Consider the following 104,112-nt stretch of genomic DNA (forward strand, 5'->3'; position numbering starts at 1 on the left):
GTTCCGGGCGCTCGACCGGAATGCTCAATCCGGCGCCAAGGCCGCGTCACTGCTGGCCTTGGCAATCTCGGTCTGACTTCATCCCTAGCCAACGCGAACAGAGCCTTGTTTTTTGGGCATCACAAAGGCCTCTGAACTTCTGTCATCGGCACCCGGATGATGGAGACACCCCGGCGGACCCGGGAAGTCGTTTTGACGTGGTGGGAAGACCTTCGCGGCGTCTCAGGCAGTCGTTTCGACGTGGTTGGTAGACCTCGCAGACGACTCGGGGAGTCGTTTTGATGTGGTGGGGAGACCTTCGCGACATCTCAGGAAGTCGTTTCGACGTGGTTGGCAGACCTCGCAGACGACTCAGGAAGTCGTTTCGATGTGGTTGGCAGACCTTCACGACGTCTCAGGGGATCGTTTCGACGTGGTGGGGAGACCTCGCAGACGACTCGGGGGGGCGTTTTGACGTGGCGTGAAGTCCTCGCGGACGTCGGGATGGCCCGGTTATCCGGCTGTCCAGCGGCCCGGACGGCGGGTCAAGACCCGCCCTACCGCCCTCTTGGCTCCCGGTCCTCCCCGCCGGCCCGGGTACACTAGAGCCTTTGCTCAAGCCGCCCCACGTGCGGCGCATATACGAGGACGAATCGATGGGTTTCCTGCAAGGCAAGCGCGCACTGATCACCGGCATCGCCAGCGAACGCTCCATCGCCAGCGGCATCGCCGAGGCCATGCACCGCGAGGGTGCGCAGCTCGCGTTCACCTACCAGACCGACAAGCTCAAGTCGCGCGTCGAGAAGGCCGCGGCGGAATACGGCAGCGACATCGTGATCCCGCTCGACGTCGCCAGCGACGAGCAGATCGCCGCGTGCTTCACCGAGCTGGGCAAGCACTGGACGGACGGCTTCGACATCCTGGTCCACGCCATCGCCTACGCGCCGCGCGAAGCCATCGCCGGGCAGTTCCTCGATGGCCTGACGCGCGAGAACTTCGCCGTCGCCCACGACATCTCGGCCTACTCGCTCGCCGCGATGGCCAAGGCTGCGCGCCCGCAGATGCAGGGTCGCAACGGTTCGATCCTCACCCTGAGCTACCTGGGCGCCGAACGCGCGCTGGCCGGCTACAACGTGATGGGCGTGGCCAAGGCCAGCCTGGAAGCCACCGTGCGCTACCTCGCCTACAACCTGGGCCCGGAAGGCACGCGCGTGAACGCGATCTCCGCCGGCCCGATCAAGACGCTGGCCGCCGCGGGCATCGCCGGCTTCCGCAAGATCCTCGGCCATGTCGAAGAGAACGCGCCGCTGCGTCGCACGGTCACCATCGAGGACGTCGGCAATGTTGCCGCCTTCCTCTGCTCGGACCTCTCGGCCGGCGTGACCGGTGAAGTCACCTACGTCGATGCCGGCTACAACATCCTCGGCATGACCGGACTCGACAGCGAGTAACCCGCACTGCGGGCCGCGGCACCCGGCGTGGCCCGCAGGTTTCACGCAACAAGCCGGGGCTGCGCTGGATCGATGTGACCTCCAGCGTGCGCGAACACCTCTTCACTTTGATGAGGGTTTCGAGTCACTGCGATGGACTGGCCTGCATCAAGAAGGCGTGGGCACCCGGCAACATCGCGCCAGCGCGTGCACAGGGTGCTGGCGTGGCGGGCGATCGCACGCGCGCTTGTGATCCGCACGCTTTCGATCCGCATGCCACCCATCCGCATGGCACTGGGATGCGTGGTGCTGGCGTGCGCCCTGCTTGCCGGCTGCGGGCAGCGGCAGCCGCCCCACGTCACGATCACCAGCGCGACATTCGGCGTGTTCTGGACGCCGGCACGCGGAAGCACCCGCTTCATTCCCACCGATGTCGTCCCGTTCGCGGTCGGCCAACGCTACGGCTGGCTGATCCACGTGCATCCTGCGCAGGCGCGGATCCAATGGCGCGAGGAACTCACCCTGCCAGCCGCACCGGCGACCTGGGGCGTGGAACGCATCGGCAGGCGCGAGGCGTCCACCGATCCGCGCACCGTGGTCACGCAGCGCGAGGTTGGCGCTGCCAGCGGGGTGATCGTCAACGCCTGGCAGATCGAACCCGGGGATCCGCGGGGCGACTACACGATCAAGGTCACCGTCGCGAAGGGGCCGTCGCGCACGTTCCACTTCCAGGTGCGTTAGGGAGTCTGTGAATGATTCGGATGTCATCCCGAGCGCAGCGAGGGACCTGTTGTTTCTGCTTGGGAAAGCAGATCCCTCGCTGTACTCGGGATGACAAAAAACTGAGTTGTTCAGAGGTTCCTTAGGGAGCCCCCTGGACAACCGTCAATTCGAACGACGCGAGAAATCCATGCGGTTGATTTGCAGGATTCCTCACTGCGTTCGGAATGACAGTTCCGAGTTATCGACTTGCGCATGGCGGGTTAGAACCCGCCCTACGAATGCGCAACTTGCGATTGAATCCACGATGCGTAGGGCGGGTCTCGACCCGCCGTCCAGCCACGCAACGCCAGATCACGTGTAGTGGCGCTCTGGTTTCGCCAGCACCGCGCGATTGCGTTGTTTGATCTCGGGCGCAGGCAGCGGCGGATCCACCGCCCGCGCCCGTGTCGGAATCACGGCAACCGCGTGCTCTGGTCCGAGATGGACAACCAATGGTCGCCCACGTGGCTGTAGGTGACGCCGGTAAGCGCGTGCTGGCGGAAGCCGATCGAGGGAATCTCGTACACGGTGTCGTACAGGATGTAGGCCGAGCGGCAACCGTCCACGACGCGATGCAGTTCGGTCCAGCTCCACACCGCATTGCGGCTCTGGAAGTGCGAGGCCAGCGCCGCCATGATCGCGTCGATGCCGGCGCGCCTGGCGCCGCTCGCGAACACCGTCACCGCGCGTTCGTCATGGCCGGCGCGGAAGGTCTCCGCGTCGAAATCGCGGAAGGACTCCATGTCCGTGCGCTGTGCGACCTCGAACTGGCGTGCGCAACCGGCTGCATCCTGCGCGGCCGCGGGCAAGGCGGAAAATGCGGTGCAGGCAAGCAGCGCAGCCGTCGCCAGCGCGTGGCGGTGCAGAATCGAATTCGTCTTCATGTCGATCTCCTTCGGGACAATTCCCGGAAGCGACGATGGCGTTGTCGAACGCGACGAACGAGAGCCGCTTGCGCGCGAATCCGACAGGCCAATGCGCGCACGACAAGAATTTTCAACGCAAACCGCAAGGTACGCACAGGTTTCACGTCGCATGGACGCGCGCGTGACGCGACCGCATGAGCGCGGGACCGTCGGCATGCTGGAGGCAAGCCCACAGGCCTTCCGGGACAGCGGACGCATCGACTGCCACAAACGCAAAGGGCCCGGCATTGCCGGGCCCTTCGATCACTCGTGAAGCGAGCCTTACAGGTTCTGCTCGGCCACCTTCACCTTCATCTTCGCGCGCAACGCCTGCACCATCGCCTTGATCTGCGAATCGGCGCCGACCTGCGCGACCTGTCCCTGCATCTGTTCGCGCTGGGCCGCCGGCACGCTGGCCACATCGCCCGGCGTGACCTTGTCGACGGTGAACAGGAAAATCGCCGCGCCCTTCAGCGCGACCTTGCCCGGCGAGACCTTGCCGGCCGCCGGCGGCGCCGTGACGAAGATCGCTTCGGACACGCTGGCGTCGGGGATCGGCATGCCGCGCTGGACCTTGGGCAACACGTTCGGCGGCGGCAGCTTGCGCTCGGCGGCGATCGCGGCCAGCGATTCACCGGCACGGATGCGCGCGATCAGGGCGTCGGCATCCTTCTCGGCGGCCTTGGCCGCGCGATCGTCCTGCACGGCCTTGATCACGCTGTCCCGGACCGTTGCCAGCGGCAGCGCGCGCTCGTCGGTATGCGCGGTCACGCGGATCAGCACGCTGTGGTTCTCGCCGATCTCGATGGGTTCGCTGATCGTGCCGCTCTGGATGCGCGAAGGATCGAAGGCGGCACGCTTCACTGCCGCGTTGGCCAGGATGCCTTCGTTGGCATTGCGCGCCACCGGGCCCACCTGCTGCACCGGCATGTCCAGCGCGGAGGCCGACGGCCCCAGCGACGAAGGATTCTTCAGCGTCAGGTCGACCAGCTTGCCGGTCAGGTCATTGAAGGCACGCTCGCGTGCACCTTCGGATTCCTGGCGCACCAGCTGCTCGCGCACCTGTTCGAACGACTGCTGCTGCGAACCCTTGATGTCGCGCAGCTGGATGATGTGCCAGCCGTATTGCGTCTTCACTGGCTCGCTGACTTCGCCCTTCTGCATCGCGAACATCGCCGTATCGAACTCCGGCACCATCACGCCCTTGGCGTTCCAGCCCAGGTCGCCGCCGCTGGCCTTGGAGCCCGGGTCGTCGCTGTTGGCCATGGCGAGTGCGGCAAAGTCGGCGCCCGGCGCCTTGGCCTGCGCAGCCAGTAGCTTCGCCTTGTCGGCGGCGGCCTTCTGCGTGGCGGCGTCCGCCTTGGCATCGACCGCGATCAGGATGTGCGAAGCCAGGCGCTGTTCCTGTTCGGTGAACTTCTTCTTCTCGTTGTCGTAGCGCGCGTGCAGCGCGGCTTCGTCGATCGGCGGCAACGGCAGGTCGGCGGCGTTGATCTCGACGTATTCCAGCGAGACGCTCTCCGGCGCGCGGTACTGCGCCGCGTGCGCGTCGAACCACGACTTGATGTCCGCGTCGCTGACCGCTGCGGTGCGGTCGGTCGGCACTGGCGGCAACATCAGGATGCTGGCATCGCGGGTTTCGTACATGGTCCTGATCAGGCGATCCATCTCGCCGGTGGTCAGGAAGCCACTGTCGGCCACGGCGGTTTCAACCAGCGATTCCTGCAGGCCTTCGCGCACGCGCTGCTCGAACTGCTGTTCGGTCTGCTGCTGCTGTTGCAGCGCCAGGCGGTAGCGGTCGTAGCTGAACTTGCCTTCGACCTGGAACGCCGGGATCTCCATGATCGTCTTCTGCACGAGGGCGTCGTTGACGACGATGCCCGCGTTGCTCGCCGCCAGTTTCTGCACGCGCTGGTCGATCAGGCGCTCGAGGATCTCGTGCTTGTTGGCGATGCTCTCGAACTCGCGCGCGTCGAACGCTTCACCCTGCTGCGCGGCCTGGCGGCTGCGCTCGTTCTGGAACGCGGTGGTGAAGTCGGAGCGGCTGACTTCCTCGTGGTCCCAAAGCATCGACACCGGCCACCAGTGCGGCGCGTTCGGCCACCACGTGGGCGGCGCATCGACGCGCGCGGCGTAGTCCTCGCGGCTCTGCGTGGTGTAGTCGTTGATGCCCCACAGGGCGAAGGGAATGCACATCAGGCCGAGGATCACGGTAGCGATCCAGCCTGAGGTCTTGTCGCGAAGGGCTTGCAGCATGGTGGGCCGGTCTGTCGATACGGTAGCCGCGCAGTGTAGGGCGGGCCTCGGCCCGCCGTCGAGCATCCGCGGCAATGCCAGGCCGCCGCCTGTCGCGGCCACCCGCATTCCCATCCGGGGATGCCCCTTCCGGCGGGCGTCGAAGCCGTAAAAAGCGAAACGCCCGCGAGTCGAAAACTGCGGGCGTTTCATTTGTAAATGGCGGAGTGGACGGGACTCGAACCCGCGACCTCCGGCGTGACAGGCCAGCATTCTAACCGACTGAACTACCACTCCGCGCTGAGACAAAAATAATACAGGCCGAAATTGCGCAGCGCAACACCCGACCTGCAATTTTTTACCTTGGTGGGTGCTGAGGGTTTCGAACCCCCGACCCTCTCCGTGTAAAGGAGACGCTCTACCGCTGAGCTAAGCACCCAAGGGGGCGGGATTATAGCCCGCCGACGCAGCCCCAACAAAAAAGCCCGGCGTCAGCCGGGCTTCTTGCAGGCGATGCGCCTGGAACAAACTGTCGGGAACCTCAGTTCACCGCATCCTTCAGCGCCTTGCCGGCCTTGAACGACGGGTTGTTCGAAGCCGGGATGTTGATCGGCTCCTTGGTCTTGGGGTTGCGACCGGTACGGGCTTCGCGAGCGCGCACCTGGAACGTACCGAAGCCGACGAGCGTCACGTTGTCGCCCTTCTTCAGCGTCTTGGTGATGACGGCGATGATCGCGTCAACCGCCTTGCCTGCGTCGGTCTTGGTGAGTTCTGCGGCGTCGGCGACGGCGGCAACAAAGTCGGCCTTGTTCATTCGTATGGACTCCCTGTGCGGCGTGGTGCCGCATGTGCATGAAAATTCGGATGGCCGGTGCAGGACGCGCCTCCATTGTGGGAGACGCCGCGTGCAGCGCGCGTGGCCGTTGTTGATGACGGTGCGGCGGGCGATCGGCAGCCTGCGTTATACCAGTGCCCCCCCGGTGTAGCAAGCTCGAAAGTCCGGTTTCATGCGGCTTTCAAGGCTGTTTTCCGCGATTCCTGCACCTCCGTGGAGGCGCAGGAAGGCAATGCCAACGTCAATGCTTGACGTCGACCTGGCCGGCTTTGGCTGCGCCCTCGGCGACGGGCAACTCGGCCGGCGGAATGGCCGGCGTCGGTGCGAGCGGGCGCTCCAGGGCGACATCCAGCACCTCGTCGATCCACTTCGCGGTGACGATCTTCATGCCTTCCGTCACGGCCTTGGGCAGGTCGACCAGGTCCTTCTTGTTCTCGTCCGGGATGATCACCGTGCGGATGCCACCGCGCAGCGCGGCGAGCAGTTTTTCCTTGAGTCCGCCAATGCCAAGCACCTTGCCGCGCAGCGTGATCTCGCCGGTCATCGCCACGTCGGCCTTGACCGGGTTCTTGGTCAGCATCGACACGAGTGCCGTGGCCATCGCGATGCCCGCGCTGGGACCGTCCTTCGGTGTCGCGCCTTCCGGCACGTGCACGTGGATGTCGTACTTCTGCAGGAAGTCGAGGTCGATGCCAAGGCGATCGGTACGCGCACGCACGACCGACAATGCAGCCGACGCGGACTCCTTCATCACGTCGCCCAGCTGGCCGGTCAGCAGCAGCTGGCCCTTGCCCGGCACCAGCGTGGATTCGACCTGCAGCAGGTCGCCGCCGACTTCGGTCCAGGCCAGGCCGGTGACGAGGCCGATCTCGCTCTGTTCCTCGATGCGACCGAAATCGAAACGGCGCACGCCCAGGTACTTGTCGAGGTTCTTCGAAGTCACGGCGAGCGCCTTGGGCTTGCCGCCCTTCTTCGTCTTCACCGGGCCGGCAAGGGCGATTTCCTTCACCACCTTGCGGCAGATCTTGGAGATCTCGCGCTCCAGGTTGCGCACGCCGGATTCGCGCGTGTAGTAGCGCACGATGTCCTGCACCGCATCGTCTGCGATCTTGACCTCTTCGGGTTTCAGCCCGTTCGCCTTGATCTGCTTGGGCAGCAGGTAACGCATGGCGATGTTGAGCTTCTCTTCCTCGGTGTAACCCGGGATGCGGATCACTTCCATGCGATCGAGCAGCGGGCCGGGGATGTTCAGCGAATTGGACGTGGCGACGAACATCACCTCGGACAGGTCGAGGTCGACTTCGAGGTAGTGGTCGTTGAAGGCGTTGTTCTGCTCCGGATCGAGCACCTCAAGCAGTGCCGACGACGGATCGCCGCGGAAGTCCATCGACATCTTGTCGATCTCGTCCAGCACGAACAGCGGATTCTTGCTGCCGACCTTGTTGAGATTCTGCACGATGCGGCCCGGCATCGAACCGACGTAGGTGCGGCGATGCCCGCGGATCTCGGCTTCGTCGCGCACGCCGCCGAGCGACATGCGCACGAACTTGCGGTTGGTCGCCTTGGCGATCGACTGGCCCAGCGAGGTCTTGCCCACGCCCGGCGGTCCGACCAGGCACAGGATCGCGCCCTTCATGTTCTTCACGCGGGTCTGCACCGCGAGGTATTCGAGGATGCGTTCCTTCACTTTCTCCAGGCCGAAATGGTCGGCGTCGAGCACGTCCTGCGCGGCCTTGAGGTCCTTGCGGATCTTGCTGCGCTTCTTCCACGGCACGCCCAGCAACCAGTCGAGGTAGTTGCGCACGACGGCGGCTTCGGCTGACATCGGCGACATCTGCTTGAGCTTGTTGAGTTCATTGCGCGCCTTGGTTTCCACCGGCTTGGGCATGCCGGCCTCGGCGATCTTGCGGGTCAGTTCGTCGACGTCGTTGGGTGCATCGTCGATCTCGCCGAGCTCCTTCTGGATCGCCTTCATCTGCTCGTTGAGGTAGTACTCGCGCTGGCTCTTCTCCATCTGCGACTTCACGCGGCCGCGAATGCGCTTTTCCAGCTGCTGCACGTCGATCTCGCCATCAACCAGGCCAACCAGCTGCTCCAGGCGCGCACCGACGGCGTGCGTCTCCAGCAGCTTCTGCTTGTCGCTGATGCGCACTCCCAGGTGGGCGGCGATGGTGTCGGACAGGCGACCGGGCTCGTCGATGCCGGAGAGCGTCTGCATCAGTTCCGGCGGCAGCTTGCGGTTGGTCTTCACGTACTGCTCGAACAGGCCCATCAGCGAACGCGTGATGGCATCGAGCTCGCGCTCGTCGCGATCCAGGACGGGCTCGACGACCTGCGCGTGGCCGGCGAGCGCACCGTCGCGTTCGCCGACCTGGTCGACCGTGACGCGCGAGACGCCTTCCACCAGCACCTTGATCGTGCCGTCGGGCAGCTTGAGCAGTTGCAGCACCTGCGCGAGCGTACCGACCTCGAACAGGTCCTTGCCGGCGGGATCGTCGGTCTCGGCGGATTTCTGCGCGACCAGCAGGATGCGCTTGTCGGATTCCATCGCCAGGTCCAGCGCGCGGATCGACTTGTCGCGACCGACGAACAGCGGGATCACCATGTGCGGGAAGACGACGACGTCGCGCAACGGCAATACCGGCAGGTTCATCGTTTCGCGGTCGGTGGCGGTCATGGCTGCTCCTATGGATCGATTCGGTGGCGCGCCCGGCGCGATGCCGGCCGGGCTTCGCACGGTTATGGGGCTGTCCGCGAAAGGATGCAAGCCGTAGCGTTCACGCTTCGTGCAAAAGCGGGTGAAAAACCCGGCGAATCAGCCAGTTAGGCAAGCCCTGAAACGACAATCGCCCATGGTCGGAACCATGGGCGACGGGCGGTCGCATCGGCAGGCCGGGCGGACCCGGACTGCTCGACGGAAAAGTTACTCGGCGGCGGCGATCTTGGGCGCGGCCGGCGGGGTCTGGTAGATCAGGTACGGGTCGGACTTGTGCTCGACCACGGACTCGTCCACGACCACCTTGCTGACGTTCTCGAGCGACGGCAGGTCGTACATCGTGTCCAGCAGCACGCTCTCGACGATGGTGCGCAGGCCGCGCGCGCCGGTCTTGCGCTTGAGCGCCTTCTTGGCGATGGCGATCAGTGCATCCGGGCGGAACTCGAGTTCCACGCCTTCCATGTCGAACAGCTTCTTGAACTGCTTGGTGATGGCGTTCTTCGGCTCGGTGAGGATGGTCACCAGCGCCTCTTCGTCCAGCTCCTCGAGCGTAGCGACCACCGGCAGGCGACCGACGAACTCGGGGATCAGGCCGAACTTGATCAGGTCTTCCGGCTCAACGTCCGCCAGCACCTTGCTCGCATCGGTCTTGCGCGCGGAACTCTTGACCTTGGCGCCGAAGCCGATGCCACCGGCTTCGGTCGAACGCTGCTGGATGATCTTGTCCAGGCCGGCGAACGCGCCGCCGACGATGAACAGGATGTTGCGCGTGTCGACCTGCAGGAATTCCTGCTGCGGATGCTTGCGACCGCCCTGCGGCGGCACGCTGGCGACGGTGCCTTCGATCAGCTTCAGCAGCGCCTGCTGCACGCCTTCGCCGGATACGTCGCGGGTTATCGACGGGTTGTCGCTCTTGCGCGAGATCTTGTCGATCTCGTCGATGTAGACGATGCCCTGCTGCGCCTTCTCGACGTCGTAGTCGCACTTCTGCAGCAGCTTCTGGATGATGTTTTCCACGTCCTCGCCGACGTAGCCGGCTTCGGTGAGCGTGGTGGCATCGGCCATCGTGAACGGCACGTTCAACAGGCGCGCCAGCGTTTCAGCCAGCAGCGTCTTGCCCGAACCGGTCGGGCCGACCAGCAGGATGTTCGACTTCGCCAGTTCGACGTCGTCGTTCTTCTGCCGGCTCTCGATGCGCTTGTAGTGGTTGTACACGGCCACGGCGAGCGTCTTCTTTGCACGCTGCTGGCCGATGACGTACTGGTCGAGCACGTCGAGGATCTCGCGCGGCTTGGGCAGGTGGCTGCGGGCCGACTGCGCCTTCTCCTCGAGTTCCTCGCGGATGATGTCGTTGCACAGCTCTACGCACTCGTCGCAGATGAAGACGCTGGGGCCTGCGATCAGCTTGCGTACTTCGTGCTGGCTTTTGCCACAGAACGAGCAATAAAGGATCTTGTTGCTGTCACTGCGGCCTTGTCGTTCGTCGCTCATGCCCCTGCCTTGCGTGTTGCTGGTTGCCGGTCGACCGGCAACCCGAGAATACCACAGCGTTCCGGGCCGCCAGCAGCCCGGGTTTCAAGCCGTTTTGTGTGCGAAATCAATGTTTTGAAGCCGGGTTTCGACCGGCGGTCGTCCGGGCGGTCAGCCGGCCTGGATCGACTCGTCCGGACGGCGCTCCAGCACCTGGTCGACCAGCCCATATTCGCGGGCGGCCTCGGCGCTCTTGAAGTTGTCGCGCTCGGTGTCCCGGGCGATGGTCTCCAGGGCCTGGCCGGTGTGCTTGGACAGCACCTCGTTCAGCCTCTGGCGCAGGGTCAGGATCTCGCGGGCGTGGATGTCGATGTCCGTCGCCTGGCCCTGGAAGCCGCCCAGCGGCTGGTGGATCATCACGCGCGAATTGGGCAGCGCGTAACGCTTGCCCGGTGCACCCGAAGCCAGCAGTAGCGCGCCCATCGAGGCCGCCTGGCCGACGCAGATCGTGCTCACGTCCGGCTTGATGTACTGCATGGTGTCGTAGATCGCCATGCCGGCGGTGACGATGCCGCCCGGCGAATTGATGTACAGGCTGATGTCCTTCTCGGGGTTCTCGGCCTCGAGGAATAGCATCTGCGCCACGATCACGTTGGCGACGTGGTCGTCGATCGGCCCGACCAGGAAGATCACCCGCTCCTTCAACAGGCGCGAATAGATGTCGTACGCGCGCTCGCCGCGGCTGGTCTGTTCGACCACCATCGGCACGAGGTTCAGGGCTTGGGTTCGGTTATCCATTCGGGCGACGCCTGTCGGGTTGTTCGATGACTGCAAGTTGGGGCCTGTGCCGCTCCAGCGCAAGTGGCAGGTGTGGCGGTTTTCACCAGCGGGCGCGGATTACGAAGCTGTTTCCCAATACTTTCCAGGAAGCGCCCTCCAGAGCGCCCCCCAAAAACGCATCGAGCGCGACCGGAGCCGCGCTCGATGCAGGTTTCTCCGGTTTCCGCGAAGCGGAGATCCGGGTAGTTACTGGCGGATCGCCTCGGCGAAGGACAATTCCTGCTCGGTGTGCTGGGCGCGCTCGGCGATCCAGTCGATCACCTGCTCTTCCATCACGCGGTTCTGCAGGCCGGCCATCAGCTGCTGGTCGTTGCGGTACAGCTCGACAACCTGCTGCGGCTCCTCGTAGGTCGAGGCGATCAGCTTCAGGGTCTCGGTGACGCGGCGCGGATCAAGACGCAGGTCGTTGCGGCGGGCGATCTCACCCACCAGCAGGCCGACCAGGACGCGCTTGCGGGCGGCTTCCATGAAACCCAGGTGGGCGTCGGCCGGCACTTCGGCCACGTACTGGCCCTGGCGACGGGCCTGCTCGACGGCCTGGCGGGCCATTTCGCGGGCCTCGCCCTCGACGATGCGCGGCGGCATCTCGACGTGCGAGTAGGCGGAGATCAGTTCCTCGCCCACGTTCAGGCGCAGGCGCGACATCAGCGCACCCTTCATTTCGCGCTCGAGGTTGCTGCGGATGTCGGCGCGGAACTGCTCCGGGTCGCCGCTCTTGATGCCGAAGCTCTTGATGAAGGCAGCGTCCACGTCCGGCAGGACCGGCTCGGACACCTTGGTCACGGTCACGTGCACCTTGACGGTGCGACCGGCGAACTGGGCCACGCGCCACTCGGCCGGGAAGTCGACGTCGACTTCCTTCGATTCGCCGGCCTTGAGGCCCACCAGGGCTTCCTCGATCGCCGGGAACATGGTGCCGGCGCCCAGCAGTGCGGCGCCACGTTCGGAGCCCTCGGCCGGGACGCGCTCGTCGCCAGCCAGCGACCAGGTCTCCAGCTCGACCGCATCGCCGTTCTGGGCGGCGCGCTCGACCGGATTCCAGGTGCGGCGCTGCAGGCGCAGGTTCTCGATCATCGCGTCCAGGTCGCTGTCGCCGACCGTCGAGGTGTTGCGGGTGACGTTCAGCTTGGTGACGTCGATATCGCCAAAGTCCGGTACCACTTCGAAGGTGGCGACGTAGGACAGCTCGCTGCCTTCCGTGGTCGCCGGCTCGATGCGCGGCGTGCCGGCGATCTGCAGTGCGTGTTCGCGGATGGCGTTGCCGAAGCCTTCACGCAGCATCGCGTCCAGGGCCTCGGCACGGACCTGCTGACCGAAGCGCTGCTCGATCACCTTCGACGGCACCTTGCCGGGACGGAAGCCCTTGATCTTCGCGCCGCGCGCGATTTCGCTCAGGCGGCCAGTGACCACGGACTCCAGGCGGTCCGCCGGGAGGCTGAAGGTCATGCGGCGTTCGAGGTTGCCCAGGGTTTCGACCGAGACTTGCATTGCTGACGACTCCTGCTGCCTCGCGGTTGCTTCCACGGGCGCTTCTTGAAAGCTGGATGGGACGGTGGGATGCCGGCCGGGCACCAAAATCGGCCCGCCAGCGGAACTTGATAGTTTGGCCGATTACGGCGCTCGGTGCCAGTTGGGGATGGGCAAGCCGGGATGGGTGTCCCGGCGCGGATTGGCCTTGGGATTTCGCCCGCTTGCGGGCTAGGACGAGCGGATGGCGCCGGAAGGCGGGACTCGAACCGTGCCACAACGGACTCGCCGCAACCCGGAGGTAACCGGCGCCGCAGCGCGCGAATCTAAGGAAGGCGCGAAGGGCCTTCATGCGAAGGCTGGAATCGAAGCGGTAGCGATGGAATTCCCGCGTATTTAGATGGCCGCTCGCCAGCGCTCGCTCAATCGCTCTGGCACTTCGTTGCCAAGGTGGGCTGGTGCGAAAGGCGGGACTCGAACCCGCACGCCTTGCGGCACTGGAACCTAAATCCAGGGCGTCTACCAATTCCGCCACTTTCGCATCGCGACCATTCTAGCCCGCGCACCCACGCCACCTGGACAAAAGAAAACGCCCGGCAAGCCGGGCGTTTTCTGTACTGGTGGGCCGTCAAGGATTCGAACCTTGGACCTATTGATTAAGAGTCAACTGCTCTACCAACTGAGCTAACGGCCCGATACAACTGGGAGCGAAATTGTAAAGCAAACACTTTCAACTTCGCAAACTGGGGTGGCTGAGGGGACTCGAACCCCCGACATCTGGAATCACAATCCAGTACTCTAACCAGCTGAGCTACAGCCACCATAAAACCGGTTTTTACAGCGATATTTCGATACTTCTGGCGCGCCCGGCGGGACTCGAACCCACAACCACCGGCTTAGAAGGCCGGTGCTCTATCCGGTTGAGCTACGGGCGCCAGTGTCGAATCTTAACTGACGCGCCGTGTTGTACAGGATGGTTCGCGGATGGTCGGGGCAGAGGGATTCGAACCCACGACATCCAGCTCCCAAAGCTGGCGCTCTACCAGGCTGAGCTATACCCCGAAGCCGGTACTTTCGTCGCACGCAAAACGCTGCGAAAGGCCGGCTATTCTGGTTGCCCCCGCCTTCCCTGTCAATGCTGACCGACCTGTCGATGGCCTTGTGTATGCTCGCCGCATCGTCCATCCGGCAGGAAACAAACCCATGATGCGCAGCGGCAATCCCACCCTGAAGGAATCCACCTTCCTCGACCTGGGTAGCGGCTCGGTGGTTCGCGGCGGCGATTCCGCCACCATGACCCTGAACGGCACCGTCAACAAGACCGGCATCCTTCTCCTGCTGTCGGTGATGACCGCGGCGTTCGCGTGGAGCCACGTCCGTTTCGACGCTGCCGGCGTTCCGACCGGCCTGATGCCATACATGCTGGGCGGCGCCCTGGGTGGGCTGGTGCTGGCGCTCATCACAACCTTCAAGAAGGAATGGTCCCCCATCACCGCGCCGATGTACGCGCTGCTGGAAGGCCTGTTCCTGGGCGCGATCTCGGCGATGTACAACCACATGTACAACGGCATCGTGATGCAGGCCGTCCTGCTCACCTTCGGCACGCTGTTCGCGCTGTTGTTCGCCTACCGCTCGGGCCTGATCAAGGCGACGGAAAACTTCAAGCTCGGCGTGGTCGCGGCCACCGGCGGCATCTTCCTGGTGTACCTGGCGACGATGGTGCTGGGATTGTTCGGCATCAAGATTCCGATGATCCACGATTCGGGCATCGTCGGCATCGGTTTCAGCCTGTTCGTGGTGGTGATCGCGGCGCTGAACCTGGTGCTGGATTTCGACTTCATCGAGACCGGTGTCGAAGCCGGCGCACCCAAGTACATGGAGTGGTACGGCGCCTTCGGCCTGATGGTGACGCTGGTGTGGCTGTACCTCGAATTCCTGCGCCTGCTGGCGAAGCTGCAGTCGCGCCGCTGACCTGGCGCCATCGCGATGAAAAAGGGCGCCATATGGCGCCCTTTTTTGTGTCTGCACGATGTGGAGCCTCAACGAAACAGGGGCCCGCAGGCCCCTGTCGTCGTCGATGCGCTTGACCGCTCAGACGCGGCTGGCAATCGCCTTCGCGAAGGACATCGTGTTGCCTTCGCCGCCCAGGTCAGGCGTCAGCGAGTCCTTGGCTTCCAGCGTCGCGATGATCGCTGCACGCAGGCGTTCGGCCTTTTCCGGCATTGCCAGGTGGTCGAGCATCTGCGCCGCGCCGAGCAGCAGCGCGCACGGGTTGGCGATGCCCTTGCCGGCGATGTCCGGCGCGGAGCCGTGCACGGCCTCGAAGATCGCCGCGTCGGTGCCGATGTTCGCGCCAGGAGCGAGGCCCAGGCCGCCGACCAGACCGGCGCACAGGTCGGAAATGATGTCGCCGAACAGGTTGGTGGTGACGATGATGTCGAACTGCTCCGGCTTCATCACCAGCTGCATGCAGGTGTTGTCGACGATCATCTCGTTGCACTGGATGTCGGGGTATTCCGTCGCCACCGCGCGTGCGGTCTTGAGGAACAGGCCCGAGGTCGACTTCAGGATGTTGGCCTTGTGCACGACGGTGACCTTCTTGCGACCGGTCTTGCGGGCCAGCTCGAAGGCGTAGCGGACGATGCGCTCGGAACCGCGGCGCGTGACCTTCTGGGTGAGCAGCGCGGTCTCGCCGTCCTCGGACAACGACTGGCCTTCGCCGATGTAGGCGCCTTCGGTGTTCTCGCGGACCGTGATCAGGTCCACGCCCGACGGGAAGCGCGACTTGGTGTTCGGGAACGACTTGGCCGGACGCACGTTGGCGTACAGGTCGAAGCGCTTGCGCAGCTCGACGTTGATCGAAGAGAAGCCCTCGCCCACCGGCGTGGTCAGCGGCGATTTCAGCGCGATGCGGTTCTTGCGGATCGAGTCCATGGTGGCTGCCGGCAGCAGTTCGCCGTGCTTTTCCAGCGCGACCATGCCCGCGTCGGCGAATTCGTACTGCAGGCCGAGATTCATCGAATCGAGCACGTGCAGGGTGGCGTCCATGATTTCCGGGCCGATGCCGTCGCCGCGGATGACCGTGATGGTTGTCGTCATTTCTTTCTGGTTCCAGACAGGCCGACGCCACGCATCTAGCGTGGCATCCAAGGGGAGCTTAGAACCTGTAATTATGTCAGATGCCGTGCGGCACCGTACGCCGCGAGGGCATCAGCCATGGTCATGGGCGTCCGGGGAACCCGCGTTTCCGGACTCCAGCTGGTCCAGGAAATCCACCGCCCGGCGCAGGTGCGGGATGACGATCGAACCGCCGACCACCAACCCCACCGAGAAGGCCTCGAACATCTCGTCGCGGTTGACGCCGGCTTCCTTGCACTGGGCGACGTGGTAGGCGATGCAGTCGTCGCAACGCAGCACCAACGATGCCACCAGCCCCAGCAGCTCCTTGGTCTTCACGTCGAGCGCGCCGGCCTGGTAGGTCTGCGTGTCCAGCGCGAAGAAGCGCCGTACGACCTGGTTGGGTTCGGCGAGGATGCGTTCGTTCATGCGCTTGCGGAACGCCGTGAACTGCGCGACGCGGTCATCGTTGTTTTCACTCACCGGGAAATCCCTGGGGCGGGCCATGGCCCGCCGGCTGTGTTGAAGTCTGATGCGGGCCTTGGCCCGCCGGCTGTTGGTTGAAGTCCGAAACCGCGCAGCTCGCGCGATCGTGTGGAGCCGCGTTCAATGGCGGGTCAAAACCCGCCCTACGCACCCGCCAGCAGCGGCTCCAGGCCTCCCGCTCGATGCAGCGCGATCATGTCGTCGTAGCCGCCGACGTGGGTCTCGCCGATGAAGATCTGCGGGACGCTGGTGCGCCGGGTGCGGGCGAGCATCTTTTCGCGCTCGGCGGGATCCTGGTCCACGCGAACCTCGGTCCAGGCCTGGCCCTTGCTCTTGAGGAAGTTCTTGGCGGCGACGCAATAAGGGCAGATCGCCGTCGTATAGATGAGAATGTTCGGAACGCTCAAGACTGGGTCTCCGGAAACTTGGCGGTGTCGCGAGGGTCTGAAATATGGGCTCGCCGGCCCGGCATTTCCACCCCGGGCATGGAACGGTGCGATCGCGCTACGGATTCCTGCCCGAACAAGTCGACCCGCGATCCTTAACCCGCGGTTCACGCCGTCGCCCCATCGACCCCGCATCCTGCCCCTGCTCGTTCTGAACTACCCCGCTCCGCACGCCCGAGGACTTGCCGCTTGCGTCGAACCATCCAGCTCAAAGTCGCCCTGCTCTCGGCCGCGATGACTTTCGCCCTCGCCAGCATCTGCGCCAGCGCGCAGGACTCCCGACTGCCCGACATTGGTTCCTCGGCCGGCGAACTGATCACGCCGAAGCAGGAACGTGAGTACGGCAGCATGATGCTGGCCCAGCTGCGCCACTACGACTACACGCTGGAAGACCCACTGATCGCCAGTTGGCTGGACACCATGGGCAGCCGCCTGGTGGCCAGCAGCGACAAGCCGCAGCACGCCTTCACCTTCTTCATGCTGCGCGAACGCCAGATCAACGCGTTCGCCACCTTGGGCGGCTACATCGGCGTGAATACCGGGCTGGTGCTCGCCGCCGAACGCGAGGACGAAGTCGCCGCCGTGCTCTCGCACGAAATCGCCCACGTCACCCAGCAGCACACGCTGCGCGCGGTCGAACGCGCGCAGAAGGACCAGATCCCGATCCTGCTGGCGATGCTGGGCGCGATCGCGATCTCGCAATCCAGCAACGGCAACTCCTCCGACGACGCCGCGCAGGCGGTCATCACGTCCGCGATGGCGCTCGCCCAGCAACGGCAGCTGGACTACACCCGTTCCAACGAATCCGAAGCCGACCGTATCGGCATCCAGACCCTCGCCCGCAGCCACTACGACACCACGGCGATGGCGGGCTTCTTCGAAAAACTCAACGCGCGCAATCGCGCCAACCGCGCCAATTTCTACGGCGAATCGCCCGACTGGCTGATGACCCACCCGGTCACCACCACCCGTATCAGCGAAGCAAAAGCACGTGCGGAGCAGATCGCACGCACGCCGGGGACCTTCAACGGGGACGTCGGCGGCTCGGACAATCCGATGCTGCCGGGCGGCCTGAAGATCACCACGCTGGCGTCCGGCGATACCGGGCAGTTCGCGTATGCCCGCGAACGCATGCGCGTGCTCAGCGCGGACAGCGCCGGCGATGCCGTTCGCGAGTACGAACGCATGGCCAAGGCCAAGTCGCTGGACGAAGCCCAGCGCTACGGCTTGGCCATCGCAAAGCTCCGCTCGAACGAAGGAGCTGCGGCGGCAACGGTGCTGGAAGAACTGCTGTCAAAACACCCCGGCAACCTGTGGCTGACACTCGGCCTGGGCGAGGCGAAAGCCCGCAGCGGGCAAGGTGTGGCCGCCGACAGCCTGTTCGAAGGCGTCCTGCGTTCAACGCCGCATAACCGGCCTGCCGCCCTCACCTACGCCCGCGTGCTGGCCGAGCGCAACAAGCCCGAAGCGGGCAAGCGCGCCCAGGCCGTGCTGCGACCGCTGCTGGGACAGTCTTCCGAGGATCCGGAGTTCCAGCAGGTTTTCGCCCGCGCCTGCGAGATCGCCGGCGACCCGGTCCGCGCTGGCGAGGCCTACGCCGAGGCCGCCTACCTGAACGGTCGAGCCGAGCAGGCACTGGTCCAGCTGAACACCCTGAAGAAGCGCCAGGACCTGGATTACTACGCCCGGGCGCGAATCGACGCCCGCATCGCCGCGATCACGCCGACGGTGCTGGAACTGAAGCGACAGGGGATCCGGGACGAGGACCTGAGGCGGAAGTAGCGCCGATCTCCCACCGAACTACCGGGAAACCGTCTTCATCAGGCGCCCGGCGTACTTGGCTGAAGGATGAGACCTGCCGAATCTTTTTTTGGTCGTTTGCCGCAGCTCCTGCTGGCCGCAACCATTTTTCGCTCGCTCACAACCGGTTGGTCGCCAACGACCATTTTTCGCTCGTTCGCATCTATTCCGGTTGCCCGAAACCCTTTTCCAGCCGGGCGCCGACTCCGTTTCAGCGCTCTTGTTCGACATTTGGCTGGCCCGCGGCCGCGGCACTCGCAGTCCAGCCGCTTCGATCCTGCCGAAGGGCGGTGTCACGCCCCAGTCACAAAACGGTAGTGTACTGACGCGGTTTCAGGTTCCCCCGCCTGGCCCGACCCTGGTGACCCGTGCAGAAGCGCATTCTCATCGTTGAAGACGAACCCGCCATCCGCGACATGGTCTCCTTCGCCCTGCGCAAGGGTGAATACGACCCGGTCCATGCCGGCGACGCCCGCGAGGCCCAGGCGGCCATCGCCGACCGCGTCCCCGACCTGATCCTGCTCGACTGGATGCTGCCCGGCACCAGCGGCCTGGAGCTCGCCCGCCGCTGGCGCAAGGAACAGCTGACCCGCGAGGTCCCGATCATCATGCTCACCGCCCGCGGCGAGGAGAACGACCGGGTCGGCGGGCTGGAAGCCGGCGTCGACGACTACGTCGTCAAGCCCTTCTCCGCCCGCGAACTGCTAGCCCGCATCCGCGCCGTCCTGCGCCGATCGCGCGAGGACGACGAGGACGGCAGCGTCGGCGTCGGTCCGCTGCGCATCGACGGCGCCGCGCACCGCGTCTTCGCCCATACCGATGGCAGCGAACAGCCGGTGCAGATCGGTCCGACCGAATACCGCCTGCTGCATTTCTTCATGACCCATCCTGAGCGCGTGTATTCGCGCACGCAGCTGCTGGACCACGTCTGGGGCGGCAGCGTGTACGTCGAGGAACGCACCGTCGACGTGCACATCCGCCGCCTGCGCAAGACGCTCGAACCGCACCTGCTCGACGGCATGGTGCAGACCGTGCGCGGCGCGGGGTACCGGTTCTCCGCTTCCGTGGAAGCGTGAGCGGCTGACCGGATCGGGCAGGCCGGATCGGGAATAGTGGAGGTTCCCGGACGCAGCGGAGAATCCGCTGCCAGATGGGGCGAATGGAGCGTCGGGAAATGCAGGAGTCGGGATTACAGGAATGTCATCTCGAGCGTGGCGAGGGATCTGTTTCGCTGCGGTGGAACAAAAGCAGATCCCTCGCTACGCTCGGGATGACAGATTTTCGGGCCTGATCCGAAGCCCAGCCCCGAACGTCCAATCTCCGCCCGCAGCACCTGCCCCGTACTTCCATCAGCCGCAGGCTGGTCATCCCAACCCATCACCCCGGTCCCCCATGCCCCCCCGCGCCCGCACTGCCTGGTTCCGCACCCTCGGTCAGCTTGCCCTGGTCCTGGTTGCCGCAGGCGTGATCGGCGTGCTGATCGGCAACCCGTGGCCCGTCATCACGCTGGCCGCACTGGGCGTCGTCGCCTGGCACTACTGGCGCCTGCGCAAGCTGCTGATCCGATTGACCGCGCGCCAGCGCCACACCCCGCCGCTGGGCGAAGGCACCTGGAACGAACTCGACCGCCTGCTCTATCGCGGCCAGCAGGAGATGCGCAGCCGCAAGCGTCGCCTGATCGAGATGCTGCGCGCCTATCGCGCCGCCGCCGCCGCGCTGCCCGACGCGATCGTCGTGGTCGAACGCAACAGCCAGCGCATCCAGTGGTTCAACCAGGCCGCCCACGACCTGCTCGACCTGCAGCATCCGCGCGACATCGGTGCGCCGGTCGCCGATCGCCTGCAACCGCTGCAGCTGTCGCATTGGCTGGCCGCGGGTCGCAACGCCGAGCCGCTGGAAGTCTCCTCGCCGTGGAATAGTACGATCACGCTGAGCCTGCGCCTGATCCCCTATTCCGACGACCTATGGCTGCTGCTCGCGCGCGACGTCACCCGCCTGCTGCAGCTGGAACAGATGCGCCGTGATTTCGTCGCCAATGTCTCGCATGAACTGCGCACGCCGCTGACCGTGGTGCATGGCTACCTGGATATGCTCGATCCCACCGAGCATCCCGACTGGGCGCCGATGCTGGCGGAAATGCAGCGCCAGTCGCAGCGCATGACCCAACTGGTCGAAGACCTGCTGATGCTGTCGCGACTGGAATCGGCCGACCACCTGGCGAACGAGGAAACCGTCGCCATGTCGTCCATGCTCAACACGTTGCGGCGTGAAGCCGTTGCCCTGAGCCAGGGTCGCCACGAAATCCGCGTCGAGGACAGTGCCGGCGTCGACCTGCACGGCTCCAACAAGGAGCTGCACAGCGCATTCTCCAACCTGGTGAGTAACGCGATCCGCTACACGCCGGCCGGTGGCCACATCACCATCCGCTTGCGCAACGACCAGCCCGAACGCCTCAGCATCGGCGCATTGGCGAAGGATGTCGGCGTGATCCTGGAGGTCGTGGACTCCGGTTACGGCATTCCCGCCGCACACCTCCCGCGCATCACCGAACGTTTCTACCGCGTCTCCAACAGCCGTTCGCGCGAAAGTGGCGGCACCGGCCTGGGCTTGTCGATCGTCAAGCACGTGCTCAACCTGCACCAGGCACACCTTGAGATCGCCAGCGAAGTCGGACGCGGCAGCACTTTCTCCTGCCATTTCGGCCCCGAGCGCGTCCGACCGCGCGACACACTGGATGCCTTCGACGTGAGAGCTGCACTGCCATGAAACCCGCGGCCAACGTCACCGTGATTCCCGCCGCCAACGCCGGTGCCTTCGAAGCCGGCCCTGAGACCGATCCGCTGCGCGACAACGCGCTGTACTTCAACCGCGAGCTGTCGCAGCTGGACTTCAACTTCCGCGTGCTCGCGCAGGCGCAGGACCCGTCGATCCCGCTTCTCGAGCGACTGCGCTACCTGTGCATTTCCTGCACCAACCTGGATGAGTTCTTCGAGATCCGCGCGGGCACGCTGCGGCACGCCCAGGACCTGGGCCTGCCACCGGGTGCGGACGGGCAGCTGCCGGCCACGGTACTCAACCGCATCCATGACCGCGCCGCGGATCTCGTGGCGGCGCAATACGAGTGCTGGAACGACACCTTGCGTCCGGCACTGGATGATGCCGGCGTGCGCGTCCTCCACCGCGATGCGTGGAGCGAACCGCAGAAGGAATGGCTGCGCACCTATTTCCGCGAGGAAATCATGCCGGTGCTGTCGCCGCTCGGCCTCGATCCCGCGCACCCGTTCCCGAAGATCCTCAACAAGTCGCTGAACATCGTCGTCGTGCTGAAGGGCCGCGATGCATTCGGCCGGGCCGGCAACCTGGCGATCGTGCGCGCGCCGCGTTCGCTGCCGCGCATCATCCAGCTGCCGGAAGACGTGTCCGGCGGCCCGCACGACTTCGTGTTCCTGTCGGCGGTGCTGTCGGCGTTCGTCGACGAGCTCTTCCCCGGCATGAAGGTCGAGGGCGCCTACCAGTTCCGCGTCACGCGCAACTCCGAACTGCTGGTCGACGAGGAAGAAGTCGACAACATCGCGCTCGCCCTGCGCGACGAGCTCGCCGGCCGCGGCTACCTGCGCGCGGTGCGACTGGAGATCGCCGAACAGTGCCCGAAACACATCGTGCGCACGCTGCTGGAGAACTTCGACCTGCCGGAGAACGCGGTCTACCGCATCAACGGGCCGGTCAACCTCAACCGTGTGATCCAGGTGTATGACCTGGTGCAGCGCGCGGACCTGAAATTCCCGCCGTTCCAGCAGCGCGTGTTGCCCGGTATCGAAGCGATGTTCGACATGGTCGGCGAGCGCGACGTGCTGCTGCACCATCCGTTCGATTCGTTCGTGCCGGTGCTGGAACTGATCAAGCAGGCCGCCGAGGATCCGAACGTCCTCGCGATCAAGCAGACGCTGTACCGCACCGGCAAGGAATCGCCGATCGTCGACCATCTGGTGCAGGCCGCACGCAACGGCAAGGACGTCACCGTCGTGGTCGAGCTGCGCGCGCGCTTCGATGAGGAAGCCAACCTCGGCCTCGCGGACCGACTGCAGGATGCTGGCGTGCAGGTCGTGTATGGCGTGGTGGGCTACAAGACCCACGCGAAGATGCTGCTGATCGTGCGTCGCGAAGGCCGCAAGCTGCGCCGTTACGTGCACATGGGCACCGGCAACTACCACAGCGGCACCGCGCGGGTGTACACCGACTTCGGTCTGATCACCGCCGACGCGGACATCGGCAGCGACGTTCACCAGATCTTCCAGCAGATCTCCGGCCTGGCGCCGGCGGTGAAGCTCAAGCGCCTGCTGCAGTCGCCCTTCACGTTGCACGCGGGCGTGCTCAAGCGCATCGACCGCGAGACGAAGAACGCGAAGGCCGGAAAGCCCGCGCGCATCGTCGCCAAGATGAACGCGTTGAACGAACCGCAAGTGGTGCGCGCGCTGTACCAGGCATCGCAGGCCGGCGTGCAGATCGACCTGATCGTGCGTGGCGCATGCACGCTGCGTCCCGGCGTGCCGGGCGTATCCGACAACATCCGCGTGCGTTCGATCGTCGGTCGCTTCCTGGAACACCACCGCGTCTACTGGTTCGCCAACGACGGCGCGCCGGATATGTTCTGCTCCAGTGCCGACTGGCTGGAACGCAACCTGCTGCGCCGCGTGGAAACCGCGTTCCCGCTGATCGATCCGGAGCTGGGCAAACGCGTGTTCGACGAAGCACTGGCGAACTACCTGATCGACAACGTCAGCGCGTGGGAACTGCACACCGATGGCAGCTACGAGCGCCGGGTACGGGAACCGGGCGTGCCCGCGCATTCGGCGCAGATGGCATTGCTGGCGAAAATCTGCAGCTAGGAGGGTTAGTTGCCGTCATCCCCGCGAAGGCGGGGATCCAGCGGCTTTATTGCGTAGACACTGGATGACCAGCCTTCGGCTGTTGAAGGGCGTTTCCCGCCTTCGCGGGAATGACGATCAAAAGCTGGGCTGTCATGACCTTTCCTGGGCCAACGCTCGCTGGTTATGCGTGGCCTGCACGCCTTGCACCTGCTTCGCCTCCCATCGGACGCTTCGCAACCACGAACGACGCAAGGACGCATTCCGCTCCGCCGGCCCTAATAACATGCCGGCGGGCCTCGCAGCCACTCGTACCAGGGCCGCATGCATCATGGGATCATGTACGCATGAATGATCTCTATCCGAGCACCCGCCTTCCCCTGGAAGACGGCGACATGCTCGCGGCCATCGACCTGGGATCGAACAGCTTCCACATGGTCGTGGCGCAGTACCTGCTCGGACAACTGCGCATCGTGGACCGCCTGCGCGAAACCGTGCGCATGGCCGAAGGCCTGGATGCGCGCGGCGGGCTGGACCCGGCGGTGCGCCAGCGCGCGGTCGATTGCCTGGCCCGCTTCGGCCAGCGCGTGCGCGACATCCCACCGCAGCGCATCCGTGCGATTGCCACCAATACCGTACGCAGGCTGGCGCAGCCGCAGGGCTTCCTGCTGCCGGCCGAAGCCGCGCTGGGCCACGCGATCGAAGTCGTTGCCGGCCGCGAAGAAGCACGCCTGATCTACCTCGGCGTCGCCCATGCGCAGCCGTCGAAGCCCGGCGAGCTGCGTCTCGTCATCGACATCGGCGGCGGCTCCACCGAGTGCATCATCGGCTCGGGCTTCGAAGCGATCGAACGCGAGAGCCTGCAGCTGGGCTGCATCGCCAGCACGCGACGCTTCTTCCCCAGCGGCAAGCTCTCAAAGAAGAAGTGGAAGGAGGCGCTGACCGAAGTCACCGCGGAATTCCAGCAGTTCACCGGCACCTACCGCGCGCTCGGCTGGCACGAGGTGATCGGCTCGTCCGGCACCAACAAGGCGATCGGCGACATCTGCGCGGCGATGAAGCTCACCAAGGGCGCCGTCACCGCGGAAGCATTGCCGCAGGTGCGCGACCGCCTGCTGCAGGCGGACCGCATCGAGGACATTGAACTGCCGGGCCTGTCTTCGGAACGTCGGCCCATCATCGCCGGCGGCATCCTGGTGCTGGAAGCGGCCTTCGCGGCGCTGGGCCTGCAGCGCATGGCAGTAAGCAAAGCCGCGATGCGCGAAGGCGTGCTGTACGACATGCTCGGTCGCGGTGGTGAACACGATCCGCGAGATGCATCGGTCGACGCACTGATGGTGCGCTACGCCATCGACAAGAAGCAGGCGACGCGGGTCGAGACGTCGCTGCTGCGGATGTTCGACCAGGTCGCCAAGCCCTGGTCGCTGGATGGCGACGACCGCCTGATGCTCGCGCGCGCCGCACGCCTGCACGAACTCGGGCTGGTGATCGCGCACAGCCAGTACCACGTGCACAGCGCCTACGTGATCGAAAACTCCGACATCGCAGGCTTCTCGCAGCAGCAGCAGCGTTTCCTCGCCGCGTTGGTGCGCACGCATCGGCGTGGCATTCCGAAGTCCGCGTTTGACGCCCTGCCCGACCGCCTGCTGACGTCGGCACGCCGCGGCGCCGCGCTGCTGCGCCTGGCGGTGCTGTTGCATCGCTCGCACGAGAACGGCGAAATCCCGCGACTGGACCTGAAGGCCGACGGCAGCACGCTGACGCTGGGCGTGTCGAAGAAGTGGCTGGATGCGCGCCCGCTGGTGAAGGCGGACCTGCTAGGCGAACCCGAGGACCTGGCGGGCCTGGGCATCCAGTTGCAGGTCGTCGCGACGTAGGAATTCCGGCCGGCATTGCACGCGACGGCCGGATCACCACGCGTCAGGGCGTCTCGACGAGATACCCCTTCGCCTGCAACGCTGCCAGATAGCCGTCTGGCGCCAGCAGTTCGGTCATCGGCACCATCGCGAAGCTGACCTTGTTCGCCGCGATGGCGGCTTCCACGGCTTCGACCCAAGCCTGCCGGGTTTCGGCTTCGGCATTGCTCAGTCCGTTCTTCTGCGCGACGGCGGCCTGCATAAGCGCGCTCTGGCAGGCACGATACTGCTCGCCCAGCGGCACCGCGCGCAAGGTCTCGATGTCGCCGACAGCCCAGGCGTTTGCGCGCTCGGCCATACGGCCGACGTCGGCCTCCAGGTTCTCCAGCATCGCGTCGAAGCACCCTAGGTCGTCCAGCGATTCCGCGCGGAACTCCTTCAGCGCCCGCTTCGGGTCCTTCAACACGACCTTCACCTGCGGCTCCGTGCGCTTGATGTCATGCGCCTTGATTGCCGCTTCCACGACCGGCGAAACGATGCGCTTGCCGCTGAGGCCGCTGTCTTCGATGGCGGCGCGGTACAGCTCGTTCGCGGCGAAGATCGGACGCATCTTCTCGACGTCGCCATCGCGACCGATGTAACGCTGCTTGAGCACGAGCCAGCGCGCATACGACGCAGGCGGAACCACGTCGGCAAGCAGCTTCTTGTCGGGATTCCTGCGTACGCCGATCAGCGAAGGCAGCAGGGTGAGCTTGCCGAAGAAGCCCAGGTCGGTGTCGACCATGTAGCTCGGCGCGAACACGACCTCGCCCGATTGCGCCAGCACGCCCTCGACATCACGCGCGAGCCACTCCATCCGTTTCGGCAGCGGCGACACCGTGCCCAGCACGTGCATCACGTGATCGCCGCGCGACACCTTCCACATTCCCGGGCCGGGCAACTTGCCGGTGACGACTACCGCTGCCTCGTCACGGATCGGGAGCGAAGAAGCCGGGGACGCGACGCCATCCGGCTGCCGCGAACTTTCCCGCCGTGGCGCTTCGCTTTGCACGCTTTCCAGCGACGCGGCCTGCTGCGCCATGGCGGGCGCGCTTGCCTCGGTGATCGCCAGCAGGCACGCCAGTGCGCCCATGCAACTACTCATTCGCATCCGTTGCTCTCCTTGTGGCCCCGGTCGAGGCACCGCAGGCACTGACACCCGCGTGGGCCTTCAAGTTCATCCCTCGGCAGGACGCCGCAGCGCGAAGCGCGAAAACGACAACGCCCGGCTAGGCCGGGCGCTGCGGTTCTACGAATTGGTCGGGGTAGCCGGATTCGAACCGACGACCCTCTGCCCCCCAGGCAGATGCGCTACCAGGCTGCGCTATACCCCGAAGAATTACTGGTGTTGCTGGCTGAAGCGGGGCGGCAAGTATAGCCGCTGTCGTGATCGCGGCGGAAGCGCGCCGCGACCGCGCAGCAGACTAGGCCCGATTGCCGAACTGTCCAACGCGCCGCAGCGCGCCAGGAAATGCAGACGCTGGCTTTACCTGCGCAGTAGCTGAAGGACTTCCTCCAGTTCCATCCGCACCTGCCGGATGATCTGCGAGCTCAGCGCCGATTCTTCCTTCGCCGAATCGCCTTCCAGGCGCAGGCGCGCGCCGCCGATGGTGTAGCCCTGCTCGTACAGCAGGCCGCGGATCTGGCGCACCATGAGGACTTCGTGGCGCTGGTAATAGCGGCGGTTGCCGCGGCGCTTGACCGGGCTGAGCATCGGGAATTCGGTTTCCCAATAGCGCAGCACGTGCGGCTTGACGTCGCACAGCTCGCTGACCTCACCGATGGTGAAGTAGCGCTTCGCCGGGATCGGCGGAAGTTCGCGGTTACTGCCCGGATCCAGCACGAATTACCTCCCGGCGAAGGCTTCCACACGTTCCTTGAGTTTCTGGCCCGTGCGGAAGGTGACGACCGTGCGTGCGGAAATCGGGATTTCCTCGCCGGTCTTCGGGTTGCGCCCGGGCCGCTGGTTCTTGCGGCGCAGGTCGAAATTGCCGAAGCCGGACAGCTTGACCTGCCGTCCGTGTTCCAGGGCCTCGCGCAACGCGTCGAAGAACGCGTCGACGAATTCCTTGGCCTCACGCTTGTTCAGTCCGACTTCGTCGAACAGGCGTTCCGCCATCTCGGCCTTGGTCAGTGCCATCTGTCTCAACCTCAACTGCTGCTTCAGCTACGTATCGCTGCACCGTGTTCAGCCTGGAGCGCGGTGATCACCGCATCCACTACCGTATCCACGTCGCGGTCATTCAGGGTGCGGGAATCTTCCTGCAGAATCAAGCCCATAGCCAGACTCTTGAAACCCGTTTCAACGCCCTTGCCGACATAGCGGTCAAACAGCAGCAGATCGCGCAGGGACGGGCCCGCCGCTTGTCTCACGATTGCTGAGACGGCAGCCCAGGGGGTGTTTTCGGCGACGACGAACGCGAGGTCGCGACGGACGGACGGGAACCGCGACAGGCTGGTCGCACGCGGAATCGCGCGGTTGAACAGCGGCGCGAGGTCCAGCTCGAAGGCGACCACGTCAGCATCCAGGTCCAGCGCCCGCTGCAGGCGGGGGTGCAGCTGGCCGATCCAGCCAAGCTTCACGCCGTCGCCGCTTCCATCAGTACGGAAGACGTCGGCGGAACGACCGGGGTGCGCCCAGGCCGGCTGCGACGGACGGTATTCGAGTCCGGCGCCGGCGAGTGCGGCCAGGCTGTCGAGATCGCCCTTCAGGTCATGGAAGCCGACGGCGTGCGACTTGGCCGACCACTGCTCGCCATCGACCGCGCCGCAGGCTGCAGCCGCGATGCGCTGGGTCTCCAGCGGCGCGCCGTCGGGATTGGCGGCGAAGACATTGCCCAGCTCGAACAGGCGTACGCGCGACTGCTGGCGTGCGGCATTGCGCGCGAGCGCAGCGACCAGTCCCGGCAGCAGCGACGTGCGCATCACGCCGAGTTCGGCGCTGAGCGGATTGGCCAACGGCACTTCGCCGTCGGTCTTGCCCCATTTCGCGAGCAGGTCGGCGTCGACGAAGGCGTAGTTCACGGCTTCCAGATAATCACGAGCGGCCAGCTGGCGACGCGCGGTGGCCTCATCAACGCGGCCTTCCGACGGTGCGACGAGGCGAGAAGCCCCGGCCGGCAGCGTGGTCGGAATCGCGTCGTAACCATGGATGCGCGCGATTTCCTCGATCAGGTCTTCCTCGATCGCGATGTCGAAACGACGGCTCGGCGGCGTGACGCTCCAACCGTCGGCCGTGGTCGTCACGGCGAGGCCAAGCGCGCGCAGGATGCGTTCGACCTCGGCATCCGCGACGACAAGGCCAAGGACGCGGGCAAGCCGCGTACGGCGCAGCGGGATCGGCTGCGGCTGCGGCAGGTGCTGCGGCAACGCGGCTTCGACGACCGGACCCGGCACACCACCGGCGGCATCAATGATCAGCTTCGAGGCGTATTCGATGGCGACACGCGGCAGCTCCGGATCCACGCCGCGTTCGAAACGATGCGCCGCATCAGTGTGCAGGCCAAGCTTGCGGCCGCGACCGATGATCGCGTCGGGAGCGAAATGCGCGGATTCCAGGAAGACGCGCTTCGTCGCGTCGGTCACGCGGGTGTCGAAGCCACCCATCAGGCCGGCGAGCGCGACAACGCGGTCGGCGTCGGTGATGACGAGGAATTCGGGATCGAGCCCGGCATCACGTCCGTCGAGCAGCTTCGCGCTCTCGCCTGCACGTGCGCGACGCACGCCAACGGGGCCGCTGAGCATGTCGCGATCGAACGCGTGCATCGGCTGGCCAAGTTCCAGCATCACGTACTGGGTCACATCGACCAGCAACGAGATCGGACGGACGCCGCTGCGACGCAGGCGTTCGGCCATCCACGCAGGCGTCGGTGCGGTGGCGTCGATGCCTTCGATCACGCGACCCAGATAGCGCGGCGCGTCGGCACCGGCGTTGAGTTCGACCTGCATCGTTGCTTCGCTCTGCGCGACTACCGGCGCGGGATCGAACGGCGCAACTTCACTACCCTTCGCAGCCGCCACGTCGAAGGCGATGCCGCGCACGCTGAAACAGTCGGCGCGATTGGGCGTGAGTTTCAGCTCGATGGTGGCGTCGGGCAGGCCGAGGTAATCGGCCAGTTTCGCGCCCACGGGCGCATCGGTCGCGAGTTCGAGCAGGCCGGAGGCATCCGGGTCGACGCCGAGTTCCTTCGCCGAACACAACATGCCGAACGACTCGACGCCGCGCAGCTTCGCGGCCTTGATCGCCATGCCGCCGGGCAGGTTGGCGCCAACGGTGGCGAGCGGCGCCTTCAGGCCTGCGCGCGCGTTGGGCGCGCCGCAGACGATCTGCACGATGCCGTTGCCGGTATCGACCTGGCAGACCTGCAGGCGGTCGGCTTCGGGATGCTTTTCGGCACTGACGATCTGCGCGACGACCACGCCGTCGAGCGACTCACCCAGCACCGTCATGTCTTCGACTTCCAGGCCGATCGCGGTCAGCGTCGCTGCGAGCTCATCGCGCGTCGCGTCGGTCGGTACATGCTGGCGCAGCCAGTTCTCGGAGAATTTCATTCCACTGACACCTAACTAGATGACTGTCATCCCGAGCACAGCGAGGGATCTGCTGTTGCTTCAGGCGTCCACAAACAAGTCCCTCGCATCCCTCGGGACAACGAGGGAATCACGCAAACTGCTTCAGGAACCGCACGTCGTTCTCGAAGAAGCTGCGCAGGTCGTCGACGCCGTAGCGCAGCATCGTGAAGCGCTCGACGCCGAGGCCGAAGGCGTAGCCGGTGTACTTCTCCGGATCGATGCCGACATTGCGCAGCACGTTCGGATGGACCATGCCGCAACCGAGCACTTCGAGCCAGCGTGTCGAACCATCCGGCTGCTGCCAGGCGATGTCGACTTCGGCCGAAGGCTCGGTGAAGGGGAAATAGCTCGGACGGAAGCGCATCTCGAAATCGCGCTCGAAGAACGCGCGCACGAATTCGGCGAGCGTGCCCTTCAGGTCGGCGAAGCTGGCGTGTTCGTCGACCAGCAGGCCTTCGCACTGGTGAAACATAGGCGTGTGGGTCTGGTCGCTGTCGCTGCGGTACACCTTGCCCAGCGCGATCATGCGCAGGGGCGGCCCGCTCTTGTCGGCCACGCTGTCGAGCATGTAGCGCACCTGCACGCCCGAGGTGTGCGTGCGCAGCAGGCGCGCGGCGCCACTGCTGTCGGGCGGGAAGTAGAACGTGTCGTGCATCGCACGCGCCGGATGGTGCGGCGGGAAGTTCAGGGCTTCGAAGTTGTGCCAGTCGTCCTCGATCTCCGGGCCGCTGCTGAGCTCGTAGCCCAGGCGACCGAAGATGTCGGCGATGCGTTCCATCGTGCGGCTGACCGGGTGCAGGCCGCCGCGCGTGGCATCGATGCCAGGCAGCGTGACGTCGATGGATTCCGACGCCAGTCGTGCGTCGAGCGCAGCATCTTCCAGGACGACCTTGCGTTCGCCCAGCGCCGCAGTGAGCGCGTCGCGCGCCTGGTTGATCGCTTCGCCGGCTGTCTTGCGCTGGTCAGGCGGCAATGCGCCGAGCTGCTTGAGCTGGGCGGTGACGCTGCCGTTCTTGCCGAGCAGTGCGACACGCAATGCCTCGATCGCGTCCGGCGTTTCCGCCCCGGCGATGTCGGTCAGTGCCTGCTGCGTCAGTGATTCGATTCCACTCATTCGCCACCTCAGGTGTCATCCCGAGCGCAGCGAGGGATCTGCTGTGCCGCGTCGAGAAGCAGATCCCTCGCTGCGCTCGGGATGACAATTCCCAAAACGAAACATGGGGAAGGACTTGCGCCCTTCCCCATGCGTGTACTTAGTCGTGTTTCCAATTCCAGGCGCGAAATGCCGCACCTTGGAACCGGGCAACAAACTTACGCTGCGAGTGCGCTCTTCGCCTTCTCTGCCAGTGCCGCAAAACCCTTCGCGTCGTGCACGGCGATGTCCGCCAGCACCTTGCGGTCGAGGGTGATGCCGGCCTTCAGCAGGCCGTTGATGAAACGGCTGTAGCTCATGCCGTTGATGCGGGCCGCCGCATTGATGCGGGTGATCCACAGCGAACGGAAATTGCGCTTCTTCTGCTTACGACCGATGTAGGCGTACTGCAGGGCCTTCGTCACCGCCTGCTTGGCGACGCGGAAGACCTTGCGACGGGCGTTGTAGTAGCCCTTGGCCTGCTTCAGGATTTTCTTGTGGCGGGCTCGTGCCGTCACACCACGCTTAACTCGTGCCATTTTTCAGTCTCCTCACAAATACGGAAGCATGCGGTCCAGACGGCCGGCGTCCTCGGCACGAACATGGTTCGTCTGCCGCAGGTTGCGCTTCCGCTTGGTCGCCTTCTTGGTGAGGATGTGGCTCTTGTTGGCGTGGCCGCACTTGTACTTGCCGGAAGCGGTCTTCCGGAAGCGCTTGGCCGCCGCCCGATTGGTCTTGATCTTGGGCATTGCGATGTCCTTTCGGATTTCTATGACTGGCCTGGGCGGCGACCCCGCGTGGAGTCACACTTTCCGTCCTGCCCGTGCCGGCTTGTAAGTCGTTGATTCACAAGGAATCACGACAGGTTCCGTGATACAGCTGACTGCAAACCCGGCGAACCGGGCCGCGCATTATGCAGGGAGATGGATTCCCTTGCAATTCCGGGGGTTACGCAGGTGGCCGCGATGGCCTTGCGGGGGATTCCCCGCCCTCGACGGAATCGCCTTCGAGCCGGACCTCCCGCTTCCGGGAAGCCCCGCCTGACGATCGACTGGAACGAACAAGGCGCCTTGCGGCGCCCTGCTTCGCTGCCTGCTCCCGGAGGCCGGGAGCCGCAGATACTCATTTCTTCTTGGGCGCGATCATCATGACCATCTGACGGCCTTCCAGACGAGGACGCGACTCGACGACGATATCGTCGCCCAGGTCCGCCTCGATCCGGGCCGCCATCTCGCGGCCGAGTTCCTGGTGGCTCATTTCGCGGCCACGGAAACGGATGTTGACCTTGACCTTGTCGCCCTCCTCCAGGAAGCGGCGCATGTTGCGCAGCTTGATCTGGTAGTCACCCTCGTCGGTGACCGGCCGGAACTTGAGTTCCTTGATCTCGACCTGCTTGGTCTTCTTCTTGGCCTCGTTCGCCTTCTTCTGCTGCTCGAACTTGAACTTGCCGAAATCCATGATCTTGCAGACCGGCGGATCAGCGTTCGGCTGGATCTCCACCAGGTCGAGGCCTTCATCCTCGGCCATGCGCAGGGCTTCGTCGCGCGTGAGCACGCCGATCATCTCGCCATCACTGCCGATCACGCGTACGCGAGGCACGCGGATTTCGTTGTTCTTTCGATTCGGCTTTTCGGGGGTACTGATGTTGCAATCTCCAAGAAGTCGCCCGTCGCTAGAGGGGCGGATGCCGGCCATCCGAGTGGCCGGGATTTAAACGCTACTGGGCGCTCTCATTGCGTAACCGCGAGGCGAAATCGGCGACGGACATGGTGCCGAGATCTTCCCCTCCCCGCGAACGCACCGCAATCATGCCGTTTTCCTTTTCACGGTCTCCGACCACGAGCAGGTACGGCACGCGCTGCAGCGTGTGCTCGCGGATCTTATAGCCGATCTTCTCGTTCCGCAAATCGGCCTGGACACGGAAGCCTTGATTCGTAAGGGTTTTCCGAACCTCTTCAACCCAATCGGCCTGCGCGTCGGTGATATTGGCCACGACGGCCTGCACCGGGGCCAGCCAGGACGGGAACTGGCCGGCATGGTGTTCGATCAGGATGCCAATAAAGCGCTCCATTGAACCGACGATCGCCCGATGAAGCATTACCGGGTGGCGGCGCTGGCTGTGTTCGTCGACATATTCGGCGCCCAGGCGGCCCGGCATCATGAAATCGACCTGCATGGTGCCCAGCTGCCAGGTCCGGCCGATGGCGTCCTTGAGGTGGTATTCGATCTTCGGGCCGTAGAAAGCGCCCTCGCCCGGCAGCTCCTGCCACTCCACGCCCGCAGCGCCCAGAGCAGACCGCAGTGCGTTCTCGGCCTTGTCCCAGGTGGCGTCGTCGCCCAGGCGGGAGTCCGGGCGCAGCGCGATCTTGATCTGGATCTCACTGAAGCCGAAGGCCTCGTACACCGCCAGCGCCTGCTGGTGGAAGGCCTGGACCTCGGACTCGATCTGGTCCTCGGTGCAGAAGATGTGGCCGTCGTCCTGGGTGAAGCCGCGCACGCGCAGGATGCCGTGCAGCGCACCCGAGGGCTCGTTGCGATGGCAGGCGCCGAACTCGCCATAGCGGATCGGCAGGTCGCGGTAGCTGTGCAGGCCGGAGTTGAACACTTGGACGTGGCCCGGACAGTTCATGGGCTTCAGTGCGTAGGTCCGCTTCTCGGACTCGGTGAAGAACATGTTCTCCTTGTAGTTGTCCCAGTGGCCCGAACGCTGCCACAGCGACACGTCGAGGATCTGCGGGCAGCGCACTTCCTGGTAGCCACTGTCGCGATAGACACGGCGCATGTACTGCTCGACGACCTGCCAGATCGACCAGCCCTTGGGATGCCAGAAGATCAGGCCGGGGCCCTCTTCCTGCAGGTGGAACAGGTCCTGGGCCTTGGCGATCTTGCGGTGGTCGCGTTTCTCGGCTTCTTCCAGCTGCGTGAGGTACGCCTTCAGGTCCTTGTCGTTCAACCAGGCCGTGCCGTAGATGCGGCTGAGCATCTGGTTGTTGGAATCGCCGCGCCAGTAAGCGCCAGCGACCTTCATCAACTTGAAGGCGCGCAGTTTTTCGGTGCCCGGCACGTGCGGGCCGCGGCACAGGTCGGTGAATTCGCCCTGGCTGTAGAGCGAGAGGTCTTCGGTCGCGGGGATCGATTCGATGATCTCGGCCTTGAAGTTCTCGCCCATGCCCTTGAAGAAAGCGACGGCGTCGTCGCGCGACTTCACGCTGCGCGAGACCGGCAGGGCTTCCTTGACGATCTTCTGCATCTCCGCCTCGATCGCCGGGAGGTCCTCCGGCGTGAACGGACGCTCGTAGGCGAAGTCGTAGTAGAAGCCGTTGTCGATGACGGGACCAATGGTCACCTGCGCGCCCGGGAACAGCCGCTGCACGGCCTGCGCCAGCAGGTGCGCGGTGGAATGGCGCAGCACGTCGAGGGCATCGGGGTGCTTTTCGGTGACGATTTCGAGCGAGGCGTCGTTGTCGATGCGGAAGCTGGTGTCGACCAGCGTGCCGTCCACCTTGCCGGCGAGCGCGGCCTTGGCCAGGCCGGCGCCGATGGAGGCGGCGACATCGCCGACGGTCACGGGATTGTCGAATTCACGGCGGCTGCCGTCGGGAAGCGTGATAGCGATCATCGGTTACTCGGGTGCCCGGCGTGCGGGGCCAATCTGGGAAAGGAACGACGCGGCCACGGCCGCAGAAACGGGGCTTACAAATAAAAATAGCGCCGCGAGGGCGCCGTTGAAGGGACCCCGGGACGTTTCAGCGATGGGCGGTGGTAGTGCTCATGTCACACGCTCGGCCGGCAGTTTTGCCGCGGGCCACCTGGATCCGGGCCGCGGGACGGTGCGGCTGGCCCGCCAATGGTTGGCGAGCAGCCTCGACAAGTCAAACAAATACGGAAGGCAACCCGCCTTGGGCGGGCGCCTCACTCACTCGTTGCCACGGGTCGCCGCGGTGTCGTCGCACAGGACTCGCCAACCCACTCCCGCCAGAACCGCACCCAGCAAGGGCGCCACCCAGAACAGCCAGAGCTGCTGCAGCGCCCAGCCACCCACCAGCAGCGCAGGACCGGTGCTACGCGCCGGATTGACCGAGGTGTTGGTGACCGGAATGCTGACCAGGTGGATCAGGGTCAGGGCCAGGCCGATCGCGATCGGGGCAAATCCCGCGGGCACTCGCGATGAGGTCGCCCCCAGGATCACGATCAGGAACATTGCGGTCATCACCACTTCGCTGACCAGGCCGGAGAGCATCGAATAACCACCGGGCGAGTGTTCGGCATATCCATTGGACGCCAATCCGCCGGACAGCTCGAACCCGACCTTGCCACTCGCGATCAGGTAGAGCAGGCCCGCACCGGCCAGAGCGCCAAGCACCTGTGCAACGACGTACTTGGGTACGTCCCGACCAGGAAACCGGCCCGCCACCGCCAGACCCACCGTCACCGCCGGATTGAAATGGCCACCCGAGATGGGACCCAGCGCGTACGCGCCCGTGAGGACCGTCAGGCCAAACGCCAGCGCCACCCCGAGCAGGCCAATGCCGATATCCGGAAAGCCCAGCGCGAGCACGGCACTGCCGCACCCCCCCAGCACCAGCCAGAGCGTTCCAAGACCTTCCGCCAGCAACTTCTTCAACATGGGCATTCCTCAGTACTCAGGGCGATCCGGCGACGCGGATCGATTTGACCAGCGACGCGAGGTAGACGTGACACGCACTCGTGTTCACCGACTCGATCTTCGCCAGTTCGTCGATGGCCTTCAATACGTTACCGATTGCCGTATCACGTTGGCCGGACTGCTGCGCGGTGAGCGCCGCCTGCACCAGTTCCTTCACCCGGGTGCGAGCGTTGCGTTCCGAAGGTGCATTCAGCACCAGGGCATCCAGATCCGTCGACAGCAGGTTCGACAGGTCACGCGACGTGGCGACGGCAATCGGCAGGCTGCTGCTGACCAGAGGCGGCGCAGTTGGCGTCGCTGCGACCAGCAGTTCGGCATTGAGCGGATAGGTTCCGGCGACAACCGGCAGGCGCAGGCCGACCGTGAAGTAGCGGGTTTCATCCAGCCCCAGCGCGAAGCGCCATTGCGACAGCGCATCGTTCAGGATCTCCGCCTGCGGTCGCGCGTCTTCGATCCGCATCGGCGGGGCAACGCGGTTGCGCAGCAGGAACTCCGCCGGCTTGGCCAGGTTGTGGACGCGTGTGCGCACGCTCAGGTAGCTGCCTGCCATGCCGTAGGCAGGTGCCTCGGGCATCACGTACTGGATCGCGCGTGCCAGCAGTGCTTCAGCCTGTGCCGCAGAACCCGTTCCCGCCAACGCTGCGACAAGGTCGAAACCGGCAACAGCCGAATCGCCCTCGCCGTAGCGATTGACCAGGAACGCCGGGAAGCCGTCGACAGTGTCGAAGCGACCACGCACATGCGCCGTCAACGCACCGTAGCGCAATGCATCCCCACTCGCGTCGAACGTACCAACGTTGAAGTCGTCCGACATCACCGCCCGGTGCCGGTTGCCCGACAACTGGCCGTGGAATTGCACGCCCAGCGCAGTGTCGAGGATCTGGTTGCGCGAATCATGGTTGCCGTCCACCAACAGGCCGTCGCCCTGGAACACTGCTTCGCGCAGCTCTTCGGCGAACGTGTTGGCCAGCTTCTGCGCACCGCCGCTGACCCAGTAGGTGTCGTAGCGACCGGTGGCGAACTCACTCGCAAACGCCGCCGTCGTGGTCACGACCTTGTGCTCGATACCCATGCGCGTCAGCAGCGCATCCACGAACGCCGCGCGATCGCGGGTGCACGCTGCGTCTTCGGCGGCACCATTGCCGATGCGACAGGTCATCAGCACCAGCACGCGGCCGGTAGCGGTGATTTCCTGGCTAATCTCCGCGTCGACCTGCTGCTCGAGCACCTTCACCGGCGCGTAGGCCAGCGTGACCAGTCCGGTCTCGACGCGCGCCTGCAGCACCGCCTGGTAGTCGCCCGGCTGTACGCCGGTCGTGTTCCACGGCAGCGAGAAGGCGATGTTTTGCGACACAGGCAGATCGTGCGCCTGCGTCCAGCTGGCAAGGACGGTCTCGGTCTGCGGATCGATCACGCTCACCACCAGCGGAAGCGCCAGCAGATCGGCATTGCCCTGGTTGCGCGCGGTCGCCTGCAGCACGCTGGTCTCACCGATCTCGACCTGTGCGGGGACCGCGACGATGGTGCCGCTCAGCCCCGCGCCACCTGTCGCCGTCGAACGCACCTCGAAGGTCGTTTCCTGCGTATCCAGCAGGGTTCCATCAGCCGCCTTCACCGTCTGCGTCACCGAGTAGATGCCGGCAGGTGCGGCCACCAGGTTGAACGGCACCGTCAACGCCTGCACCGTACTGGCGTTCAGGACATCGATCTGGCGACCTTCGGTGAACAGCTGGTCGCCCGCCGGTGTGTGCACCACTTCGGTGACGGTCAGGTTTTCGTAGCGGCTGTTCAAGGTGAGGTTGCGCACCTTGCCCAGGATGGCCACGGTATCGAACGGGTCATAGATCGGCTTGTCCGTCGCCACGGAGGAACCGATCTGCGGACCGGACGAGGTCGTGATGATCTCGAACGGCTGCCACGTCTCTCCCCACACCTGCCCGCCCGGCCCCAGAAGCACGACACGGGCCCGGTAGTTTCCGGCTGGCGCGGTTCCTGTGTTCCAGGGTTGTGGCAGCGTCTGCTCGGTACCGATGGTCATTCCAGTGAAGGCCACCGTGGACAGTTCCGCGACCTGGGCCCCCGCCGACGTTTCGATGAAATAACGCAGGCTGCCGCTGGTATAGGAAGAACCGTTGTTGCGCACGGTCGGCTTGACCAGCACGTCCTCGTTTGCGCGGAACACGTTGTTGTTGAGCAGCAGGCTCAGTTGGTACTTGCTGAGCGCGTGCACAGTCGGGACGGCGATTGGTGCTTCGACCGTTTCACCGTTGAAGCTGTTGATGAATCGCAGGTACGCGCGCCGCGCGATCGCGCGCCACTCGTCGACCTTCATCGAAATCAGGTTCAAGGTGAACTTGAACACGCCACCCGAAGCGTTGATGCGGCCGAGCTTGTAGAAGTACGACGAGGAACCGTCCGCGTTGGTCACACTGCTGTCGGCCGCCACGGACGAACCCAGCACCTGCACGTCCGGACCGAATTCCAGGCCCAGCCCCACATCGATGCCGCCTAGTCGGGCTACCGCCTTGGGCAGGTAGGCCATGACGTAGCTTGTGGCACCCAGGCGGGTGCTGAAGTACTGACCGCTCCACGAACCGTCGGATGACTGCTGGGTCAGCAGGTACTGGACCGTCTTGCGCAGCACCGGGTCGGTCGGATCCGGATTGGTGTAATCCAGTGCCGTGCCGACGATTGCCGTCGTCAGCGGGTCCGATCCGTAGCTCGGGTAACGACTCCACCCACCGTCGGCACGCTGCGCCGCACGCAACGCATCGCGCAACAACGGAATTCGGGTATTCACCTTCGCGAGCAGGGTCTGGTCCTGGATGTACGGCCTGGCTTCCGACAGCAGGATCAGCCGGAATGCCTCTGCCGGGACGCCATAGTTGCTGTACGTCTCGAAGTGGCGCGCCGCCTTCTCCACCGCCACCCGCATTTCCGCCACGCGCGTGGTGATATCGAACGTGGTGGTATTGAGCTCAGCGATCTGCGCGGCACCGGGGTTCAACGCGAACACCCGACCGCCCGCTATCGCCACCTTCGTGTGCCCGCCGGCACCAGTGAATCGTTCGATGACGCCCGTCTTGCTGATCTCGTAGAGGGCGTCGGTTCCCGGCGCGAAACCGCGTCCGGCCCCATCGAAGACCACGTCGCGCAAGGCGTTGAGGTTGCCCTGGAACGTGCGCTTCTGGGTGCCGTCGCGCAGCACCTCCACTGGCACAAGGCCGTTCCCGGTCAGGATCAGGCTGCCATTGGGGGCAGCGGTCAAGGATTCGAACGACGTCTGGATCAGGCCCTGTGTCGAAACCCGCACCGGCGCTGCGCCCGTAAGGCTGACCAGATAGACGGAACGATTGGCGCGGTTCAACGCGATGATCTGGTCGTCATGGGTGTAGTCGATGGCGTCAGCTGCCACCGGCAACGTTGCCACAACAACATTCTCGGTTGGCGTCACGCGCTCGACGACAGGCGACTGGCCTGCCTTGGCCGTCGAGGAAACGTACAGCGTGTTGTTCTGCCCGATGGCGATCGCGTTGTAGATCGTCCCGAGCTTGGCTGTCGCAAAGAGCGTGGCCTGCTGCGTAGATGGATCGTAGGCGTAGATCTTGCCGTCGACCTGCAGCGCGTAGAGCAGTCCGTCGGCGCCGCCTGCGATGTCGACCAGTCGCGCCGGTGTGGTGGCGCGATTGGCGGTTGTGTACTCGTGGATCTGGCTGATGCCCAGGCGCTGCGCATCTGCCAGGACGCTGGCAATGCCTTCCACGACGGTCGCCGTCGCTGCCGGATTCTCGGTAATCCAGCCGGTGGGATGGTCGTACCACCAGTACACGCTGTTGGTCGGTGCGTATTCGGTGCGCCGTCCATACAGGTAATCGGCCATGCGATAGCGCGCGTTGAAAGTAGCAGCGCGATCGGGCCAGGCGACCATGCTCCACAACGCCAGAATGGTCGGCGTTTCGCGGTAACCGGCGGCATTGTTGGCATTGATCGCACGATCGCTGTGGATCGTCGCGCTCTGCGAGTTCTGCAGGAACAGCGCCGCGGACTGATCGATGTCCGCCTTGTCCAGCGAGCTTCCCAGTCCGTAGAGACTCTGGGTCTGGATGTGGCAGCCCAGGCAGCCATTGGTGTTCTGCCAGTTCAAGGCATTGGTCGCCGTGTAGGCACCGCCTCGCGTCACGGCCGCACGCACGAGCTTGAACAGTGGATCGGCCGCCTGTCCGGTCGGGTTGTTTACGCCCTTCACCGTGAGAGTGGCTTCGACTGTCTGGTTGCCTTCGGCCGTCTCGGTCGGGTTGACGGTGAATTCACCGGTCGCGGCATCACCGATGTAGAACTCTCCGGTAACGGCGCCGCTCACGGTCGGATTGGTCGAAACGACCTGCAGGTCGTACTCGGCGCCAGTCGACGTAGGCGCCCAATGGCCGAAGTTCAGCTCGGTGATGTCGCTCGGCAGCAGTTCCGGCATGACGACGGTGACCGTGTGCGCCACGGCGCCGCCTGCGCGATCGACGACCGACAGCCTGGCTTCGCCGGCGGGAATGGTGTCGTTACCCATGTTGCGCACGGTCGCAGTGAAGTCCACACCGCTGGGGGCGTTGGGAATCATCACCGGCGGCGACGGCGTCACCAGGCCTTCGATCACCAGCTTCGACCTGATCTGGATCTCACGACTGGCCATGCCGTAGATCAGGCCCAGTGGCGTGGAGCGCTGGATGCTGCCCGGCTGCACGACGTGCAGGGCCAGCGTGTACGTTCCCGCAGGCAGGTTGGTCGCCTTCCAATCTGCGACGAAAGCCCTGGATTGCTTCGGGTCGAATTCGTACTGGCATGTTGCCGGAATGCCCGCGACCTCCGCACCGCAGAAGTCCGCGACCTTCATGCCGGCGCTGTCGAGCAGGCGCACCAGCACCAGCGCAGGCTTGGCCTCATTGTTGAGGTTGGCGATCTCCGCCGTCACGCGCATGGTTTCGCCCGGCAGTACCGACGAGGGCGTGGTACGCAGGTTGACTACCTGGAAACTGCCCTCCAGCACGTCGTCCAGCGTGGCGTCGATGCGATAGGTGCCGGGGTTCTCGAGTCGGGTGAACGCGGTACGAGGCTGGAAGCCCGCCGCCGAGAACGAAAGCTCGACATCCTGCACGCCGGCGTCGTCGATCCGGTACGCGCCACCCGCGTCGGTGCTGGCAACATCGGCGCCGTTGAGCGTCACGGTTACACCGGCGATGGGCTGTCCGGTCGCACTGGAGGTCACGGCGCCAATGATCGTGCGATGCGGCGTCTGCGCCTCGCTCATGGCGATGCGGCCGAAGTCGTTGGCACCGTTGGCCAGTACGCCGCTGAAGCTGATGCTGTCGAATCCAGTCGCCTGCGCGCCACCCGTGAAGGCACCTGGCGTCAGCGCGGACAAGCCGAACCGGCCCTGGGCATCGGTGGTAGCCGATTGCCCGTTTACCTGCACCGTCGCTCCGGCAATCGGACTGCCATCAGCAGCCTTCACGACCACGCCGGTGGCGCTCGCATCGCTGGGCGGCGTCTGGCCGTCCGGCGTCAGCGCCGGCGAGAACTTCACGACCGTGCGGGACGGCAGTTCGGCAACCTGAGTCAGGGTCTGGTAGCCGGCCAGGCTCACCTGGATCGAGTAATTGCCCGCCGGCAGCCCCATCAGCTCGTAATCGCCCTGCGCATCCGTCTGTGTCTGCGTGTTGAGTGGGCCGGAGACCTGCACGGCCACACCCGCCAGCGGGTTGCCATTGTTCGAACGGGTAACGTGGCCACGCAAGGCGGACGTGTTGTCTGCCAGACCGAGTGAAATGCGACCAAGGTTGGTCGTGCCGCCAGCATCGACTTGCGCCGGTCCGGAATACGCCGCGTAACCAACATGTGTCACCGCTACGGTGTAATCACCGGCCGGGATGCCATCGAGCACGAACACGCCATTGGCATCGCTGAACACCGTCGTCGGCCTGCCCGCAACGCTGATCATCGCCTGGGGCAGCGGGAGGCCCGAACTGGCGTCGTAGACCTCGCCCACGATGCGACCCGCATCCGTCGAGGGCGCGCTCGCGGCCAGCCAGAGCGCACGCAGGGCGAGCGCGGTTACGTATGGATCATCGTTCCAGCTGCCGTCGCCCGATTGGGCGTTGCGCAGTGCCGTAACCGCGGCGGAGGCATCGGCAACCGGGCCCGATTGCGCCAGCGCGATGGTGGCCACGGCATTGTCGACGGTGTCGGCGTAGGTGCCGCTCACCTGCTGCGCGACCAGCGCCGTGCGCGTCCGCTGGATGGCAGTGGCAAGGCTGTAGTCACTGCGGAAGCGCGCGAATGCCTGCAGCGCGTACGACGTGGCGAAGGTGGCTTGCCCGAGGCTGTAGCTGCCATCCGTGTTAGCCGCGCCGCCGAGGTAACCGAGCGCCGCCTGTGCCCGTGCATTCCGCGAGATGCCGCCGGCGCGCATCGCCAGCAACGTGAGTGAGGTGTCGAGGGGATTGCTGGGTTGCCCGGTCGCGCTGCCGAAACCGCCGTCGGCATTTGCGCGTGCTACCAGGACGGAGAGCTCTTCCCCGGCGTCCTGGGTGCGCCCGATGGCGCCCAGTCCGATCACCCGGCGCGCGAGCAATTCCGTGGAGAGGCCGGAGATTTCGCTGAGCGAAAGATCAGGCAATGCGCTCGTGCGCCCTGCCTGTGCAAGGGTATGCGCGGTTTCGGTGCGCGCCTGCTCGACGACTGCAAGCGATGCGCTCTCGGACCCCAGAGAGCCGTTGCTCAGCACCTGCGCCTGCAGCCAGTCCAGGCCGCGATTGAGGGCTGCATCTTCTGCCGAGCTGTGGACGCCGAACAGCATCGCGATGGACGCAATGCCGATTGCGAATAGTCCCCTGATTCCCTTCATGTTCTCGCCCCCAAGCGGCACCCACACCGGCAAATGCGACGCCTACGTCGCGCTCGACACATCAACTCAACCTGGAGAGCCTGGATTCCCAACCATTGCCGGGACACCTTGAACTTCTCCACGGAAACTCGGTACCAACGCGTACCTTCATGTTTCCTTCCCATCTCTGCGACCAGCATTACCCAGCAACTATTCTTCGATTTCGAAACTGAAAATGCCGATTTCGTAACCCGCATCGACAAGCCCCTGCTTGGCGATCTCCACCGCGCGGGGGCCATCGCTGACCAGAAAACCCAGGTCGTAGCTACCACCGCCAGAAGAGGCCCCGTCAAAACACCCGAGCCGGTTCTCTTCCAATCCGCGCTCGATGATTTCCCGGACGGCAGCACGCCTGGCGAATCCCGCTTCCGGGGTCAACCCGGTCTCGGCGAAACTGATTTCAAGTCGTATGTCGCCGGAATTCCCTGTGTCGGCATCAACTCCTCGCGGCACCACGCCTGCAGCGGTGGCGGCGTTCACGGATTCCAGGTCGATGCCTTCGTTGACAGCGAAGTCGGCAATTGCCCGTGCTGGTTCACGCAAAGCCACGGCAACCTGCGCGACCACCGAGGACAGGCATCGACGCAGGGGCGGCACCAGGTCCTCCGCGGTGGGAAGCGGAGGAAGGCCTTCCTTCTTGCGCGAACGCTCTTCCCAAGGCGTGAGGTCTATGTCGCATGCGGCAACGTATTCGCGTTGCTTGACTAGGTGGCGCCATGCGGAAGTACGGCCGCAATGAGTCGGCAGCCGTTTCTTGTCGGGACCGATTCGGTTCAGGCTGACATTCACGTAGATCCAGTGCAGGTCGACATTGGCGAAGAGCCCTGCCGCGGCCGCCGATTGGACGACTTCGGCTTCAACGCGCCGGTAGACATTCCCCTCTCGTTCCATGAACCGGGTAAGGCGACTGGGTGCGTAGTCGGTCACGCCGAACTTGATTTCCACACTCCCTCCTCAACGCGGCCTTGGCCGCGACTGGTTGCCCGGCAGTGAATTACCCCGCATGCGCAGGTCCACCTGCCGCATGTATTCGAAGGCTTCAGCTGCTTCGGTGCCACAGATGAACTTGAGCGGGACGCACTTGTAGTCCTGTTTCGTGGTTCGCTCCAGCAGGCGCCGTTGACCTTCGCAACGTGAAAGGGATTCACCGCTCCCGATGCCGATCTTGAAGATCATCCCGTCGGACTGTCGCTGCAACTGGTAGACGTTCTTCAGCCCCTTGTAATCATGGCTGCGCTTGTCCTTGCTGCATGGGCTGCAGTCAGGCTTGTTCTTCCCATCGATGCGTCGGGCGGCCGGCCCCAGGCTCAAGCCCTTCTCGCCGTTCGGGTCTATGTACCAGAGCGGCTCCGATCCGACGTAGTTGTAGGTGGCCAGGTCCCCGTCCAAGCCTAACGGGTCGCTCTGAACATACCTGCCTAGGCTTGGGTCATAGTCGCGCAGGTAGTTGTAGTGCGTCCTGGTGACCGCATCGTACTGCTGACCCGGGAATCGCAAACGGTAGGAGAACTCGCCCAGTCCGCTGGCGTTTTCCTCTGCGGGACCATCGCCGTACGGCCCGCTATCCCAGCGCCAGACACTCTGACCAGCCCCGTTGACGATATTCCTCGGAGTATCCAGGTGATCTGGCTGCACCAAGTAGGCGACCGCGCCGCCCACCGAAATGCCGCCAAACTGGCCGCTCGTTGCAGGTGACTTGAGGACGGCAACCGGCGTATTTCCCAGCCACACATGCTCGGCCAACAGGGCGCCGCTTGCGGCGTACTCGCCGAGCAAATGACCGCCTTCGTCATATACAAACTGCGTAAAGGCATTGCCTACGACGCCAACCGACGGACAAGCGCCTACACCTGTCGCCACGCAAACGCGCTCGCCGAGGCCGTTGTAGGCATAGCTGGCCTGGACGACAGCACCGACGCGCACGTCTACCAGTCGCCCTCGGGACGAATAACGCAGGACTTGGCCATTGGCGAGAATGGTGTTGCCCGCATTGTCGTACTGGCGCCCCGCACCGTTGATGGCGGCCAGGCGATTGCTCGCAGGATCAATGGCGTAGTCGGTTGTAGTGGCTGCACCTGCTGAGCGGACTTCTCGCGTGCGGTTGCCGGCGACGTCAAAGGACCAGCCCAGACTTACGCCCGCGAACGGGCCGCTTCCACTGGCATTGGTGGCGGATTTGAGTCGGTCCAGGTCGTCGTACCCATACTGCCAACTTGGACGACCTGGGGCGTTTTCATCCAACTCCGCGACACGCCCTGCCGTGTCATAGCGCAGGTGGGCCGCATTCACCCCACGTGTATACGCCGTGACGCGGCCGTCGGTATCGAACGCGCGTTCGTAGCGTCCGACCACCGTGGTCCATGCCCTCGGCTCGCCAAACGGGAAGTACTCGACGTCCCTGACGATCGCTACTCCGTTGACGCTGATCTCAAGCACGCGCCCGTCGGCACCATAGCGGTACTTGAGTCGCGCGCCGGATGGGAGGACCGTTTCGTCAAAATGGCCGCCTGCGTAAGTGTAGGCAACCGTCCTGCGTCCTGCCGTGTTGGCATCGTCGCCCAACTGCTGGATTTTTTGCTGCACGCGCCCCTGTGCATCATAGATGTAGCGGGTGCGACCACTGCCGTCACTGAGCGTAGTCAGGCGGCCTTTCGCGCCAAGACCGCCGATGGATTCGTCGTAGCTGTAACCCAGGGTTTCATCCGGGTACACCACCGAGGAAATGCGGTTAGCGGCGTCGTAGCTGTAGGCTGCATTGGCATTGCGTGCATCCAGCCTCGTGGCGATGTTGCCCGCGGCGTCGTACGTGAACCGGGTCACTCCCGTGTCCGGGCTGGTCAGGGTCTCCAGTTCGTTGAAGCCGTTGTAGTCGTAGCTCGTCGCGAGCTGGCGTGGATCGATGACCTTGCGCAAGTTGTCCTGCGTGTCATAGCGGTACTCGACGCTCCCTTGCATCGGGTCTACGGTGGCCATCAGGCGGTTCAGGCCGTCGTACCGGCTTTCGGTCGGGTTCTGGTGCAGCGTCGCCTGGGCGAAGCGCTCGTTACCGTTGTCGTCGTAGGTGTAAAGGGTGGCCTCGTCGACGTTGCTGCCGTAGGCCTTGGCCAGGCGACCGAGCTGGTTGAAGACGCGATGCTGCGTCATCGCCAGCGTGCTCGAGGGATCGTAAGTGTCTTCCTGTTCCCGGTCGCCAGCGGCATTCAGGGAATAGACAATGCGGCTGCCCTTGGAATCGCGCAGGCCCGTCACGCGCTGCGCGTTGTCGTAGCTGTACTCGATCCAGCTGTTGTCCGGCAGGGTCACGCGTTCCAGGGCGCCTTGTGCGGCGTACTTGAATGCCGTGACATCGACCTCGCCACTGGGCGAGGTCAACCGGGACTCCCGCAGGCGCCCACGCTCGTCGTAGCGGTAGTCGGTGATCAAGCCGTTTGGGTCGACCATCTGCGACACGCGGCCATGGCGGTCGTACAGCGGATAGCGGGTGACGAGATCGTTGGCATCGCGCACAAGGGTGCGGTTGCCGGTTGCGCTGTCGTATTCGTAACGAGTGACATCCTGCACATCGGTGCGTGGCCCGTCCTCGAGTGTCACCTGCCCCGCCGCGTTGACCTCATAGGTCCACACGCGGCTCTTGCCATCGACGGTAACGGTGCGCTGCTTCAGGTTGCCGCGACTGTCGTAATCCAGGCGAGTGACCTTGGGCGTGCCGGTTGCGCCGGTTTCGGTGATCACGGTGGGGACATGCCAGGTCGGATGCCAGCTGACGCTGACGGTCTGTGCCTCCGGCTTGCCAACGCCACGCGTCCACTGCTCTGGCAAGCCACGGCCGTTGACACTCACCTGGCTTACGACATTGTTGTTGTCGGTGATCTGGTACGGGTAGCCATTGCCGTCGTAGGTGATCTTCGACGCGCTGCCAGCGCCGCATGTGGCGCATGGCTCGTTGACCTCGGTCATGCGCAAGGTGTCGAAGATGCGCGTGAACCGGTACGTACGGGTGGTGTTGCGGGCGTCGGTGACGCGAGTCTCCAGGTCGCCGTAGGCGAAGGTGACTCTGTCGGCGCCGTCGGCGTGGACGGATTCGGTGACGCGGCTTTCGTCGTCGTACTTCCAGCTGGCATAGCGGATGCCGCGCTCGTCGGTGATGCCGGTGAGCAGGGTCGGCCAACCCGGGACTTCGTAGTGGTAGCGGCGCGAGGTGTTGTCGGGGTATGTGACCGTGGTCAGCGCGCCGTCGACGTATGCGTAGGTGATGCGCTTGTCGTCGGGTTCGATGACCGCAGTTACCTGGCGCGTGACGGGGTCGTGCTCGAAGCGCAGGCTGCGACCGAAGGCATCGGTGACGCTCAGCAGCACGTCGTCGGCGGACGATGTCGCGTTTGCCCCCGGATCGTAGGCCAGGGTCTGGCGCAGGCCGATACGGTTCTCGATGAACTGCAGGCGGCCCTCGGCATCGTAGGTCTCGATCGTGTCGTCCACGCTGCGGAAACGCCAGCCCGTGGTGCGCGCCAAGCCGTCGGTGATGCGCTCGATGCGCTCGGCGACATCGCCGTTGGCGCTGTACTGGCCCGCGCGGTTGTTGAACTGGCGCCATCCGCCGTCCGGGCGCTGCGCCATGACCGCGTCGGGCGCGACCATCGCCGTAGTGCCATCCGGGAACACCAGGCGCTGCTGGTAATCCGCGCTCCACTTGTGGCCCACCGGCGAACCGTTGGGCATGTAGCTGAGATAGACGCGTGTGTAGCTGAGCGGGAACGGACCGGAGCCTTCGTAGTCGGGTTCGATCTGCGTCTTGACGCCGTTGCCGATCGTCACCGGGTTGCCAGCGGAGCCACCGTTCGGCGCCGCATCGCCATAGCCGAAGAACTGCGAATTCGCCCAGTCGTTCGCCGCCTGCATCCCGGGTATGGCGCTGAGGCATCCAGGCAGGTAATTGCAGGCGTAGTCGTTGATGGCCTTGATGCCAAGCTCCGCCATTTCCTCTGGCGTGAGATTGATCAGGCCCTCCATGATCTGTTTGACCCAGGTCGTGACCTCGTAGGCGGCCTGGATCAGCGTGACGGCGATGAGCACCGCATTGACCACCGCGAACACGGCACCAACCGCCGGGCACACCACCGACAACATCGCCATGAGGCCCGCGCGTTCCGCGGCCGCCAGCGCAAGGCCGGCAAGTCGCTTCATCACCAGGGCGATGAATTTCTTCTCGCACAGCACGTTGAGGATCACCGCCTTGGCGATGCATCCCCAGTTGATCGCGCCGTTGAGCCCTCCGTCGACGCGATACACGCCGGCGCCGGTCTCCGGATCGATGATCACGTAGCCCGCGGCTTGCACCCTGCCCTGCGAGAACTCCTTCTCCGGGATGATCACGTACATTCCGGACGCGACCGCGTTCTGGATTTCCGACTTCACGTCCGCCGTGGTCTGGATCTTCGGCAGGATTGTCGCGATGTTGTCCTCGGTGATCGCGTGGATCGGCACCTTGCTGCGATTGGCCCAGGTGAGGATGCTCGACGAGGACAGCGAACGGCCCGGATGCCCACTCAGCAGCAGGTCCCAGGTCATGCCTTCCGCCAGCGAACCGTTGGCGCCGATCTTCTGCACGATCTCGCGGTACTTGTCCGGGTTGTCGTGGACGACTGCAACGCGATCGGCCTTGATGTCGGTGGCGAATCCCGCAAACGAGCCGCTGCGCGGAATGCCGAAGAAGTACCGCACCTGCAGCGGCGCGGCGAACACGCCGACCGACGGCGCACGCAGGAAGTGACCACCGGCACCGCGCGCAAACAGGCTGGCGCGCATGTCGTTGAGCAGCCAGTACTGCACGCCGGCGAGATGCAATGCCTTGTCGACCGGCTGCTTGTCGCCCTCGCCCAGGTCCTGGGCGAAGCTGTCGGCCAGCTCGGGCGTCATCCCGCCCAGGTCGGGGGTGATGTCGATGTGCGAACCCGCGGCAAACTCGTACGGCTCCCACACACCGGAGATGCGGCCCTGCAGGTCCACGACACCTGCCGTCCAGAACTGCGGCGTGCCCATGCGAACCGCACCGGCCTGCGCCAGCACCTGCCCCCCGAGCTTTACCTGCGGGATGACGTTGAACGAGCCCAGCGGCAATGACGCCGCGTTGCTGTCGGCGTACGACTTCAGCGTCAGCTCTTCTTCGGGAGTCGCCGCCTTGGGTTCGACGTACAGCGACTGTCCACCCAGCGTCACGGTCGCGACGCGCAGCGAAAGCATCGGGTTTTCGTAGGCGATGTCGCGCTGGCTGGCGTAGAGCGCGACTTCGAGATAGTGCTTCAGGCTGGCGGGCAACGCCGGGTAACGCGCCTGCGCGGTGCTGACTGCGAAAGGCAGCGTTCCGCTGATGACCGGCAGCTTGCTGGGAACGATTGCGTACAGTCCCAGGCCGCGCTCCGGATCGTTGATGCCGGTCAGGTCGGTCGACTGGGCGATGCGATTGGCGACAGAGTCGCGATAGGCCTGGTACGCGGTGGTGTTGAGGCCGGTGAATGAACCGTCGGGGTTGAACTGCGCGCCCTGCCCGAGCGCGTTGGCGGCGGCCTGCGTATTCCACTGTCCTATGCCCAGCACATCGAGCGGATTGGCGATGCGCGTGTATTGCTTGAAGCTGGCATCCATCGGGATCCAGGCGTCAGGCTGGCGGTTGACCGCTCCGCGCGAGGGCGTGAAGTCGATGAACGCCTCGACCCAGAGGTGCTGCAAGCGCAACGCCTGCGGCTGGCCGTTCATCAGCATCAGCGTGCTGGGAATGCCGGCCATCTGCACGAGGTTCAACGCATCGGCCGTGTCGCGGGCGCGCAGCCAGTTGACGGCGCGCGCAAGCGGGACGTCCACCGTACCGTAGACAAAGCGGGCCGGAATTCCGGACGCGCGCAGCAGCGAGACCAGCAGGCTGTTGATGTCGGTGGCGTTGCCCTGCCGACTGCGCAGCGTCAGGTCCGCGCCCTGGATTGCGCCCTGCCCCGGAATGAAGTCGATGTTGCTGTGGACCCAGTTGTAGATGCGCACCGGGTTGTGCCCGAGCGCATCGGCCTGCGCCTGGATGCGCGGCGTAATGCGGGTTTCCTCGGACTCGGCGAGTTCGGGGACGGCGGTGGCCGCAACATTCGCGGCCAGGAGCGGGTCGGCGACGGATTGAATGCCTGCGCCCTTGGCGAGAAATGCCTGCAGTTCTTCCTTGGTGGCCGCCGGCTTGCGGGTTTCTCGCCTGACATTCTGCGCGCGCACACTCTCCGGATTGAACGCGGGGCGTCGGGTTACATCGGTCTGGGCCAGCTGCGCCGCCAGTGCGTCGAGCGCGGCATCGGCCTCGCCTTCACTGTTCGCGGCGATGGCGCGTTCGATGCGCTCGGCCAGGGGGCGGAACTCCGCCGCGCCCTTGCGGATCGCAGCCTCGTCGCTTTCGAACCGGTTGCGCATCGCGGACGGCATGCGCACGCGATCCATGTCGATGCGGTCTTCCACCGCGGTGTGATTGAGCACCAGGTCAAGGCTGCGCAGCCCCGCCAGGTGCGGCTGCAACCGACGGGCCGTCTCCAGCGCGTTGTCCGCAGGTGCGCCTGCGCGTCCGCGCAATTCGCGCGTGATGCGATCCATGTGCCGTGATGCGGCTTCGAGGCGCATGGACGCCATGCTCTGTGGCGACTGCGCGGCATCCGGTGCAGATGGACTCGCCGTCTGCGCCTGCGGGGCGGACTGTGCGTGGACGGTCGAGTAAGGCGTCGCCAGGCCAGCGAAAAAGCACAACACCGCAGTGAGGCTGGCCAAGCCAGCTCGCTTGAGCACTTCCATGTCCCCTGGTCCCCCGAAACTTTGGTTTTTGCGCGGTGCGCTGCTGCGGGTGCGCAACTACGAATACCGCAGCGTGTGTGACAGTCGCCATCGGCACGAGGGCTCCCCATCGGCCCGCGCTGCCGGACAACCTACCTTCACGTCGATTGCAGTTGCAACCCCACTTCCAGCCAACCGGCCGTGGCATACGCAGACGCCGCGCAAAAGCTAATGTGTCGCATGTGTGGACGCTGCGTCAGGCTTGGCGACCCCATCGCAAATGGCGCGGCATGCGCCTTGGCCGATTCCAAACCCCGGCCCGAGCCCCCCGGCCCTTCCAACAAAGTGGATTGTGCGAACGCGCACTATTTTCCGGAAATGGGAGACAAGCGGGCTGGATAACCCGGATGGACGGCGTGAAGACGGCTTGACAGCCCGGAAACTCCAAATGTGGTAATAGTTGTCGCTGGGGAGTCCGCCGGCCTGCCGCTGGCGGCTTTTGATTTACGACAACCACGCTTCCAGCATTCGCGGCCTCATCGCGGGGATTCGCCTTGCCAGCTTTCCGGGGAAACAAGGATGTTCAGCCGTCAACAGGGCTTCACCCTGATTGAACTCATGGTGACGATCACGGTGCTTGCAATCGTGCTGGTCGCCGCCACGCCCAGCTTCGCTTCGATCATCAACGGCAATCGCCTGTCCGCCGCGGCCAACGAAACCATGGCGGTGCTGCAGGAGGCCCGCATGGAGGCCATGCGCAGCAACCGCCGCACCGTCGCGTGCCTGAGCGCGAACCCCAACGCCGCTTCGCCGTCCTGCGGCACGGCCAACGCGACTGGCTGGATCGTGTTCACCGATGCGAACCACGATGGCAGCTTTGGTGCCGGTGATTCGTTGCTGCGGGTGGCATCGCTATCGAGCAAGGTCCAGATGCTGGGCAGCAGCTCCTTCGGGATCGGCGTGAGTTTCCGCTCCGATGGATTCGCCCGCCTGGCGTCGGGCACGTTGGTCAACGCCACCGTAGGACTGTGCGTTCCCACCAGCCAGCCCGCCCAGAACGTCCGGCTCGTCAGCATCGGCTCGGGCAGCCGGCTGTCCATCCAGAAGGGCAGCACGCCCGACTCCTGCGCTACACCCAACGATAAACCATGAAAACGACCAGCACACGAAAGGTGCGTGCACCGCGCGCACCGCGGGGAATGGCGGGCTTCAGCATGCTGGAAGTGCTGATATCCGTTGTCGTCCTGGCATTTGGCATGCTCGGCATCGCCTCGATGCAGCTCGCGGCGCTGCGCAACAGCCAGAGCTCGCTCGAACGCAACCAGGCCACCACGCAGACCTACGCGATCCTGGATGCCATGCGCGCCAACCTCTCAGTGGCGCGGATCGGCGGCTACAACCTGACGACGATGACCTGCGCCGTCCCCAACGCCGGGACACTGGCGCAGAACGACCTGCACAACTGGATCACCTCGTTGAAAGCGACCATGGGCGACTCGGCCTGCGCCAAGGTTGTCTGTGGTGGCGTTGATTGCGAGATCAGCGTGCAGTGGAACGACTCGCGCGGCAAGGGTGGTGCGCTCGAACAGGTCATCACCACGAGGACGCGCCTGTGAGCACGATACATTCCGTTTCGCCCCGCAGGCAGCGAGGTCTGTCCCTGGTCGAAATGATGATCGCCTTGGCATTGGGCCTGATCATCGTGGGTGCAGGCATCGCGGTCTTCGCGACCAACAGCCTCACCTACTCCACCACCGAGAGCATGGGCCGGTTGCAGGAAAACTCGCGCGTCGCATTCGAAATGCTCGCGCGCGACCTGCGCGAAGCCGCGGGCAACCCGTGCGAACGCGACCTGCCCGTTTACAACGTCCTCAAGAATCCCTCCGCGCTCTGGTACACCGACTTCAGCAGCACGGTGCGCGGCTACGACGGCACCACCGCATTCGCCGACACCGCGTTCGGCACCGGCACAGGGCAACGCGTGTCGGGTACCGATGCCATCGAACTCAAGTCCGCGGTATCGGACGGCGTCGCCGTGGTCGACCACAATCCGACCTCGGCGCAGTTCAAGGTCAATACCGTCAACCACGGCCTCAACCCGGGTGACATCGCGATGGCCTGCGACTTCGGCCAGGTCGCGATCTTCCAGGTGACCAATTCGCAGCCCGGCACCAACGACACCATCGTCCACAACGCCGGCAGCGCAGTATCCCCGGGCAACTGCAGCAAGGGCCTGGGTTGGAGCAACCCTGCCAACTGCGACGGTGGCAATGGCAACGCCTACGCCTACGGCTGCTACATGGGCCAATGGGAAGCCGGCGCCTGCAAGGACGGCAAGAAGTGGCCGGCGATCATCGCCCGCATGCACGCCAGTCGCTGGTACATCGGCACGAATTCGCGCGGCGGCAAGTCGCTGTTCCAGTCCAACCTGCGCAACAACGCCGGCAAGGTCGAGATACAGAACGACGAGGTCGCCGAAGGCGTCGAAGACATGCAGGTGCAGTACCTCGTCGACGGCGCCACCAGCTACGTCGATGCCGGCAGCGTGTCCGCCGCCAACTGGACCTCTTCGAAAGTCGTGGCTGCCAGCGTCGAACTGACCCTGAGCCGCACTGAAACCCGTGGCATCGGCGGTGCCCCGCTGCAGCGCAAGGTGAAGCACATCGTGACCCTCCGGAATCGCGCGCCATGACGTCGACCACTCCCACGCACGCACGCGCCACTGCCATGGCACAACGCGGCGCCGCACTGATCACCACCCTCATCCTGCTCACGGTGGTGACGATCATCGCGCTGGCCAGCCTGCGCGGCACGTTGCTGGAAGAGCGCATGAGCTCGAACGCGCTTGATCGCAGCCTCGCCTTCCAGGCCGCCGAAGCCGCGCTGCGCGAAGGCGAAGTCGTCGCTTCGGGCAAGCCCGCACTTCCGGTGTCGGGCTGCACCAACGGCCTGTGCGCGATGCCCGATCCGACCAAGCCTCCGGTCTGGAACGACGAGAACGTGTGGAAGACCGCGCCGCAGGCGGTGATCACGCTGGGCGACAAGACCGCCAAGCCGAAATACATCGTCGAACTGCTCGCCAACAACGTTCCACCCAAGGGCAACTGCACCACCAGCGGCGACGTCGCCGAAACCACCTGCAGCGGCAGCGAAAGCCGCTACCGCATCACTGCCCGCAGCCAGGCCGACGGCCACGCCAACGTGATGCTGCAGACCACCTTTGCGGTCCCCTGAACGGACTCTGCCCATGACCACTGAGAACACCCTTCGCGACCCGCGCCGCGACTGCCGTCGCCCGCAGCGCAGCCGCCTGCTGGCCTGCGCGATCACGTTCGCCGCGACCCTCGTCGCCTCGCCCGGCCACGCGGTCAACTTCCCGAACCTGCCGCTGCAGTCCGGCTCCGCGTATCCCGCGGCCAACGTGCGCTTCATCCTCGACGACTCGGGCTCGATGAACTTCATCGCGATGCCCGCCGACGTCAAGGACACGGCCGACACGACGCGCTACGGAAACGGCGTGCAGAACGGCCTGTCGACGAACGTCACCGACATGTCGTATGTCAATAATTCGATCTACTACAACCCGGCGACGAACTACCAGCCGTGGTTCACCGTAGACAATTCGGGCAACGACTCCCGCTTCACGGGAGGCACGTCCTACGATGCCGCATACTGGCACCCGAACCTGCTCACCACTCCCGTCGACCTTGGCAGCTGGACGCAGACGTTCTTCGTCCCCAAGGCCAGCGCCGCCGCGAACAGCACCGCCAACGCGGACTATTACCGCTACCAGATCCTTACGATGTCGGGCAGCCTGCGCGTGGTGCGCAGCGAGTGGGGGCGTCGCCGCGATGCCGAGGGCGAAGACGCGGCCGGTTGCGCCAACGCAACCAACACCAACGGCTCGGACTGGCGCAACTGCACCTTCAGCACACCGACCGGCCGTTCCGACAAAGCGGAGATGCAGAACTTCGCCACCTGGTACTCGTATCACCGCACCCGCATGAAAGTCGCCAAGGCCGGCGCGAGCGAAGCATTCGCCCAGCTCAAGGACGACCTGCGCATCGGCTTCGATTCGATCAACCAGAACGAGAACGGCTACACCATCCCCTACGACATCCCGGTCGGCACCGATGACGGACGCTTCCGCGGCAACAACCGCCGCGACTGGTTCCGCGTGCTGCAGGCCGCGACGGGCAGCAGCAGCACGCCATTGCACACGGCACTGCAACGCGCCGGCAAGTACTTCGCCAGCGATGCCACCGACGGCCCCTGGGGCCCCGAGACAAAGCAGATCACCTGCCGCCAGAGCTTCGCGATCCTGACCACCGACGGCTTCTGGAACAGCACGACCGGCTACGCCAAGGTCGGCGACGCCGACGGCACCAGCGGCCCCACCATCACGTCCTCCTCCAACAAGAGCTGGACCTACAACCCGGCCAGTCCCTACAAGGACAACTACGTCGAAGTGGCGGGCCAGGCCACGCGTCCGGACACACTGGCCGACGTGGCGATGTACTACTGGAAGAACGACCTGCGCACGACGCTAGAGAACAACGTTCCCGATTCGTTCGACGATCCGGCGTTCTGGCAGCACATGGTGACCTTCGGCGTCTCCATCGGCCTGCAGGGCAGGCTGAACCCGAAGACCGACCTGCCCTCGATCACCAACGGCACCAAGCACTGGGGCGACCCGATCAACGCCGAGGACGCCGATCGCATCGACGACCTGTGGCACGCGTCGGTCAACGGCCGCGGCGACTTCCTGGTGGCCTCCAACACGAAGGAATTCGTGCAGGGCCTGCTGGAAGCATTCGCCACAGTGGCGCAGCGGTTGGGCTCAGCGTCGAACGTGACCGCCAACAGCACGTCGTTCGCTTCCGACACACGCGTCTACCAGGCCAGCTACGTCTCCGGCAAGTGGGCGGGCGAACTCGCCGCCTATGACGCGACCGCGGCCGGCGTGGCCACCACCCCCGCATGGAAGGCGTCCGGCCTGATTCCGACCAGCAACCGCAAGGTCCTGACCTGGAACGGAACCAGCGGCGATGATTTCCCGACCACGTCGCAGGCCAGCCTGCTCGACCAGAGCACGCGCCCGCTGTCGCCGGTCAGCGGCGCGGACAATGCCGACTACATCAAGGGCACCCGCACGCGTGAGCGCCAGAACGGTGGCGAGTTGCGCAACCGCGATACGTTGCTGGGCGACATCGTCGACTCCTCGCCGATGTACGTGAAGGACACCGAGACGATCTACGCCGGCGCCAACGACGGCATGCTGCATGCCTTCAACGCGCTCAATGGCGCGGAGCTGTTCGCCTACGTGCCGGCCGGACTCGACTTTGCGCAGCTCAAGACCCTCAGCGATCCGCAGTATTCGCATCGCCATTTCGTCGACGGCCCGGTGCTCGTCTCCACGCGCCGGCAGACGCCGGGCAGCAATTACCTGGTTGGCTCGCTGGGCCGCGGCGGCAAGGGCCTGTTCGGACTGGACGTGACCACGCCCGGCAATTTCCGCAGCGCCAACGTGCTGTGGGAACTCACTACCGGCAACAACCTCGGCAACGTCCTGGGCGAACCGCTGGTGGTGACGCTCAATGACAGCAATCGCAAGGCCATCGTCTTCGGCAACGGCTACAACAGCACCTCCGGACTGGCCGTGCTGTACGTCGTGGACATCGCCACCGGCGCCGTCATCCAGGAGATCAGTACCGGAATCGGCAGCGACAACGGGCTGGGCGCGCCGCGCGGCTGGGATGAGGACGGCAACGGCACCGTCGACTACCTCTACGCAGGCGACCTCAAGGGCAACCTGTGGAAGTTCGACTTCACCAGCGGCACGGGCAGCGTCGCACTCGCCGGGCAGCCGCTGTTCACCACCGGCCCGACCCAGCCGATTACCGCTGGCCTCGCGCTGGCGCGTGATCCGACCACGGGCAAGCGCTGGGTCTTTTTCGGCACCGGCAGCTTCATGACCAACGCCGACCTCACCGACGCCAACCTCCAGGCCATCTACGGCGTGATCGACAGCGGCGCCACGGTAGCGCTGGGCTCGTTGCAGAATCGCCGCATCGCCGCAATGGCGACGGTCAATGGCCGCATGCAGCGTGCGTTCGAAGCCTCCGCCGCGCTGTCCGCGGACAAACAGGGCTGGTACCTCAACCTGGACAATCCGGCCGCGGGCGAACGCATCGTCAGCCGCCCCCAGGTGCGCGGGAAGGTATTGATCTTCTCCAGTCTCATCCCGCCCACCGACAATACCTGCGAAGCCGGCGGCAAGGGCTTCGTCAACGCGCTGGACGTGTTTACCGGCACCGGATTGAGCCAGCCCTACTTCGACTCCAACGGCGACGGCAAGGTCGACAACGACGACATCACCGGCAGCGAAACGCTTCCGACCGGCTCGATCGACCTGGGCGTGGGCATGCCGACGTTGCCAACGATCATCGACAACCTGCTCGTGGTCGGCGGCTCCAAGGGCAACATCGGCAAGATGCCAGTGAATCCGCAGGGCGTCGGCGCCCGCCGGATCTCGTGGCATGAAATCCTGGGAGACTGACATGGACTCGACATCAATCGTCTCCCGACACGCGCGGCATCGTCGCGTGGCAGGTTTCACGCTGATGGAACTGATGATTACAGTAGCCATCGTCGCCATCCTGGCGATGATCGCCCTGCCCAGTTACGACTGGGCCATGGTGAAAACCCGGCGCGGCGCCGCGCAGGGCTGCCTGACCGAAGCGGCGCAGTACATGGAGCGGTACTACACGACCAACATGAAATACACCGGTGCGGTGTTGCCCACGTGTTCGAGCGATGTAGGCGGGAACTACATCCTGAGCTTTTCCGTAGCACCCGATGCATCGAAGTACACACTGCAGGCAGTGCCGCAGGGCCATCAAGCCGACAAGGAAACAACCTGCGGCACGATGACCATCGACCAGACCGGAAAGAAGACGTCGACCACAACCAATTGCTGGTGATCCGCAACGGCGAGAGCAGGCCCACCCCCTGCTCCGCTCCACTCCTTGGCGTGTTCGCAGACCGGATTCGTCGGTCTCCGCCAACTCAACCCCGCATCAGTTGCGCGAAATCGCCTTCCGTACCGGCATCCTTGACGGCCAACCGCCGGCCAGCGCCTTGTACAGCGCCACCGCGCTGTTGACGCTCCGCGCACGACCATCCGCGAACGCGTCCTGCGCCTGCAGCTGCGTACGCTGCGCATCCAGCACTTCGAGCAGATCCGTAGCGCCCGCTTCGTATCGCACCTGCGCCAGTTGCGCGGCTTGTGCGCTTTCGATCGCCGCCTGCTCCAGGTGCTTGTCCTCGATGCGCGCGCGTGCGTGCCTCACCAGCGCGTTCTCGGTGTCCTCCAGCGCCAGCAACACCGTCTGCTCGTAACGTGCCAGCTCACCTTCTGCGTCCGCATCGGCTGCCTTGATCCGTGCGCGTACGCGACCGATGTCCAGGAACGACCAGTCGATGCCCAGCGCGACCAGTCGCGTTTCACTGTCGCGCTCGAACAGCGCGCTGCTGTCGATCGCCTGCGATCCGATCAGTCCACCCAGGGTGAACCGCGGAAACAGGTCCGCCGTCGCCACGCCAATCCGCGCCGTTGCCGCATGTAACCGCTGCTCGGCAGCAGCCACATCCGGACGATGCCGCAACAGATCGCCGGGCGCGGCCGGATCGATCCTCGCCGGCAACGAGGGCAACGACTGCTGCGGCTCCAGTTCGGCGATCAGCGCATCGGGCGTGCGACCGGTGAGCACCGCAATGCGATGCATCGACACCGCCACCTGGGCTTCCAGCGCCGGTACGCGCGAACGCGTGGCTTCCAGCTGTGCACGGGCGCGCGAGGTATCAAACTGCGTGCCACGACCCGCACTGAAGCGCGCATCAACCAGCTTCAGCGTTTCCTGCTGGTTGTCGGCGTTGTCGCGGGCGACGCGCAGTCGTTCCTGCAGGCCACGCAGGTCGACGTAGCTGCGCGCCACCTCGCCCACGATCGCCACCTGCAATGCCTGCAGGTCGGACGCCGAAGCCTGCGCGCCCGCCCGTTGCGATTCCACGCTGCGACGCACGCGACCGAACAGGTCCAGCTCCCACGAGACCGATGCGCCCGCGCTGTAACTCTCCGCATCGCGATCGGAACGCGATACGCCCGGCGCCTGGTCGGCGCTCGCGCGCCCATCGGATGCCTGCCCAGTCGCGGTAACGGTCGGGAAATAGTCGAATTTCGCGCCACGCAGCAACGCGTTGGCATGGTCGTAGTTGGCCAGCGCGATGCGCAGGTCATGATTGGCCGACAGCGCGTCCTCGACCAGTCGCGTCAGCAGCGGGTCGTTGAAGCTGCGCCAGAACTCGCTGTCGGTGGACAGCGGGAAGCTGGCATCGGCGGGGATCGCGGGAGCGTCGGCATTTCCCGTGGCAGCCGTGCCTTCGACGCGCGCAAAATGATCCGGCATCGGCAGGTCTGGCCGCACGTAATCGGGTCCAACGGCACACGCCGCCAGCAACGCCGATGCGATGCCCAGTGTCAGTACCTTGTAGGGAATCACCATGGCAGCGTGTCCTCGAAGTAGACGAAGCCGCCGCTCTGGCCAGCCTCGTCGAGCAGCGCCATGCGCACGCTGGTCCTGGCGCCGTCAGCGACTTCCAGTTCACCACTGGAATTCATGTCGGTCTTCACGGAACCCGGATGCACGGCATTGACCTTGATGCTGGTGCCGCGGAGCTCATGCGCAAGCTGCACGGTCCACGCATTCACCGCGCTCTTGGACACGTTGTAGGCGGGCACCTTGAAGTCGTAGATCGGCGACGCCGGATCGGCGTTGGCCGCGACCGAGCCCAACAGGCTCGACACGTTGACGATGCGCGCGGACGGCGCAAGCTTGAGCAGCGGCAGGAACGCCTGGGTAGTCGCCACGACGCCGAACACGTTGGTGTCGAAGGTCTCCCGCCAGGTATCGAGCGACTGCTCCGATGGCTTGCGTTGCATATCGTCGCGGAACACGCCCGCATTGTTGACGAGGATATCGAGCTTGCCATGCTTCTTCGCGACCTCATCGGCGGCCGCGGCGATGCTGTCGGCGCGGGTGACGTCGAGCGTGATCGCTTCGACCGGCAACCCTTCGGACTGCAGCTTCAATGACGCCTCAACCGCCTTGGCACGATCGCGGCCGGCAAGCAGCACGCGCACGCCATTGCTGGCGAGCTGGCGGACGGTTTCAAAACCGATGCCGCGGGTGGCACCGGTGACGAGGGCGATCTTGGAAACGTTCTGGAAAGACATGGGGGAATCCTCTTTCGTAGGGCGGGCCTTGGCCCGCCGCGGGGGATGCTGCGGGCCTTGGCCCGCCGTGGGGGATGCTGCAGGCCTTGGCCCGCCGTGTGGGAAATTCGACGGCGGGTCGAGACCCGGCCTACAGGACCGACGACGCCGTGACCGAGTGCACAGGAAGCGAGGCCGCCGCACGGCGCGAGACCATCTTGCGCAGCGCGACGTAGAACACCGGCGTGAGGAACAGGCCGAACAGCGTCACGCCCAACATGCCGGCGAACACGGTGATGCCGGTGACCGAGCGGACTTCCGCACCGGCGCCATGCGACAGCACCAGCGGCACAGTGCCGGCAATGAACGCGATCGAGGTCATCACGATCGGGCGCAGACGCAGACGGCAGGCTTCCAGCGCCGCTTCGACGATGCCCTTGCCCTGCATCTCCAGCTCACGGGCGAACTCGACGATCAGGATCGCGTTCTTGCACGCCAGGCCCATCAGCACGACCAGTCCCACCTGCACGAACACGTTGTTGTCGCCGCCGGTCAGCTTCACGCCGAGCAGTGCGGAGAGCATGCACATCGGCACGATCAGGATCACCGCCAGCGGCAGCGTCCAGCTTTCGTACAGCGCGGCCAACACCAGGAACACCAGCAGGATGGCCAGCGGGAACACGACCAGCGCGGCATTGCCCTGCGTGGCCTGCTGGTAGCTCAGGTCGGTCCACTCGATGTCCATGCCAGTCGGCAACACCTTGGCGGCCAGATCCTTGACCACTTCCATCGACTGCGCCGATGACATCACGCGCGGATCGACGTCACCGGCGATGTCGGCGGCCGGATAGCCGTTGTAGCGCAGCACCGGGTCGGGGCCGAAGGTCTGCTTGACCGTGACCATCGAGCCGATCGGCACCATCTCGCCACGGTCGTTGCGGGTCCGCAGGTTGGAGATGTCTTCGACGCTGTCGCGGAACGAGCCATCCGCCTGGGCGATCACCTGCCAGGTGCGGCCGAACTGGTTGAAGTCGTTGACGTAGGCCGAACCCAGGTAGGTCTGCAGCGTGTCGAACAGTTCGGTCAGTGGAACGCCCTGTGCCTTGGCCTTGACGCGATCGACTTCGGCATCGAGTTGCGGCACGTTGGCCTGGTAGGTGCTGTTCGCGTAACCCATGCCCGGGGTCTGCATCGCCGTACCCTGGAATGCACTCACCGCGTTCTGCAGTGCGCCGTAACCGAGGTTGCTGCGGTCTTCGATGAACATCTGGTAGCCCGCACCGTTGCCGAGGCCGAGGATCGGTGGCGGCATCAGGGCGAAGGTGAAGCCCTCCTGGAAGCCGGCGATCTTCTGGTTGATCTCGGCGGTGATCTCCGCGGCGCTGCGGTCGCGGTCCTTGAACGGCTTGAGCGGCAGGAACGCGACGCCGGTGTTCGGTGTGTTGGTGAACTGCACCGCGTTCAGGCCGGGGAAGGCGATCGAGTGCTCGACGCCCTCGGTCTGCATCGCGACATCGGTGACCTTCTTCAGCAGCGCGTCGGTGCGCGAGATCGAGGAGCCTTCCGGCAGCTTCACCGCCGCGATCAGGTACAGCTTGTCCTGCAGCGGAATGAAGCCCGCGGGCACTAGCTTGAACATCATGCCGGTGGCGACCAGCAGCACCGCATAGACCATGAAGACGGCGCCGCGCTTGCCCAGCGTGCGCGATACCGCGCCCTCGTACCGTTCCGAGTTGCGCTTGAAGAAGCGGTTGAACGGACGGAACAGCCAGCCGAACAGGCGGTCGATCAGGCGCGACGGCGCGTCCTTGGCCGCATCGTGCGGCTTGAGCAGGCGTGCGGCCAGCGCCGGCGACAGGGTCAGCGAGTTGATCGCCGAGATCACCGTCGAGATCGCGATGGTCACCGCGAACTGCTTGTAGAACTGGCCGGTCACGCCCGACAGGAACGACATCGGCACGAACACCGCGCACAGCACCAATGCGATCGCGATGATCGGGCCGGACACTTCCTTCATCGCCAGGTGCGCGGCTTCCAGCGGCGTGGCGCCGTGTTCGATGTGGCGTTCGACGTTTTCGACCACCACGATCGCGTCATCGACCACGATGCCAATCGCCAGCACCAGGCCGAACAGACTCAGCGTGTTGATCGAGAAGCCCAGCAGATAAAGCGCGGAGAAAGTACCGACGATGGACACCGGCACGGCAATCAGCGGAATGATCGACGCGCGCCAGGTCTGCAGGAACAGGATCACCACCAGCACCACCAGTGCGACCGCTTCCAGCAGCGTGGTCACCACGGCTTTGATCGAATCGCGCACGAAGATGGTCGTGTCGTAGACCGCTTCGTACTTGATTCCGTCCGGGAAGGTCTTGGCCAGGCGATCCATGTTGGCGATGACCTGCTTCTGGATCTCCAGCGCGTTGGCGCCCGGTGCCTGGAAGATGCCGATGCCGACCGCGTTCTTGCCGTCGAGCTGCGAGCGCAGGCTGTAATCGCCGGCGCCCAGTTCCAGGCGCGCAACGTCGGACAGGCGCACGATTTCGCCGCCTTCGCCGCTCTTGAGCACGATGTTGCCGAACTCCTGCTCGCTGCGCAGGCGACCCTGGGCGTTGATCAGCGTGAGGAAGTCGCTGTTGGGCATAGGTTCGGCGCCGAGCTGACCGGCCGATACCTGTACGTTCTGCTCGCGCATCGCGCGGACCACGTCGCCAGCGGTCAGGCCGCGCGAGGCGATCTTGTCCGGATCCAGCCAGGCACGCATCGCATAGTCGCCGCCGCCGAAGATCTGTGCGTCGCCGACGCCCGGCAGGCGCGCCAAGGCATCCTTGACGTGCAGACGGGCGTAGTTGCGCAGGTACAGGGTGTCGTACTTGCCGTTCGGCGAGGTCAGATGCACCACCATCAGGAACACCGGCGATTGCTTCTGCGTGGTCACGCCCTGCCGGCGAACGTCCTCGGGCAATCGCGCCAGCGCCTGGCTGACCCGGTTCTGCACGCGCACGGCGGCATCGTCGGCGTTGGTGCCAGGCTTGAAGGTCACGGTGATGGCCAGCACGCCGTCGGAACCGGCGACCGACTTGATGTACATCATGTCTTCGACGCCGTTGATCGCTTCCTCCAGCGGCGTGGCCACTGTTTCGGCGATCACCTTGGGATTGGCGCCGGGATACACCGTGCGCACCATCACCGACGGCGGCACCACTTCCGGGTATTCACTGATCGGCAGGATAGGTATGGCGATCAGGCCGGCGGCGAAGATCACGATCGACAGCACCGCGGCGAAGATCGGCCGGTCGATGAAGAATTTTGAGAAGTCCATGGGTTGGTCCTTGTGACCTGCTGGCGCCGGGAATCTGTTTTTCTCCTCCCCTTGCGCGTAGCGCAGGGGGAGGTCGGGAGGGGTGCTTTCTGCTTTCGCCATGCCTCGTTTCAGCGGAGGTCGCGACAGCAACAGCAACGACAAAAACACCCCTCCCCAACCCTCCCCTTCGCCTGTGGCGAAAGGAGGGAGCAAAACGGCATCCGCACTTTGTGAACTGCAAAGGCCCGCCCGATCCTCCCCGCGCAAGGGGAGAGGTGATCCTTGGATCAGAATCCGCGAGGAGGATCGGCGGCCTGCAACTTTGCTACTGCTCCTTCCACCGATTGCGGTGGAAGGAGTCAGTCACTACTTCGCGCCTGCGGCACCCGCTACCGGCGGCGGTGCACCCATCGCGATCTGCTTCGGCGAGACCGGCATGCCGGGGAAGAAGACTTTCTGCACGCCGTGCACGATCACCTTGTCCGCCGGCGCCAGCCCCGACTCGACGACCCGCAGTCCATCGATGCTGCGGCCGAGGACCACGTCCTTGCGCACCGCCGCATTCTTCGGACCAAGCACATAGACATACTTGCGGTCCTGGTCGGTGAGCACGGCCTTGTCGTCGATCAGCATCACCTTGAACTCGCCGCTGCCCTGCAACTGGACGCGGGCGAAGAGACCGGGCGTGAACAGACGATCGGGATTGCGCAACACGGCGCGGGCGCGGATGGTGCCGGTCTTGGGATCGACCTGGTTGTCGACGAAATCGACCGTGCCTTCGTGCGGATAGCCGGTTTCATTCGCCAGGCCGACGCGCACCGGATTGCGGGTGTCGTCGCGTTCGCCCTTGCGTGCCAGGTCGGCGTAACGCAGGAAGCTCTGCTCGTCGCTTTCGAAGTACACGAACACCGGATCCTGCGACACCACGGTCGTCAGCAACGTCGCATCGGCTTGCGCGAGGTTGCCTTCGGTGATCAGCGCACGACCGGCGCGGCCGTTGATCGGCGAGCGCACCTGCGTGAACTGCAGGTCAAGCCGCGCTGCCGCTACCGCCGCTTCGGCCGCGCGGACACCCGCGTTGCCCTGCGACGTCGCTGCCTTGCGCGTTTCGAACTCCTCGCGCGAGATCGCCTTGGCTTCGATCAGCTGCTGCGCACGCACGTCCTGCATCTGCGCAAGACGTGCCTGGCTGCGCGCGCTTTCCAGGTCGGCGAGCGCACGATCCAGCGTGGCCTGGTACGGCCGCGGGTCGATGACGAACAGCAGGTCGCCCTTGTGGACTTCCTGGCCTTCCTCATACGCAACGCGCTGCACGTAGCCGCTCACGCGCGGGCGCAGCTCGACGGATTCCTCCGCTGCGACGCGACCGGTGAATTCGTCCCACTGGTGCACCGGCTTGGACAGCACGCTGGCCACGCTGACGTCCGGCGGCGGCGGCATGCCGGCGTTCGGCGCCGCCTGGCTGCCGCAACCGGCGATGATCAACGCGACCGCCAGGCTCAGCGAGAGCGGCAGCCACGGCAGCGCGGTGCTGGATAGGGATTTTTTCCTGCTGCTCATCATTTCGCTCCTGTTCCTTTTGGTTTCGTCGTTTGCTTGTGTTCTGTTCGATCGGGCGGCTTTTGATCAGGCGACCCTCGACCGGGCGGCTGCCGTCGCGATGACGTGATCCCGGCGAGCAGCCTGCGCGCGTCCTGCAGACAGCGTGCTGTCAGCAGCGATGCGTCGCTATCCATTTCTTGCGGGGTCGCCGCGATGTGGGTTGCCGATGGTGGAACGTCGTGTTGTTCCCGGATCTCGCCCGATTCGCTCTGCGACGATTGGGGAGGCCCGATTTCGACATCGGGTGGGATACCGCCCGCTTCGAATGCGTGCGCTCCGTCGGAATCGACGGTTTCCGCCTGGTTCGCCGTATCCGCCGGCAGGCCGCGGCAGGCCTCGCTGCGGAAATCGATCACGGCATCGGTGCAGCGCGCGTCGTTGCGATGGGCGATCAGCGCCAGGGCCTTGCGGGCGATGTAGTCGACGCAGGGCCATTGGTCGCTGGCGTGCTGCTCGTTGGCGGTGGTGCGCACGGGCGACTCCACTTCCAACAGCTGCAACCGCACCGCAAATGCACGGGCCTCGCCATGGAGCACGCGGGCCAGCATCCGCAGCGCCGCCGCGGCAACGGAACGGTGCCCATAACCCGCCCACGGGGCGCGGCCACCCGGGCCGCCGATCAGCACGTAGCCGCAATTGCGGCCGGACTCGGCGAGCCACGGCATCAGGTTTTTCGCGGCGACCAGCTGCGGCAGCACGGCGTCATCGAAGACGTTTCGCAGCTGCTCCGTCGACTGGTCCAGCACGCGTCCGCGGACGGCCGGCATGCCGGGCGCAGCGATTACTCCCACCACCGGCCGATGCAGACCCTGCAGGTCGGCCAACAAGGTCCGGGCGGATGCGTCATCCGCGAGCGAGGCCACCAGGGTCTTCAGGGTCGCCGCGGGATGGCGCTGGCGCAGCTGCGCCATTGCCCGCTCGTCCTGGCCGACGGCCACGACGGGCCAGCGGGCTTCGATCGCGGCGCGGACTACCGCCTGACCGACCGCACCATCGGCACCGAGAATGAGGATTGCAGGCTTCACTGTCCCACCCCCGGGACATTTTCTCCCGCATTAGGGACGATCCCGACATGACGGGCGTGCCGGCGCATCCAGCCGGCCACCGCCAGCATCAGCATCGACAGGGGCAAGCCCAGCACCACCGCGAGGATCCCCGCCATCATCCACGCCTGAGCCGGACCTGCCGCAACCGCTTGGCGAAGCACGACAAGTCCCAGCCCGGAAAGGCCCAGCAGGGCAACCAGCAGCAGGATGACGTAGGTATAGCGGGCCGGGTTGGACGAGAGCATGGCGGGCGCCCCTCGGGAACTGGGGCACAGACTAGGCGCACGATCGGCACTTGATTAGCCGTTGATTAAGGGAATAATTGTCCCGACAACGGTCCAATCTCCCCTACGCCTTGACGGCATGATGGCGGCGCTCCGGGACAGTCGATCCGGACACACCACCAGCTTCCAGGCCCGCTACGGCTCCCAGGCATCCAGAAGGACGTCCGCCATGACCCGCGATCTCAACGACACCCTGATCTTCGTCAAGGTGGTCGAACACGGCAGCTTCATCTCCGCCGCCCGGCAATTGCGCCTGCCCAAGACCACCGTCAGCCGCAAGGTGCAGGAACTGGAAACCCGATTGGGCGCGCAGCTGCTGCACCGGACCACGCGCAAGCTGGGCCTGACCGAGGCCGGAAATATCTACTTCGAGCATTGCCAGCGCATCGCCCGCGAACTGGACGAGGCCGAAAGCGCCGTTGGCCAGCTGCAGAGCGGCCCGCGCGGCTGGCTGCGCTTCACCGCGCCGTACTCGCTCGGCGTGGACCGGATCGCACCGCTGCTCGGTGAATTCCGCACGCGGCATCCGGAAGTGCGCGTCGAGATGATCCTCAACAACGAGCCATTGGACATCATCGAGAAGGAAATCGACGTCGCCCTGCGCGTGGGCAACCTGCCCGATTCCAACCTCGTCGCGCGCCGGCTGGCCGTCCTGCGCACGCAGGTCTTCGCCAGCCCGGACTACATCGCCCGTCACGGCGAACCGCTGCATCCCGACGACCTGCAGCACCACGCCACGCTGGCCATGCACAAGGCCCGGCGCAACGGCCACGGTTTTGCGTGGTCGCTCAGCGACGGCGAGCGTTTCGAGGACTACCGCATCGAGCCGATACTGGTCGCCAACGACTACGGCGCACTCAAAGGCGCCCTGCTCTCGGGCGAAGGCCTGATCGTCGCCGCCGACGTGATGATGAAGCCCTTCGCCGAGCACGGTTACGTGCAACGCGTGCTGGCGGGCTGGACCGGTCCGGACTACGAGTTCAACGCCGTGTTCCCGCGCGGGCTGGTGCAGTCACCGAAGGTGCGGGCGTTCGTCGATTTCCTGGTCGAACGGCTCAATCTGGACGCCGACTACATGCAGGCGCTGTGCCCCATCTTCGAGCGGCAGCACCAGGCAGCACGCGAGAAAGCCGGCTCGCCCGCAGGCAAGCCGAAGGCCGCGCGGAAGCCAGCGCCCGCCACCGCGGGCGATCCGGCCGGCGGCGTACTGGAAGTCGATAAGGAAGCGGAGACCATCCTGGCCTGACGCAGCGACGGAATCGCGGCGCGTTCGCAATGGCACCGCGGGCGCCGATCAGGGTTGCCGACGCCCCCCGTGCCGGGATACACTGCGCGCCCCTTGCAGCGGGGTTTCCAGCTGCAATCGGGCGGTTAGCTCAGCGGTAGAGCACTACCTTGACATGGTAGGGGTCACAGGTTCGAACCCTGTACCGCCCACCAATTAAATCAACGGCTTAGGCCGTTTTTTAGTTGCTTCCACTGGTAAGTGTGGAAGGAGTATGGAAAGCGCCCCCTTGTGGGGCGTTTTTCGTTTGTGGCTGCGTGCCACGCAGGTGAGGGGCGTCGCTGCGAAATGCGAGTGGCCCACCGCGGAGCAGCAGAAGCTGAATATTCGTTGATATTCTGCTTTTTTGAAGGCTAATCGGCGTTAGGCGCTAAATGAGCAGTCGGTTGGCGTGCGTGTTAACCGTGAGGCTGACATGGAGCCGTTCTCTATCTCGCAAGAACTCGTTGATGAGCTATTTGTTGAGCCCTAGCAATTCGTTCAAGCCAAAGCCGCTTCGTGGCTCGGCTTATTCCAGCGTTAGACCATCACAAATATTGGAAACCAAATGTCGGCACTTATCGGATTTGAGGTCTACCGAACTGAAAGTCTCACCCTTGGCGGAATAGCCTACCTAGTGCGCTTCACAAAGCGCAAAGACATGGATGAGTACGCACTCTTTGTGTCCGACGAGTTCGGGGCGGAGCATATGTATTGCACATACTCGTCAGATACTGCGGCTGACTTCAAGGAATTGACTGGCGATGAGCTCGGGCAACATGTCTATGAGCGCTTGCAGGAGGATATTCAGCGGCACGTGGCGCGTGCCGGCTGATGGTCCAACAATTCATTCAAGCCGAAGTTGCATCGCAACGCGGTCTAGTTCAGGCGTTAGAGCTCATTGCTGTATTCGCGGCGTTCCTTTACGGCGCAAACTCTGCCTACCACGCCTTTCTCGGGACTGCCGCTTAACAATTCATTCGAGAAGGGGGCTGCAAGGGCGACGCGGGCGGTCGCCGCCCATCGGCGGTTGGGATAGTGGCTAGCTACCAAAGCCTCTCACCGCGCCAGATGCACTCCATACGGCCGACAAGGCTTCGGCCTGCTGCAGCACCGTCTGCACCGCCGCATCCTGCAAATCGGGCGGATAGCCGTACTTCCGCAGGATGCGCTTGACCAGTACGCGCATCCGGGCGCGGGCCGAATCGCGGTGCGCCCAATCTACCGAGACGTTCCCTTTCAGGCTGACCAGCAATTCGTGCGCGATCACCCTGAGATTGTCATCGCCCATTGCTTCCACTGCCGATTCGTTCTCGGCCAGCGCGTCGTAGAAGGCGATTTCCTCATCGGAGAGACCGGACTCCTCGCCGCGCTGCCGCGCCGCGCGGATGTCCTTCGCCAGTTTGATCAGCTCCTGCAGCACCTCCGCGGTAGTGACGGCGTTGGCGTGATAGCGCGCCACGGCATCTTCCAGCCGCTCCGAGAATGCCCGCGTTTCGACGATATTGGCTTTGCTACGCGAACGGATGCCGTCGTTGATGAGCTTGCGCAAGGCTTCCAACGCAAGGTTCTTCTTCTGCATCTGCTGCACTTCGGCGAGGAACTCGTCGGACAGGATGGAAATGTCCGGCGATTGGATGCCTGCCGCTTTCAGAATGTCCACGATCTCGGTCGATACCACCGCGCGGCTGACGATCTGCTGGATGGCGAACTCGCGCTCCTGTGAAGTAACACCGGATCCGGTGGCCGTCTTCACCAGTGCAGCGCGAATTGCCTGAAAGAAGCCGACTTCTTCGCGGATTGTCTTGGCTTCATCCGAGGCCGAGGCCAGCGAATACGCTTTCGACAGCGCCAGCACCGCATCCTGATAGCGTCGCTGCGCAGTCTTCTTGCCTTCGTCGGTGCCTTCCTGCGCCGACCATTGCTGGGTCTTTTCCAGAATCCACTCGATGGCCCCGGCCATCATCACCAGCCGCTGCTGCGGCGTGCCGTTCATGGCCGTGCCGTAGTCGAAGCCGTGGTACATGTCGCGCACGACTTCGTACTTCTCAAGCATCACCGCAATGGCTTCGGCTTCGTCGATGCCCGTCTCGTCGCGGTCGTTCGGCGTGTATTGCGCCAAGGCCGATTTCAGGCTCTGGGCGATGCCGATGTAATCGACGATCAAGCCCGCCGGCTTGTCGCGGAACACGCGGTTCACGCGGGCGATGGCCTGCATCAGGCCGTGGCCCTGCATCGGCTTGTCCACGTACATGGTGTGCATGGATGGCGCATCGAAGCCGGTCAGCCACATGTCGCGGACGATGACCAGCTTCAACGGGTCGTTTGGGTCGCGCGCACGCTTGGCCAGCAGGTCGCGCCGGGCCTTGTTGCCGATGTGCTGCTGCCATTCGGGCGGATCGCTGGCCGAACCCGTCATCACGATCTTCACCGCACCGGCACTGTCATCGGCGTTGTGCCAATCCGGGCGCAGCTTGACGATCTGGTCGTACAGCGCCACGGCGATGCGCCGGCTCATGCATACCGCCATCGCCTTGCCATCCAATGCGGACAACCTAGCCTCGAAGTGTTCCACCAAATCCTTCGCCACTAGCGCCAGACGCCTGTCGCTGCCGACCAACTTCTCCACGCTCGACCACTTGGCTTTCAGTCTTTCCTGATCGTTGAGGGCTTCGTCTTCGGTCAGCGCCTCGATCTCGGCGTCGATCTGCGGCTTCTCGTCCTCGTTCAACTCGATGCGCGCCAAGCGCGATTCGTAATAGATCGGCACAGTCGCGCCATCTTCCACCGCGCGGCTGATGTCGTAGATGTCGATGTAGTTGCCGAACAGGGCAGGGGTGTTCACGTCCGCCGCTTCAATCGGCGTGCCGGTGAAACCGATGAACGAGGCATTGGGCAGGGCATCGCGCATGTACTTCGCGAAGCCGTAGCTAACCATGCCGGTCTTGTTATCTACGCGCGCGTGCAAGCCGTACTGGCTTCGGTGCGCTTCGTCGGCAATGACCACCACGTTGCTGCGCAAGGTCAGCGGCTCGGCTACCTCACCGAATTTCTGCAAGGTAGTGAAGATCACGCCACCAGAGGCGCGCGCCAGTACCTTGCGAAGATCCTCGCGGCTTTCGGCCTGCACCGGCGTTTGCCGCAGCAGGTCATGGCACGCCGAGAACGTGGCGAACAACTGGTCATCCAGATCATTGCGGTCGGTCAACACGACCAGCGTCGGGTTCTGCATCGCCGGGTGCTGGATCAGGCGGCCGGCATAGAACGCCATCAGCAGGCTCTTGCCGGAACCTTGGGTGTGCCAGATCACGCCGGCCTTGCGGTCGCCCTTCTTCTGGTTGGCCACGCTGGCTTGGCCATACTTGGCCGGGTCTTCAACAATGCCACTGGCCGCAGCGCGGATGGTCGAATCCACCGCCAGATTCACCGCATGGAATTGGTGGTAGCCGGCGATGACCTTGCGCAGGCCGCTGCCCGCATCGGTGAACACGGTGAACCAGCGCAGCAGGTCAAGGAAGCGCTCCGGGGCGAACACGCCTTCGATCAGCGTGGGCAGCTCCGGCTGGCCCTTTGGCAGGATGTCCTTGCCTTCGGTGGTACGCCACGGCATGAAGCGTTCCAAATCCGCCGAGAGCGAACCGATGCGCGCGCTGATGCCATCCGATGTCACCAGCACAGCATTGGTGTTGAACAGCACGGCGATCTGCTGTTTGTAGGTTTGCAGTTGATTGAACGCGCCGACAAGGTTCGCACCCGCGTTTCCGGGTGCCTTGAGTTCGATAACCGCCAGCGGCAGGCCGTTGATGAACAGCACCAAGTCTGGACGGCGGTTGTTCTTGCCGATGATGGCGACGAACTGCTGCACAGCCAGCCAGTCGTTGTTCTTCGGCTGCTCGAAATCGAACACGCGCACTTTGCCGGCGGTGAGCACGCCATCGTCGGCGTAATACTCCACGTCCACGCCTTCGATCAGCAGAGAGTGGATGCGGCGGTTCTCTTCCAGTAGGTTCGGCAGCTCGCCTTGGGTCAGCTTAAGCACGGCACCGGCGCGCGCTTCCTGCGGCAAGTGCGGATTGAGCCGAGTCACGGCATCTTCAAGCCGCTTACGCAAAACCACGACATCGTGGCTGTCGCGCTCAGGTGCGCTGCCGTCCGGGCCAATGATGTCGTCCGTAGCGACGGCGTAGCCGAGCGACTTCAGTTGCTCCAGCAAGCCAGCCTCGATTGCGGCTTCGGACAGAAAGGCCATCAGGTTTGCCCCTGTTCAACAATCACTTCAACAATTGAGATTCCGCCGCCATCGCCGTCCTCTCCCCATTCTGTTGGCACATCATGTGATCCATTGCCATCGCCGTTCTTGCCCCTTTCCCCCGGAGCATTCTGCGATCCGTTGGAAGCTCCCGGCCCTCCATCGCCGGCAACCAAGAAGAAATCGGCTTGATCAGCCAATGCAAGGAATAGCACGCCGCTTCCCCTCGCAGATGTTGAGGATTGCTGGGCGGTGCGACCCATGAAAATGGTTTTCGCCTTAGCCGTCTCGCCAATCAAGTCATGAACAACTCGATTCCATCCTCGGGTTCTCGCCGCTGGTTTGGCAAAGACCTTGCCCGTGTTTCCCACCAGAAAATCCACGAGCTCGCCAACAAAGCATCGATACCGGCTGATCTCCGGCACTGTTGGTTGTGCTGTACTGTGAATACAAGTCCCCGGCCAGCGATTTAGCTGATGGAATGGCCAGTCTACGCAACACATTTGATGCCAGTGGCGCGCGGTTGGGTCTGAGTCGATCAGAAGATACTTCGCGGCGTCATACATATCCGGCTCTTTGATGCGCCGTTTTTTCCCTGTCAGGCCGCCGGATCTGGCCGCATAAGTGAATCGCGGCCATTGCTCATAAAGATGCCATTGATTTTTGTTGTCCGGCGTGGCGGGAATGCGATCTACCTTCTTTGCTTGTAAAAGCAGGGCTCGCCTTTCTTTGACCTGTCCGTTGACAACCAGCGTCCTGATTAACAAAAGATCGCCAATCTCGACCGACTTAGGCGATGAAACAGGGAACGAATCACAAGCCACAAAAGGTCGCGCGTGAACAAAAACACCGCCTGCCTTTACCTTTGTTGACCCGGAGAAACTGATCTGATTGACGCGCTTGGGCAACGCCGAAACCAGATTGGCAACCAGTTGCGGTTCCGATAATTTCAAATTCCTGAAGGCTTCATGCAGAGCGTCAGCAACAGCTCCTGCAAGCCGCGCCTTGTCCATAGTAGGCAAAGGCACTTTCATGCAGCTTCCATTGCAATGTGCTCGGCGTCCTTCACCCGCAACTCCCCGCTCAACAGCTTTGGCAATAGCGCATCACGCAGTTGCGCAAGCGTTCGGCTTTCGTTAGCACGCTTGAGAATGGCCTCAAGCATTGGCACAACCAAATTGTTGAACGATTCAATGACTGAATCATCTGGGATCAGAACTTGCAACGTGGTTACGTCCTTCTGATTGATGCCGGGAATTGCCGCCTTGCCGCCTCGATTACGCAGGTCGTTCAAGATTCTCTCGTGCGAAATTTGCAAAAAGAGATATGCCTGACCGAGCGACTCCGAGCGCATGCGAAAAACGTGTTCATTGATTGCATAGCGCTCAAACGGAAATCCTTCACCGAACATCGATACACGCGGCCTGAAGTCCCCCGGTTTCCCACCATCTTTGTAGAGCATCACGTCCAGCGACTGGACATGGCCGGACTTCATTCCGACAAAGAAATCTTCGGCCACATATTTTGTTTTCCCAAAATCGAATTGACCGATACCGATGATGCTTTCAGCCCCTACGCTCGGCACGCCTTCGGAAATGTCCTTCACGCCCCCTTTGGGGCGACGACCTGTTTCGAGTACGTTCAAATGGTTGCCTAGTGCTTCAACCCGCCAGCCCTTCGGAATCAACCCCAGTTCCGATTCGACCAACTCGCTTTCGGCCACATCGTCGAAATCCACGAACCACGACTTGAACAGCGCGCGGGCCATCGCTTCGAGGGTTTCGTTGGTGCGACGGTTGAGCTCTAGCTTGTCGTCCAGCGCGCCGAGGATGCGGACGATGGCCTCGCGTTCCTTCTTATCCGGCAATGGAATTCTCAGCTCGCGCAGGTCTTTCAGATTGATGGTGGTCTGTACCGTCGTGTTCGCGGCAACACCAAGCTGGTACTGCGCTTGCGGCGAGCGCAAGACAAGAGAAATCCAGCGCGATAGTTCCGGCTCGTTGGGGCGAATCATTGCAACGGCACGCGCAATGTTCCAGCCAGCCAAGGCTTCGGGAACGATTGCAACCTGCCCGACCGAGCCAACAATCGTGATGAGCACATCGCCGGTCTGGATTCGAGTGCGTTCGTACTTGGCCTCAATTTCCGGTGCAATGCGCATGACCCCGGAAAGATTGAGCGTGTGCTCTTGGAAATTGTTGACACGCAGCATCGGTACGCCGCCTGACGTTTCCGCGCCGGGTTGCACTACGCCGTAAGTCGCAGGTACGGCTGTCAGTTCGGACAGCGGAACCGACGTCCAATTACCCGCCATGACCCAACTCCGCTAGATTCCCGCGAATCAACGCTTCCAGCCTCGCGCCTTCTGCGAACTGCGCTTCAAGCTGCGCGGTGAGACGCGCCATCTTCTCCGCGAACTGCTCGCCGTCATCTTCGGCTTCCTCCGCGCCCACATAACGCCCCGGCGTCAGCACATGCCCGTGCTTGCGGATGTCTTCGATCGAAGCAGATTTGCAGAAGCCCGGCACGTCCGCATATTTGCCCGCTTCGACTTCGCCGCGCCATGCGTGGTAGGCGGCGGCGATGCGGCTGATTTCGTGCTGCGTGAGTTCGCGCCGGGTGCGATCCACCAGCACGCCCATCTCTCGCGCGTCAATGAATAGCACCTCGCCACGGCGATCACGCAGCTTGGAGTTCTTCACCTGCCCATTGTTGCGATCCTTGGCCAGAATCCACAGGCAGGCCGGAATCTGGGTGGAGTAGAACAACTGGCCCGGCAGGGCGACCATGCAATCGACCACGCCAGCTTCGACCATAGCTTTGCGAATCTCGCCTTCACCGCTCTGGCTGGAACTCATCGAGCCGTTCGCCAGCACCACGCCGGCAAAACCGTGCGGCGCAAGATGGTGGAGGATGTGCTGCAACCACGCATAGTTGGCATTTCCCGGCGGCGGCACGCCGAACTTCCAGCGCACGTCTTCGCGCACGCGGTCCCCACCCCAGTCGGAAATGTTGAACGGTGGGTTGGCGAGGATGAAATCGGCTTTCAGGTCGCGCAACTCGTCCTTGTGGAAGCTGCCTTCGTTGTTCCACCGGATGTCGCTGTCGATGCCGCGCACGGCGAGGTTCATCTTCGCCAAGCGCCATGTGGTGTAGTTGCTTTCCTGCCCGTAGATGGCGATGTCGCCGATGCGCCCGCCGTGTTCGGTCACGAACTTCTCGCTCTGCACGAACATGCCGCCAGAGCCGCAGCACGGGTCATACACGCGCCCGGTGTAGGGTTCGAGCATTTCTACCAAGGTGCGCACCACGGAGCGCGGGGTGTAGAACTCGCCGCCGCGCTTGCCTTCGGCACCGGCGAACTGGCCGAGGAAGTATTCGTACACCCGCCCCAGCACGTCCTTCGACTTGTCGTTGCCTTCGTTCAGCGCGATGCCGGAAATCAGGTCGATCAGCTCGCCGAGCATCACCTTGTTGAGCGCGGGGCGGGCGTAGTCCTTGGGCAGCACCCCCTTGAGCGACTCGTTGTCCTTCTCGATCGCACGCATGGCATCGTCGATCAGCGTGCCGATGCTGCTTTGCTTGGCATTAGCTTGCAGGTGCGACCAGCGCGCTTCCTTGGGCACCCAGAAGATGTTGTCGGCGAGGTATTCGTCCTTGTCCTCGGCGGCAGCGGCATCCTCGGCCAGCAGTTCAGCGTGGCGGGCCTCGAAAGCGTCGGAGATGTACTTCAGGAAGATTAGTCCTAGCGCGACGTGCTTGTAATCGCTGGGCTCCATGTTGCCCCGCAGCTTGTCCGCCGCCCTGAAAAGCTCAGCCTCAAAGCCGAGGGTGCCGCCATTGGTGCCGGTCTGTGCCACTGCAAAATTCCCCAAGTCATTCAGCTTCGAAGAATAGCCGATACCCCGGCTTCTAGGCCCGGGGCGCGAGCTGCCGGTTGGTGTCCCCAGAGTGACGCGGCAGTTGTGCGGCTCGAACGGGATTAGAATCCAGCCGTCCGGCGGTAGAGGCGAATTCTCACCCTCACCCTTGCGCTGGCAGTGTCCATCGTCGTGTCAGCGCCGGGCGCCCATTCGGCAGCCCAAGTTCTACGTCCGGTGGTGCAGCGAGATTTGTCACCTGCACCGTCAAGCCGTCAGTGTCCAACCTCGTGGCGGCGCCGGGCGCCATAAAAGAAGGCCCCACCTCGCTCTCCGCCGACAACCGGCGCGGTGAGTATGGCGGAGCCTTCGTGCCGGCAATTTCCCCGCGTCACAAGGGCGAGATTGCCGGCGCTGGCATGGTCGGGGTGACGTGCCTCCCACACCTCCTTTCGATTTCGCGGGCCAGTCAAATTTCGCGCTTAAACCTAAATCGACTGTAGCTGCTCGGTTAGCCCGCGACTGGCTAGCCGCCAGAATCGGTTTCTCAGTTCGGCGTGGCGCACACTCAGGCGGCAGTACGTGCCCCAGTCCATCCCGGCCGGCTTCTTCTCTACCTTGCCGGGCCAGCCGCCCAGCCGCTTGCGGACGCGAGCCATGGCGCTTGCGGTGCGCTCTAGATGGGCTTCGTTCTGATGGGCGTAGGACGGCGGGACAGGCGACGCCTCGCGGTGACAGAAGCCCATGCCGGGCCAGCGATAAATCTTTCGCGCGCGCCGTCCCGAGAACGGACAGACAAAGAACCAAAGGCGCCCGCCGAAGTGAGCCGGGATGCTCACGATTTCGATGCGCTCCATTGTCGGACGCGGTTCGCCGCCGAAGTTGCATTCCAGCGTCGCGACGCCGGACTCCTCGCCGATGGTGGCCCGAAGGGTCACTACCCCTAGCACGTCGCCGCCACGGCGAAATTCCAGCTTCGCAGCGCGCGTGGCAGGCCCATAGCGCTCTGTGAACCGCCAGCCGCGAAGGTTGAGGGTGGTAATCGGCAACGCTGCGACGTTTCCGACCAATGGGCGGGAGCTTCGTTCGCGTCTACTAGCCACTTACGCCGCCTCGCCGAACCGGCCAAGACGGAAGCGCTTGAGGCTAGCTTCAGCATTGCGGGCAGCAGCTTCCAGCTTGGCCATGCGGTGGATCACCGTTGCCGATCCGAGCGTTTCCTCGAACTGAGGATTGCGGGTGCAATAGGCGCTGATGACTGCGGACAGTTCCGATACGCCGCTGAGCATCCCGTCGATTCCGCTGCTAACCGAGACGACTTCCCGGTGCACCATGTCCAGCGCGAGCAAATCGCGCTGACGCATGCGCTCCCAAGCATCCAGCATCCATGCCTGCGTTCCACGGGGCACGCCAACCTCCCAGTCGTCCGTAACACCGAACAAGAAGTCCACGCTCACTTCGTACACTTCGGCAGCGTTGCGAATCAGCCACAGGGGCACCGAGTTCGTGTCCGTGGCCGCTTCGACCTTGGACAGCTTGCTGGGATTCGCATATCCGAACCGCCGCGCGGCCTCGCTCTGGCTCAGGTTGTTCAGCTCGCGCGCTTCACGCAGGCGCTGGCCGACGGTTTTCACCAATTCGTGCTGGGTCAGCTTGGAAGGCACCACCAGCGAGGCGGCGGCGACGGGGTCGGTGAAGTCGATGGATTCAATCACGCCAAGGGCTTCGCGACCTTCGGCCAACTTCTGCAGCGCGTGGGGGCTTTTGAAGTTCTGGTCAGTCATTCGTGCAAACCTTTCGTGATGTTCGACGCCAGTTCCCTGAAGAAGCTCACGCTCACCTCGGCCATCGTCTTCGACTCCAACTCACGACGGGGCGGGAGGGTGGCTCAATCGCGTCAGCTTGCTCTATGCACCACCTCGCGCGGTCATGCCATTTCCGGTTTTCGTCGGTCGTCATTTGAAACCGTCCCCTTCTGGCGAGCGGGCCGCATCGGTGAACTTCATCGTTGCAGAATGGAAGGCGACCTTCGGCAACCCCGTTGGGCCGTGGCGGTTCTTCTCAATCCATAGTTCCGCAAGGTTGGGCGGTGCCTTGTCGTCGTGGACAATCGGGCGACCGGCTATCAACGCCCTTCACGACCTGCGCCAGTGCGACAACAGGAATGTTCAGGGATTGAGCAACACGGTATCCACCGCGTAGGCGAGCGGGAGCTTTTGCGCTTTCAGCCCCTTGGCGGCGGCGAGCCGGGTTATGGCGCGATGCTCGTTCTCTCGGTTCTCTTTGGTTTCGTACATCGGGCGCGAACTCATGCCGGCACCGCCCCCCGGGCGCCTGCGCCCGCACTCGACTGGCGGGCGGACCTGCCCATGCCGCTCTTACGGCCGCCGCCGCTGCTGGCATCGCCCTCCGCCAGCGAGACACCCTTTGCGAGCGCGATTTTCAGCTCTTCGTCGTCGATGTCATCCAGACGGCAGTAGGCAAGGTCGGTCTTGGCATACGCGGAGCCCACCTCGCCCTCGCGCTGCTTGGCTACGATGAATTCCAGCAGCCCCGGCGCGCGACTGGATCGGCCTTCGCGTTCGGCGTAGTAGTCGTCGCGGTACAGGAACACGATGAGGTCCGCGTCCTGCTCGATGTTGCCGGACTCGCGAAGGTCGGCCATCGTCGGGCGCTTGTCGGCGCGCGATTCCAGCGAGCGGTTGAGCTGCGACAGCAGCACGACCGGGATTTTCAGCTCCTTGGCCAGCTTCTTCAGGGCCGCCGTGATGTGACCGATTTCGACCGTCTCGCGGGTCTTGCCCGGCAGCGGTATGAGGTGCAGGTGGTCGATCACCAGCATGTGGAACGGTTCGCGCTGGAACTCGCGGCGCGCACGCGCGCATATCTGCCGGATGTTCAGGCCCGGCGTGTCGTCGATCTTCAGTCCGGAGGACTTCAGCTTGCCCACGCCCACGCCGATGCGCGACCAGAAGGTGTCGGTTTCTTCGTAGCGCTCCCCCTGCTCCTTGAGCTTCTTCTGCGCTTCCTCGTATTTTTTCGGGTTGCGGAAGAACTTCAGCGGCACGTTCGATAGGCTGGACACCGCTCGGTTGAATATCGCGCGGCCGGTGCTCTCAAGGTCGATATACAGAACGCGCTTGCGCTTCGGCGGCTCCCGCAGCGCGCAGGACGTGGACAGGTTCACCGCTGCCGCGCTCTTGCCCATGCTGGGGCGCGCGGCGAGGATGACCAGATGCCCATCTTCGAGCGAGTCGATGATCCCGTTGAGCTTGCTCCACGGCGTCACGATCCCCCGCTCCTTCTCCGGGTTGTAGTAGCGGTCCTGAAGATCGTCGAACCACTCAGTGCCGACCTCGCGCATGTCCCTCGGGCCGGTGCCGGACTTGTCGTCGGCGAGCTGGATCAGCGCAACCTGCGCGTCGCCCATGATTTCCGCCGTGTCGCGCCCGTCCGGGTGGAAGCCGTCGTTCACCATCCCGGTGCCAATGTCGATGAACTGGCGCAGCTTCGCCTTGTCACGAACGATGCGCGCGTAGGCGCGGACGTTCGCTGCGCTCGGCGTCGTCGATGCCAGCTCGATCAGATAGGCGCCGCCGGCGACCTGTTCGGCCATGCCGTTCGACTCGAACCACTCGCCAAGCGTCACTGCGTCGTAGGGGCGATCCTTCTCGGACAGCTCGCTGATGGCGCGAAAGATGAGCTGGTGGTCGCGGCGGTAGAAGTCCTCCGCAGTCAGGATGTCTTCCACGTCCACCCACGCCTTGGGGGAAAGCATCACGCCGCCGAGCACGGCTTGCTCTGCCTCGATGGACATAGGCGGCACACGCAACTGCTCGACGCGCTCGTCGCGGCGGGTGCGGAAGGCGTCGTCGTAGTGGAGGGAGGTGCTCACTGGCCACCCTCCGCCGCGCGGCTCACCACGCGGTCGTAGATTTCGAGCATCGTGGCTTCACGGGTGAGGTACTCGAAGGTCGGCACCCAGTTCCCGTGATCCTTGCCACCGCCGGCGCGGCCGGATTTGTGCTCGTCCGCAAGGCATTCGGCCCAGTAGTCCACCCAAAAGTCGCGGACGATGAGGTCGCTGTCGTAGTCCTTGCGGCAGATGTCGCGCGCCACGGCGAGGGACTTGGCCACCTGCTTCTGGCGCTTGTCCGCGCCCACGTCGGGATCGACGTTCGCGACCAAGCCGCCCTTGGCCTTCGTGAGCTTCGATTCGTTGAAGGTTTCGATGGCGTCGCGCGTCACCTGCGCGAGTCGCATCGCCCGGGCCGCCGCCTTGTCGGCTGCGCTGTCCTTCGCCCCTGCTGCTGCATCAGCGTCGCCAGCAGAGGTCAGCGGCGAAGCCGGTGACGAAGGAGTTTCTGAATCCTGTTCCTGTTCCTGCTCCTGTTCCTGTTCCTGATTAGCCATAGTCTTCGTGGAAGGCTTCGGGGAAGCCTTGCTGGAAGCTTCCGGGGAAGCCTTGCTATCGGGCTTCTTCGGCGCCTTTTCCTCATCGAAAGCAATGAGATACGAGGGACCCAGCGATTCGACGAAGGCGCGAATGTAGGAAACCGCCTCGCGTTTGAGGTCGCACTCCGGCAACACGTCCAGCTCAGAGCGCCACGACACCACCACGTTCGGCGACTCCGGCTTGTTGTGCTTCAGGGCCTTCGGCAGCCACACAAGGCGAGCTTTGAGGTCGGCTTTCACCATGCCTTTCTCGACGACTTCCCGGAAGGCTTTGTCGAAGTCTTCCAGCTCCCAACCCAGTTCCTCGGCCATGCCCGCGCGACCCGCCCGGAACAGTCCCGCGATGGGGCTCGTGTGAGGGCCGGTCATCAGGAACAGCCAGAGGCTTTGGCCGGACGCTGGCATGGGCGACAGCGCACGGAACTTTTCGTCTGCCCACGTCCGCACTTCCACCTTGCGATAGCGGTGCTTCTTGGTGCCGTTGTTGTGGACCGCTTCGGAAACAACGGGGGCGACAGCCTGCGTAGCTGCGCCACCATTCACCTGCACGCCGCCCGCGGCTGCACACTCGACGCCCGCAGAATCCCCCTGCGGGCGTCCTTCGTTATCCGGCGCCAGCATCGGGCACCTCATCGCGCGGCAGCGCGCACGGCGGCGTCATGGCATCGATGGCAGCCGCAGCGGCCATGCGCTTGGGCAGGCTGTCGAGGCTCGCGAAGAAGACATACCTCTTTACCCCGAGGGTAAAGGTGTCGATTAGGCCGTCTTTCGCGTACTGGTAGGCGCGGGTGCGGTTGATCCCGTAGGCCGCGCAGGACTGCACCAGCGGGCCGTAGGTGGGGCGGACGGGTTCAATGTTGACCCCGTAGGCCGTGCCGGGCGGCGCCAACGGGTTGTGGGTGGGGCTGGGTTCTTGCATGACACTGATTCCTGATATCAGCTCTCCACGACGGGATACGTGGATTGCTATGGACTCGGTGTCTGCCGATTATGTGTCGAGAAACGAAAATGTCTCGCTTAGATTCTTTCTCTACAGGTCCTACGAGAGCCCGCCTTTTCTGCCGGCGTTGGCGTGCTTGAGGTAATTTACTTCGCCCTCAAGCTCCGCAATCTTCTTCCGAAGGGCATCGTTCTGGAATTTTGCGAACCCCAATGCCTCGACCCATTCCGCAGGCGCCTCCACCGTTGGTATCGGGATTGGTGCTTGCAGGATGACTTCCTCCGGGTACTGGTAATCGACTTCAAATTTGAGCTCGTGGACCACAGGTTGAGGGACTTCATAGAGCCCCTCGAACCTTTCGGACCACTTCGTGTTCGCGAAGTCGCCAACCCACTCAATGCTCTTGCCTTTCGGCTTGTTAGAGCTGGCCCAATACGCGAAAAAATCGCGCCGGAACGAATTTTGGTCTTCTCCTGTAGTCTTGAGCTTGCCGTTCAGGGCGGCGTACTCAATCGCCTTCCGGGCGCGGTCCAGCGCTCCCCTGTGGCCCCGCGCTCCCTTGTCGTCGTCGCTCCTGCGCCGATCCCGCTCCGCATAGATGGCCGCCGCCTCTTCAAGCTTCAGCACGTCGTTGGCCTTGAATTTGCACTCCGCCATTACAGCACCAGCCCCGCCAGCGCCTTCGCCGCGTGATCGCCGCGCAGGTGCCCGTAGTGCTCTTGGATCATGACGATGCTGGTGCCGGCTAGCTTGGCGGTCGTCATCAAGTCGAGCCCCTCGGTCACGAGGTCGGTGATCGTAGAGTGGCGCAGCGTATAGGCCGTCGTCTCAGTCGGCAGCTTGGCTGCCTTCGCCGCATCCTTGATCGGCCCCTTCCAGCTGTCCTTGTCCCATGCCTTGCCGTCCGCACGCGGGAAGATCGGCGCCAGCGGCAGCTTGCCCTTCACCTGAGCCTTGAACAGCGCGATGTGGTCATCCGGCAGCTTCAGGCTGCGGCCGTTCCCGGCCTTGTCGCGCTCCACGACAAGGGTGCCGGTGCGGGGCTCAAAGTCGCGCACGATCAGCCCAGCGAGCGCGCCGGGGCGAAGGGGCAACAGGCAAAGGGCACGGCAGAATGCCGCAGCATCCGCAGGCAGCTCGGCCAGCATGGCGCGGCGCTGGGCCTTGTCGAGGTACAGCTGTCGGCGTCCGGTCGCTCTGGCGGGCTCCAGCGCCACGCGCCACGCGAGCGCCGTGGCCACCTCGCCCCGGCGGAGGGCGGCGTTGAGCGCGGCCCGGAGGGCCACCATGTCGCGGTTAACCGTTGCAGGCGACCGGGGGCGGGTGATTTGGGGGCCTTCCTTCGTGCGGCTAACGCGCGCGGGCATGGCTTCCAGCCGGGCACGCCATTCCTTGACGTGGTGCTCGCGCAGCTTTTGCAGCTTGATCGACCCAATCGGATCGCTGTCGATGTACTGGCGGAAGCGCCGTTGCAGCTCGGCATCGTTGCCAGCGTACGTTGCGCAGGCTTCCTTGACGGTCGGCTCCTCGGTGGAGCCGCCATGTGACAAGTGCCTGAACCACTCCTCCGCGTCCTTCTTGGCCGCGTCGAAGCGTTCGCTCGGCGGGAGGTTGTCGAACGCCCCGAGGCTCTTGCCCGGCTTCTTGCCGGTGTCGGCGTCGTGGTAGCGGGCCAGCCAAGTGCCCGTGCCGTTTCCGTGCACGGACGGGCGGAAGCCGAGGTAACAGCCCACTGACAGCTTGTGCCAGTAAGGCTCTTTGCTCGGCCTCGCCGTGAGCTTGTTGCGAGCGCCAACCTTGTTGAGTTCGGCCATGTGATCCCCCTGAAATCCGGTGCCTTCCATCGAGTATGGAAAGAGTATGGAAGTCCATGGAAATTCACAATGGTTCAATGAGCCTAAAATCAATGGCTTATTTGCTAGGTGTACCGCCGTGAACCCCGTTTCCCCGCCTTGACATGGTAGGGGTCACAGGTTCGAACCCTGTACCGCCCACCACGCTTTCGACAGCGTGACAAATACACAGCGGCGCGGTCCTTCGGGGTCGCGCCGTTCTGCTTTGGGGCGCCGGAAAATCCATGGGGAACCGAAGAGAGGCGCATGCCACAAGGCACCCTTCCGGCACACCGCTTCGACCAGAACGCCTCAACCCGAAGCTCCTTGTCCCAACCGGATGGTCACCCGGATCTCACGAGATGGTCAGCAGGGTCTCGCGAGGACCTGACAGCATCTGGTGAGTCCCCTGAAGTGTCTCGCCAGATGGTTGAGAGCATCTGGCGAGATGCCAGCAAGGTCTCGGCAGATGTTCCGGGCATCTCGGGAGAGGCGGAACGTGTCTCGGCAGGGGCCGCCAGCATCTCGGAGAGGGTGGGCAACATCTCGCCAGAGGGTCGGCAGCATCTGAGCAGACCCCGCCAGCATCTCGGCAGATGCCAGCAGCATCTCGCGAGACCCTGACAGGTCCTCGCCAGATGCCGTCGAGCATCAGCGCAGATGCCAACAAGTATCTGCGGAGCCCCCCCGATACCTGAGCCGCTACGCTGCGAACCCCGCCTCCCGCAGCCGCCGCAACTGGTCGCGCACGGCGGCGGCCTGCTCGAACTCCAGGTCGCGGGCGTGCTTGTACATCTGCTGCTCCATCGCCTTGATCCGTGCGGCGAACTGCGCCGGACTGAGCCGGGCGTACTCCGCGGCTTCCTCGGCGATCTTGCGGGCCCTGCCCTTGGCCTTGAGCGCATCGGGATCGACGCGCGCGCCTTCCATCACATCCATCACGGCGCGGACGATGCTCTGCGGCGTGATCCCGTGCGTGGCGTTGTATTCGACCTGCTTCTGGCGGCGGCGGTCGGTTTCATCGATCGCCTTCTGCATCGAATTGGTGACGCGGTCGGCGTACAGGATCGCCTTGCCGCGCAGGTTGCGTGCGGCGCGGCCGATGGTCTGGATCAGCGAACCCGCCGAACGCAGGAAGCCTTCCTTGTCGGCATCGAGGATCGCCACCAGCGAGACTTCCGGCATGTCCAGGCCTTCGCGCAGCAGGTTGATGCCGACCAGCACGTCGAACACGCCCTTGCGCAGGTCGCGGATGATCTCAACCCGCTCCACCGTTTCGATGTCGGAGTGGAGGTAGCGCACGCGCACGCCGTGTTCGCCCAGATACTCGGTGAGGTTCTCGGCCATGCGCTTGGTCAGGGTGGTGATCAGCACGCGATCGCCCATCGCGACGCGCTCATGGATTTCGCCGAGCACGTCGTCGACCTGCGTGCCCACCGGGCGGATTTCGACCTGCGGATCGATCAGGCCCGTCGGGCGCACCACCAGTTCGGTGATCTGTCCTTCGGAATGCCGCAGCTCGTAGGGCCCGGGCGTCGCGGACACGAAGATCGCACGCGGCGACCGTCCTTCCCATTCCTCGAATTTCAGCGGCCGGTTGTCCAGCGCCGATGGCAGGCGGAAGCCGAATTCCACCAGCGTCTCCTTGCGCGAGCGGTCGCCCTTGTACATCGCGCCGACCTGCGGAACGGTGACGTGCGATTCGTCGACCACCAGCAGCGCGTCGGGCGGCAGGTAGTCGAACAGGCACGGCGGCGGCTCGCCCGGCATGTGGCCGGTGAGGTGGCGGCTGTAGTTCTCGATGCCGTTGCAGTAGCCGACCTCGGCGAGCATCTCCAGGTCGAACTGGGTGCGTTGCGCCAGCCGTTGCGCTTCCACCAGCTTGTTCTGCGCGTACAGCTGTTCCAGTCGTTCGCGCAGCTCTTCCTTGATCGCGGTGATCGCGTCCAGCACCGTGCGCCGCGAGGTCACGTAATGCGAACCGGGATAGATCGTGTAGCGCGGCAGCTTGCGCAGCGTCTCGCCGGTAAGCGGATCGAACATCGTGAGGTTTTCGATCTCGCCGTCGAACAGTTCGATGCGCAGCGCCTCGGCATCGCTCTCGGCCGGATGCACGTCGATCACTTCGCCGCGCACGCGGTAGGTCGCGCGGCGCAGCTCGGTGTCGTTGCGGGTGTACTGCATCTCGGTGAGGCGGCGGATCAGCTCGCGCTGCTCGATGCGTTCGCCCCGCACCATGTGCAGCACCATCTTGAAGTATTCGTTGGGATCACCCAGGCCGTAGATCGCCGACACCGTGCAGACGATGATGGCGTCCTTTCGCTCCAGCAGCGCCTTGGTCGCGGACAGGCGCATCTGCTCGATGTGCTCGTTCACCGAGCTGTCCTTCTCGATGTAGGTATCGGAGGACACCACGTAGGCTTCCGGCTGGTAGTAGTCGTAGTAGCTGACGAAGTACTCGACCGCGTTGTGCGGGAAGAACGACTTGAATTCGCCGTACAGCTGCGCGGCCAGCGTCTTGTTCGGCGCCATCACGATGGTCGGCTTCTGCACCTGCTGGATGACATTCGCGATGGTGTAGGTCTTGCCGGAACCGGTGACGCCCAGCAGCGTCTGGTGTGCCAGGCCGTTCTCGAAACCGTCGGCCAGTTTCACGATCGCCTGCGGCTGATCACCGGCGGGCTGGTACGGCGCGACCAGTTCGAAGGTCGTGGGGTGGATCAGTTCGTTCATCGGCCTGTGCGGGGGCGTTAGGCAATCGCTGAGTGTAGCCAGTCGCGGTGACGAAGGCGGCGGGGATTTTTCCTACCCGGCGCGGGGCTGGTCGCCGACAGACCGGCCGGGGCGGTTTCGCGATCCTGTCCGCGTTTTCCACGGAGCGGAGCACGTGATGAACCGGAGCAGCGGATTTGAGAGCAGCGGATTCAAGAGCAGCCGATTCAAGAGCAGCAGATCCAAGAGCAGCGGATCCAAGAGCAGCGGATCCAAGGGCAGCGGATCCAAGAGCAGCGGATTCACCCTGATCGAAGCAATGATTGCCATGGTCGTCCTCGCCATCCTGCTGGCGATTGCCCTGCCCGCCTGGAGCCACGCCCGCGCGGCCGTCGGCAGCGGCTCGATCAAGGCCAGCCTGGCGACGGTCCTGATCGACGCGGTGCGTCATTCGACCATCACCGGCACTGAAGTCATCGTCTGCCCGCGCGATGGCGGCGACCAGTGCAGCGGCCAGCCCCACTGGGACGGCGGATGGATCGCCTATGCCGACATCAACGGCAACCGCAGCCGCGATGCCAACGAGACCGTGCTGGCACGGGGCAAGCCGCTGGAAAAAGGCTTCCACCTGCACTCGACCGTCGGGCGCACGCGGGTGATCTTCCAGCCCAACGGCGGCAACGCCGGCTCCAACATCACCTTCACCCTGTGTGACCCCCGCGGCCCGGCGCAGGCGACGACGCTGGTGCTGTCCAATATCGGCAACCTGCACAACGGCACGCCCTCGGACACGGCGGCGCGGGAATGCGCGTACGGAGGCTGAAGCTGCGGCAAAAACGCGCGGGAAGGCTTGACCCTCCCCCACCTCGCCCCTAACATACGCCTCCCCGCCCGAATAGCTCAGCCGGTTAGAGCACTTGACTGTTAATCAGGGGGTCGTTGGTTCGAGTCCAACTTCGGGCGCCAGAAAATTCAAGGGCTTGCGATCATCTCGCAAGCCCTTTTTCTTTGTGTCCGGGAACTGGCGGACACCGAAGCGGCGCTCGTAGGCCGGCTACTTTCCCTCGCCCGTCACCGGATCGTGGGCCAGCACTGCGCCAGCGTGTCGTGCGTTGCGCCACCGGGTCACGTACGGCAGCGCGAAGAGATACAGGCCGGAGAACAGAAGCAAGGCGAGTGGGGGCAGCGGCGAGTAGGTCACCCACGGTGACGGCACCGCACCGCCCGCCTTTGCCCGGACGACGAAGTTGGCGATGACGGTCAGCGTGAAAGCGATCGCCACCCAGCGGTGACTCTGCCGGATCCAATGGTTCCAGTTCAAAGGAATCTCCTTGAAAGACGGGCCCGCTGCGAGCGGGCACACGGACAGGTACTTCGATGCGCGCCCTGCCTCAGCTGCGCGCCTGGATCATCTTCCAGCCGTTCCCCGACGGATCGCGGAATCCGGCATCCACGGTGCCGTAGCGATCGACGGGGTCCTGCGTGAACTCCACGCCGCGGGCGTGCATCCGCTCGAAGACGGCGCGGCAATCGTCGACGACGAGCACGAGCGGCGGCATGGCGCCCTTCGCCACGAGCTCGCGCAGGGTCTGTACGGTTGCCGCGTCGAGCATCGGTTGCTCCGCCGCGAACAACCCGAGCTGGAAGGACGGCTGGTCCGGGTGCTGCACCGTCAGCCAGCGATAGTCGCCATTGCGCGCGTCGGTGTGGACGCGGAATCCGACTTTTTCGACATAGAACTCGAGGGCTTCGTCCTGATCGCGAACGTACAGCCCGACTACTCCAACACCCTGGTTCATGGCACCTCCGTTTGTTTGGCCGCGCTTTTTATACCGCCCGCCTCCTGCCGCCGCTTCTCCGAAACTGCGATCGTGAGGCCGGGCCGGTGTGCGGCGCTGAGGAAGCAGGCTGGCACCCATTCGAGTTCGTGCTGAGCAGCCCTCTGGCGCGTACGGAACTCACCCGGGCTCTCGCCGGTGATGTCGCGGAATGTGCGTCCGAACGTTCCCAGGCTTGTCCAGCCGGTCTGGAACGCGATATCGATGATGGACTGGTCCGTGTCGCGGAGCAGCGCCGTGGCCCGTTCGATTCGCCGCGTGAGCAGGTACCGATGCGGCGGGACACCGAAGGCTTCCTTGAACGATCGCGCGAAGTGGGCCTGCGAGACACAGCTCACGCGCGCCAGCCGCTGGACGGGCCACTCCTCGTGCGAGGCGGCGTCGATCCGGTCCTTCGCACGCAGCAGGCGGCGCAACAGTTCGGGATCCTGGCCTGCAGGTCCTCGTCCTTGATTGCCCCCGCCTTCTGTTCCCATGCACGCTCCTCGCACTGATCGCTTGCAGACCTTCGCCGGGCGAACTGGCTGCTTCCTTCACCCAGGCGACGAACTGCGCTTCGCCTGGAAGATCAATCTCGCGCGCCTCCGTGGCGGACCTTCGCCAGCGGACGCAGCAAACGCCGCTAACCGGTAGTCGCGGGCCTCGTGCCCAGCGCACGCGCGCCGACGATGATCATGCGCACCATCTGGGTGAGTTGATCGACCAGCTCCGCATCGCGCTCGGGCGGCAGGTCCAGGGCCGTTGCGCCCATGGCGAATGCCAGACGCGTGATGGCCTTCGCGGCGAGTGCGGGTTCGTGCAGCGTGATGCCGTCGGCGGCAGCGAAGCGGATCAGGTCCAGGCGCAGTTCTTCCTCGAAGAACATCAGCTCGCGGTCCACGGAGCGCTTGAAGGCGTCGGAGCCCACCGTGCCTTCGCGCAGCAGCACGTGCAGCAGCCGGTCGTCGGCGCGCACCTGTTCGATGAAGGCTTCGACCGAGCCACGCACGATGCTGTTGTCGATGCTCGCGCGCCGGCGCGCGGCACCGACGATCTTCCGGAGCGATTGCCCGGCCAGGTCGATCAACGCGACGGCCAGTTCATCGATGTCGCGGAACTGGCGATAGAAGCTGTTGGGCGCGATGCCGGCTTCGCGGGCGACTTCGCGAAGACTGAGGCTGGACACGCTGCGGTGCGGCCCCAGCAGGCGCAGTGCCGCCGCCAGCAGGTCGTCGCGGGAAATCGAGGCCTTGCGGCCGACGCTCGTGTCGGTCTCGGCGGCGGAGGTGTCGTGCTGGGTCAAGGCGGTGAACACGGGCGGACCAGAGGTCATCATATCGGCTTAATTAATATACATCTGTATAGACAATTGTGTATTCATGTGTATATTGACGCCCATGAATGCTGTCCTGAACCCGCCCACGCCAACCCGCCCAGGCCTGGTCCGCCGGCTGGTGAGCTACTGCGCACCACCGCAAGCCCTTGATTTCTGGGTGTCCCGGCTGAACCCGGCGTGGTCGTGGGAACGCCCGAGGGCACGGGTGCTGGAACGGCACCATGAGTCGGCCGATGCGGTCACCCTGGTCCTGCAGCCCAATCGCGGCTGGGGTGGTTTCCGCCCCGGGCAGCACGTGAATGTCGGCGCCGAGATCGATGGCACCCGGATCACACGCAGCTACAGCCTGACCGGCATCCCGCGCCGGGATGGCCGCGTCGCCATCACCGTCAAGGCGACCACGGGCGGCAAACTGAGCCAGCACCTTTGCCACACGGTCCGCCCCGGCGACCTGCTCGACCTGGGCGCCGCGTTCGGCGACATGGTGTTGCCCGACCACATCGACGCCCCCTGGCTGTTCCTTGCCGCGGGCAGCGGGATCACGCCGCTGATGGCGATGACCCGCGAGTTCGCCGCGCGCGGAATGCCTGCACCGCTCACGCTGCTGTATTGGGCGCGACGCCGCGAGGAATTGTGCTTCGTGGACGAATTGCGTGCGCTCGCGGATGCGCACGCCGGTTTCACCGTGCATTTCGTGCTGACCGGCGACGCCGCCGCGGCGCGCGACGAAGCCAGCGGTCGCATCGACGAAGCGCACCTGTCGACCCTGGTGCCGGACCTCGCGCAGCGCCGCGTCCACGCCTGCGGCCCCGGCGACTTTGTCGAAGCCGCGCGCCAACTGGTGCTGCCGCAGGCACGTTCCTTCCACGCCGAAGCCTTCACGCCGCCACGCCGTCGCGACGACACCGCCGACGACGCGGGCACCGTGCAGGTCGCGCTCGCTACGAGCCAGCGCACCCTCACCCTGCCCCGCGGTGAATCGCTGCTTGTCGCATTGGAAGCCGCGGGAGTGAAACCCGCTTCCGGTTGCCGCATGGGCATCTGCAACACCTGCGCGTGCGGCAAGCGCGCGGGCAGCACGCGCCACCTGCATACGGGGGAACTGCAGCACGAACCCGTCTCCGCACTGCGCCTGTGCGTCAACCGCGCCACCAGCGACCTCGTACTGGAACTGTGAGCCCCGCCATGCCCCGCACTTCACACAACCGCGCGCTGACCACCGCCGAACTCGACAGCTTCGGCGTTGAACTCGACGCCCTGCGCGCGCGCACCGTCGCCACGCTCGGCCAGCGCGATGCCGATTACATCCGCCGCATCGTCGCCGCGGTGCGCTGGACCGGACTGGCGGGTCGCCTGCTGCTGATGGTCGGCGCGATCGGCGGCGCCTTCGTTCCCGCACTGCTGTGGCCCGCATGCATCGGTGGCACGCTGCTGCTGGCGCTATCGAAGATCCTCGAGAACATGGAACTCGGCCACAACGTCATGCATGGCCAGTACGACTGGATGCGCGACCCGCAACTCAATGGCAAGACGTACGAATGGGACATCGCCGGCACCAGTGACAACTGGCGCAAGACCCACAACCATCACCACCACACGTGGACCAACGTGCGTGGCATGGACGACGACATCGGTTACGGACTGCTGCGCCTGTTTCCCGAACAGCGCTGGAAGGCGTTCTACCTCGCGCAGCCGGTGGTCGCGGTGGTGTTCGCACTATTGTTCGAGTGGGGCGTCGCGATCCAGGACCTGCGCCTGGGTCGCTGGCTCGCCGGCAAGACCAGCCACGCGAAGATGCGCGAGCAGTTCCGCCCGGTCGGCCGCAAGATGGCGCGGCAGGCACTGCGCGACTACGTGCTGTTTCCGCTGCTGGCCGGCCCGTTCTTCCTGCCGGTTCTACTGGGCAACGTGATTGCGAACATCCTGCGCAACCTGTGGACCTACACCGTGATCTTCTGTGGCCACTTCACCACGGATGCGGAGACGTTCTCGAAGGAATCGGTGCGCGGCGAATCCCGGGGACAGTGGTACGTGCGCCAGCTGCGCGGCTCATCCAACCTCACGGGCGGCCGGCTGATGAACCTGATGACCGGCAACCTCAGCCACCAGATCGAACACCACTTCTTCCCCGACATTCCTGCAAACCGTTATGCGGCGATGGCGGTGGACGTGAAATCGATCTGCGCCCGATACGGCCAGCACTACAACACCGGATCGATGCCGAAACAGTTCGGCCAGGTGATCTGGCGCATCCTTCGCCATGCGTTCCCCAGCCGTCCCGTGCGGCAGCCGGCGCAGTTGCAGTCGGCCTGATCCGCAGCTCTACCTGCGCGACTTCCGCGCTGGCTGCACACCGGCGTCGCCCGCAGCACCACAGAAACAAAAAAGGCCCGCACGATGCGGGCCTTTTTCTTGTGCAACGATGGCGACGTCAATTACATGCCGATCGCAGTTTCCGCAGTGACGTACGGCAGGCCATGGGCTTCGGCAACCGGCTCGCACGTAACGTGGCCTTCGGAGACATTCAGGCCGTTGCGCAGGTGGACGTCCTGCGCCAGCGCCTTCTTCCAGCCGTGGTTGGCCAGCGCCAGGGTGAAGGGCAGCGTCACGTTGTTGAGCGCGAACGTCGAGGTGCGCGCAACCGCGCCCGGCATGTTGGCCACGCAGTAGTGCACGACGCCGTCGACGACGTAGGTCGGATCGGCATGCGTGGTGGCATGCGAGGTCTCGACGCAGCCGCCCTGGTCGATGGCGACGTCGACGATCACCGCGCCCGGCTTCATCGTCTTGACCATTTCCTTCGTCACCAGCTTCGGCGCGGCGGCGCCCGGGACCAGCACGGTGCCGATCAGCAGGTCGGCGCGGCGCACGAGTTCCTCGATGGCCGAACGGGTGGAGAACACGGTGGAGATCGAGGTGCCGAACTGCGTGGCGAGGCGCTTGAGCGCTTCGGAAGAACGATCGACGACGGTCACCTGCGCGCCCATGCCGACAGCGATCGTCGCGGCGTGGGTGCCGGACACGCCGCCACCGAGGATGACGACTTCAGCCGCCGGCACGCCCGGGACGCCGCCCAGCAGCACGCCACGGCCACCCTGGGCCTTCTCCAGCGAGTGCGCGCCGACCTGCGGAGCGAGGCGACCGGCGACTTCCGACATCGGGGTCAGCAGCGGCAGCGAGCCGTTGGCGGCGGTGACGGTTTCGTAGGCGATGCAGATCGCGCCCGAGGCGATCAGATCGTTGGTCTGCGCGGCGTCAGGCGCGAGATGCAGGTAGGTGAAGAGGATCTGGCCCGGGCGCAGCTTCTTGCGCTCCTCAGCCAGCGGCTCCTTCACCTTCACGATCATCTCGGCGTCGGCAAAGATCTGGTCGGCCGTGTCGATGATGGTGGCGCCGGCGGCGACGTAGTCGGCATCCGACAGACCCGCGCCGAGGCCGGCACCGGTCTGGACCAGCACCTGGTGGCCGTGGTGCACGAGTTCCTGCACGGACGACGGAATGAGGCCGACGCGGTACTCGTGGTTCTTGATTTCCTTCGGTACGCCGATGCGCATTGCTGGTTCTCCCCGGTGGTTTGGCGCCGGCCGCTGCCGGCGATTTCGACGAGGCAGTATGAGCGAAGAAAAGCGCACTTTCTCGCGAAATTCATTGAATGCGACACCACTGTGTCGCATTATTATTCAAATATTTGACCAAAAGACGCACATCATGCCAATCGCGGACCCCGCCCTGGACGAGCGTGACCGCTCCATTCTCCGCCTTCTCCAGGAGGACGGGCGCCTCACCAACATGGAGCTGGCGGAGCGGATCAATCTTTCACCCTCGGCCTGCCTGCGGCGCGTGAAGCTGCTGGAGGAACGCGGCCTGATCTCGCGCTACGTGATGCTGCTGGACGAGAAGGTGGCGGGCCTGCCAGGAACCGCATTCGTGCTGGTGACGCTCGACCAGCAGGGCCGCGCGGCTTTGGATGCCTTCGAAGCCGCGATCCAGCAACACCCGGAGGTCTCCGAATGCTGCCTGCTCGCCGGCGTGGCGGACTACATGGTGCGCGTGGTCTACGCGGACTCCGCCGACTTCGAGCGCATCCATACGGAAATCCTGACGCAGCTGCCGGGTGTGGTTCGCGTGCAATCGACGCTGGCGCTGCGCACGGTCAAGAGGACGACGGCGCTGCCGGTGTGAGCTTCAAATCAACGCATCAATGCGCGTTGCGTCGCGCGTCATGGGCTTTGCGCCGCCCCGCGATGGTGACTTGCTGGAATGCGTCCGGCTGATATCGACCTTCTACGGAGAGGAAAAAGCAAAGGGCTTGCGATTACTCGCAAGCCCTTGCTCTCAACACGTCGACTTGTTACTGCCAGGACCTGTTCCAGACAATGGTCTTCAAGACAGCAGCGTTGCCAGACTTGTCATAGGTGCAACTACCTAGCGTTGCGAGCAACTGCCCAGATTCCGCTGCAAGGGTGACGCTGATCTGTGCAGGAGCCTTGGGAATCGTACCAAGGGTTATTGTCGTGATCTCGTTGGTCTTCCCGGTATTGCCCGTCACCGACCAGCTTGAAGCGCCACCACCAGTAACTCCAGTCACCGCATAGTTGGTGAACACTGGCTGCTGAACAGTCATGTTGCCAGGATTATTGAAATTTCCGTTTCCGACATAGGTGCACTGGGCAGCCAGGTTGAGCACATAGCCGATTGTCGCTTCCTGGTTGTAGTTGCTGATGGTGACCTGGCCAGCAGCCGGCAGGACACTATTGGTCGGACAAGTCCACTTGCTGCTGTAGGTGCACGGCCCGGTGTCGGCGGCAATCGTGTAATTGAGGAACGGGTTCGAACCACCACCGCTCGTCACGACATTGAAGCTGTCGCCCGTGCTGCCGCCACCGCTGCTTGAGGCAACCTGGAAGGACTGTGCGTCTTTATAGGTCGTCGAGTCACCATTGGTGTCCACCGCTCCGGGAATGTCATCACTCACGGCAACGCCGGAGTTGGACATCCGCAGTTCGCTTTGGTTATTCGCCGTGCCGGCCTTGATGCCGGCCGTGCGCCCGCCGGATGGTTGGTTGACGTCAAAGTTCAGCGTCTTCGCCGTGTTGATATTGAGGACTCCCGCCGTCGGAGAGGGGGAGTCCTCCGTCCAACTTGCCATCTCAGTCAGGTTGATGGTCGTGAACGGCAGAATCGGAAGGATGCATTCGGTCAAAGGAGTACCGCTCGGGCAGTCCGTGATCGCCTTGCCAACGACCGATTTTGCCTTGGAACCCAGGTAATCGACATACAGGCCACGCCCATGGAGATAGCGGTAGTCCGAAGTGGACGGAGTATCGATCGCCACGGTAGTCGGCGCGTTCAGATTGCGCGACGTCTGGTCAAACATTGCCTGGGCGCCCGCAGGGGCGGTGTCAGACGATCCGGTGTAGAGACTCAGGTAGTCCTTCACGAACGTCTGGTAATTCGACGACGCGGTGCTGGTCGGAATACCCGACTTCGCCTGTTTGCCGCTGACGGTTGTCGTTTCCAGCAGGCCATATTGACGGGCGTACATGTCGGCCGAGGTCTTCCAGATGCCGTCTGCCTTGACGACACGGCAGGCAGCCACATATTTGCCGTTGACCGTGTTGGTCACCGCGGTGAGCGTGCCACCCGACAGATTGAACTTGCCGACGGCAGTGGCCTCCGGGTCGTAGCGTGCTTCAAGCGGTGACGAACTGCTGTCATGGTGGTCACGGCAGCACTCGGTGCATTGCTCGCTCTGAAGGCGCGTGGTTTTCTTTCCGGTACCTCCACCAAAATCGGGGTCTTCGCCCGCGTTTGCCAGCTTGCCTGCAGGATCAGCACTGGTCGTCGTGTACGTGGTGTAGCTGCTGCCGTCCCAAAGTGCGGGCCACTGCGCCTCGCCTGCCACGCTGTAGTCGCTTTGGCCATATTGGCAGCGACACTTGATCACTTCGGTCTGGAAACGTTTCGTGATCTTGGCCGTACTGCCTTCCGGGACGTAGTTCAGCACATCAAAGGACGTACCGACCCGGAGATTGTTGTTCGCGCCCTCGATGATCGGCTGCGGGTTGGATGCGGCCGTCGCCTGGTTGCCGGTGACGATCGGAATCACGCCCGCGGTATTGGAAGGATTGTCCTGGCGCACGATCGGGAACTTGGCCGCAGACCCGGAAGGATCCGGCGTTGGATAGCCGTTGCCATCACCATAGATGTTGCCGCTGACGTCCGAACCGATCGTCAACGACCGCGCACCCGTGGACGACGTCCAGGTGGCAGCGAGCGAAGCCCGGGTAAAAGCCGCCTTTGGATTGGCGACTGCCGTTGTAACGAAAGTGGTGCCGTTCCACCGCTCGGGCGTGATGGTTTCCACCACGCTCAGGTCGCTGGCACCCGCCTGTGTGGCCGCAGTGCTCACCCAACCATCTGCCATCGTCCAGGTCTTGCCAGCGCTCGGTGGACTCTGACGGATCTCCGCCATGCGTGAGTGCAATGCAGCCATGATCGCGCCGCGCGCCTTGGCATCGGCGGCGTTACGGGCCAAAGTGCCCTGCATGGCCGCCAGTGCCAGCAAGCCGGTCGCGAGGACGACGACAGCGATCATCACCTCTATCAGACTGAAGCCAGCGTCCCGGCTGCCGACAGTGCGTCGATAAGTCTTAGCCATGGATCACCTCAGTAGGAATAACGGTCGGTCCAGCCGCCACGCATGGTGTCGAACCGGGCCATCTTCGGGTTGTTGCCCAACGCAGTCAGGATGCTCGCATCACCGAAGATCAGGCCACCGCCCGACCCGGTCGTGACCTGGCCCTGTATCAGGACCGACCCGTACACGGCCGACTGTGAGTTGAACTTCATCGATGCGTTCCCGCCCGTGGTCGCACTCAACGGACCATCGCCCGTGGAGCGGAAGAACAACAGACCATATAGGACGGCGTGATATGGCGTATTGGTTCCAGCGTCCGCCACGACACCCACGGGATTGGCAACGCTGCCGACGGATCCGCCATTGGGCAGGCAATCTACCTGACACCAGATCAGGCCACTGTCGGTGGAGCCCAAGCTCCCCGAAAACAGCTGATCAGGACGCACGAGCCAAGCATTGGCGGGCGTCGGGCTGATCTTGGCGGCATACGTGTAAAGGAAGGCTTCATCCGGGTAGAGCTGAACCGTCACGCCGCTTGGGGCAGTGAATGGCACCTTGGCACGCCGGACCTCACAGAAGTTGTCCCCGTCATTGTCCTGCCAGCCCGACGCCGAGTCGCCAAAGGCGTACGCGAACAGATCGCAGGGAAATTCTTCTGGCTTTACATCCTTGTTGGTGCCGACATTACTGTCCTTGTCGAGAATATCCCAGCCTTCGGGGTCGCCGGTCTTCTTTGCCATGCCGCAACCGCACCCATTGCAGGTACGCGTGCTCTGCCAGCTGGGGTCGTTGAGCGACACCTGGCCACTCTCCAGGAAGTCCTGGCGAGTGCAGGTCGCAAACGAACCGGATGCGGGCTCAACATCAAGCCGGGACCAGATGGCAACGTCCAGACCCGGGCCGCCGATATCGGGCATCGCCACGACATCACCGTTACCGGGAGGAACTACCGTGCCGCTGGCGACGACCGAGGGGACGCCGCCGGGCTGAGCAAGCAGTGAACTGCGAGCGACCGTCTGGGTGAGCGTCGTACGCCCGGAATCACCGCGGACCTGTGCGACGCTCACGAATGTCACGACGCGACGATCCGACAGGTTGGTCATGCCCGTTGAGCAGGAAACGGTGGTCGCGCTCACCGGCTTTGGAACACGACACAGGACAGGCGCCACGCCATAAGCCACATCGAACGCACCCATGGCCGGCAGTACCGTCGAATTGGGAAGCATGTACTGCGTCAGCGCCGCTTCGAGTTTGTTGCTCCCCGCATCCGCATAGCCACCTACGTTCGCCTTGAGTCGGTACATGGACGCCCGCTGCGCGGCGGGAACCGCACCGCATGGGAACTTCTCGTCCCCCGCCGCGCACAGCTCCCACTTGGTGGTGTCATCAAGCATCGTCGAATTGGCGCGCATCAGGTATTCGAAACCCTGGGTCAGGCCGGCTTCGGCTACCTGCTTCACCACCTTGGCGCGCAGGTCGTTGCCGCTGCTTCGCTGCTCGAAAACGCCAACGTTCAGAGCGAGGATCGAAATAAGGCCTGCGAGCAGCAGCAGGATCACGGCAACCAGCAATGCCGCACCCTGCTGGCGACCATCATTGGGCGATCGGTAAGGACGCATGACTAGCCTCGAAATCAAGTATTGGTGAGTCCGGGAGCGAAAACGGACTGTGTGTAGGAACGCGTAACGCTGGCGTTGCTGGGCAGTTTCCCAGTCAAGGTCACTGTGATACGTCGACCGTTGCGATTGAACGTCATGGCACTGATGGTGACCGAACCGGAATTGAGCTTCGTCCCGGCGCCACATGTCGTGGTACCCATGTAGACCGCGCCACCGTTCAGCGAAATCGCCCGATCCAAAGTCGCACCGGACGAGTCGGCGTACTTGTACTTGATGCAACCCGCCGTCGTCGTATCGACTGTTCCCAACGCTACGGCCGAGGCCAGGTTGAACGGATTCTGGGCACTGCCTGCCCGCTGCAGCTCGGACGCGACAACCGCAGCGGTTGCACGCAGTTCCTGTGTCAGGCGCGTGGATTGGATTGTCTGGTTATTGGTACGCATGATCGCGACGATCAACGAGATGACCGCACCGATCACGACCAGCCCGATCACAAGCGCCACCATGAGTTCCACCAGGGTGAAACCCGCCGATGCACGTTTGGTGTTGGAAATATGCATGGTTTGTCCTCAGCAGCTCGAGTATCCGGTGACTGGCGGCTTGCCGGCTGGCACGCACACAGTCGCCTGCCCTAGCGGAAGAACTGTGACCTTGAGCGCATATTTCGCAGTTGGAGAGCCTAGCGTCACGTCCGTGGAGCCGAATGGTTGGACCAGCCCGAGCTGGCCATCGAACGCCATGTCGATTGAACTGGTGAAGCTCACTCCTCCATGCTTGCCTGGGGCCACCATCAACGGTTCGCCTTCGACTTCACAGGCAGGCGAGTTGTCGCCGCAATCGCAGGTGGTGGTAACTGCACCCGCGCGGTTTCCACCCGTAGGCGCCGGAGCAGAAACAGCCCCGACGCACCATCCGCCACTTCCGGAACCGGAGGTCACACGGACCTCCCGGTCCAGCTTGACCGCGCCAGCACGGGCATTGGATATGACGCTGATAACGTCGTCCACCGCTCCTCGCAGGCGGTAGCGATCCAGGAAATCAGCAAAGGGGGGCGCGGCCAAGGTGGCAAGTATCGCCACCACGGCGACCGCCACCATCAGCTCGATAAGGGTGAATCCGTGAATTTTGGAATCGGCTGTTCGCATGACGATCATGGTGTCCTGGCCTATCCGGACTCTGGGGCGCGCCGCTCGAAGGATCAAGCGAGCACTGACGGACGGCAGTTCCTGCGCTGACGAGCGTAACGCCCCCCCCCTCCTTCATCAGAGCAGGGTGTTAGGCTTATGGCAGGAGACATCCTGGGGATTCCATATGAAGCGCGCATTCGGATTCACGCTTATCGAACTGATGGTCACCGTTGCAGTGATCGCCATCCTCGCCGCAATCGCCTTGCCGAGTTACAACGAATATATCCGGAAGGGGCGGCGCGCCGATGCCCTCAACGCAGTGGGCGACCTGAAGATGCAGCAGGAACGCTGGCGTTCCGAGCACATCACCTATGGCGCGTTGAGCGACCTGACCACACCGCCTAGCAGCTATTACACCTTTACGATCACGGGCAATACGGGCACCGCCTACACCATCACGGCAGCCCCCAAAGGCAGCCAGTCAGGTGACACGTGCGGCAATCTGACTACGTCAGCTACCGCCAAGCCAAGCTGGGCCACTGCCAGCTGCAATTGACGTTTTTTCGCTGCCCAACCACCATGGGCGGGCAGCGACACTCACGCCACTACCCGGTAACACGGCCGGTATTCCCCGGCGATCTTCATCCGGCGCTGCTCGACGAACGCGCGCAGCAGCGCATCCAGCGACTGCATGATGTCCGCGTCGCCGTGGATCTCGAAGGGGCCATGCGCCTCGATACGGCGCATACCGTCCTCCTTGACGTTGCCAGCGACGATGCCGGAGAAGGCGCGACGCAGGTCCGCGGCAAGCTCGTGCGGCTTGCGGCCGTGGTGCAGGTCCAGTGACGCCATCGCCTCGTGCGTGGGCACGAAGGGACGCTGGAACGCCAGCGGGATGTCCACCGACCAGTTGAAGAAGAACGAATCCTTCTGCGCGATGCGGTGCTCGCGCACCTTGCGGATGCCGGCGCTCATCTGGCGGGCGACTTCGGCGCAATCGCCGATGATGATGCGATAGCGCGACGTCGCCACCTCACCCAGGGTGAGGCGGAGGAAGCGATCGATCTGCTCGAAATACGGCGCCGACGCATTCGGCCCGGTGAACACCAGCGGGAACGGCAGGTCCGCGTTCTCCTCGCGCAGCAGGATACCCAGCAGGTAGAGGATCTCCTCCGCCGTGCCGACGCCGCCGGGGAACACGATGATGCCGTGGCCCAGCCGAACGAACGCTTCAAGGCGCTTCTCGATGTCCGGCATGATCACCAGGTGGTTGACGATCGGGTTGGGCGACTCGGCCGCGATGATGCCCGGCTCGGTGATGCCGATGTAGCGCGTGCGCCGGCGACGCTGCTTCGCATGGGCAATCGTCGCGCCCTTCATCGGCCCCTTCATCGCGCCCGGGCCGCAGCCGGTGCAGATGTCCAGGCCGCGCAGGCCGAGTTCATAGCCGACCTGCTTGGTGTAGACGTATTCCTCGCGCGAGATCGAGTGGCCGCCCCAGCACACCACCAGGTTGGGGTCGGCGGGATGCAGCAGGCGCGCATTGCGCAGCAGTCCGAACACCGCATCGGTGATGCCGTCGCTGGACGCCAGGTCGCGCACGCCGCCTTCGCCCAGCTCGATCGCGATGTAGGCCAGGTCGCGCACCGCCGCGAACAGCAGCTCCGCGACGCCGCGGATGATCTCGCCGTCGACGAAGGCCATCGCGGGCGCATGGAACAGGTCGATGCGCACGCCACGATCCTGCTGGTGCACCTCGATGTCGAAATCCGGGTACAGCTCGCGCGCCGCGCGCGGATCGTCCGACGCGCTGCCGCTGGTAAGCACCGCCAGCGCGCACCCGCGCAGGAGCTGGTGCATGCCGCCACCGGAGACGTCACGCAGGCGCGCCACTTCGTCGCGTGACAACACGTCCAGGCCACCGCGCGGGTGGATACGGGCATTGACGGTGGGCAACGGGGAGTGGGTCTGCGGTGATGCGTTCATGTGCCGTGCGGCTCCGTATCTGTTCGTTGTCGACTGTAGCGCAGCGGCGGCGCCCACAAAAGAAAACGGCCGGGATTTCCCCGGCCGTTTTCGCTACTCGCAGGTTGCGTTCGATCAGAAGCTGTACTTGATACCCACCTGGATCGCCCAACGCGACGGCAGGTCGCGCAGGTTGTACTTCTCCGGACTACCGGTGACTTCGTAGATGTACTTGCCCGTGGCCGGGTCGATGCCCCGGTAGGTCACGAAGTTGCGGGCGAAAGCGCCAGCGCCGTCGTCGAACAGGACTTCCTCGGACTGGCCCCACTCCTTGTTGAGCAGGTTGCCGACGTTGAGGACGTCCATCCACACCATCGCCTTGTTGCCCTTGAAGAAGCCAGGGATCTCCTGCGAGACACGCAGGTCGAAGTTGTTGCGCCACTTCATGAACGAGTCGTTGCGATGCACGGCGGTGCCGCGGCTGCCGGCAAGCTCCGGGTGAGCGCCGACGGCATCCCAGAAGATCTGTGCCTGTTGGGCACCGGTCAGGCCACCGGCGATGTCGCGGAAGATGACGTCACTGGGACCGGCCGGGATGTACAGCAGGTCGTTGACGATGCCGTCGCCGTTGGCGTCATTCTTGAAGGTCCAACTGTACGGCGAGCCGCTGCGGCCTTCGTAGAACAGGCCCACGTTGGTCTTGTAGTCGCCGAAGAAAGCGTGGGACCAGTTGACGGCGCCGGTGAAGCGATCCTTCACGACGTAGCTCGAACGCTCTTCGACGATCTCGTTCGGGTTGAACGAGGCCTGGTTGCGCCAGTTGGAGATGCCGCGGCTCGAGGTCAGCGGGCTGGCTTCGGTCGCTTCGCTGAAGGCATAGGCCAGCTGCCAGAACCAGTCGCCGCCATTGTTGGGCTTGGTCAGGCTCAGGGTCAGGTTCTGGCCCTTGCCCTTGTTGGTCTGCTTGGTCAGAAGCACGTCATTGAAGCGGCTGTCGCGATTGGCGCGGGTCGAGCCCGAACCGGTCGAGGCATTGCTCCAGAAGATCTCACGACCATCCGGCGCGATACCGGTCGGGGCACCGAGGTTCAGGTGCTGGTATGCGAGAGCATCGTTGACCTTGGTCAGCACGACTTCGGCGCTGCCCACCAGGCCCCACCACGGCAGTTCGTGGTCGATGGCCAGGTTGCCCTTCCACACCGACGGCTGCTTCAGGCCCGACTCCAGGATGTCCAGGTCCTGGCGCGGCGTGGTGCCCGGCGGCAGGGTGACCGCGTAGCCGCCGTTGCCGAAGGTGACATCACCGCTGGAGGCCGAGAAGACCTGGATGGTCTGGCCGTTGTTGGTGTACGGGTTGGCCAGCCACACGTTGGCGGCCGAGCCCTGGAACAGGCCCACGCCACCACGCATCTGCGTGCGACGCTCGCTGTCGAAGGTGTAGTTGAAGCCAACGCGCGGCTCGATCAGCTCATTGCCGTCGATGGTGGTGTCGTTGCGGTAACCGAAGAAGTCGGACGCGACCTGGTTGTAGCGCGGCTTCTCGTCGACCTTCGGGATGTCGGCACGGATGCCGTACTGCAGCGTCAGGTTCGGAGTAACGGCCCAGCTGTCCTGCACGAACAGGCCCAGGTTCTCCAGCGTGAACTCGGCGGCCGGGTTGGCGCCTGGAGCAGCCGTGCGAAGGTTGAAGCCGCTGAACACGTTCACGGCCGGAATGGACGAGTAATGGCCGCTGCGGAAATCATTGATGCTGTTGAAACCGAACACGCCCAGCGAGGACTCGACGAACAGGTTGTAGATCTCGTTGGACTCGTAGTCGAATCCGAACTTGAACGTGTGGTCGCCGACGAACCAGGAACCGACGCCGTAGTAGTTCCAGGTCTCGGTGGTCAGCACGTTGGCATGGCGGAACTGGTCGGTGCCGAGGAAGACGTAACCGTCGCCGTCGTTGACGTTGTCGGCGTCAGGGCCGTCGCCGCCAACGTTCACGACCATGGTCGGCAGCACCGCGTTGAGGACCGGGCGCGAATCATAGTCGCGGTGCGAGACCTTGAACTCGGTGGTGAAGCTGTCGCTCCAGTCGCTGTACAGCTGCGCGACCTGGCTCTTGAAGCTCTTGACCTGCGTGTACGCCTGCGAGGACAGCGAGATGCGGCTGCTGTTGGTCGGGTTCGGGAAGATCGCGACGGACTGCTCGGTTTCGTTCAGGCGCAGGCTGAGGCGGTGATTGTCGTTGATGTTCCAGTCGAACTTGACCAGCTTGTCCTCGGTCTCGTTCTTCGCATCGCTCGGCGGGTTGAGCGAGCCAGCGTCGAAACCGTAGTTGGTACGGGCGATGTCGATGATGTCGTTGATTTCGGCCTGGCTGATGCCGGGGGCTTCAATCGCCACGCCCGAACCGGCCGGGCCGTTCGACGAACCCGGACCGGTGCGCGTGAACTTCTCGTAGCTGGTGAAGAAGAACAGGCGATCCTTCAGCAGCGGGCCGCCGAAGGTGGCACCGTAGGTCTTCTCGTCCTTCCAGCCGGCGAAATCAACGCCGTTGAGGTCGCCGACCATGTCCTTGTCGCGGAAGATGTAGTACACGCTGCCATGGAAGTCGTTGGTACCGGACTTGGTGACGGCGTTGATGTTGGCGCCGGAATAGCGCGGCTGGGCGACGTCGTAATTGGTGACGTTGACCTGCACCTCGTCGATCGCATCCATCGAGATCGGCTGGCGCTCGGTCGGCAGGCTGTTGCTTTCGATGCCGAAGGTGTCGTTGACGCTCACGCCGTCGATGGTGATCGAGTTGTAGCGCGAGTTCTGGCCGAGCACGGAGAGCTCGCCGCGCGTCTTGTCGGTCTGCGCGACGCGGGGATCCATGCGCGCGTAGTCCTGCAGGTCGCGCTTGATCGAACCGAAGTTCTGCAGCTGCTCGCGGGTGACCGTCATGCCCGCGCCCATCTTGTCGGCGCTGAACACGTCGGAGCCGTTGCCCACGACTGCCTTCACTGCTTCCAGCGTGGTGACGTCGGCGCCCAGCGCCACGTCGACCTGGTTGGCGTCGATGTTGAGGTAGACGCCTTCCTGGCTGCTGTGGCCAGCGCCGGACTTGTCGATGCTGATCGTGTACGGACCACCGACGCGCAGGCCGCGCGCGTTGTAGCGGCCATCGGCGTCGGTGACGGCGTGGCTGACGGTGCCCGACTCGGCGTGGGTGATGGTGACTTCGGCGCCAGCGACGGGTTGGCCGTCGGTGCCGGTAACACGGCCACCCAGGCCGGCGGAGGTGCTCTGCGCGAACGCAGGCGCGGTGGCGAGGATGGCGAGCAGGCCAAGCGTGAGCTTCGACATGCGGACGCGGTTGGAATGGGTCATTGTTGGATGGCCTCGATATTGAGTGCGGTAGACAAACGAATAGCTGGCCTGCATCCGGCTGGCCTCAATCAGGAATTCTTGGACTGCCCCAAACCTGGCTAAAGCTGGCCCGGTTAACGTCAGTTTAACCCATGCTATGGCGCATGGATGTCAGTTCCGTGACGCTGTCATCCCGGTCCAGCCTGGGCTGGGGGCCATTTCGGGATCTCGGCGGGACGCCGGCATCGACCTCAGTTCGGGGCGATCTGCAGGTAAGTCCCCAAGCCATCCAGGAACATCTGGACGGAGATGGCGACCAGCAGCATGCCCATCAGGCGTTCCACCGCGGTCAGGACCCGGGTGCCCAGCCATTTGTAGAGGTAGGTGGCACTGAACAGGATCGCGGCGGTGCCGCCCCAGGCGAGCATCAGCGCCAGGCTCCACTCGCCCAGGCGTCCAGGCTCGTTGCTGCCCATCAGCATCACCGCCGCCATGCCCGAGGGGCCCGCGACCAGCGGGATGGCCATGGGAACGATGAAGGGCTCGCCTTCGGGGATGTCGCCCATCAGCCCTTCCGGCGGCGGGAAGATCATCCGGATGCCGATCAGGAACAGCACGATGCCGCCGGCGATCGAGACCGACTCCTGGCGCAGGTGCATCAGTTCCAGCGCGTACTTGCCGCCCCACAGGAACGCCATCAGCACCACCAGCGCGATCAACAGCTCCCGCGCCAGCACGAATCGCTGCCGCCCCGGCGGCAACGGCCGCAGCAGGCTCAGGAACACCGGGACATTGCCCAGCGGGTCCAGGATCAGGAACAGCAGCAGTGCGGCGGAGGTGATGGTCATGGCGGGACTCGGCTCGCCGGCACCCGGCGGCCGCCATGATGACCTGTGACGGTGGGTGGCAGGCAACAGTGGTGGATTTCGCAGCCCACCGGCCCATCGGGTGATGGACCTGAGAGGCCTTGATGGGGCCGCGACGGCTTCGAGAAGCTCTGCGAACCCTTCGAGAAGCTCCGCGAACCCTTCGAGAAGCTCCGCGAACCCTTCGAGAAGCTCCGCGAACCCTTCGAGAAGCTCCGCGAACCCTTCGAGAAGCTCC

76 protein-coding genes and 10 tRNA genes are annotated in these 104,112 nt (G+C 64.3%); 24 read left to right on the top strand and 62 right to left on the bottom strand.

All coding sequences use genetic code 11. The features are described 5' to 3' along the window. Positions 1-635: 635 nt before the first annotated feature. Entirely contained in the window at positions 636-1,430 is a 795-nt protein-coding gene (locus tag ACYVD7_RS14380; protein ID WP_460764582.1) for an enoyl-ACP reductase FabI, read from the top strand. 267 nt (positions 1,431-1,697) lie between these two features. Then, positions 1,698-2,150: a hypothetical protein gene (locus ACYVD7_RS14385; protein WP_460764584.1), complete on the top strand. Its 453-nt coding sequence runs from the start codon at positions 1,698-1,700 to the stop codon at positions 2,148-2,150. 434 nt (positions 2,151-2,584) lie between these two features. On the opposite strand, the gene ACYVD7_RS14390 is transcribed toward ACYVD7_RS14385, so the two are convergent. Continuing rightward, positions 2,585-3,055: a hypothetical protein gene (locus ACYVD7_RS14390; RefSeq protein WP_460764585.1), complete on the bottom strand. Its 471-nt coding sequence runs from the start codon at positions 3,053-3,055 to the stop codon at positions 2,585-2,587. Between ACYVD7_RS14390 and ACYVD7_RS14395 the strand changes: the two genes are divergently transcribed. Then, the gene (locus ACYVD7_RS14395) at positions 3,054-3,350 is read left to right on the top strand and encodes a hypothetical protein (protein WP_460764587.1); all 297 of its coding nucleotides are present in this window, start codon (positions 3,054-3,056) and stop codon (positions 3,348-3,350) included. The genes ACYVD7_RS14390 and ACYVD7_RS14395 overlap by 2 nt on opposite strands. 8 nt (positions 3,351-3,358) lie before the next feature. Here ACYVD7_RS14395 and ACYVD7_RS14400 read toward each other — a convergent pair whose 3' ends face one another. From ACYVD7_RS14400 to ACYVD7_RS14460, 13 genes are all read right to left on the bottom strand, one after another. Beyond that, the gene (locus tag ACYVD7_RS14400) at positions 3,359-5,332 is read right to left on the bottom strand and encodes a SurA N-terminal domain-containing protein (RefSeq protein ID WP_460764589.1); all 1,974 of its coding nucleotides are present in this window, start codon (positions 5,330-5,332) and stop codon (positions 3,359-3,361) included. A gap of 199 nt (positions 5,333-5,531) precedes the next feature. Further along, positions 5,532-5,608 (bottom strand) — tRNA-Asp (locus tag ACYVD7_RS14405). Between the two features lie 67 nt (positions 5,609-5,675). Continuing rightward, positions 5,676-5,750, bottom strand: a tRNA-Val gene (locus tag ACYVD7_RS14410). Positions 5,751-5,852: 102 nt separating this feature from the next. After that, positions 5,853-6,125, bottom strand: coding sequence for an HU family DNA-binding protein (locus ACYVD7_RS14415; RefSeq protein ID WP_460764591.1), 273 nt, complete (start codon positions 6,123-6,125; stop codon positions 5,853-5,855). A gap of 262 nt (positions 6,126-6,387) precedes the next feature. After that, entirely contained in the window at positions 6,388-8,823 is a 2,436-nt protein-coding gene (gene lon / locus ACYVD7_RS14420; RefSeq protein WP_460764593.1) for an endopeptidase La, read from the bottom strand. A 246-nt stretch (positions 8,824-9,069) separates the two neighbouring features. After that, on the bottom strand, positions 9,070-10,353 hold the full coding sequence (gene clpX, locus ACYVD7_RS14425; protein ID WP_460764595.1) for an ATP-dependent Clp protease ATP-binding subunit ClpX: 1,284 nt from the start codon (positions 10,351-10,353) through the stop codon (positions 9,070-9,072). Between the two features lie 150 nt (positions 10,354-10,503). Continuing rightward, complete coding sequence (gene clpP, locus ACYVD7_RS14430; protein WP_460764597.1) at positions 10,504-11,130, bottom strand: ATP-dependent Clp endopeptidase proteolytic subunit ClpP; 627 nt, start codon at positions 11,128-11,130, stop codon at positions 10,504-10,506. Positions 11,131-11,358: 228 nt separating this feature from the next. Beyond that, positions 11,359-12,660 carry a trigger factor gene (gene tig / locus ACYVD7_RS14435; protein WP_460764599.1) on the bottom strand — a complete coding sequence of 434 codons (1,302 nt, stop codon included), beginning with the start codon at positions 12,658-12,660 and terminating at the stop codon, positions 11,359-11,361. 435 nt (positions 12,661-13,095) lie between these two features. After that, positions 13,096-13,180, bottom strand: a tRNA-Leu gene (locus tag ACYVD7_RS14440). 77 nt (positions 13,181-13,257) lie between these two features. Further along, positions 13,258-13,333, bottom strand: a tRNA-Lys gene (locus tag ACYVD7_RS14445). A gap of 50 nt (positions 13,334-13,383) precedes the next feature. Next, positions 13,384-13,460, bottom strand: a tRNA-His gene (locus ACYVD7_RS14450). Positions 13,461-13,497: 37 nt separating this feature from the next. Continuing rightward, positions 13,498-13,574 (bottom strand) — tRNA-Arg (locus ACYVD7_RS14455). Between the two features lie 50 nt (positions 13,575-13,624). Next, a tRNA-Pro gene (locus ACYVD7_RS14460) sits at positions 13,625-13,701 on the bottom strand. A 141-nt stretch (positions 13,702-13,842) separates the two neighbouring features. Here ACYVD7_RS14460 and ACYVD7_RS14465 point away from each other — a divergent pair. Continuing rightward, positions 13,843-14,610 (top strand): Bax inhibitor-1/YccA family protein, encoded by a 768-nt coding sequence (locus ACYVD7_RS14465; RefSeq protein ID WP_460764601.1) that lies wholly within the window; start codon positions 13,843-13,845, stop codon positions 14,608-14,610. Positions 14,611-14,730: 120 nt separating this feature from the next. On the opposite strand, the gene ACYVD7_RS14470 is transcribed toward ACYVD7_RS14465, so the two are convergent. The 3 genes from ACYVD7_RS14470 to grxC form a co-directional block, all read right to left on the bottom strand. Further along, on the bottom strand, positions 14,731-15,738 hold the full coding sequence (locus ACYVD7_RS14470) for an isocitrate dehydrogenase (protein WP_460764603.1): 1,008 nt from the start codon (positions 15,736-15,738) through the stop codon (positions 14,731-14,733). A 111-nt stretch (positions 15,739-15,849) separates the two neighbouring features. Beyond that, positions 15,850-16,185, bottom strand: coding sequence for a carboxymuconolactone decarboxylase family protein (locus tag ACYVD7_RS14475; protein WP_460764723.1), 336 nt, complete (start codon positions 16,183-16,185; stop codon positions 15,850-15,852). 200 nt (positions 16,186-16,385) lie between these two features. Beyond that, positions 16,386-16,649 carry a glutaredoxin 3 gene (gene grxC, locus ACYVD7_RS14480; protein WP_460764605.1) on the bottom strand — a complete coding sequence of 88 codons (264 nt, stop codon included), beginning with the start codon at positions 16,647-16,649 and terminating at the stop codon, positions 16,386-16,388. 273 nt (positions 16,650-16,922) lie between these two features. Here grxC and ACYVD7_RS14485 point away from each other — a divergent pair, with 273 nt between their 5' ends. The 5 genes from ACYVD7_RS14485 to ppx all read left to right on the top strand — a co-directional run bounded on the left by ACYVD7_RS14485 (position 16,923) and on the right by ppx (position 25,230). Then, positions 16,923-18,470, top strand: coding sequence for a M48 family metalloprotease (locus ACYVD7_RS14485; RefSeq protein WP_460764725.1), 1,548 nt, complete (start codon positions 16,923-16,925; stop codon positions 18,468-18,470). A 386-nt stretch (positions 18,471-18,856) separates the two neighbouring features. Then, entirely contained in the window at positions 18,857-19,564 is a 708-nt protein-coding gene (phoB, locus tag ACYVD7_RS14490; RefSeq protein WP_460764607.1) for a phosphate regulon transcriptional regulator PhoB, read from the top strand. A 316-nt stretch (positions 19,565-19,880) separates the two neighbouring features. Next, a complete protein-coding gene (gene phoR, locus ACYVD7_RS14495; protein ID WP_460764609.1) occupies positions 19,881-21,254 on the top strand; it encodes a phosphate regulon sensor histidine kinase PhoR in 1,374 nt (457 codons plus the stop codon). Next, positions 21,251-23,374 (top strand): polyphosphate kinase 1, encoded by a 2,124-nt coding sequence (gene ppk1, locus ACYVD7_RS14500; RefSeq protein ID WP_460764611.1) that lies wholly within the window; start codon positions 21,251-21,253, stop codon positions 23,372-23,374. The genes phoR and ppk1 overlap by 4 nt, the downstream gene beginning before the upstream one ends. Positions 23,375-23,700: 326 nt before the next feature. After that, positions 23,701-25,230 (top strand): exopolyphosphatase, encoded by a 1,530-nt coding sequence (gene ppx, locus ACYVD7_RS14505; RefSeq protein ID WP_460764613.1) that lies wholly within the window; start codon positions 23,701-23,703, stop codon positions 25,228-25,230. Positions 25,231-25,273: 43 nt separating this feature from the next. Here ppx and ACYVD7_RS14510 read toward each other — a convergent pair whose 3' ends face one another. The 14 genes from ACYVD7_RS14510 to ACYVD7_RS14575 form a co-directional block, all read right to left on the bottom strand. Next, complete coding sequence (locus ACYVD7_RS14510) at positions 25,274-26,353, bottom strand: TraB/GumN family protein (RefSeq protein WP_460764615.1); 1,080 nt, start codon at positions 26,351-26,353, stop codon at positions 25,274-25,276. Between the two features lie 152 nt (positions 26,354-26,505). Then, positions 26,506-26,582: transfer RNA gene (locus ACYVD7_RS14515), tRNA-Pro, on the bottom strand. A 152-nt stretch (positions 26,583-26,734) separates the two neighbouring features. After that, positions 26,735-27,091 (bottom strand): MerR family transcriptional regulator, encoded by a 357-nt coding sequence (locus ACYVD7_RS14520; protein WP_460764617.1) that lies wholly within the window; start codon positions 27,089-27,091, stop codon positions 26,735-26,737. Between the two features lie 3 nt (positions 27,092-27,094). After that, a complete protein-coding gene (locus tag ACYVD7_RS14525; RefSeq protein WP_460764619.1) occupies positions 27,095-27,388 on the bottom strand; it encodes an integration host factor subunit alpha in 294 nt (97 codons plus the stop codon). Between the two features lie 23 nt (positions 27,389-27,411). Continuing rightward, positions 27,412-29,799 (bottom strand): phenylalanine--tRNA ligase subunit beta, encoded by a 2,388-nt coding sequence (pheT, locus tag ACYVD7_RS14530; RefSeq protein ID WP_460764621.1) that lies wholly within the window; start codon positions 29,797-29,799, stop codon positions 27,412-27,414. A 109-nt stretch (positions 29,800-29,908) separates the two neighbouring features. Beyond that, positions 29,909-30,934, bottom strand: coding sequence for a phenylalanine--tRNA ligase subunit alpha (gene pheS, locus ACYVD7_RS14535; RefSeq protein WP_460764623.1), 1,026 nt, complete (start codon positions 30,932-30,934; stop codon positions 29,909-29,911). 197 nt (positions 30,935-31,131) lie between these two features. Next, on the bottom strand, positions 31,132-31,491 hold the full coding sequence (gene rplT / locus ACYVD7_RS14540; protein ID WP_207525558.1) for a 50S ribosomal protein L20: 360 nt from the start codon (positions 31,489-31,491) through the stop codon (positions 31,132-31,134). A 12-nt stretch (positions 31,492-31,503) separates the two neighbouring features. Further along, positions 31,504-31,701, bottom strand: coding sequence for a 50S ribosomal protein L35 (gene rpmI / locus ACYVD7_RS14545; protein ID WP_027083463.1), 198 nt, complete (start codon positions 31,699-31,701; stop codon positions 31,504-31,506). A 373-nt stretch (positions 31,702-32,074) separates the two neighbouring features. Continuing rightward, entirely contained in the window at positions 32,075-32,647 is a 573-nt protein-coding gene (infC, locus tag ACYVD7_RS14550; protein WP_460764625.1) for a translation initiation factor IF-3, read from the bottom strand. Between the two features lie 22 nt (positions 32,648-32,669). Beyond that, entirely contained in the window at positions 32,670-34,571 is a 1,902-nt protein-coding gene (gene thrS, locus ACYVD7_RS14555; protein ID WP_460764627.1) for a threonine--tRNA ligase, read from the bottom strand. A gap of 297 nt (positions 34,572-34,868) precedes the next feature. Then, entirely contained in the window at positions 34,869-35,585 is a 717-nt protein-coding gene (aqpZ, locus tag ACYVD7_RS14560; protein WP_460764629.1) for an aquaporin Z, read from the bottom strand. Positions 35,586-35,595: 10 nt separating this feature from the next. Continuing rightward, positions 35,596-42,510: a carboxypeptidase regulatory-like domain-containing protein gene (locus tag ACYVD7_RS14565; RefSeq protein ID WP_460764631.1), complete on the bottom strand. Its 6,915-nt coding sequence runs from the start codon at positions 42,508-42,510 to the stop codon at positions 35,596-35,598. Positions 42,511-42,699: 189 nt separating this feature from the next. After that, a complete protein-coding gene (locus ACYVD7_RS14570) occupies positions 42,700-43,494 on the bottom strand; it encodes a hypothetical protein (RefSeq protein WP_460764633.1) in 795 nt (264 codons plus the stop codon). 9 nt (positions 43,495-43,503) lie between these two features. Next, positions 43,504-50,364, bottom strand: coding sequence for an RHS repeat-associated core domain-containing protein (locus tag ACYVD7_RS14575; RefSeq protein WP_460764635.1), 6,861 nt, complete (start codon positions 50,362-50,364; stop codon positions 43,504-43,506). A gap of 558 nt (positions 50,365-50,922) precedes the next feature. On the opposite strand from ACYVD7_RS14575, the gene ACYVD7_RS14580 reads away from it, so the two are divergent. Genes ACYVD7_RS14580 through ACYVD7_RS14605 form a run of 6 tightly spaced genes read left to right on the top strand, consistent with a single transcriptional unit; the run spans position 50,923 to position 57,326 of the window. Next, positions 50,923-51,495, top strand: coding sequence for a GspH/FimT family pseudopilin (locus ACYVD7_RS14580; protein ID WP_460764637.1), 573 nt, complete (start codon positions 50,923-50,925; stop codon positions 51,493-51,495). Continuing rightward, on the top strand, positions 51,492-51,959 hold the full coding sequence (gene pilV / locus ACYVD7_RS14585; protein WP_460764639.1) for a type IV pilus modification protein PilV: 468 nt from the start codon (positions 51,492-51,494) through the stop codon (positions 51,957-51,959). The genes ACYVD7_RS14580 and pilV overlap by 4 nt, the downstream gene beginning before the upstream one ends. Beyond that, on the top strand, positions 51,956-53,035 hold the full coding sequence (locus tag ACYVD7_RS14590) for a PilW family protein (RefSeq protein WP_460764641.1): 1,080 nt from the start codon (positions 51,956-51,958) through the stop codon (positions 53,033-53,035). Before pilV ends, ACYVD7_RS14590 begins: the two co-directional genes overlap by 4 nt. Beyond that, positions 53,032-53,577, top strand: coding sequence for a pilus assembly PilX family protein (locus tag ACYVD7_RS14595; protein ID WP_460764643.1), 546 nt, complete (start codon positions 53,032-53,034; stop codon positions 53,575-53,577). Before ACYVD7_RS14590 ends, ACYVD7_RS14595 begins: the two co-directional genes overlap by 4 nt. Before the next feature lie 13 nt (positions 53,578-53,590). After that, positions 53,591-56,902 carry a pilus assembly protein gene (locus ACYVD7_RS14600; protein ID WP_460764645.1) on the top strand — a complete coding sequence of 1,104 codons (3,312 nt, stop codon included), beginning with the start codon at positions 53,591-53,593 and terminating at the stop codon, positions 56,900-56,902. A gap of 1 nt (position 56,903) precedes the next feature. Beyond that, positions 56,904-57,326 carry a type IV pilin protein gene (locus tag ACYVD7_RS14605; RefSeq protein ID WP_460764647.1) on the top strand — a complete coding sequence of 141 codons (423 nt, stop codon included), beginning with the start codon at positions 56,904-56,906 and terminating at the stop codon, positions 57,324-57,326. A 96-nt stretch (positions 57,327-57,422) separates the two neighbouring features. Here the strand turns inward: ACYVD7_RS14605 and ACYVD7_RS14610 are convergent, their stop codons facing one another. From ACYVD7_RS14610 to ACYVD7_RS14635, 6 genes are all read right to left on the bottom strand, one after another. Next, the gene (locus tag ACYVD7_RS14610) at positions 57,423-58,907 is read right to left on the bottom strand and encodes an efflux transporter outer membrane subunit (protein ID WP_460764649.1); all 1,485 of its coding nucleotides are present in this window, start codon (positions 58,905-58,907) and stop codon (positions 57,423-57,425) included. Continuing rightward, positions 58,901-59,638 carry an SDR family oxidoreductase gene (locus tag ACYVD7_RS14615; protein ID WP_460764651.1) on the bottom strand — a complete coding sequence of 246 codons (738 nt, stop codon included), beginning with the start codon at positions 59,636-59,638 and terminating at the stop codon, positions 58,901-58,903. The genes ACYVD7_RS14610 and ACYVD7_RS14615 overlap by 7 nt, the downstream gene beginning before the upstream one ends. Positions 59,639-59,768: 130 nt before the next feature. Beyond that, positions 59,769-62,939 (bottom strand): efflux RND transporter permease subunit, encoded by a 3,171-nt coding sequence (locus ACYVD7_RS14620; protein WP_460764653.1) that lies wholly within the window; start codon positions 62,937-62,939, stop codon positions 59,769-59,771. 348 nt (positions 62,940-63,287) lie between these two features. Beyond that, positions 63,288-64,481: an efflux RND transporter periplasmic adaptor subunit gene (locus ACYVD7_RS14625; protein ID WP_460764655.1), complete on the bottom strand. Its 1,194-nt coding sequence runs from the start codon at positions 64,479-64,481 to the stop codon at positions 63,288-63,290. After that, on the bottom strand, positions 64,481-65,548 hold the full coding sequence (locus ACYVD7_RS14630; protein WP_460764657.1) for an SDR family NAD(P)-dependent oxidoreductase: 1,068 nt from the start codon (positions 65,546-65,548) through the stop codon (positions 64,481-64,483). The genes ACYVD7_RS14625 and ACYVD7_RS14630 overlap by 1 nt, the downstream gene beginning before the upstream one ends. Continuing rightward, positions 65,545-65,814, bottom strand: coding sequence for a hypothetical protein (locus tag ACYVD7_RS14635; RefSeq protein ID WP_460764659.1), 270 nt, complete (start codon positions 65,812-65,814; stop codon positions 65,545-65,547). The genes ACYVD7_RS14630 and ACYVD7_RS14635 overlap by 4 nt, the downstream gene beginning before the upstream one ends. 208 nt (positions 65,815-66,022) lie before the next feature. Here ACYVD7_RS14635 and ACYVD7_RS14640 point away from each other — a divergent pair, with 208 nt between their 5' ends. The 3 genes from ACYVD7_RS14640 (at position 66,023) to ACYVD7_RS14650 (ending at position 67,952) form a co-directional block, all read left to right on the top strand. Continuing rightward, the gene (locus tag ACYVD7_RS14640; protein ID WP_460764661.1) at positions 66,023-67,099 is read left to right on the top strand and encodes a LysR family transcriptional regulator; all 1,077 of its coding nucleotides are present in this window, start codon (positions 66,023-66,025) and stop codon (positions 67,097-67,099) included. 119 nt (positions 67,100-67,218) lie between these two features. Next, a tRNA-Val gene (locus ACYVD7_RS14645) sits at positions 67,219-67,293 on the top strand. Positions 67,294-67,685: 392 nt separating this feature from the next. Further along, positions 67,686-67,952, top strand: coding sequence for a hypothetical protein (locus ACYVD7_RS14650; RefSeq protein ID WP_460764663.1), 267 nt, complete (start codon positions 67,686-67,688; stop codon positions 67,950-67,952). Positions 67,953-68,159: 207 nt separating this feature from the next. On the opposite strand, the gene ACYVD7_RS14655 is transcribed toward ACYVD7_RS14650, so the two are convergent. From ACYVD7_RS14655 to uvrB, 13 genes are all read right to left on the bottom strand, one after another. Then, the gene (locus ACYVD7_RS14655) at positions 68,160-71,366 is read right to left on the bottom strand and encodes a type I restriction endonuclease subunit R (protein ID WP_460764665.1); all 3,207 of its coding nucleotides are present in this window, start codon (positions 71,364-71,366) and stop codon (positions 68,160-68,162) included. Beyond that, positions 71,366-72,400, bottom strand: coding sequence for a hypothetical protein (locus tag ACYVD7_RS14660; protein WP_460764667.1), 1,035 nt, complete (start codon positions 72,398-72,400; stop codon positions 71,366-71,368). Before ACYVD7_RS14660 ends, ACYVD7_RS14655 begins: the two co-directional genes overlap by 1 nt. Next, a complete protein-coding gene (locus ACYVD7_RS14665) occupies positions 72,397-73,680 on the bottom strand; it encodes a restriction endonuclease subunit S (protein WP_460764669.1) in 1,284 nt (427 codons plus the stop codon). Before ACYVD7_RS14665 ends, ACYVD7_RS14660 begins: the two co-directional genes overlap by 4 nt. After that, positions 73,670-75,226 carry a class I SAM-dependent DNA methyltransferase gene (locus ACYVD7_RS14670; RefSeq protein ID WP_460764671.1) on the bottom strand — a complete coding sequence of 519 codons (1,557 nt, stop codon included), beginning with the start codon at positions 75,224-75,226 and terminating at the stop codon, positions 73,670-73,672. Before ACYVD7_RS14670 ends, ACYVD7_RS14665 begins: the two co-directional genes overlap by 11 nt. Before the next feature lie 488 nt (positions 75,227-75,714). Beyond that, positions 75,715-76,275 carry a hypothetical protein gene (locus ACYVD7_RS14675; protein WP_460764673.1) on the bottom strand — a complete coding sequence of 187 codons (561 nt, stop codon included), beginning with the start codon at positions 76,273-76,275 and terminating at the stop codon, positions 75,715-75,717. Between the two features lie 54 nt (positions 76,276-76,329). Further along, positions 76,330-77,010 carry a helix-turn-helix domain-containing protein gene (locus tag ACYVD7_RS14680; RefSeq protein ID WP_460764675.1) on the bottom strand — a complete coding sequence of 227 codons (681 nt, stop codon included), beginning with the start codon at positions 77,008-77,010 and terminating at the stop codon, positions 76,330-76,332. A gap of 384 nt (positions 77,011-77,394) precedes the next feature. Further along, positions 77,395-77,523 carry a hypothetical protein gene (locus ACYVD7_RS14685; protein ID WP_460764677.1) on the bottom strand — a complete coding sequence of 43 codons (129 nt, stop codon included), beginning with the start codon at positions 77,521-77,523 and terminating at the stop codon, positions 77,395-77,397. Between the two features lie 11 nt (positions 77,524-77,534). Further along, positions 77,535-79,121 carry a replicative DNA helicase gene (locus ACYVD7_RS14690; protein ID WP_460764679.1) on the bottom strand — a complete coding sequence of 529 codons (1,587 nt, stop codon included), beginning with the start codon at positions 79,119-79,121 and terminating at the stop codon, positions 77,535-77,537. After that, positions 79,118-80,302 carry a hypothetical protein gene (locus ACYVD7_RS14695; RefSeq protein ID WP_460764681.1) on the bottom strand — a complete coding sequence of 395 codons (1,185 nt, stop codon included), beginning with the start codon at positions 80,300-80,302 and terminating at the stop codon, positions 79,118-79,120. The genes ACYVD7_RS14690 and ACYVD7_RS14695 overlap by 4 nt, the downstream gene beginning before the upstream one ends. Next, positions 80,286-80,600 carry a hypothetical protein gene (locus ACYVD7_RS14700; RefSeq protein WP_460764683.1) on the bottom strand — a complete coding sequence of 105 codons (315 nt, stop codon included), beginning with the start codon at positions 80,598-80,600 and terminating at the stop codon, positions 80,286-80,288. Before ACYVD7_RS14700 ends, ACYVD7_RS14695 begins: the two co-directional genes overlap by 17 nt. A gap of 120 nt (positions 80,601-80,720) precedes the next feature. Beyond that, on the bottom strand, positions 80,721-81,278 hold the full coding sequence (locus tag ACYVD7_RS14705; RefSeq protein ID WP_460764685.1) for a hypothetical protein: 558 nt from the start codon (positions 81,276-81,278) through the stop codon (positions 80,721-80,723). Beyond that, the gene (locus ACYVD7_RS14710) at positions 81,278-82,435 is read right to left on the bottom strand and encodes a tyrosine-type recombinase/integrase (RefSeq protein WP_460764687.1); all 1,158 of its coding nucleotides are present in this window, start codon (positions 82,433-82,435) and stop codon (positions 81,278-81,280) included. The genes ACYVD7_RS14705 and ACYVD7_RS14710 overlap by 1 nt, the downstream gene beginning before the upstream one ends. Positions 82,436-83,155: 720 nt before the next feature. Continuing rightward, a complete protein-coding gene (gene uvrB, locus ACYVD7_RS14715; RefSeq protein ID WP_460764689.1) occupies positions 83,156-85,186 on the bottom strand; it encodes an excinuclease ABC subunit UvrB in 2,031 nt (676 codons plus the stop codon). Here uvrB and ACYVD7_RS14720 point away from each other — a divergent pair. Both ACYVD7_RS14720 and ACYVD7_RS14725 read left to right on the top strand, forming a co-directional pair. Next, positions 85,164-85,988: a GspH/FimT family protein gene (locus tag ACYVD7_RS14720; protein ID WP_460764691.1), complete on the top strand. Its 825-nt coding sequence runs from the start codon at positions 85,164-85,166 to the stop codon at positions 85,986-85,988. The two genes, uvrB and ACYVD7_RS14720, sit on opposite strands and share 23 nt — an antisense overlap. A gap of 66 nt (positions 85,989-86,054) precedes the next feature. Beyond that, positions 86,055-86,131, top strand: a tRNA-Asn gene (locus ACYVD7_RS14725). An 88-nt stretch (positions 86,132-86,219) separates the two neighbouring features. Here the strand turns inward: ACYVD7_RS14725 and ACYVD7_RS14730 are convergent. The 4 genes from ACYVD7_RS14730 to fabR all read right to left on the bottom strand — a co-directional run bounded on the left by ACYVD7_RS14730 (position 86,220) and on the right by fabR (position 88,315). Then, positions 86,220-86,486, bottom strand: a complete 267-nt coding sequence (locus tag ACYVD7_RS14730) for a hypothetical protein (protein WP_460764693.1) — start codon at positions 86,484-86,486, stop codon at positions 86,220-86,222. Between the two features lie 70 nt (positions 86,487-86,556). Further along, entirely contained in the window at positions 86,557-86,964 is a 408-nt protein-coding gene (locus ACYVD7_RS14735; RefSeq protein WP_460764695.1) for a VOC family protein, read from the bottom strand. Beyond that, entirely contained in the window at positions 86,961-87,479 is a 519-nt protein-coding gene (locus tag ACYVD7_RS14740) for a helix-turn-helix transcriptional regulator (protein WP_460764697.1), read from the bottom strand. The genes ACYVD7_RS14735 and ACYVD7_RS14740 overlap by 4 nt, the downstream gene beginning before the upstream one ends. A 146-nt stretch (positions 87,480-87,625) precedes the next feature. After that, entirely contained in the window at positions 87,626-88,315 is a 690-nt protein-coding gene (fabR, locus tag ACYVD7_RS14745) for an HTH-type transcriptional repressor FabR (RefSeq protein ID WP_460764699.1), read from the bottom strand. Between the two features lie 64 nt (positions 88,316-88,379). On the opposite strand from fabR, the gene ACYVD7_RS14750 reads away from it, so the two are divergent. Together ACYVD7_RS14750 and ACYVD7_RS14755 are read left to right on the top strand one after the other, a co-directional pair. After that, positions 88,380-89,495, top strand: a complete 1,116-nt coding sequence (locus ACYVD7_RS14750; RefSeq protein ID WP_460764701.1) for a ferredoxin reductase — start codon at positions 88,380-88,382, stop codon at positions 89,493-89,495. 8 nt (positions 89,496-89,503) lie between these two features. Beyond that, positions 89,504-90,631 (top strand): fatty acid desaturase family protein, encoded by a 1,128-nt coding sequence (locus ACYVD7_RS14755; protein WP_460764703.1) that lies wholly within the window; start codon positions 89,504-89,506, stop codon positions 90,629-90,631. A 122-nt stretch (positions 90,632-90,753) separates the two neighbouring features. Here the strand turns inward: ACYVD7_RS14755 and ald are convergent, their stop codons facing one another. Continuing rightward, positions 90,754-91,872, bottom strand: a complete 1,119-nt coding sequence (ald, locus tag ACYVD7_RS14760; RefSeq protein ID WP_460764705.1) for an alanine dehydrogenase — start codon at positions 91,870-91,872, stop codon at positions 90,754-90,756. 58 nt (positions 91,873-91,930) lie between these two features. Here ald and ACYVD7_RS14765 point away from each other — a divergent pair, with 58 nt between their 5' ends. Continuing rightward, positions 91,931-92,500 carry an Lrp/AsnC family transcriptional regulator gene (locus ACYVD7_RS14765; RefSeq protein ID WP_460764707.1) on the top strand — a complete coding sequence of 190 codons (570 nt, stop codon included), beginning with the start codon at positions 91,931-91,933 and terminating at the stop codon, positions 92,498-92,500. A 169-nt stretch (positions 92,501-92,669) separates the two neighbouring features. Here ACYVD7_RS14765 and ACYVD7_RS14770 read toward each other — a convergent pair whose 3' ends face one another. The 4 genes from ACYVD7_RS14770 to ACYVD7_RS14785 are packed head-to-tail and all read right to left on the bottom strand — an operon-like array spanning position 92,670 to position 97,731. Further along, positions 92,670-94,979, bottom strand: a complete 2,310-nt coding sequence (locus ACYVD7_RS14770; RefSeq protein WP_460764709.1) for a type IV pilus modification PilV family protein — start codon at positions 94,977-94,979, stop codon at positions 92,670-92,672. A gap of 8 nt (positions 94,980-94,987) precedes the next feature. After that, complete coding sequence (locus ACYVD7_RS14775) at positions 94,988-96,577, bottom strand: hypothetical protein (protein WP_460764712.1); 1,590 nt, start codon at positions 96,575-96,577, stop codon at positions 94,988-94,990. 14 nt (positions 96,578-96,591) lie between these two features. Continuing rightward, positions 96,592-97,137, bottom strand: coding sequence for a PulJ/GspJ family protein (locus tag ACYVD7_RS14780; protein ID WP_460764714.1), 546 nt, complete (start codon positions 97,135-97,137; stop codon positions 96,592-96,594). Between the two features lie 9 nt (positions 97,138-97,146). Beyond that, positions 97,147-97,731, bottom strand: a complete 585-nt coding sequence (locus ACYVD7_RS14785) for a GspH/FimT family pseudopilin (protein ID WP_460764716.1) — start codon at positions 97,729-97,731, stop codon at positions 97,147-97,149. A 157-nt stretch (positions 97,732-97,888) separates the two neighbouring features. On the opposite strand from ACYVD7_RS14785, the gene ACYVD7_RS14790 reads away from it, so the two are divergent. Next, on the top strand, positions 97,889-98,260 hold the full coding sequence (locus ACYVD7_RS14790) for a type IV pilin protein (RefSeq protein WP_460764718.1): 372 nt from the start codon (positions 97,889-97,891) through the stop codon (positions 98,258-98,260). A gap of 41 nt (positions 98,261-98,301) precedes the next feature. Here ACYVD7_RS14790 and ppnN read toward each other — a convergent pair whose 3' ends face one another. The 3 genes from ppnN to ACYVD7_RS14805 form a co-directional block, all read right to left on the bottom strand. Then, on the bottom strand, positions 98,302-99,690 hold the full coding sequence (gene ppnN, locus ACYVD7_RS14795; protein WP_460764720.1) for a nucleotide 5'-monophosphate nucleosidase PpnN: 1,389 nt from the start codon (positions 99,688-99,690) through the stop codon (positions 98,302-98,304). A gap of 114 nt (positions 99,691-99,804) precedes the next feature. Beyond that, positions 99,805-103,029, bottom strand: a complete 3,225-nt coding sequence (locus tag ACYVD7_RS14800; RefSeq protein ID WP_460764722.1) for a TonB-dependent receptor — start codon at positions 103,027-103,029, stop codon at positions 99,805-99,807. 230 nt (positions 103,030-103,259) lie between these two features. Next, positions 103,260-103,856 carry a MarC family protein gene (locus ACYVD7_RS14805; protein ID WP_460764727.1) on the bottom strand — a complete coding sequence of 199 codons (597 nt, stop codon included), beginning with the start codon at positions 103,854-103,856 and terminating at the stop codon, positions 103,260-103,262. Positions 103,857-104,112: the final 256 nt, after the last annotated feature.

The organism is Lysobacter fragariae, assembly GCF_054779775.1.

What these genes read in the sequence shown, in the direction of transcription:
- ACYVD7_RS14380 (WP_460764582.1), top strand. Translation starts at nt 636, where the DNA reads ATGGGTTTCCTGCAAGGCAAGCGCGCACTGATCACCGGCATCGCCAGC.
- ACYVD7_RS14385 (WP_460764584.1), top strand. Translation starts at nt 1,698, where the DNA reads ATGGCACTGGGATGCGTGGTGCTGGCGTGCGCCCTGCTTGCCGGCTGC.
- ACYVD7_RS14395 (WP_460764587.1), top strand. Translation starts at nt 3,054, where the DNA reads ATGTCGATCTCCTTCGGGACAATTCCCGGAAGCGACGATGGCGTTGTC.
- ACYVD7_RS14390 (WP_460764585.1), bottom strand. Translation starts at nt 3,055, where the DNA reads ATGAAGACGAATTCGATTCTGCACCGCCACGCGCTGGCGACGGCTGCG.
- ACYVD7_RS14400 (WP_460764589.1), bottom strand. Translation starts at nt 5,332, where the DNA reads ATGCTGCAAGCCCTTCGCGACAAGACCTCAGGCTGGATCGCTACCGTG.
- ACYVD7_RS14415 (WP_460764591.1), bottom strand. Translation starts at nt 6,125, where the DNA reads ATGAACAAGGCCGACTTTGTTGCCGCCGTCGCCGACGCCGCAGAACTC.
- lon (WP_460764593.1), bottom strand. Translation starts at nt 8,823, where the DNA reads ATGACCGCCACCGACCGCGAAACGATGAACCTGCCGGTATTGCCGTTG.
- clpX (WP_460764595.1), bottom strand. Translation starts at nt 10,353, where the DNA reads ATGAGCGACGAACGACAAGGCCGCAGTGACAGCAACAAGATCCTTTAT.
- clpP (WP_460764597.1), bottom strand. Translation starts at nt 11,130, where the DNA reads ATGGATAACCGAACCCAAGCCCTGAACCTCGTGCCGATGGTGGTCGAA.
- tig (WP_460764599.1), bottom strand. Translation starts at nt 12,660, where the DNA reads ATGCAAGTCTCGGTCGAAACCCTGGGCAACCTCGAACGCCGCATGACC.
- ACYVD7_RS14465 (WP_460764601.1), top strand. Translation starts at nt 13,843, where the DNA reads ATGATGCGCAGCGGCAATCCCACCCTGAAGGAATCCACCTTCCTCGAC.
- ACYVD7_RS14470 (WP_460764603.1), bottom strand. Translation starts at nt 15,738, where the DNA reads ATGACGACAACCATCACGGTCATCCGCGGCGACGGCATCGGCCCGGAA.
- ACYVD7_RS14475 (WP_460764723.1), bottom strand. Translation starts at nt 16,185, where the DNA reads ATGAACGAACGCATCCTCGCCGAACCCAACCAGGTCGTACGGCGCTTC.
- ACYVD7_RS14485 (WP_460764725.1), top strand. Translation starts at nt 16,923, where the DNA reads ATGACTTTCGCCCTCGCCAGCATCTGCGCCAGCGCGCAGGACTCCCGA.
- phoR (WP_460764609.1), top strand. Translation starts at nt 19,881, where the DNA reads ATGCCCCCCCGCGCCCGCACTGCCTGGTTCCGCACCCTCGGTCAGCTT.
- ppk1 (WP_460764611.1), top strand. Translation starts at nt 21,251, where the DNA reads ATGAAACCCGCGGCCAACGTCACCGTGATTCCCGCCGCCAACGCCGGT.
- ppx (WP_460764613.1), top strand. Translation starts at nt 23,701, where the DNA reads ATGAATGATCTCTATCCGAGCACCCGCCTTCCCCTGGAAGACGGCGAC.
- ACYVD7_RS14510 (WP_460764615.1), bottom strand. Translation starts at nt 26,353, where the DNA reads ATGAGTAGTTGCATGGGCGCACTGGCGTGCCTGCTGGCGATCACCGAG.
- ACYVD7_RS14525 (WP_460764619.1), bottom strand. Translation starts at nt 27,388, where the DNA reads ATGGCACTGACCAAGGCCGAGATGGCGGAACGCCTGTTCGACGAAGTC.
- pheT (WP_460764621.1), bottom strand. Translation starts at nt 29,799, where the DNA reads ATGAAATTCTCCGAGAACTGGCTGCGCCAGCATGTACCGACCGACGCG.
- pheS (WP_460764623.1), bottom strand. Translation starts at nt 30,934, where the DNA reads ATGAGTGGAATCGAATCACTGACGCAGCAGGCACTGACCGACATCGCC.
- rplT (WP_207525558.1), bottom strand. Translation starts at nt 31,491, where the DNA reads ATGGCACGAGTTAAGCGTGGTGTGACGGCACGAGCCCGCCACAAGAAA.
- rpmI (WP_027083463.1), bottom strand. Translation starts at nt 31,701, where the DNA reads ATGCCCAAGATCAAGACCAATCGGGCGGCGGCCAAGCGCTTCCGGAAG.
- infC (WP_460764625.1), bottom strand. Translation starts at nt 32,647, where the DNA reads ATGGCCGGCATCCGCCCCTCTAGCGACGGGCGACTTCTTGGAGATTGC.
- thrS (WP_460764627.1), bottom strand. Translation starts at nt 34,571, where the DNA reads ATGATCGCTATCACGCTTCCCGACGGCAGCCGCCGTGAATTCGACAAT.
- aqpZ (WP_460764629.1), bottom strand. Translation starts at nt 35,585, where the DNA reads ATGCCCATGTTGAAGAAGTTGCTGGCGGAAGGTCTTGGAACGCTCTGG.
- ACYVD7_RS14565 (WP_460764631.1), bottom strand. Translation starts at nt 42,510, where the DNA reads ATGAAGGGAATCAGGGGACTATTCGCAATCGGCATTGCGTCCATCGCG.
- ACYVD7_RS14575 (WP_460764635.1), bottom strand. Translation starts at nt 50,364, where the DNA reads ATGGAAGTGCTCAAGCGAGCTGGCTTGGCCAGCCTCACTGCGGTGTTG.
- ACYVD7_RS14580 (WP_460764637.1), top strand. Translation starts at nt 50,923, where the DNA reads ATGTTCAGCCGTCAACAGGGCTTCACCCTGATTGAACTCATGGTGACG.
- pilV (WP_460764639.1), top strand. Translation starts at nt 51,492, where the DNA reads ATGAAAACGACCAGCACACGAAAGGTGCGTGCACCGCGCGCACCGCGG.
- ACYVD7_RS14595 (WP_460764643.1), top strand. Translation starts at nt 53,032, where the DNA reads ATGACGTCGACCACTCCCACGCACGCACGCGCCACTGCCATGGCACAA.
- ACYVD7_RS14600 (WP_460764645.1), top strand. Translation starts at nt 53,591, where the DNA reads ATGACCACTGAGAACACCCTTCGCGACCCGCGCCGCGACTGCCGTCGC.
- ACYVD7_RS14605 (WP_460764647.1), top strand. Translation starts at nt 56,904, where the DNA reads ATGGACTCGACATCAATCGTCTCCCGACACGCGCGGCATCGTCGCGTG.
- ACYVD7_RS14610 (WP_460764649.1), bottom strand. Translation starts at nt 58,907, where the DNA reads ATGGTGATTCCCTACAAGGTACTGACACTGGGCATCGCATCGGCGTTG.
- ACYVD7_RS14615 (WP_460764651.1), bottom strand. Translation starts at nt 59,638, where the DNA reads ATGTCTTTCCAGAACGTTTCCAAGATCGCCCTCGTCACCGGTGCCACC.
- ACYVD7_RS14620 (WP_460764653.1), bottom strand. Translation starts at nt 62,939, where the DNA reads ATGGACTTCTCAAAATTCTTCATCGACCGGCCGATCTTCGCCGCGGTG.
- ACYVD7_RS14625 (WP_460764655.1), bottom strand. Translation starts at nt 64,481, where the DNA reads ATGAGCAGCAGGAAAAAATCCCTATCCAGCACCGCGCTGCCGTGGCTG.
- ACYVD7_RS14635 (WP_460764659.1), bottom strand. Translation starts at nt 65,814, where the DNA reads ATGCTCTCGTCCAACCCGGCCCGCTATACCTACGTCATCCTGCTGCTG.
- ACYVD7_RS14640 (WP_460764661.1), top strand. Translation starts at nt 66,023, where the DNA reads ATGACCCGCGATCTCAACGACACCCTGATCTTCGTCAAGGTGGTCGAA.
- ACYVD7_RS14650 (WP_460764663.1), top strand. Translation starts at nt 67,686, where the DNA reads ATGTCGGCACTTATCGGATTTGAGGTCTACCGAACTGAAAGTCTCACC.
- ACYVD7_RS14655 (WP_460764665.1), bottom strand. Translation starts at nt 71,366, where the DNA reads ATGGCCTTTCTGTCCGAAGCCGCAATCGAGGCTGGCTTGCTGGAGCAA.
- ACYVD7_RS14660 (WP_460764667.1), bottom strand. Translation starts at nt 72,400, where the DNA reads ATGAAAGTGCCTTTGCCTACTATGGACAAGGCGCGGCTTGCAGGAGCT.
- ACYVD7_RS14665 (WP_460764669.1), bottom strand. Translation starts at nt 73,680, where the DNA reads ATGGCGGGTAATTGGACGTCGGTTCCGCTGTCCGAACTGACAGCCGTA.
- ACYVD7_RS14680 (WP_460764675.1), bottom strand. Translation starts at nt 77,010, where the DNA reads ATGACTGACCAGAACTTCAAAAGCCCCCACGCGCTGCAGAAGTTGGCC.
- ACYVD7_RS14685 (WP_460764677.1), bottom strand. Translation starts at nt 77,523, where the DNA reads ATGTACGAAACCAAAGAGAACCGAGAGAACGAGCATCGCGCCATAACC.
- ACYVD7_RS14695 (WP_460764681.1), bottom strand. Translation starts at nt 80,302, where the DNA reads ATGCTGGCGCCGGATAACGAAGGACGCCCGCAGGGGGATTCTGCGGGC.
- ACYVD7_RS14700 (WP_460764683.1), bottom strand. Translation starts at nt 80,600, where the DNA reads ATGCAAGAACCCAGCCCCACCCACAACCCGTTGGCGCCGCCCGGCACG.
- ACYVD7_RS14705 (WP_460764685.1), bottom strand. Translation starts at nt 81,278, where the DNA reads ATGGCGGAGTGCAAATTCAAGGCCAACGACGTGCTGAAGCTTGAAGAG.
- ACYVD7_RS14710 (WP_460764687.1), bottom strand. Translation starts at nt 82,435, where the DNA reads ATGGCCGAACTCAACAAGGTTGGCGCTCGCAACAAGCTCACGGCGAGG.
- uvrB (WP_460764689.1), bottom strand. Translation starts at nt 85,186, where the DNA reads ATGAACGAACTGATCCACCCCACGACCTTCGAACTGGTCGCGCCGTAC.
- ACYVD7_RS14735 (WP_460764695.1), bottom strand. Translation starts at nt 86,964, where the DNA reads ATGAACCAGGGTGTTGGAGTAGTCGGGCTGTACGTTCGCGATCAGGAC.
- ACYVD7_RS14740 (WP_460764697.1), bottom strand. Translation starts at nt 87,479, where the DNA reads ATGGGAACAGAAGGCGGGGGCAATCAAGGACGAGGACCTGCAGGCCAG.
- fabR (WP_460764699.1), bottom strand. Translation starts at nt 88,315, where the DNA reads ATGACCTCTGGTCCGCCCGTGTTCACCGCCTTGACCCAGCACGACACC.
- ACYVD7_RS14750 (WP_460764701.1), top strand. Translation starts at nt 88,380, where the DNA reads ATGAATGCTGTCCTGAACCCGCCCACGCCAACCCGCCCAGGCCTGGTC.
- ACYVD7_RS14755 (WP_460764703.1), top strand. Translation starts at nt 89,504, where the DNA reads ATGCCCCGCACTTCACACAACCGCGCGCTGACCACCGCCGAACTCGAC.
- ald (WP_460764705.1), bottom strand. Translation starts at nt 91,872, where the DNA reads ATGCGCATCGGCGTACCGAAGGAAATCAAGAACCACGAGTACCGCGTC.
- ACYVD7_RS14765 (WP_460764707.1), top strand. Translation starts at nt 91,931, where the DNA reads ATGAGCGAAGAAAAGCGCACTTTCTCGCGAAATTCATTGAATGCGACA.
- ACYVD7_RS14770 (WP_460764709.1), bottom strand. Translation starts at nt 94,979, where the DNA reads ATGGCTAAGACTTATCGACGCACTGTCGGCAGCCGGGACGCTGGCTTC.
- ACYVD7_RS14775 (WP_460764712.1), bottom strand. Translation starts at nt 96,577, where the DNA reads ATGCGTCCTTACCGATCGCCCAATGATGGTCGCCAGCAGGGTGCGGCA.
- ACYVD7_RS14780 (WP_460764714.1), bottom strand. Translation starts at nt 97,137, where the DNA reads ATGCATATTTCCAACACCAAACGTGCATCGGCGGGTTTCACCCTGGTG.
- ACYVD7_RS14785 (WP_460764716.1), bottom strand. Translation starts at nt 97,731, where the DNA reads ATGATCGTCATGCGAACAGCCGATTCCAAAATTCACGGATTCACCCTT.
- ACYVD7_RS14790 (WP_460764718.1), top strand. Translation starts at nt 97,889, where the DNA reads ATGAAGCGCGCATTCGGATTCACGCTTATCGAACTGATGGTCACCGTT.
- ppnN (WP_460764720.1), bottom strand. Translation starts at nt 99,690, where the DNA reads ATGAACGCATCACCGCAGACCCACTCCCCGTTGCCCACCGTCAATGCC.
- ACYVD7_RS14800 (WP_460764722.1), bottom strand. Translation starts at nt 103,029, where the DNA reads ATGACCCATTCCAACCGCGTCCGCATGTCGAAGCTCACGCTTGGCCTG.
- ACYVD7_RS14805 (WP_460764727.1), bottom strand. Translation starts at nt 103,856, where the DNA reads ATGACCATCACCTCCGCCGCACTGCTGCTGTTCCTGATCCTGGACCCG.